98 protein-coding genes and 1 pseudogene (2 of these 99 cut by a window edge) are annotated in these 115,343 nt (G+C 70.9%); 44 read left to right on the top strand and 55 right to left on the bottom strand.

All coding sequences use genetic code 11. The features are described from left to right. Both ACFQU4_RS27920 and ACFQU4_RS27915 read right to left on the bottom strand, forming a co-directional pair. Positions 1-1,567, bottom strand: partial view of a heavy metal translocating P-type ATPase gene (locus tag ACFQU4_RS27920; protein WP_377498370.1) — the 5' portion only. 683 nt of this gene lie to the left of the window's left edge; only the first 1,567 of its 2,250 coding nucleotides appear in the window; its start codon is at positions 1,565-1,567; its stop codon lies off the left edge, out of view. Continuing rightward, a complete protein-coding gene (locus tag ACFQU4_RS27915; RefSeq protein WP_377498368.1) occupies positions 1,554-3,551 on the bottom strand; it encodes a cytochrome c oxidase assembly protein in 1,998 nt (665 codons plus the stop codon). Before ACFQU4_RS27915 ends, ACFQU4_RS27920 begins: the two co-directional genes overlap by 14 nt. A gap of 49 nt (positions 3,552-3,600) precedes the next feature. On the opposite strand from ACFQU4_RS27915, the gene ACFQU4_RS27910 reads away from it, so the two are divergent. Both ACFQU4_RS27910 and ACFQU4_RS27905 read left to right on the top strand, forming a co-directional pair. After that, entirely contained in the window at positions 3,601-3,981 is a 381-nt protein-coding gene (locus ACFQU4_RS27910) for a BlaI/MecI/CopY family transcriptional regulator (RefSeq protein WP_377498366.1), read from the top strand. Beyond that, a complete protein-coding gene (locus tag ACFQU4_RS27905) occupies positions 3,978-4,751 on the top strand; it encodes a M56 family metallopeptidase (RefSeq protein ID WP_377498364.1) in 774 nt (257 codons plus the stop codon). The genes ACFQU4_RS27910 and ACFQU4_RS27905 overlap by 4 nt, the downstream gene beginning before the upstream one ends. Positions 4,752-4,913: 162 nt before the next feature. On the opposite strand, the gene ACFQU4_RS27900 is transcribed toward ACFQU4_RS27905, so the two are convergent. Together ACFQU4_RS27900 and ACFQU4_RS27895 are read right to left on the bottom strand one after the other, a co-directional pair. After that, positions 4,914-5,447, bottom strand: coding sequence for a GrpB family protein (locus ACFQU4_RS27900; RefSeq protein ID WP_377498362.1), 534 nt, complete (start codon positions 5,445-5,447; stop codon positions 4,914-4,916). Next, on the bottom strand, positions 5,444-6,481 hold the full coding sequence (locus tag ACFQU4_RS27895) for an L-idonate 5-dehydrogenase (protein WP_377498360.1): 1,038 nt from the start codon (positions 6,479-6,481) through the stop codon (positions 5,444-5,446). The genes ACFQU4_RS27900 and ACFQU4_RS27895 overlap by 4 nt, the downstream gene beginning before the upstream one ends. Before the next feature lie 116 nt (positions 6,482-6,597). On the opposite strand from ACFQU4_RS27895, the gene ACFQU4_RS27890 reads away from it, so the two are divergent. Together ACFQU4_RS27890 and ACFQU4_RS27885 are read left to right on the top strand one after the other, a co-directional pair. Beyond that, positions 6,598-7,296 (top strand): TetR/AcrR family transcriptional regulator, encoded by a 699-nt coding sequence (locus ACFQU4_RS27890; protein WP_377498358.1) that lies wholly within the window; start codon positions 6,598-6,600, stop codon positions 7,294-7,296. A gap of 37 nt (positions 7,297-7,333) precedes the next feature. Next, positions 7,334-8,572, top strand: coding sequence for a macrolide family glycosyltransferase (locus ACFQU4_RS27885; protein WP_377498356.1), 1,239 nt, complete (start codon positions 7,334-7,336; stop codon positions 8,570-8,572). A gap of 16 nt (positions 8,573-8,588) precedes the next feature. Here ACFQU4_RS27885 and ACFQU4_RS27880 read toward each other — a convergent pair whose 3' ends face one another. The 7 genes from ACFQU4_RS27880 to ACFQU4_RS27850 form a co-directional block, all read right to left on the bottom strand. Further along, on the bottom strand, positions 8,589-9,407 hold the full coding sequence (locus tag ACFQU4_RS27880) for a helix-turn-helix domain-containing protein (RefSeq protein WP_377498354.1): 819 nt from the start codon (positions 9,405-9,407) through the stop codon (positions 8,589-8,591). Positions 9,408-9,484: 77 nt separating this feature from the next. Next, positions 9,485-10,432: a phytanoyl-CoA dioxygenase family protein gene (locus ACFQU4_RS27875; RefSeq protein ID WP_377498352.1), complete on the bottom strand. Its 948-nt coding sequence runs from the start codon at positions 10,430-10,432 to the stop codon at positions 9,485-9,487. Between the two features lie 119 nt (positions 10,433-10,551). Continuing rightward, a complete protein-coding gene (locus ACFQU4_RS27870; protein WP_377498349.1) occupies positions 10,552-12,606 on the bottom strand; it encodes an alpha-galactosidase in 2,055 nt (684 codons plus the stop codon). Beyond that, positions 12,603-13,418 carry a carbohydrate ABC transporter permease gene (locus ACFQU4_RS27865; RefSeq protein ID WP_377498347.1) on the bottom strand — a complete coding sequence of 272 codons (816 nt, stop codon included), beginning with the start codon at positions 13,416-13,418 and terminating at the stop codon, positions 12,603-12,605. The genes ACFQU4_RS27870 and ACFQU4_RS27865 overlap by 4 nt, the downstream gene beginning before the upstream one ends. A gap of 2 nt (positions 13,419-13,420) precedes the next feature. Then, entirely contained in the window at positions 13,421-14,356 is a 936-nt protein-coding gene (locus tag ACFQU4_RS27860) for a carbohydrate ABC transporter permease (protein ID WP_377498345.1), read from the bottom strand. Positions 14,357-14,370: 14 nt separating this feature from the next. Then, positions 14,371-15,690, bottom strand: coding sequence for an ABC transporter substrate-binding protein (locus ACFQU4_RS27855; protein ID WP_377498343.1), 1,320 nt, complete (start codon positions 15,688-15,690; stop codon positions 14,371-14,373). After that, entirely contained in the window at positions 15,687-19,079 is a 3,393-nt protein-coding gene (locus ACFQU4_RS27850) for a DUF5107 domain-containing protein (RefSeq protein WP_377498341.1), read from the bottom strand. The genes ACFQU4_RS27855 and ACFQU4_RS27850 overlap by 4 nt, the downstream gene beginning before the upstream one ends. Before the next feature lie 84 nt (positions 19,080-19,163). Between ACFQU4_RS27850 and ACFQU4_RS27845 the strand changes: the two genes are divergently transcribed. Continuing rightward, a complete protein-coding gene (locus ACFQU4_RS27845) occupies positions 19,164-20,030 on the top strand; it encodes a helix-turn-helix domain-containing protein (RefSeq protein ID WP_377498339.1) in 867 nt (288 codons plus the stop codon). Positions 20,031-20,648: 618 nt separating this feature from the next. Continuing rightward, the gene (locus ACFQU4_RS27840) at positions 20,649-21,749 is read left to right on the top strand and encodes a serine hydrolase domain-containing protein (protein WP_377498337.1); all 1,101 of its coding nucleotides are present in this window, start codon (positions 20,649-20,651) and stop codon (positions 21,747-21,749) included. On the opposite strand, the gene ACFQU4_RS27835 is transcribed toward ACFQU4_RS27840, so the two are convergent. From ACFQU4_RS27835 to ACFQU4_RS27825, 3 genes are read right to left on the bottom strand one after another with little or no spacing between them, the layout of a single operon-like run. After that, the gene (locus ACFQU4_RS27835; RefSeq protein ID WP_377498335.1) at positions 21,728-22,387 is read right to left on the bottom strand and encodes a response regulator; all 660 of its coding nucleotides are present in this window, start codon (positions 22,385-22,387) and stop codon (positions 21,728-21,730) included. The two genes, ACFQU4_RS27840 and ACFQU4_RS27835, sit on opposite strands and share 22 nt — an antisense overlap. Then, positions 22,378-23,526, bottom strand: a complete 1,149-nt coding sequence (locus ACFQU4_RS27830) for a sensor histidine kinase (protein ID WP_377498333.1) — start codon at positions 23,524-23,526, stop codon at positions 22,378-22,380. The genes ACFQU4_RS27835 and ACFQU4_RS27830 overlap by 10 nt, the downstream gene beginning before the upstream one ends. Further along, on the bottom strand, positions 23,523-24,164 hold the full coding sequence (locus tag ACFQU4_RS27825; RefSeq protein WP_377498331.1) for a DedA family protein: 642 nt from the start codon (positions 24,162-24,164) through the stop codon (positions 23,523-23,525). Before ACFQU4_RS27825 ends, ACFQU4_RS27830 begins: the two co-directional genes overlap by 4 nt. Positions 24,165-24,245: 81 nt before the next feature. On the opposite strand from ACFQU4_RS27825, the gene secA2 reads away from it, so the two are divergent. After that, positions 24,246-26,540, top strand: a complete 2,295-nt coding sequence (gene secA2, locus ACFQU4_RS27820; protein ID WP_377498329.1) for an accessory Sec system translocase SecA2 — start codon at positions 24,246-24,248, stop codon at positions 26,538-26,540. Positions 26,541-27,063: 523 nt separating this feature from the next. Here secA2 and ACFQU4_RS27815 read toward each other — a convergent pair. Beyond that, entirely contained in the window at positions 27,064-29,136 is a 2,073-nt protein-coding gene (locus tag ACFQU4_RS27815) for a hypothetical protein (RefSeq protein WP_377498327.1), read from the bottom strand. Between the two features lie 56 nt (positions 29,137-29,192). Between ACFQU4_RS27815 and ACFQU4_RS27810 the strand changes: the two genes are divergently transcribed. The 6 genes from ACFQU4_RS27810 (at position 29,193) to ACFQU4_RS27785 (ending at position 35,585) form a co-directional block, all read left to right on the top strand. Next, positions 29,193-29,867 carry a GNAT family N-acetyltransferase gene (locus ACFQU4_RS27810; protein ID WP_377498325.1) on the top strand — a complete coding sequence of 225 codons (675 nt, stop codon included), beginning with the start codon at positions 29,193-29,195 and terminating at the stop codon, positions 29,865-29,867. 51 nt (positions 29,868-29,918) lie between these two features. Then, positions 29,919-32,897, top strand: a complete 2,979-nt coding sequence (locus ACFQU4_RS27805; protein ID WP_377498323.1) for a DUF5722 domain-containing protein — start codon at positions 29,919-29,921, stop codon at positions 32,895-32,897. A gap of 105 nt (positions 32,898-33,002) precedes the next feature. Further along, entirely contained in the window at positions 33,003-33,281 is a 279-nt protein-coding gene (locus ACFQU4_RS27800) for a hypothetical protein (protein ID WP_377498321.1), read from the top strand. Next, positions 33,281-34,246 carry a c-type cytochrome biogenesis protein CcsB gene (gene ccsB / locus ACFQU4_RS27795; protein ID WP_377498319.1) on the top strand — a complete coding sequence of 322 codons (966 nt, stop codon included), beginning with the start codon at positions 33,281-33,283 and terminating at the stop codon, positions 34,244-34,246. Before ACFQU4_RS27800 ends, ccsB begins: the two co-directional genes overlap by 1 nt. Positions 34,247-34,266: 20 nt before the next feature. Next, on the top strand, positions 34,267-34,647 hold the full coding sequence (locus ACFQU4_RS27790) for a BlaI/MecI/CopY family transcriptional regulator (RefSeq protein WP_377498317.1): 381 nt from the start codon (positions 34,267-34,269) through the stop codon (positions 34,645-34,647). Next, complete coding sequence (locus tag ACFQU4_RS27785; RefSeq protein ID WP_377498315.1) at positions 34,644-35,585, top strand: M56 family metallopeptidase; 942 nt, start codon at positions 34,644-34,646, stop codon at positions 35,583-35,585. The genes ACFQU4_RS27790 and ACFQU4_RS27785 overlap by 4 nt, the downstream gene beginning before the upstream one ends. Before the next feature lie 43 nt (positions 35,586-35,628). On the opposite strand, the gene ACFQU4_RS27780 is transcribed toward ACFQU4_RS27785, so the two are convergent. From ACFQU4_RS27780 to ACFQU4_RS27760, 5 genes are all read right to left on the bottom strand, one after another. Next, positions 35,629-35,859 carry a hypothetical protein gene (locus ACFQU4_RS27780; protein ID WP_377498313.1) on the bottom strand — a complete coding sequence of 77 codons (231 nt, stop codon included), beginning with the start codon at positions 35,857-35,859 and terminating at the stop codon, positions 35,629-35,631. Positions 35,860-35,906: 47 nt separating this feature from the next. Next, positions 35,907-38,315: a ComEC/Rec2 family competence protein gene (locus ACFQU4_RS27775; protein WP_377498311.1), complete on the bottom strand. Its 2,409-nt coding sequence runs from the start codon at positions 38,313-38,315 to the stop codon at positions 35,907-35,909. Continuing rightward, positions 38,308-39,123 (bottom strand): helix-hairpin-helix domain-containing protein, encoded by an 816-nt coding sequence (locus ACFQU4_RS27770; protein ID WP_377498308.1) that lies wholly within the window; start codon positions 39,121-39,123, stop codon positions 38,308-38,310. The genes ACFQU4_RS27775 and ACFQU4_RS27770 overlap by 8 nt, the downstream gene beginning before the upstream one ends. A gap of 119 nt (positions 39,124-39,242) precedes the next feature. Then, positions 39,243-39,974 (bottom strand): DUF6498-containing protein, encoded by a 732-nt coding sequence (locus ACFQU4_RS27765; protein WP_377498306.1) that lies wholly within the window; start codon positions 39,972-39,974, stop codon positions 39,243-39,245. A gap of 123 nt (positions 39,975-40,097) precedes the next feature. Beyond that, entirely contained in the window at positions 40,098-40,958 is an 861-nt protein-coding gene (locus tag ACFQU4_RS27760; protein ID WP_377498304.1) for a DegV family protein, read from the bottom strand. Positions 40,959-41,174: 216 nt separating this feature from the next. Here ACFQU4_RS27760 and ACFQU4_RS27755 point away from each other — a divergent pair, with 216 nt between their 5' ends. Continuing rightward, positions 41,175-42,695: a GNAT family N-acetyltransferase gene (locus ACFQU4_RS27755; protein WP_377498302.1), complete on the top strand. Its 1,521-nt coding sequence runs from the start codon at positions 41,175-41,177 to the stop codon at positions 42,693-42,695. Next, positions 42,692-43,717, top strand: a complete 1,026-nt coding sequence (locus ACFQU4_RS27750) for an endonuclease/exonuclease/phosphatase family protein (protein ID WP_377498300.1) — start codon at positions 42,692-42,694, stop codon at positions 43,715-43,717. The genes ACFQU4_RS27755 and ACFQU4_RS27750 overlap by 4 nt, the downstream gene beginning before the upstream one ends. Positions 43,718-43,741: 24 nt before the next feature. Here ACFQU4_RS27750 and leuS read toward each other — a convergent pair whose 3' ends face one another. Together leuS and ACFQU4_RS27740 are read right to left on the bottom strand one after the other, a co-directional pair. Next, on the bottom strand, positions 43,742-46,252 hold the full coding sequence (gene leuS, locus ACFQU4_RS27745; protein ID WP_377498298.1) for a leucine--tRNA ligase: 2,511 nt from the start codon (positions 46,250-46,252) through the stop codon (positions 43,742-43,744). Positions 46,253-46,405: 153 nt separating this feature from the next. Further along, positions 46,406-47,329 carry a diacylglycerol/lipid kinase family protein gene (locus ACFQU4_RS27740; protein WP_377498296.1) on the bottom strand — a complete coding sequence of 308 codons (924 nt, stop codon included), beginning with the start codon at positions 47,327-47,329 and terminating at the stop codon, positions 46,406-46,408. Between the two features lie 208 nt (positions 47,330-47,537). Here ACFQU4_RS27740 and ACFQU4_RS27735 point away from each other — a divergent pair, with 208 nt between their 5' ends. Next, the gene (locus ACFQU4_RS27735) at positions 47,538-49,454 is read left to right on the top strand and encodes a sialidase family protein (RefSeq protein ID WP_377498294.1); all 1,917 of its coding nucleotides are present in this window, start codon (positions 47,538-47,540) and stop codon (positions 49,452-49,454) included. A gap of 11 nt (positions 49,455-49,465) precedes the next feature. On the opposite strand, the gene ACFQU4_RS27730 is transcribed toward ACFQU4_RS27735, so the two are convergent. After that, entirely contained in the window at positions 49,466-50,293 is an 828-nt protein-coding gene (locus ACFQU4_RS27730) for a hypothetical protein (protein ID WP_377498292.1), read from the bottom strand. 89 nt (positions 50,294-50,382) lie between these two features. Between ACFQU4_RS27730 and ACFQU4_RS27725 the strand changes: the two genes are divergently transcribed. Beyond that, complete coding sequence (locus ACFQU4_RS27725; protein ID WP_377498290.1) at positions 50,383-51,300, top strand: alpha/beta fold hydrolase; 918 nt, start codon at positions 50,383-50,385, stop codon at positions 51,298-51,300. Here the strand turns inward: ACFQU4_RS27725 and ACFQU4_RS27720 are convergent. From ACFQU4_RS27720 to ACFQU4_RS27710, 3 genes are all read right to left on the bottom strand, one after another. Next, complete coding sequence (locus ACFQU4_RS27720) at positions 51,297-52,136, bottom strand: alpha/beta fold hydrolase (protein ID WP_377498461.1); 840 nt, start codon at positions 52,134-52,136, stop codon at positions 51,297-51,299. The genes ACFQU4_RS27725 and ACFQU4_RS27720 overlap by 4 nt on opposite strands. 22 nt (positions 52,137-52,158) lie before the next feature. Next, on the bottom strand, positions 52,159-52,863 hold the full coding sequence (locus tag ACFQU4_RS27715; RefSeq protein ID WP_377498288.1) for a DUF899 domain-containing protein: 705 nt from the start codon (positions 52,861-52,863) through the stop codon (positions 52,159-52,161). A gap of 72 nt (positions 52,864-52,935) precedes the next feature. Beyond that, a complete protein-coding gene (locus ACFQU4_RS27710; RefSeq protein ID WP_377498465.1) occupies positions 52,936-53,199 on the bottom strand; it encodes a hypothetical protein in 264 nt (87 codons plus the stop codon). Between the two features lie 26 nt (positions 53,200-53,225). Between ACFQU4_RS27710 and ACFQU4_RS27705 the strand changes: the two are divergent. After that, positions 53,226-53,909: pseudogene (locus ACFQU4_RS27705) on the top strand (SDR family NAD(P)-dependent oxidoreductase); the annotation flags it as partial. Here ACFQU4_RS27705 and ACFQU4_RS27700 read toward each other — a convergent pair. The 3 genes from ACFQU4_RS27700 to ACFQU4_RS27690 are packed head-to-tail and all read right to left on the bottom strand — an operon-like array spanning position 53,849 to position 57,346. Beyond that, positions 53,849-54,736: a carbohydrate ABC transporter permease gene (locus ACFQU4_RS27700; RefSeq protein WP_377498286.1), complete on the bottom strand. Its 888-nt coding sequence runs from the start codon at positions 54,734-54,736 to the stop codon at positions 53,849-53,851. The pseudogene ACFQU4_RS27705 and the gene ACFQU4_RS27700 sit on opposite strands and share 61 nt — an antisense overlap. After that, positions 54,733-55,716, bottom strand: coding sequence for an ABC transporter permease (locus ACFQU4_RS27695; RefSeq protein ID WP_377498284.1), 984 nt, complete (start codon positions 55,714-55,716; stop codon positions 54,733-54,735). Before ACFQU4_RS27695 ends, ACFQU4_RS27700 begins: the two co-directional genes overlap by 4 nt. Then, a complete protein-coding gene (locus ACFQU4_RS27690) occupies positions 55,700-57,346 on the bottom strand; it encodes an extracellular solute-binding protein (protein ID WP_377498282.1) in 1,647 nt (548 codons plus the stop codon). The genes ACFQU4_RS27695 and ACFQU4_RS27690 overlap by 17 nt, the downstream gene beginning before the upstream one ends. A 74-nt stretch (positions 57,347-57,420) precedes the next feature. Here ACFQU4_RS27690 and ACFQU4_RS27685 point away from each other — a divergent pair, with 74 nt between their 5' ends. From ACFQU4_RS27685 to ACFQU4_RS27665, 5 genes are read left to right on the top strand one after another with little or no spacing between them, the layout of a single operon-like run. Continuing rightward, positions 57,421-58,536: an exo-alpha-sialidase gene (locus tag ACFQU4_RS27685; protein ID WP_377498280.1), complete on the top strand. Its 1,116-nt coding sequence runs from the start codon at positions 57,421-57,423 to the stop codon at positions 58,534-58,536. Continuing rightward, positions 58,533-59,504: a dihydrodipicolinate synthase family protein gene (locus ACFQU4_RS27680; RefSeq protein ID WP_377498278.1), complete on the top strand. Its 972-nt coding sequence runs from the start codon at positions 58,533-58,535 to the stop codon at positions 59,502-59,504. The genes ACFQU4_RS27685 and ACFQU4_RS27680 overlap by 4 nt, the downstream gene beginning before the upstream one ends. A gap of 21 nt (positions 59,505-59,525) precedes the next feature. After that, positions 59,526-60,242: a FadR/GntR family transcriptional regulator gene (locus ACFQU4_RS27675; RefSeq protein WP_377498276.1), complete on the top strand. Its 717-nt coding sequence runs from the start codon at positions 59,526-59,528 to the stop codon at positions 60,240-60,242. 36 nt (positions 60,243-60,278) lie between these two features. Next, the gene (locus ACFQU4_RS27670; RefSeq protein WP_377498274.1) at positions 60,279-60,986 is read left to right on the top strand and encodes an alpha/beta fold hydrolase; all 708 of its coding nucleotides are present in this window, start codon (positions 60,279-60,281) and stop codon (positions 60,984-60,986) included. After that, positions 60,970-62,100 carry a DNA glycosylase AlkZ-like family protein gene (locus ACFQU4_RS27665; protein ID WP_377498272.1) on the top strand — a complete coding sequence of 377 codons (1,131 nt, stop codon included), beginning with the start codon at positions 60,970-60,972 and terminating at the stop codon, positions 62,098-62,100. The genes ACFQU4_RS27670 and ACFQU4_RS27665 overlap by 17 nt, the downstream gene beginning before the upstream one ends. Before the next feature lie 404 nt (positions 62,101-62,504). Here ACFQU4_RS27665 and ACFQU4_RS27660 read toward each other — a convergent pair whose 3' ends face one another. The 5 genes from ACFQU4_RS27660 to ACFQU4_RS27640 form a co-directional block, all read right to left on the bottom strand. Then, on the bottom strand, positions 62,505-62,912 hold the full coding sequence (locus tag ACFQU4_RS27660) for a DUF2510 domain-containing protein (RefSeq protein WP_377498270.1): 408 nt from the start codon (positions 62,910-62,912) through the stop codon (positions 62,505-62,507). 205 nt (positions 62,913-63,117) lie between these two features. After that, on the bottom strand, positions 63,118-64,104 hold the full coding sequence (locus tag ACFQU4_RS27655; RefSeq protein ID WP_377498268.1) for a S66 peptidase family protein: 987 nt from the start codon (positions 64,102-64,104) through the stop codon (positions 63,118-63,120). 22 nt (positions 64,105-64,126) lie between these two features. Then, positions 64,127-64,504 (bottom strand): ArsR/SmtB family transcription factor, encoded by a 378-nt coding sequence (locus tag ACFQU4_RS27650; protein ID WP_377498266.1) that lies wholly within the window; start codon positions 64,502-64,504, stop codon positions 64,127-64,129. A 16-nt stretch (positions 64,505-64,520) separates the two neighbouring features. Further along, the gene (locus ACFQU4_RS27645; protein ID WP_377498264.1) at positions 64,521-65,141 is read right to left on the bottom strand and encodes an SRPBCC domain-containing protein; all 621 of its coding nucleotides are present in this window, start codon (positions 65,139-65,141) and stop codon (positions 64,521-64,523) included. Further along, a complete protein-coding gene (locus ACFQU4_RS27640; protein WP_377498262.1) occupies positions 65,138-65,773 on the bottom strand; it encodes an SRPBCC domain-containing protein in 636 nt (211 codons plus the stop codon). Before ACFQU4_RS27640 ends, ACFQU4_RS27645 begins: the two co-directional genes overlap by 4 nt. Positions 65,774-65,842: 69 nt before the next feature. On the opposite strand from ACFQU4_RS27640, the gene galE reads away from it, so the two are divergent. Next, a complete protein-coding gene (gene galE / locus ACFQU4_RS27635) occupies positions 65,843-66,874 on the top strand; it encodes a UDP-glucose 4-epimerase GalE (protein ID WP_377498260.1) in 1,032 nt (343 codons plus the stop codon). A gap of 2 nt (positions 66,875-66,876) precedes the next feature. Further along, positions 66,877-67,458 (top strand): peptide deformylase, encoded by a 582-nt coding sequence (locus ACFQU4_RS27630; protein WP_377498459.1) that lies wholly within the window; start codon positions 66,877-66,879, stop codon positions 67,456-67,458. Here the strand turns inward: ACFQU4_RS27630 and ACFQU4_RS27625 are convergent, their stop codons facing one another. Then, positions 67,459-67,983: a MarR family winged helix-turn-helix transcriptional regulator gene (locus ACFQU4_RS27625; protein ID WP_377498258.1), complete on the bottom strand. Its 525-nt coding sequence runs from the start codon at positions 67,981-67,983 to the stop codon at positions 67,459-67,461. A gap of 60 nt (positions 67,984-68,043) precedes the next feature. Here ACFQU4_RS27625 and ACFQU4_RS27620 point away from each other — a divergent pair, with 60 nt between their 5' ends. The 4 genes from ACFQU4_RS27620 (at position 68,044) to ACFQU4_RS27605 (ending at position 73,490) form a co-directional block, all read left to right on the top strand. Beyond that, entirely contained in the window at positions 68,044-69,294 is a 1,251-nt protein-coding gene (locus ACFQU4_RS27620; RefSeq protein WP_377498256.1) for an MFS transporter, read from the top strand. Positions 69,295-69,415: 121 nt separating this feature from the next. Continuing rightward, positions 69,416-70,816, top strand: a complete 1,401-nt coding sequence (locus tag ACFQU4_RS27615) for an ammonium transporter (RefSeq protein ID WP_377498254.1) — start codon at positions 69,416-69,418, stop codon at positions 70,814-70,816. Further along, positions 70,813-71,151 (top strand): P-II family nitrogen regulator, encoded by a 339-nt coding sequence (locus ACFQU4_RS27610; protein WP_152362723.1) that lies wholly within the window; start codon positions 70,813-70,815, stop codon positions 71,149-71,151. Before ACFQU4_RS27615 ends, ACFQU4_RS27610 begins: the two co-directional genes overlap by 4 nt. Continuing rightward, the gene (locus tag ACFQU4_RS27605) at positions 71,085-73,490 is read left to right on the top strand and encodes a [protein-PII] uridylyltransferase (protein WP_377498457.1); all 2,406 of its coding nucleotides are present in this window, start codon (positions 71,085-71,087) and stop codon (positions 73,488-73,490) included. The genes ACFQU4_RS27610 and ACFQU4_RS27605 overlap by 67 nt, the downstream gene beginning before the upstream one ends. A gap of 15 nt (positions 73,491-73,505) precedes the next feature. Here the strand turns inward: ACFQU4_RS27605 and ACFQU4_RS27600 are convergent, their stop codons facing one another. Beyond that, positions 73,506-74,420 (bottom strand): glycerophosphodiester phosphodiesterase, encoded by a 915-nt coding sequence (locus tag ACFQU4_RS27600; RefSeq protein ID WP_377498252.1) that lies wholly within the window; start codon positions 74,418-74,420, stop codon positions 73,506-73,508. 176 nt (positions 74,421-74,596) lie between these two features. Here ACFQU4_RS27600 and ACFQU4_RS27595 point away from each other — a divergent pair, with 176 nt between their 5' ends. Beyond that, positions 74,597-75,055, top strand: coding sequence for a GNAT family N-acetyltransferase (locus tag ACFQU4_RS27595; RefSeq protein ID WP_377498250.1), 459 nt, complete (start codon positions 74,597-74,599; stop codon positions 75,053-75,055). Between the two features lie 227 nt (positions 75,056-75,282). Here ACFQU4_RS27595 and ACFQU4_RS27590 read toward each other — a convergent pair whose 3' ends face one another. Next, a complete protein-coding gene (locus tag ACFQU4_RS27590; RefSeq protein ID WP_377498248.1) occupies positions 75,283-76,755 on the bottom strand; it encodes an NAD-dependent epimerase/dehydratase family protein in 1,473 nt (490 codons plus the stop codon). 26 nt (positions 76,756-76,781) lie between these two features. Beyond that, complete coding sequence (locus ACFQU4_RS27585) at positions 76,782-77,957, bottom strand: hypothetical protein (RefSeq protein ID WP_377498246.1); 1,176 nt, start codon at positions 77,955-77,957, stop codon at positions 76,782-76,784. A 259-nt stretch (positions 77,958-78,216) separates the two neighbouring features. Here ACFQU4_RS27585 and ACFQU4_RS27580 point away from each other — a divergent pair, with 259 nt between their 5' ends. Then, on the top strand, positions 78,217-79,488 hold the full coding sequence (locus ACFQU4_RS27580) for an MFS transporter (RefSeq protein ID WP_377498244.1): 1,272 nt from the start codon (positions 78,217-78,219) through the stop codon (positions 79,486-79,488). Between the two features lie 16 nt (positions 79,489-79,504). Then, positions 79,505-79,909, top strand: a complete 405-nt coding sequence (locus ACFQU4_RS27575; protein ID WP_377498242.1) for a VOC family protein — start codon at positions 79,505-79,507, stop codon at positions 79,907-79,909. A 13-nt stretch (positions 79,910-79,922) separates the two neighbouring features. Here the strand turns inward: ACFQU4_RS27575 and ACFQU4_RS27570 are convergent, their stop codons facing one another. Both ACFQU4_RS27570 and uvrA read right to left on the bottom strand, forming a co-directional pair. After that, positions 79,923-83,018: a family 78 glycoside hydrolase catalytic domain gene (locus ACFQU4_RS27570; RefSeq protein ID WP_377498240.1), complete on the bottom strand. Its 3,096-nt coding sequence runs from the start codon at positions 83,016-83,018 to the stop codon at positions 79,923-79,925. A gap of 612 nt (positions 83,019-83,630) precedes the next feature. After that, the gene (gene uvrA, locus ACFQU4_RS27565; protein WP_377498238.1) at positions 83,631-86,756 is read right to left on the bottom strand and encodes an excinuclease ABC subunit UvrA; all 3,126 of its coding nucleotides are present in this window, start codon (positions 86,754-86,756) and stop codon (positions 83,631-83,633) included. A 249-nt stretch (positions 86,757-87,005) separates the two neighbouring features. Here uvrA and ACFQU4_RS27560 point away from each other — a divergent pair, with 249 nt between their 5' ends. From ACFQU4_RS27560 to ACFQU4_RS27540, 5 genes are all read left to right on the top strand, one after another. After that, positions 87,006-87,743, top strand: a complete 738-nt coding sequence (locus tag ACFQU4_RS27560; RefSeq protein ID WP_377498236.1) for a maleylpyruvate isomerase family mycothiol-dependent enzyme — start codon at positions 87,006-87,008, stop codon at positions 87,741-87,743. Between the two features lie 20 nt (positions 87,744-87,763). Further along, complete coding sequence (locus ACFQU4_RS27555; protein WP_377498234.1) at positions 87,764-88,426, top strand: MBL fold metallo-hydrolase; 663 nt, start codon at positions 87,764-87,766, stop codon at positions 88,424-88,426. Positions 88,427-88,527: 101 nt separating this feature from the next. Beyond that, positions 88,528-89,001: a DUF2871 domain-containing protein gene (locus tag ACFQU4_RS27550; protein WP_377498232.1), complete on the top strand. Its 474-nt coding sequence runs from the start codon at positions 88,528-88,530 to the stop codon at positions 88,999-89,001. Continuing rightward, positions 88,955-90,178 (top strand): sensor histidine kinase, encoded by a 1,224-nt coding sequence (locus ACFQU4_RS27545; protein ID WP_377498230.1) that lies wholly within the window; start codon positions 88,955-88,957, stop codon positions 90,176-90,178. Before ACFQU4_RS27550 ends, ACFQU4_RS27545 begins: the two co-directional genes overlap by 47 nt. Then, positions 90,175-90,813, top strand: a complete 639-nt coding sequence (locus tag ACFQU4_RS27540) for a response regulator (protein WP_377498227.1) — start codon at positions 90,175-90,177, stop codon at positions 90,811-90,813. The genes ACFQU4_RS27545 and ACFQU4_RS27540 overlap by 4 nt, the downstream gene beginning before the upstream one ends. 104 nt (positions 90,814-90,917) lie before the next feature. Here ACFQU4_RS27540 and ACFQU4_RS27535 read toward each other — a convergent pair whose 3' ends face one another. The 5 genes from ACFQU4_RS27535 to ACFQU4_RS27515 all read right to left on the bottom strand — a co-directional run bounded on the left by ACFQU4_RS27535 (position 90,918) and on the right by ACFQU4_RS27515 (position 96,512). Further along, positions 90,918-91,745, bottom strand: coding sequence for a hypothetical protein (locus ACFQU4_RS27535; RefSeq protein WP_377498225.1), 828 nt, complete (start codon positions 91,743-91,745; stop codon positions 90,918-90,920). A 24-nt stretch (positions 91,746-91,769) separates the two neighbouring features. Continuing rightward, positions 91,770-93,335 carry a family 10 glycosylhydrolase gene (locus ACFQU4_RS27530; RefSeq protein WP_377498223.1) on the bottom strand — a complete coding sequence of 522 codons (1,566 nt, stop codon included), beginning with the start codon at positions 93,333-93,335 and terminating at the stop codon, positions 91,770-91,772. A gap of 126 nt (positions 93,336-93,461) precedes the next feature. Beyond that, the gene (locus ACFQU4_RS27525; RefSeq protein WP_377498221.1) at positions 93,462-94,346 is read right to left on the bottom strand and encodes a hypothetical protein; all 885 of its coding nucleotides are present in this window, start codon (positions 94,344-94,346) and stop codon (positions 93,462-93,464) included. A 77-nt stretch (positions 94,347-94,423) separates the two neighbouring features. Continuing rightward, positions 94,424-95,383: an aldo/keto reductase gene (locus ACFQU4_RS27520; protein WP_377498219.1), complete on the bottom strand. Its 960-nt coding sequence runs from the start codon at positions 95,381-95,383 to the stop codon at positions 94,424-94,426. Positions 95,384-95,573: 190 nt separating this feature from the next. Next, positions 95,574-96,512: an SDR family oxidoreductase gene (locus ACFQU4_RS27515; protein ID WP_377498217.1), complete on the bottom strand. Its 939-nt coding sequence runs from the start codon at positions 96,510-96,512 to the stop codon at positions 95,574-95,576. Positions 96,513-96,630: 118 nt separating this feature from the next. Here ACFQU4_RS27515 and ACFQU4_RS27510 point away from each other — a divergent pair, with 118 nt between their 5' ends. Both ACFQU4_RS27510 and lon read left to right on the top strand, forming a co-directional pair. Continuing rightward, positions 96,631-97,527 carry a helix-turn-helix transcriptional regulator gene (locus ACFQU4_RS27510; protein ID WP_377498215.1) on the top strand — a complete coding sequence of 299 codons (897 nt, stop codon included), beginning with the start codon at positions 96,631-96,633 and terminating at the stop codon, positions 97,525-97,527. A gap of 55 nt (positions 97,528-97,582) precedes the next feature. Beyond that, on the top strand, positions 97,583-99,952 hold the full coding sequence (gene lon, locus ACFQU4_RS27505; RefSeq protein WP_377498213.1) for an endopeptidase La: 2,370 nt from the start codon (positions 97,583-97,585) through the stop codon (positions 99,950-99,952). A 66-nt stretch (positions 99,953-100,018) separates the two neighbouring features. Here the strand turns inward: lon and ACFQU4_RS27500 are convergent, their stop codons facing one another. Next, the gene (locus tag ACFQU4_RS27500) at positions 100,019-101,188 is read right to left on the bottom strand and encodes a PucR family transcriptional regulator (protein ID WP_377498211.1); all 1,170 of its coding nucleotides are present in this window, start codon (positions 101,186-101,188) and stop codon (positions 100,019-100,021) included. Between the two features lie 254 nt (positions 101,189-101,442). Between ACFQU4_RS27500 and ACFQU4_RS27495 the strand changes: the two genes are divergently transcribed. Further along, on the top strand, positions 101,443-101,943 hold the full coding sequence (locus ACFQU4_RS27495) for a thioredoxin family protein (RefSeq protein WP_377498209.1): 501 nt from the start codon (positions 101,443-101,445) through the stop codon (positions 101,941-101,943). Continuing rightward, positions 101,940-102,860 carry a Dyp-type peroxidase gene (locus ACFQU4_RS27490; protein WP_377498207.1) on the top strand — a complete coding sequence of 307 codons (921 nt, stop codon included), beginning with the start codon at positions 101,940-101,942 and terminating at the stop codon, positions 102,858-102,860. Before ACFQU4_RS27495 ends, ACFQU4_RS27490 begins: the two co-directional genes overlap by 4 nt. Here ACFQU4_RS27490 and ACFQU4_RS27485 read toward each other — a convergent pair. Then, positions 102,818-103,831: a LacI family DNA-binding transcriptional regulator gene (locus tag ACFQU4_RS27485; RefSeq protein ID WP_377498205.1), complete on the bottom strand. Its 1,014-nt coding sequence runs from the start codon at positions 103,829-103,831 to the stop codon at positions 102,818-102,820. The genes ACFQU4_RS27490 and ACFQU4_RS27485 overlap by 43 nt on opposite strands. 203 nt (positions 103,832-104,034) lie before the next feature. Between ACFQU4_RS27485 and ACFQU4_RS27480 the strand changes: the two genes are divergently transcribed. Then, positions 104,035-104,280 (top strand): helix-turn-helix domain-containing protein, encoded by a 246-nt coding sequence (locus tag ACFQU4_RS27480; protein WP_377498203.1) that lies wholly within the window; start codon positions 104,035-104,037, stop codon positions 104,278-104,280. Between the two features lie 6 nt (positions 104,281-104,286). On the opposite strand, the gene ACFQU4_RS27475 is transcribed toward ACFQU4_RS27480, so the two are convergent. The 5 genes from ACFQU4_RS27475 to ACFQU4_RS27455 form a co-directional block, all read right to left on the bottom strand. Continuing rightward, the gene (locus ACFQU4_RS27475) at positions 104,287-107,271 is read right to left on the bottom strand and encodes a DUF5722 domain-containing protein (protein WP_377498201.1); all 2,985 of its coding nucleotides are present in this window, start codon (positions 107,269-107,271) and stop codon (positions 104,287-104,289) included. Positions 107,272-107,351: 80 nt separating this feature from the next. Beyond that, positions 107,352-108,806 (bottom strand): sulfatase, encoded by a 1,455-nt coding sequence (locus ACFQU4_RS27470; protein ID WP_377498199.1) that lies wholly within the window; start codon positions 108,804-108,806, stop codon positions 107,352-107,354. A 43-nt stretch (positions 108,807-108,849) separates the two neighbouring features. Continuing rightward, positions 108,850-109,707 (bottom strand): carbohydrate ABC transporter permease, encoded by an 858-nt coding sequence (locus ACFQU4_RS27465; RefSeq protein WP_377498197.1) that lies wholly within the window; start codon positions 109,705-109,707, stop codon positions 108,850-108,852. Positions 109,708-109,735: 28 nt separating this feature from the next. Beyond that, on the bottom strand, positions 109,736-110,710 hold the full coding sequence (locus tag ACFQU4_RS27460; protein ID WP_377498195.1) for a carbohydrate ABC transporter permease: 975 nt from the start codon (positions 110,708-110,710) through the stop codon (positions 109,736-109,738). Further along, positions 110,707-112,125 carry an ABC transporter substrate-binding protein gene (locus tag ACFQU4_RS27455; protein WP_377498193.1) on the bottom strand — a complete coding sequence of 473 codons (1,419 nt, stop codon included), beginning with the start codon at positions 112,123-112,125 and terminating at the stop codon, positions 110,707-110,709. The genes ACFQU4_RS27460 and ACFQU4_RS27455 overlap by 4 nt, the downstream gene beginning before the upstream one ends. Positions 112,126-112,442: 317 nt before the next feature. On the opposite strand from ACFQU4_RS27455, the gene ACFQU4_RS27450 reads away from it, so the two are divergent. Both ACFQU4_RS27450 and ACFQU4_RS27445 read left to right on the top strand, forming a co-directional pair. Next, positions 112,443-113,189, top strand: coding sequence for a metallophosphoesterase family protein (locus tag ACFQU4_RS27450; protein WP_377498191.1), 747 nt, complete (start codon positions 112,443-112,445; stop codon positions 113,187-113,189). A gap of 39 nt (positions 113,190-113,228) precedes the next feature. Beyond that, the gene (locus ACFQU4_RS27445) at positions 113,229-113,831 is read left to right on the top strand and encodes a dienelactone hydrolase family protein (RefSeq protein ID WP_377498189.1); all 603 of its coding nucleotides are present in this window, start codon (positions 113,229-113,231) and stop codon (positions 113,829-113,831) included. Between the two features lie 6 nt (positions 113,832-113,837). On the opposite strand, the gene ACFQU4_RS27440 is transcribed toward ACFQU4_RS27445, so the two are convergent. The 3 genes in view from ACFQU4_RS27440 to ACFQU4_RS27430 are tightly spaced (at most 50 nt apart) and all read right to left on the bottom strand, a layout consistent with a single transcriptional unit that may run on beyond the window. After that, positions 113,838-114,590, bottom strand: coding sequence for an SAM-dependent methyltransferase (locus tag ACFQU4_RS27440; protein WP_377498187.1), 753 nt, complete (start codon positions 114,588-114,590; stop codon positions 113,838-113,840). A 50-nt stretch (positions 114,591-114,640) separates the two neighbouring features. Beyond that, entirely contained in the window at positions 114,641-115,102 is a 462-nt protein-coding gene (locus tag ACFQU4_RS27435) for a pyridoxamine 5'-phosphate oxidase family protein (protein ID WP_377498185.1), read from the bottom strand. A gap of 41 nt (positions 115,103-115,143) precedes the next feature. Beyond that, a protein-coding gene (locus ACFQU4_RS27430) for a TerC family protein (RefSeq protein WP_377498183.1) crosses the window boundary here: on the bottom strand, positions 115,144-115,343 show its 3' end. It continues 820 nt past the right edge of the window; the window shows 200 of its 1,020 coding nt (coding positions 821-1,020); its start codon lies off the right edge, out of view; it ends in the stop codon at positions 115,144-115,146.

The raw sequence follows: 115,343 nt of genomic DNA, 5'->3' as shown, positions 1-115,343 counted from the left end.
CCCGGCGTCCGTCCACCACGGCCCGGGCGCCGAGGCCCGGTTCGGCGGCGAAGTCGATCACCGTCGGCTCCGGCGCGTCGGGATCGGCCAGGGCCGCGATCGCCGCGCCGACCGGATGTTCGGAGTGCCGTTCCGTGGCTGCGGCGAGTCGGACCACCTCGGGCTCGGCGAGCTCGCCGACGACCCGTACCGAACGGACGGCGACCGACCCCTCGGTCAGCGTTCCGGTCTTGTCCAGCACCACCGTGTCGATCTCGCCGCTCGCCTCCAGCGCGTCCGGGCCCTTGATCACGATGCCCAGCTGGCCGGCCCGGCCGACCCCCACCATCAGCGCCGTCGGCGTGGCCAGCCCCAGCGCGCACGGGCAGGCGATGATCAACACCGAGATCGCCGCGCTGGCGGCCTCCCGGATCCCGGAACCGGTGATCAGCCAGCCGGTCAGGGTCAGGGCGGCGATGATCAACACCGCCGGTACGAACACGGCGACGACCCGGTCCACCAGCCGCTGCACCCGGGCCTTGCGGGCCTGCGCCTGCTCGGCCAGCACCGCCATCTGGGCCAGCTGGGTCTGCTGCCCCACCCGATCGGCCTTGATCAACAACCGGCCGGTCAGGTTGATCGTGCCGCCCAGCACCGTCGAGCCGGCCGCCGCCTCGACCGGCAGCGGCTCGCCGGTCATCATCGACACCTCGATCGAGGATGCGCCGTCGAGCACCGTGCCGTCGGCGGCGATGGTCTCCCCCGGCCGGACCGCGAAGGTCTCGCCGACGCCGAGGTCGGCGACGTCGATCACCCGTTTCTCGCCGTCGCGGATCACCCGGACCCGGTTCGCGGCCAGCCGGTTCAGCGCGCCCAGCACGTCCGCGGCCGACCGGCGGGCCCGCGCCTCGAAGTAGCGGCCGGTGAGCAGGAAGGTGGTGACCGCGGCCGCCACCTCGAGATAGATCGAGTCCGCGCCGGCCGGCGTGATCCCGTACCCCAGCCAATAGCCTTGATCATCGGGCGAACCGGTGATCAAGGAGACCACCGACCAGCCGAACGCCGACAGCACGCCGAGCGAGACCAGCGTGTCCATGCTGAACGAGCGGTGCGCCAGGTTGCGCAGGGTGGCCCGGTGGAACGGCCAGGCGCACCAGAAGACGACCGGGATCGCGATCAGCACGCACAACCATTCCCAGTACGGGAAGCGCAGGCCGGGCACCAGGGCCAGGGCGATGGTCAGGTTGCCCAGCGGCAGGGTGAGGATCGCCGCGACGGCCAGCCGGCGGCGCAGCATGCCGACCCGGTCCGGCCGGCTGCTCTCGTACCGGTCGGCCGCCTCGGTGTCGGTGGGGATGACGTCGGCGGTGTAGCCCGCCTTCCGTACCGCCTCCACCACGTCCGGCGCCCGGTCCGCGGTGAGGCCGGTGACCACGGCCCGTTCGGTGGCGTAGTTGACGATCGCCGTCGCGCCCTCGAGCCGGTTCAGCTTCTTCTCGATCCGGGTGGCGCAGGCGGCGCAGGTCATCCCGCCGATGTCGAGCTCGATCCGGCCGGCCCGGTCGGTGATCACCTCAGTGCCGGTCATCGCGCGCCACCTCACGATCGGATTCCCGCCGGGCCAGTTCGGCCAGCATCGTGTTGTAGGCGTCGAGTTCGTCGTCCCGGCCGCGGACCGTCCGGTCCTTGCGCCGAGCCTCCCGCTGGTCGGACCTGAACCACTGCGCGACCAGCGCGACGATGATGATCAACAACGGCAGTTCGCCGGTGGCCCAGGCGATCTGACCGCCGACCTGCTGATCGGCGGCGAGATCGTGCGGCCAGGCCAGGCCGAGCGAGGTGTAGAAGTTCTCGCCGATGATTGAACCACCGGACAGCACGGCCACGGCGAAGAACGCGTGGAACGGCATCGCGGCGAAGACGAAGCCGAGCTTGGCCACGTGCGGGATCGGCCGCGGCGGCGCGTCCACACCGACGGCGAGCCCGTAGAACAGGCAGCCGGCGATCAGGAAGTGCAGCGTCATCAGCTGGTGCGCCCAGTGGTACTTCATCGCGGAGTCGAACAGCCCGGAGAAGTAGAGCGCGTAGAACGAGCCGATGAAGATCACCCAGACCACCAGCGGGTGGGTGATCAACCGGACCGGCCGCATCAGCAGCGCGGCGTTCACCGCATCCCGGATCCGGTACGGATCGCCCGGCCGGGACACCCGGCCGGCGCGCTGCAGCAGGGTGATCGGGCCGGACAGCACGATCAGCACCGGGACCAGCATGTTGAAGGTCATGTGCACGGCCATGTGCCAGCTGAACATCGCCGAGGAGTACATCCAGACCCGGCTGGTGGTGACCACGAGCACGATCAGCCAGGCCAGGGTCCAGGTCACCATCCGGTGCACCGGCCAGTGATCACCGCGCCGGCGCAGCCGCAGGAATCCCCAGCCGTACAGGAGAATCGCCGCGACGGCCGCCGCCGCGAAGAGCAGGTTGGGCCGACCTGGGAGCAGCATCTCGGCGGCCTGCGGCGGGACCGGCACGTCGAAGCCGAGGTAGTTCTCTTGAGCCGACTGCGGCCACCAGTAGCGCGGCGGGATCATCGCGGTCAGCGCGGCCTGCGCACCGAGCACGAAGATCATCAGAACCGGGTCCCAGCGCGGGGTGATCGCCGAGCGCAGCCGGACCAGCCAGAGCACGGCCAGGATGATCAACAACGCCAACAGGCCGGCCAGCACCATCCCGTAGCCGGACTGCCAGGGCAGTTCGTCGACCAGTTCGAAAGCGGCGATGCCGACCCGGGCGGCCAGGCTGAGCAGCAGCGCGACGCCGGCGACCAGCCGATAGCGGGCGATCACGGACGGATCCCGCCAGGACTCGCCGGCCGCCCAGGTGATCGCGAACCAGGCCGACGAGGCGAGGGTGAAGACGGTCGCCGCGTCGGTGGCGAGGTCGTGGCCGGCGCCGACCGAGACCTGATTGGTGAGCACCGACGGCAAGCCGCCGAAGGCGACCAGTCCGGCGATCACCACGGCCGACGGCCAGCTGCCGACGAACCGGGTCAGGATCGCGACCAGGAAGGCGATCGCGGCGGTCAGCAGCCAGGCCTGCGCCGACTGGTTCGCGGTCAGGAAGTCGCCGGGCGAGTAGAGGAAGTAGGCCACCGGGACACCGGTGCTGATCGCCGCGCTGAACGGTACGGCGGCGAGGGCGGCGACGGCCCAGTTCAGGGACCAGCGGCTGGCCGAGGTGAGGGCGTCCAGTTGCGCACCGGACAGCCGGTGACCGTCCTCCCGCGCGGGACGCCGGGCGAACGCGACGACCTGGACCAGGCGGGCCAGGGCGACCAGCGCGCTGACGCTCGCGACGAAACCGAGCAACGCCCCCATCGCGATGGTTACGGCGTCGGCCTCGACCCGCCCCGGCAGGCTGGTCTGGCCCGACTGCCAGGCCGCGGCGACCGCGACCCCGGCGGCCGCGACCAGCGTCGCCACGACGAGGACGACGGAGCGTGCGGCGCTGGGCCGGGGCGGAGCGGCGGTGACGCTGCGGGGATCGTCGGCCGGGGAGTCTGTCTCGTCCATCTCGCCGGAGACTCTACGCTAGGCTTCAACAACTTGTAGAAGGAGAGGTATGGTCCGGGACCGGGGCGAACTCGAGGCGAAGGTGATGGCCGCACTGTGGCGGCATGACGCGCCACTGACCGCGCGCGAGATCCAGGCCGCGATCAGCGATCCGACGCCCGCCATCACCACCGTGCTGACGATCCTGGAACGGCTCCGGACCAAGGGCCGGGTGCTCCGCGAGGAGGCCACCGGATCGACCTACCGCTTCGCCGCCGCCAAGTCGGAGTCCGAGGACGCGGTGGAGAAGATGCTCACCTCGCTCACCGCGACCGAGGACCGCGCGGCCGCCCTGGTCCAGCTGGCCGGCAACCTGGACGCCCGGGACGCGGACACGCTGCGCCAGGCCCTGGAGGCCCGCCGGAACGGGAAGCGGAGCAGCCGATCATGATCATGGTCGCGGCCCTGGTCGCGTACACGCTGGGGACGATGTTCCTGGCGCCGCTGCTGCTGGGTCGCGGTCACTGGCGGATCGAACGGCCGCGGCTCTGCCTGTGGCTCTGGTTCACCCTGTTCCTGTCCGGCCTGGTGTCGGCGGCGGCGGCGATCGGCCTCGCGATCACGTACGGCATCGAGGCGCATCTGGCCGCGAGCCGGCAGGACTGGCTGGTGCCGACGGGTGGCACCGTGCTCGCCTGGATCTCGCTCGGCCTGGCCGGCGGCCTGCTCAGCGTCGTGGGTACGAAGCTCGGCGGCATGATCGTCGCCGAACGGAAGCTGCGGGCCGACTTCGACCGGTTGATCAGCGCCGCCGGGTATCGGCAGGAGACGGTCGCCGGCCTCTCGGTGCACTACATCAACTCGCCCCGCCCGCTCGCCTGCGGCCTGCGCGGCCGTACCGGGGAGATCGTGGTCAGCTCCGGCCTGGCCGACCGGCTCTCCCCCGCCGAGGTACGCGCCGTGATCGAACACGAACGCGCCCACCTGCGCGGCCGGCACGACCTGGCCACCCGGCTCGCCGCCCTCAGCTGCGCCTGCCTGCCCACCCTGATCGCCTCCCGCGAACTACACCGCGCCACCCTGCTGCTGACCGAGCTGATCGCCGACGACGCCGCCGCCCGCCACTGCGGCGCCGGCATCACCGCCTCCGCCCTGGCCAAGCTGTCCACCGGCGACGACCACCTGTTCCACCTCCGCGCCCAACGCCTCCTCCCCGCCTGATCCCCGCCCCCGGTCCCGCCTCCCCCGGTCCCGCCGACTCGGCACAAAAGCAGCCGTTTCGGCGGCGTGTCGCTGCGCTTATGCCCAGTCGACGGAGGGGGTGGCGAGGAAGGTGGAGGCGGTGGGGTGCTGCGGCGGGCAACGAGCAGAAGGACCGGCAGGTCAGGGATGGCCTGCCCAGCGGCGCGCCGCGCGGGTGAGCTCCAGCACCACCTGCTCCTTCGCCGTTCCGTAGTCGGCGCGGCTGTCCGGATGGGCCAGCGCGGCGGCCCGCTTCGCCTCGGCATAGCGCGCGACCGCGTCGGGATGCGCGATCAGGTAGTCCCGGAAGTCGCGGTCGGCCTGCGGTGCCGGGGACCGGACGTGGAAGACGTGCAGATGCTCGGTCCGGACGCCGTCGGTGTCCCGCTTGAAGAAGATGTGGTCGGGATCGTCGGCGAAGTACTTCGGGTTGTACGTGTAGCCGAGGTCGAACACGCCGGATCCCTTGGCCAGCACGGAATCCGGGTCCGTGGTCGTGACGAGCAGGTCGATGATCGGCTTCGCGGCCAGCCCCGGCACGCTGGTCGAGCCGATGTGCTCGATCACCGCGTCGGCGGGCAGCACCGGAGCCAGCTCGGCCGCGTCGGCGGCGAACCGGGCGGCCCAGTCGGGAGACCAGTCGACGACCTCGACCAGCGGACCGGCGGCGGTCACGAGGCCGGACCGCCGAGGTCGAGCAGCACCTTGCTGCTCTTCCGCCCGCCCGCGACCTCGAACGCCTCGGCGACCCGGTCCAGCCCGAACGTGTGGCTGATCATCGGCTCCACGTCCAGCCCGCCGGCCAGCAGCGCCAGCGCGTCGCTGATCTCGTCGACGAACCGGTAGCTGCCGCGGTAGTCGATCTCCCGCGACACCAGCGCGGCGAGGTCGGCGGGATGCGGGCCGGCCGGCAGGTTGCCGACCTGGACCAGGACGCCGCCGCGCGCGGTCGCCGCGAGCACCGGGCCCACCGCCGCCGGCACCCCGGATGCCTCGAACGCCACCTCGACGTCCTCCGGCAACGGCTCCCCGGCGGTCAGGTCGATGGCGACGTCGGCGCCCATCCGGCGCGCGATCCCGAGCGGGTATGGGGCGACGTCGGCGACCGTGATCGCCGCGGCGCCGGCGGCCCGGGCCGCGGCGACGACGAGCACGCCGATCGGTCCGCAGCCGCCGACCAGGACGGTCCGGCCGGCCACGTCGCCGGCCCGGTTCACCGCGTGCAGCGCCACCCCGAGCGGTTCCGCGACGGCGGCCCGCCGGAGGTCGACTCCTTCCGGCACGGGACGCAGCTGCCCGACCGGGACCGTACGGAAGTCGGCGAAGCCGCCCGGCGTGTGCGGGGTGAACGCCGCCGAGCCGAAGTAGCGGACCACCCGGTGCAGGTTGGTCCGGCCGGCGATCCGGTCCGGCAACGCCTCGTCGCCGACCACAGTCGCGGGATGGACGGTGACCGGATCGCCGACCGCGAGCCCGTCCGGTTCGGGGCCGGGCCCGAAGGCCGCGATCCGGCCGGACACCTCGTGCCCGAGGACCAACGGCTCGGTCATCACCGCGACGCCGGTGCTGCCGTGCCGCCAGTACGAGAGGTCGGAGCCGCAGATGCCGCCGAAGGCCATCCGGATCAGGGCCTCGCCCGGTCCCGGCTCCGGTTCCGGCAGCTGCTCGACGCGAAGATCCCCCGGCCCGTGGGCGACCACGGCCCTCATCGGTCACACCCTGGCATGCGCCGCAGCGTAACCGACGCCACAGTGCGCCCTCTTGCGAGGTGTGTGACCAAAAGACTAATTTGGTCATCAGTCACATCTGAGGGGGAGGTCCGCCGGTGTCCGAGAGCGCGTACCGGGATCGCGACCAGCGCATCCTCGACACGGTGGCCGAGCTGGTGCTCCGCTGGGGCGCGAAGCGGGTCACGATCGACGAGGTCGCCCGTCGCGCCGGCATCGGGAAGGGCACCGTCTACCTGCACTTCGAGTCCCGGACCCGATTGCTGGCGGCCGTGCTGATGCGGGAGTCGATCGCGATCACCGACGAGCTGATCGCGGCCATGGAGCAGGACCCGTCGGCGGTCCTGCCGTCCGAACAGGCCCGGCTGACCTATCTCGCCACCCGGGCCCGCCCACTGAGCTGGGCGATGATGAGCCGGGACCGGGAACTGCTCGGCGAACTCGCCCACGAGGCCGCGGTCCAACCGCTGTGGACCTGGAGTCGTGAGGTCGGCCGGGCCTGCCTCCAGGTGCTCCGTGATCATGAACTGCTCCGGGCGGACCTTGATCACGCCACCCACGAGTTGATCTTCAACGCCACCCAGGCCGGCTTCTATCTGCATCCGGCCGGGATCGAAGCCGAGCCCGCTGCTACGGCCGCGGCCCTCCGGACCGCCATTGCCGGGGCCCTCGAACCGGCCGATCCGCCCGATGCCGGCCGCCTGGCCACCGCCGCCGCGGCAGCCATCGCGCACTACCGCCCGCTCCGCGACCGGTTGGCCGAGGAGATCGATCGGCGGCCGACCCGTACCAAATGATCATGATCAACCACTGCGACCGAGAAGGACCCGTCCGATGACCCGAATCGTCTTCACCGCGATGCCGGCGGCCGGCCACGTCAATCCCAGCGCCCCGCTGATCCGGGAACTGGTCCGGCGCAAGCTCTCCGTCACCTGCTATGCCACCGAGGAGTTCCGGGACCAGCTGACGGCGACCGGAGCGGACTTCCGCCCCTACCCGGCCGACGCGATCACCTCCGAGGACATCGCCACCGCGACCCGGGAAGGCAGCCCGCTGCGGGTCGTCGCCCGGGTCCTCACCGCCACCGAGCGGCTGGTTCCCTTTCTGCAGCAGGAATTGCGTCGGGATCCGGCGGACGCGATCGCCTACGACTCGAACGCGGTCTGGGGCCGGATGGCGGCGACCGATGCCGGGCTGCCGACGATCTCCCTGATGACCACGATGCTGGCCGGCGCCGAGAGCATGCGCGGCATGGCGCTGCGGGAATGGCTGCAGTTCATCAAGCTCGCGTTGCCCGATCTGCCCGGCGTCGTCGGCGCGCGCGGCCGGGTGGTCAAGCAGTTCGGCGACCTGTTCCCGCCCAGCCCGGTCTTCCCGATGCGCGGCGACCTGACGATCTTCCCGATCCCGCGCTGGCTGCAGCTGCCCGACCCGCGGATCGACGACAGCTGCCACTATGTCGGGCCGACCTTCGACCCGGCGGTCCGGACGAGTGTGGCCGACCCCGAGCTCGCCGCCCTGCTGGCCGGTTCGGAGCCGTTGATCATGGTCTCGCTGGGCACCCTGCACGCGGGCAGCGACGAGTTCTTCCGGTCCTGCTTCGCGGCGCTCGGCGACCTGCCGGCGCGGGTGGTCCTCTCGGTCGGCCGGCACACCGATCCGGCCCGGCTCGGCACCCCGCCGTCGAACACGCTGGTCCGGGCCTCCGTACCGCAGTTCGAGGTCCTGGCCCGGGCCGACCTGTTCGTCACCCACGGCGGCATGAACAGCGTGCTCGAGGGCCTCCGGCACGCGGTGCCGCTGGTGATCATTCCGCAGCAGTTCGAGCAGCTGGTGATCGGCCGGGCCGTGGCCGAGCGGGGTGCCGGTGTCGTGCTCCGGCAGAACCTCTCCGGTCGCCCCGTGCCGCCCGAGGCGCTGCGCTCCGCCGTCGACCAGGTCCGCTCCGATTCTGCCCACGCAGCCGCGGCCCGGACCATCGCGGACGGGCTGGGTCAGGAGGGCGGCGCCGCGGCCGCCGCCGAACTGATCGACCGGTTCCTCGCCGAGCGGTCGGCGAGCCGAGCCGGCTGAGCCGGCCCGATCATGATCATGGTCCGGCCCAGCGCCGGCGCCACGCCGACGGTGACTCCCCGGTGTGGCGCCGGAACTGCCGGGAGAAGTAGTAGGCGTCGCTGATCCCCACCCGGCGGGCGATCTGGGCCATCGGCAGCGAGGTGGTGATGATCAACTCCTTGGCAGCATCGATCCGGACCCGGAGCACCCAGGCCAGCGGCGACGTGTCCAGGTGGCGCCGGAACAGCCGGGTCAGCGTGGCCGTGCTGCAGTCCGCGACCGCGGCCAGGTCGGCGACGGTGATCGACCGGCCCGGTTCGGCGGTCACCCAGGTCAGCACCCGGCGCAACCGGAGCGGCAGCCGGCGGTCGTTCTGCGGCAGGATCTGGTCCGCGGCCCGCAGCTCCCCCGTCACCAGGACGCCCAGCGCACGGGCGGTCTCGACGTCCGGGGTGCCACGGTCCCAGACCTGCGCGATCAGTTTGATCAAGGTCTTCAGAGTCGGATGACTGGTCTCGTCGGTGACCCACAATTCGCCGCCGATGCCGAGTTCGGCGTCCGACCGCCAGCCGACGCCGGCCAGCGGATGATCGGGATGGTGCGGTACGGCGAGCTCGACCGGCTGGTCCGCCGCGTGCCAGGGGATCAGGTGGGCCCCGTAGACCAGGTACGGATCCGCCGGGTCCGGCCGGTAGGCGACCCGGTGTCCCCAGGGCAGGACCATGATCATGTCCGGTCGCAGTTCGTGTTCCGTACCGTTGATCACGACCCGGCCGCGGCCGGAGTGACCGGCCAGCAGCATCCGGGACTCGACCCGCGGATAGCCGGAATGATCACCGGGGTGCGCCTGCACCGTCGCGGCGAAGGCGACCAGCGGGAAGCCCGGCCCGCCGTCCGCGGCAGGCCGGGCGATCCTCGGCGTCTCCGATCTCAGCAGATCTTGTTCTTCTGCCAGCGCAACTCCTCGTCATGATCGACCAGCGTCAGGCCGCGGTCACGCCAGTAGTATTTCAGGCTCTCGTCGGTCCAGCCTTCGTAGATGTCGTCCCAGGGCAGGATGTCGCAGTGCGGCGTGATCGAGCCGCGGGTGATCGGCTCGTCGGCCCGCTGGTAGCGCAGGTCGAGCGACAACCGGACCCGCTCCCCCTTCACGTTGGGCATGCCGCGGTGCACGGTCAGGCTGGTGAAGGTCAGCACGTCGCCGGCCCGGAAGTCGGCCACACCCCAGGACAGGCCGGAGTCACAGATGTAGGCCTCCAGCTCGCCGGCACCCTGCGCCGCGTGGTACGTCAGCAGACCGTCGGCCTGGGAACCGACCAGCACCGTCAGGGCGCCCAGCTCGACCGGGCAGTCGCCGAGCGGGAACCAGGACGTCCAGACGTTCTTGGTGCCCTGGATGTGGATGAAGTCCTGGTGCGCCGGCGTCGGCTGGAAGTTGGAGCTCGGCACCATCACCCGGGCGATCGACAGCGGCTGCCGCAGCACGTTGCCGCCGAGCAGGCTGTCGTACAAGTTGATCATGGCCGGGTCGTGCCCGATCCCGTGGAAGTCCTGGATCTTGTAGATGTCCCGGTACGCGTCGAGCGGGACCCCGGTGCCGCAGAAGGCGGCCGCCACCGGGTCGACCCGATCGAACGCCGCCGTGTCGGCGATGCCGTCCATCGGATCGGTGCCCGCCTGCAGCCAGCCGTGGTCGGCGACGACCTGCATCATCTGCCGGCGCAGGCCGAGCACCCGGTCCCGGTCCAGCAGTCCGCGGAAGAACAGGTAGCCGTCGACCGCCGCGCGCTCCAGCAGGGCCTGCGGGTTGCCCAGCAGCGGGCTCGAGTCGACCAGTTCGACGGTGGGGTTGGCCGTCGCGATGTCGGACGTGGTCATGGGAATCACTCCTGTGAGTAGAACGCCGAAGGGCGGTCGTTTCGATCAACTTTGGACCACCGTCCCCCGTGGATCCATGCCTCAGAGACGTACTTCCTGGACGATCCGATCAGGTCACCTCAGTCGGCGACCCGGTCCAGGACCAGCAGGCCGGCGTCCTCGGCGAGGGTGAAGCCGAGCTCGAACGGTTCGCCGGCGGTCACGGTCCGGCCGTCGTCGTCGCGGACCCGGTAGCGCTGCCCGGCCCGCAAGGTGCGCGGCGTGATCATGGGCCGGTCCGGACGGCCGGGCCGGCCGTAGACCAAGATCACGGAGCGGTCCCCGGTGCCGTATTCGACCGCGTAGAACGGATCGGCCGGTTCGCCGTGCCGCTCCACCCGGCCGGTCTGAGTCGTCGCCCGCAGCTCCCGGTAGAGCTTGATCAACTCCGCGGCCCGGGCCCGCTCCCCCGCCGTCCAGGCGAGCAGGTCGGAGCCGACGCCGAGGACGCCGGCCATCGCGACCAGGAACCGGAACTCGAGGCTGACCGGCTCCGGATCGCGATGATCGGGCTGGTCGGTCACCCAGGAACTCATCAGGTGCGGGCCGTACGCGGACAGGAAGCCGTGCTGGATCGCCAGCCGGTCCCGCGGCCCGGTCTCGTCGCTGGTCCACACCACGTCGGTCAGCGCGAGCACCGCCGCGTCGATCCGGCCGCCGCCGGAGGAGCACGCCTCCACGGTGACGTGGCCGAACTCCTCGCGCAGCATCCGGAGCACCCGGTGGTAGCCCTCGACGTGCTGGACCGGCCACTGCCGACCATGATCGTCACCGGGCCGGCCGCCGTCGCTGACCGGGCGGTTCATGTCCCACTTCAGGTAGCTGATCCGGTGATCGGCCAGCAGCGTCCGCAGGGTCTGTTCGCACCAGGCGACGACCTCGGGGCGGCCGAAGTCGAGCAGGTACTGGTTCCGCACCGTGACCAGCGGCCGGTCGCCGGCCCGGTAGACCCAGTCCGGGTGGGCCCGGTAGAGGTCGCTGTCCGGGTTCACCGCCTCCGGCTCCACCCAGATCCCGAACCGCATCCCGAGGCCCGTGACCGAGGTGATCAACGGGTCCAGGCCGTGCGGGAACTTGGCCGGGTCCGGGGTCCAGTCGCCCAGCCCGGCGCGGTCGCTGGTCCGGCCGGCGAACCAGCCGTCGTCGACGACGAACACCTCGGCGCCGAGCTCGGCCGCCACCTCGGCCAGTGCCGCCTGGTGCTCGGGCCGGACGTCGAATTCCGTTGCGTACCAGGAGTTGTAGACGATCGGGCGATGGGCCGGTCCAATATCGCGGCTGAGCACCCGGCGTTGATGATCATGCCAGCGGCCGGGCAGGCCGGCGACGCCCTCCGGGGCCCGTACCGCCAGAATCTCCGGCGTCGCGTACGTCTCCCCCGGGTCCAGCGTGATCACACAGGTCTCGTCGTCGACGCCACCGGCGATCCGGACCCGGCCCGACCCCGGTACGACCTCGGCGGCCAGCCGCCAGGATCCACTCCAGGCCAGCGCCACCCCGAAGCCGGGCCCGGCCGAGGTACCGACGGCGAGCACCGGGGCGTAGCTGTGCGACGTGACCCCCTGCCGGCTGCCGATCGTGAACGTCCCGGCCGGCAGCGTCACCCGGTGGGTCCCGAACTCGCGGGCCCAGTCGCCGGCCAGGAAGTCGATCATCGGCGGTTCCGGCAGCGGCAGGTCCCAGGCCGGGGCGAACGCCCGGGGCAGGGTGAGCCGCCGCCGGCCGACGTTGGTGATCACGACCCGCTTCGCGATCACGTCGTGCTCCGTGTCGGCGGTGATCCGCAACTCCAGGTCGAGCCGGCCGGTGGTGTCGACGGCGTGCACCCGGAGCGTGGTGCGGGTCCCGTGGCTGATCAGCTCACCGTCGGAGTCCCAGACCATCCGGGCCCCGATCAGGCCGTCGCCGTGATCGACGATCAGCTCCGACGTCTGCCGCTGCCGGGTACCGAGCACCGCGTACTCCAACGGCAGTACGTCGGCCGAGAGGTCCCAGCCACCGGCCACGGGCCACTCGACCTCCGCAGCCTCGGCGCCGGGATCGGTCCAGGACAGCAGCACCGGACCAAGATCATCGGGTGCCAGGCCGACCCGGTAGACCCCGGTCGCGGTGGGCAGCCGCCAGACCGGGCTCACTTGTTCGCTCCGACCAGGAGGCCGGACACGAAGTGCTTCTGGAACAGGAAGAAGACGACCGCCGGCGGGATCGCGGCCAGGATGGAGCCGGCGGCGACCACGTTCCACTTGCTGACGAAGCTGCCCTGCAGGTTGAGCAGCGCCGCCGTGATCGGGAACTTGGTCTCGGTGCGCAGCACGGTCATCGCCCAGATCAGGTCGTTGAACACCCAGGTGGTGGCGAGCGCGCCGAGCGCGGCCAGGGCCGGCCGGCAGAGCGGCAGCACGATCTGTCCGTAGGTCCGGACGGCGCCGGCCCCGTCGACCACGGCGGCCTCGAACACCTCGCGCGGGATCCCGCGCATGAAGCCGTGCAGGACGAACGTGTAGAAGCCGAGGCCGAAGCCGATCTGCACCACGATCAACGCCAGCAGGGAGTCGTAGATGCCGATCCCCTCGGCGATCTTGGCCACCGGGATCAGCAGGATCTGCGGCGGCAGCAGGTTGCCGGCGAGCATGATCAACAGGATGCTCCGGCGGAACGGGATCCGGAACCGGCTCAGCGCGAACGCCGCCATCGACGCCAGCAGCAGCGTGAAGATCACCGTCACCACGGTGACCAGCGCGCTGTTCAGCAGGGCACCCCGGGTGCCGGCGTCGAACGCCGTCCGGAAGCCCTCGAAGGACAGCGCGGCGGGCAGGGCGGCGAGGCCGCGCATCGTGATGTCGTCGAACGGTCGCAGCGACACCCCGACGACGAAGATCAGCGGTGAGATGTAGAGCAGGGTGAACGGGATCATCCCGACGTGGAACCAGGGTGAGGTCTTGTTCATGGTCAGTCCTCCTCACCGCGGGCCGCGCGGGCCAGATAGGTGATGATGAAGATGATCGCCAGCAGGAAGATGATCACTGCGATCGCGGAGCCGTAGCCGAGGTTCACCACGGTGAAGCCCTGCTGGAACATGTACGTGCTGAGCAGCTGACTGCTGTCGTACGGACCGCCGCGGGTCATCGACCAGACGATGTCGAAGGTGCGCAGCGAGTCGATCACGGTGACCGCGAAGACCACCGTGTTGACGCCGGCCAGCTGCGGCATCACCACGTGCCAGAAGCGTTGCCAGCGGTTCGCGCCGTCCACCGCGGCCGCCTCCTCCAGCGCCGGGTCGCAGCTCTTCAGCCCGGCCAGGTAGAGCACCATGATGTAGCCCACCTGGCGCCAGACGGCCGCGATCAGCACCCCGTACAGGGCGAGATCGGGCGAGGCCAGCCACGGCGTCGCCAGCGCCTCGATCCGCAGCGCCTCGAAGAAGCCGGTGATCGGCCCGTCCGGCGCGTACATCACCCGCCAGAACAGGCCGGTCACCGCCAACGAGAACACCATCGGCAGGTAGATCGCGGCCCGGTAGATGCCGACCCCGCGCCGCGGCCGGTTCAGCAGCACCGCCAGGGTCAGCCCGCCGATCACCGAGAGCCCGCCGAACAAGATCACCCAGATCGCGTTGTTGCGCAGGGCGGTCAGGAAGACCGGGTCGGAGGACAGGTTGACATAGTTCTGCAGGCCGATGAACTCCGCCGCACCGACGCCCTGCCAGCGGGTCAGCGACAGCTGGAAGCTGTTGAACGCCGGCCAGAAGACCCAGAACACCTCGACCGCGACCGGGATGATCAAGAACAGCCAGACGACCGGCGGCACGCGCAGTGCACCGCGGGCCCGTCGCCGACTGGTCCCGGTGCCGCGGCTCGGAACCGTCGCCGTCGCGGTCGAGGTCATCGCTTTCGGTGTCATTATTTGCGGGCCCGCTCGGCCGCCTTCTGCCAGTCCTCCAGGGTTCCCTTGATGTCGGACGGATCATCCAGGAACTTGGTCAGGGCGGCGTCGGCGGTGAGCTGCAGCGCGTCGGAGGAGTCCCGGTTGAAGAACTGGGTGATCTCCTTCGTCTCGTTGAGCAGCTTGATCCCCTTCTGCACCATCGGCGAGAAGCCGGACGTGTCGACGTCGGGCGACGTCGGCAGGTTGGCCGAGCCGGACAGCTGGATGTTCTTCTGCTGGGCGTCCGGCGAGGCCAGGAAGGTCATCAGCTTCTTCGCCTGGTCGACGTTCGGGGCCTTGGCCGATCCCATGTAGCCGTCGGTCGGCGCCTCCTCCGCGCTCGGGATGGCCGGGTCGATCGTCGGCACCGAGAAGAAGTCGATGTCGTCGACCTGGTTCTTCGGCACCGACACGACGATGAACGCGCCGGTCAGGTACATCGCCGCCTTGTCCTGAACCAGCGGCGTGACCGCCTCCTGCACCGAGTACGAACGCATGTTGGGATCGAAGTACGGGATCAGCTGCTTGTACCGCTCCAGCACCGCGGCGACCCGCTCGTCGGTGAACGGGAACTTCCCGGCCAGCAGGTCGCGGTGGAACTGGGCGCCGTTCACCCGAAGGTTCAGGTAGTCGAACCAGCCGGACGACATCCACGGCGTCGAGCCGATGCCATTGGTGAGCGGGTGCACGCCGCGGCCCTTGAGATCATCACAGAGCGCGATGAAGTCGTCCCAGACCTTCGGCGGCTCGGTGATGCCCCACTTCTGGAAGGCGGACTTCTTGTAGAAGATCGACCACCAGTAGTAGCTGGTCGGCACGAAGATCTGCTTGCCGCTCTCGTCGCTGCACAGGGCGCGCAGCGATTCCGAGTAGCCCGCGCACGCGCCGTCGCCGGTCCAGAGATCACTGACGTCGAGCAGCAATCCCTTGCTGGCATAGTCTCTGGCGACCGAGCCGGCCAGCCAGCCGATCACGTCCGGCGGGTTGGCCGAGGTCAGATAGGTGGACAGCTGGGCCCGGAACTGCTCGGTGGCGACGGCGTTCACCGTCGGTGCCGGGCCGTCGTAGTCCTTGATCGTTTCCAGCAGCGCGTCGCGCGACTTCGGTTCCGAGAAGGCGATCTGCAGCGTCGCCGGGCCGCCGGTCGGTCCACCCGTGGGTGGTGCCGAGGTGCCCGGCCCGGTGCCGATGCAGCCGGACAGCAGGGTGGCCCCGCCGAAGGCCGCGGCGCCGCCCAGCAGGGCACGGCGGGTCAGGCTGGTGGGGCTGGGTGGGTACGAGATGCGAGTGGTCATCGAACCTCTCCTGTGAGTGATGGACTCTGATCTTGGGTCTCGAGCCGGCGCCTCAGATCGATCGCGTCGGCATGGTTGGGATCCTCGGCGAGGATCTCGTCGAGCCGGCTCAGCGCGCCCTGCCGGCACCCGTTGACCGCGGCCAACTGGGCGCGGAGGAAGCGGACCCGGCGGTTCTTGATCAACTCCGGGTCCTCGGCGAACAGCAGCAGGGTCGGCAGCGAGGTGGCGAAGTAGTCGACGGTTGCCGGCGTCGCCTCCTGTTCGTCGCAGAAGATCGACAACCCGGCCGCGAGCTCGTCGGCGGGCCCGGGACGGCCGAGCCGGCGCAGTGCGGTGATCGACGCCGCGGTCGCCTCGCTGAACGGGGTGGTGCTCATGGACAGGAAGTCCCCGATCTGGTCGGCCGCGTCGGCCCAGTCCCGCCGGGCCGCTTCCTGATCACCGGCGGCGGCCAGGGCGTCGCCGCGGGCGAGCCGCAGCCAGGCCGAGTTGGCCAGCGGGTGCCGCTGTTCGCCCAGAGATGTCGGCGGGTCCAGGGCCCGGTCGAGCCAGCCGACCGCGTCCGTCGGCCGGCCGGCCGCGAGCTCCGCGTCGGCCTGGGCGAGGCAGGCACGGTCCCAGGCCCGGAGTGCCTGCCCCTCACCGCCCTCCCACGGCTGGAAGTCCCGTTCCAGCAGCAGCGCGGTCGCCGCCTCATGATCACCGAGGGACAGCCGCAGCTGGGCCAGTTCGACCACCGCGTCGTCGCGCTGCCGGACCAGGTCGAGCCGGTCCTGCAGCCGGGCCCACCGCTCGGCCGGCGCGATGCCGGCCCGGGCCTGGAGTTGATCATGCTCGAAGCGGAGCCGGGCATCCTCCGGGGCCGCCTGCACGGCCCGCTGGTAGCTCTGCAGGGCGGTCTCCAGGTCGTGCTGCCGGTTGTAGGCCGCGAGCCCGAGGTTGCGCCAGCAGACCGGGTCGGACGGGTCGATCCGGACCGCCCGCCGCCACGCGTCGACGGCCTCGTCGACCCGGTCCCGGTCGTAGAGCCAGTGCCCGAGCAGCGCCGCCGCACGATGATCATCCGGAGCTTCGGATCCCCTGCGGGACAACAGGTCCGCGTCGTCCAGCCGGGCCGGGAAGCACCAGCGGTCCGGAACCGTCCTGGCCTGGCTGAGGGCGGCCTCGGCCTCCGCCGCGCGGCCCAGCCCGGTCAGCAGTTCCGCCCGGCGGTAGGCGATCAACGGGCCGGCGGCCGGTGCGCCGAGCGGGCGTACTTCATCGGCCGTGGCCGCGAGTTCGAGCAGCCGGAGGGCCGCTTCCGGTTCGCCGGCGTGGGCGTACTCGAGGGCGACGTCGAGCAGGGTCTGGGCGTCGGTGGTCAGCGGTTCGCCGGCCAGGTCGTTCGTCCACCCGTGCAGCGGGTCCAGTCGTCGGGTCTCGGCGAGCAGCCGCTCGGCCTGTTCGGTCCGGCCGAGCCGGCGCAGCACGATCACCGAGAGCGCCCGCGCCTGCAGGTGTTCGGGTTCGGCCCGGAGCACGTCGGCCAGCAGGTCGACCGCGTCGGCGTTGCGGCCGGCGGCGGCGTCGAGCACGGCGGCCCGGTAGCCGGCCGGCGCCCGCCAGGCACGGTTCCAGGCGGCCTTGCGGTACGCCGCGTAGGCGCCGTCGTGATCACCGAGCCGGTCCCGGGTCAGGCCGAGGTAGTAGTGCGCGGTGGTGTCGGCCGGGTTGGCGTTGCGGACCGACAGCCTGGCCACGGCGCGGCGGAGCAACGCGTCGGCCTCCTGGTAGCGGCCGGCCCGGTAGCGGCGCGCGGCCAGCGCGGTGCAGGTCGGAGCATGATCGGGATCGCGGCGCAGCGCCTCCGCCCAGTACGGCTCCGGGGACCGGGTCGCATGGCGGTACTGCTCCAGGTGGATCCCGGTCAGGTAGAGCTCCTCGACGCTGCCGACCGCCTCCGGGGCCGGCGGCTCGGTCGCCGGGCCGGCCGACTCGGCCGGTTCCGCCCGGGCCCAGCGGACCAGCTCGGCCCCGTCGGCGACGACCGTGATCACCAGGTCGTGATCTTGGTCGGCGGCCAGCGGCAGCTGGACCGGCCGGCCCGGGGTCAGCGCCACCCGGTGTTCGGACCTTCCGCCCGTGCCCTCGATGATCACCGTCGCGTCGTCGTACCGGGCTGTCGCGGCGACGCCCACGGTCCCGTCGGTGATCGCGATCGCGGCGTCGAGCGTCGCGGCCTGCACCGGCCCGATTCCCTGGTACGGATACCAGAACTGGCTGAACACCTTCGTCTCGCCGGGCGCCAGGAACGAGAAGTCCGGCTGGTTGTCGGTGAACACGCCAGCCATCAGTTCGATGTAGGCCGAGCCGTCGTCGGCGAGGTTGCGGCACCAGGCCTCGCCGAACGGCGCGTTGCCCCAGGTCCACATCTTCTTGCCGACGGCGGTCCGGTGATCGGCGACGTGTACGAAGCCGGCCCCGGCCTGGTGGTCGTACCCGCCGAAGAAGTCGCCCTCGCTGCCCAGGCACATGTAGGAGGTGGGCACCGGGATGTTGCGATACCAGTCGATCCGGTCCCCCGGCACCTCGTGTCCTGAGCCTGTCGAAGGACCGTCCGCCGAGCCTGTCGCAGCGCGGTGCGGGTAGTCGATGCCGTAGTAGGGCCGGTCGGCGGCCGGGAACGCGGTGACGGCGCGGCGCGCGTGGTCGGCGACCATCGACACGTCCGGCGGGAAGAACGCCTGCAGTTGATCATGGGCGCGGACGGCGACGTTGGCCCACCAGAGGAACGTCTGCGGCTCCTCGGAGGAGTTGTAGAGCCGTACCTTCAGCTCGATCGCGGCCCGGTCCGGCCGCAGGCAGATCCCGTGCATCCCCTTCATCCGGGTGAACGGATCATGATCGGAACACCAGACCGTCACCGAACCGTCCGGGTCGTGCTCGATCGTCGCGTCGGTCGGCAGATAGGTCGCCGGCCGGTGGTGCTGCGGCCAGTTGAACTCGACGCCGCCGGCGATCCACGGCCCGGTCAGCCCGATCAGCGCAGGCTTGATCACGTCGTTGCGGTAGAAGAAGTCGTGCCCGGCGATCTTGTCGTAGCCGACGTGGATCCGGCCGCCCAGTTCGGGCAGGATCATCAGCCGGATCCACGCGTTCTCCAGATGGATGGCGTCCCAGGAGACCGGGCGGCGGACCGGCTCGATCCGTTCGAAGAACGGCAGCGGGTAGACCCGGCCCGAGGAGCCCTGGTAGACCCGTTGATCAAGATAGGCGGGATACCGGTCCGGCGGCAGCGGTCGATAGGTCTCGATCTGCACCGGTTCGCGCCAGCCCGCCACCGGCGCCTCGGCCAGGGTCGGCGGGCGTTCGGGCAGCGTGAGCCGCGGCGGCTCCTCGGTGAGCATGGGCGCGACGCTAGCCCGGACCGGTACGGGTGAGAATGACCGATCCTGCGATCTCCCTGGACGATCCGACGATGCTGGAGCAGCATGGGGCGTGTGTTGATCGCGGAGGGCTTCCCGGGGCAGCGGCTGCTGGTCCTGCCGCGGCCGCTGGTGCAGCGCGCGCTCCGGCGCAACCCGACGTCGCGCCTGCTGGTGACCGACGCCGGGCACTTCCCGCATGCGGCGAGCCATGGCCGGATCCGGAGTCACGGTGCACCCGAGGCGGTCGTGATCATCTGCATCGAGGGCCGGGGCTGGTGCACCCTGGCCGGCCGTACCTTCGCCGTGCCGGCCGGGACTGCCTTGATCATTCCGCCGCACCTGCCGCACGGCTACCGGGCCGACGATGACCAGCCCTGGACGATCTGGTGGCTGCATGCCGCGGGCCGTGACGTACCGTCGCTGCTCGAGCCGATCCTGCCCGACCGGGTGGTGCCGATCGGAGACCTGTACCGCGCGACCGCGACCGTGACCCATGTCGTCGACTGCCTGAGCCGCGACGAGACCGAGCCGAATCTGATCATGGCGGCCGGCCTGGCCTGGTCGCTGCTGGCCCAGCTGGCCGCGGACAAGCTGTCCGGCTGCCACGGCCAGGCCGAGCCGGTCCGCGCCGCCCAAGATCATCTCCGGGAACACTTCGCCGATCCGGTCCGGGTCGGCGACCTGGCCCGGCTGGCCGGGCTCAGCCCGTCCCACTTCGCCGCCCTGTTCCGCCGCGCCACCGGCTCCGGCGTGATCGAGTACGTGAAGCGACTGCGGATGGCCCGGGCCCGCGAGCTGCTGGCCACCACCACCGCCGGCGTCCGCGAGATCGCCGGCGAGGTCGGCTACGACGACCCGTTCTACTTCTCCCGCCAGTTCCGCGCCGTCCACGGCTGCAGCCCGACCACCTACCGAACCTCCTTCACCTGACCCCCACCTCCCCCAATTCCGCTGACTCGGCACAAAAGCAGGCGTTCTGGCGGCGTGTCACTGCTGAAGTGCCCAGTCGGCGAGGCGGGTTGGGCCGGAGGCGATCGAGCAAGGACGGCGGGCGGGCGGGCGAGCCGAACCGGGCGGCGATCGAGCCGGGACGGCGGGCGGGTGAGCCGGCAGGGCAGGCAGGCAGGCGTACGAGCCGGTCGGGCTGTGGGTCGACGCCGCCAGCGCGGACCGGGTGCGCGACGGCGGGCCCGCGCGCACCCCACGGCGAACCGCCTCCCTTACGCCGCTTCCGGCCGAGCTTGACCCACCACTCCACTGGCGAGAGATCGACCCTGCCTGGACGGACTCACGACCGCGCTTCGAGTGGTGAGTTATCGACGTGGCTCGGGCCCGATCGACGTCGACTTCCCACCACTCGAATGGGCCGGGCGGGCTTGGCCGCTGCTCGATGGTCGAGCTCGACGGAGGCGCGACCCCGATACGCTCGACGGAGTGAATTCCGCCGGTCAGTCACGGCGGAAATTCACTGCGGATTGGGGCTATCCACAGTGGGGCGGGTGGTCGTCCGCAGTGGCGGCAGGGGGTTGCGTGCCTAGCGTCGGACGGGTGCCCTCAGCTCTGCGACTCGCTCGACGTGTTGCCCTCATCATCTCGGTGTCGATCTTGGTCCTGGTGTCGACCGGAGCGGCCGCCCTGATCGGCGCTCGTGATCAACTCCTGGCGCAGCTCGTGCGCGTGCCGGCCGGGACCTCGACCACGATCCTCATCCTGGAAGGAAAAACCTGGACCGCGGGCGTCCGTGATCAAGGTGCGACGATGCCGGTCGACGGCTCGGAGCGCTTCCGGATCGGCAGCATCACCAAGACCTTCGTCGCCACGGTCGTGCTGCAACTCGTCGACGAGAACCGGGTCCGGCTGGACGCGCCCGTCGAGACCTATCTGCCAGGCGTCGTCCGCAATGGAGCCGGGATCACGGTCCGCCAGATTCTTCAGCACACCAGCGGGATCCCGGACTACATGAAGGGCGCCGGCTGGTCGACGAACCGGTGGCGCGACCATGATCGATTCCGGGACTACTCACCGAGACAACTTCTGCGGCAGGCGTTCAGCAGGCCGCCCGATTTCCTTCCGGGGCAGCGATTCCGATATTCCAACAGCAACTACGTAATCGCCGGCCTGCTGATCGAGGCGGTCACCGACCGCCCGTACGCCACCGAGATCGCGCAGCGCATCCTGCGGCCGCTCGGCCTCACCGAAACGTCCCTGCCCGGTTCGGATCCCGGCCTGCCAGAGCCTGCGATCCGTGCCACTGCGGAGCTTCCGGACGGCCGCCGGGCGGATGTGACGGAACAGAACGAGTCGCTCGACTGGGCCGCCGGCGAGATGATCTCGACCGTCGATGATCTTGCCGGGTTCTTCGACGCCCTGCTCGGTGGCCGGCTGCTCAGCCAGACGACGCTCGCGGAGATGCGGACCACGGTCCCGATGGGGATGGGATTCCACTACGGGCTCGGCCTGGAACGCTTCGATCTCCCCTGCGGCGGTCGGTTGTGGGGACATGGCGGCCAACTGCTCGGGTACGTCAGCTACGCCTATCGCCGCGACGACGGCCGCAGCCTCACCCTGCTCCAGGCGTCCGGGGCCGACGACGGCTTCGCCAGGTTCGCCGCGACAGCGTTCACCGGCTACTGCCTGGTGGGTTCATGATCAAGATAGGCGAGCACGGCGAGCACCCTGCGGTTGTACGTCGAGCCCGGCGGGATGCCGAGCTTGCCGAAGATCATGTTGATGTGCTTCTCGATGCCGCTCTGGCTGATGAACAGCCGGCCGGCGATCGAGGCATTGCTGTGACCCTGCGCGATCAACTCGAGCACGGCGCGCTCGCGGTCGGTCAGGCCGGCCAGCCGGGTGTCCGGGTCCGGCCTGGTGGCGATCAGCTGGCGGATCACCTCCGGATCGAACGCGGTGCCGCCGTCCCGGACCCGCTCGATGGCGTCCAGGAAGCCGGCGATGTCGGAGACCCGGTCCTTCAACAGATAGCCGACGCCGCCGCGGCCGTCGAGCAGGTCGCTGGTGTGCCGTCGCTCGACGTACTGGGAGAGCACGATCACCGCGACGTCCGGCCACTCGCGGCGGATCCGCAGGGCGGCGTGGATCCCCTCGTCGACGAAGTCGGGCGGCATTCGGACGTCGATGATCACCAGGTCCGGCGGATCCACGGCCACGGCCCGGAGCAACTCGACGGCCGTGCCCACCGAGTCGGTGATCATGTGACCTTCGGCGGTGAGGAGTTGGGCGATGCCCTCGCGCAGCAGGGTCGAATCCTCGGCGATCGCTATCCGCACGGGATCACCGCCTCGACGACGGTCGGCCCGCCGTGCGGACTCCGTACCCGAAGGACGCCGCCGCGGGCCGCCACTCGGGAGGCGATGCCGGACAGGCCCGCCCCGGCCGGATCGGCCCCGCCGATCCCGTCGTCGGTCACGGTCAAGATCACGTCGCCTCCGGCTCGCACCAGTTCAAGATCGATCCGGGTCGCCCGCGCATGCTTGATCGCATTGGTCACCGCCTCGCTGGCCACGAAATATGCGGCGGCCTCGACGGCGAGATCGGGAAGTCGATCAAGGTCGGTACGCAGCCGGATCGGCGCTTCGGTGCGGTCCCGCAACGCGGCCAGGGCGGCGGGCAGCCCGTCCCGGACGAGCATCGCCGGGTAGGTCCGCCAGGCCACCGAACGCAGGTCGTCCAGCACCTGCTGGGTCTCCGCCCGCGCCCGCCGCTGCAACTCGCGCCGCTCGTCCGGATCGGTGACCCGCTCGGCCCGGGCCAGCAAGATGGACAACGCGACGACCCGCTGCTGCACCCCGTCGTGCAGGTCCCGTTCGATCCGGCGCCGCTCGGCGTCCACGGCCGCGACCACGTCGTCGAGCGTGCCGTGCAGCCGGGTGACCTCGCGGGCCAGCTCGTCGGCTCCGGGCCGGGCGAAGCGCGACCAGGCCCTCCGGTCGAGCCAGGCCACGCCGGCCAGACCGCAGGCGGCGAGGAAGATCAACAACCCGCCGGGCACGGTGAACGCCGCAACCGTCCACCAGTTCACCTGACCCGGCCCGGCGTCGAAAGCCGGCACAGGGCCGCCGGTCGCCGCGGCCATGATCATCTGTCCGGCCACGACGAGCCCGAGGCCGATCAGTCCCAGCACGCACACTCCGACGAACCCGAGCAGCGCCTCCACGGCGAGCAGCCCGATCAGCCGACGGCCCTCCGGACAGCGGGGCCGCGGCACCCCGTCCAGCCGGGTGAGCCGGCGCGCCACCCAGACCCCGACGGTCCGGGCCGGGGCAGCCGAGACGGGCGCGGCGACAACGGCGACCAGCAGAACGGGCACCAGCACGGCGCCGAGCACGGTGGCCGCCGCGATCTGCGCCGCGCGCCGGGGCACGCCGGTCGCCCGCCCCGTGCCGATGATCAACTCCGCTCCGCTCACCCGACCATCTTGCCGCGTCCGCGCTGCCGCACCCGTACCGCCACGAACGAGACGACCGCGATCGCAACCGCGCTGATCACCAGCAGCTGCAGGACGTCGGCGTACTGCTCGACCATGCCCCAGTTCTCACCGAGGAAGAAGCCGGCCAGGACGAAGATCGTGTTCCAGATCGCGCTGCCCGCGGCCGTCAGCAGGATGAACCGGACCGGCGACATCCGTTCCAGACCGGCCGGGATGGAGATCAGGCTGCGGAACAACGGGATCATCCGGCCGAAGAACACGGCCTTCGATCCGTGCCGGTCGAACCAGGCCTCGGCCCGGTCGACGTCGGAGACCTTCATCAGGGGCACCCGGGCGACGATCCGGCGCAGCCGGTCCCGGCCGAGCCAGGCGCCGAGCCCGTACAGGATGAGAGCGCCGACGACCGAGCCGAGCGTCGTCCACAGCAGCACCTCGACCAGGCCGAACGTGCCACGGCTCGCCGCGAAGCCGGCCAGCGGCAGGATGATCTCGCTCGGCAGCGGCGGGAACAGGTTCTCCAGGGCGATGGTCAGGCCCGCGCCCGGCCCGCCCAGCGATTCCATCAGGGAGACCGCCCAGCGGGCGACGGCGTTCAGATGATCGGTTTCCATGATCATCGACGGTAGCTACGCGAGCGCCGCCGGACAGTGGGGTCAGCCGTCCGGTCGGGTGTGGAAATCCACAGGTAGTGTTCTTTGGTGGCCTCTCGATTCCGGACCCTCCGCAGCGCGTTCGCACGGTGGATCGGCCGACCCGGACTGCACGACCTTCGCGGGTATGCCGGCGTCGTCGAGCGGGCCGGGCGGCTCGAGGCCGAGCTGACCGGGCTCGACGACGAGGCGCTGCTGGAGCGGGCGACCGCGATCCGCGACGGCGCCGAGCCCGCCCTGCCGGCCGAACTCGTGGCTCTGGGCCGGGAGGCGGCCCACCGGGCCCTCGACGAACGTGCCTACGACGTCCAGCTCCAGGCCGCGGTCGCGCTGCTGGCACCGCTCGGCGGCGGCCCCGGCATCATCGCCGAACTGGCGACCGGCGAGGGCAAGACCCTGGTCGGGGCGATCGCCGCGGCCGGGTACGTGCTCGGTGGCCAGCGGGTCCAGGTGCTGTCGGTGAACGACTACCTGGCTCGTCGCGACGCCGCCTGGATGGGGCCGGTGCTGGCCCGGCTCGGCGTGACGGTCGGCTGGATCGAACAGTCCTCGACCCCCGAACAGCGGCGGGCCGGCTACGCGGCGGACGTCTGTTATGTGTCGGTCAGCGAGGCCGGATTCGACCTGCTCCGGGACCGGATGCGGACCGCCGACGACGACCGGGTGCAGCCGGAGCCGGACGTCGCCCTGATCGACGAGGCCGACTCCGTACTGCTCGACGAGGCACGGGTGCCGCTGGTGCTGGCCGGCAGCGCCGGCACGGGGGACGATCTCGCTGAGGCGGCCGCGCTGGTGGCGGAACTGGACCCGGACCGGGACTACGCGGTGGACCGCGACGGCCGGACGGTCAGCCTCACCGACGACGGCGTACACCACGTGGAACAACTGGCCGCCGTCGACAACCTGTTCGAGGACGGCGGGCTGCTGACCCGGGTCAACGTCGCCCTCTACGCCCGCGCCCTGGTCCGGCGCGACGTGGACTACCTGGTGGTCGACGACGCCGTACGGCTGATCGACCCGGACCGCGGCCGGGTCGCCCGGCTGCGGCGCTGGCCGGACGGGCTGCACGCCGCCGTGGAGGCGAAGGAAGGCCTGCGGCAGAGCGAGCGCGGCACCATCCTCGACCAGATCACCGTGCACGAGTTGATCAAGCGGTACCCGGTGCTGATCGGCATGACCGGCACCGCCGTCTCCGCCGCCGAACAGCTCCGCGAGTTCTACCAACTGGAGACCGGTGCCCTGCCGACGCACCGGCCGGCGATCCGGATCGACGACCCCGACGAGCAGTACGCCGACGTCGGGACCAAGGAGAAGGCGATCCTGGCCCGGGTGGCCGCCGAACACGCCGACGGGCGGCCGGTGCTGCTCGGCACCTCCGATGTCGCCGAGTCGGAACGGATCGCCGACCGGCTTCGTGATCAGGACATCGAGGCCACCGTGCTGAACGCCCGCGACGATGCCCGGGAGGCGGAGATCATCGCCGGCGCCGGGGCGTACGGGGCGGTGACCGTGTCCACCCAGATGGCCGGCCGCGGCACCGACATCCGGCTCGGCGGGCCCGACGAGGCCGACCGGGACCGGGTCGCCGACCTGGGCGGCCTGCTGGTGATCGGCACCGGCCACTACCCGAGCCGCCGGCTCGATGATCAACTTCGCGGCCGGGCCGGCCGGCAGGGCGATCCGGGCCGGACCGTGTTCTTCACCTCCGACGCGGACCCCCTGATCACCCGTACCGCTGAGCTGGCGGGCGGCGTGGACGTCGATCAGGCCCAGCGGATCGCCGAGGGCGAAGCGGCCGAACTGCGCCGAATCACCTGGCACTACAACGAGCAGTTGCGGGCTCAGCGGCGGCAGGTGCTGGAACACCGGGAGCGCCTGTTGATCACCGGGCTGGCCGGTGATCAACTCGCCGAGGCCGCACCGGACCGCTGGGCCGAACTCGCCAAGACGATCGACGTGGACGTGCTCGGCGACGCGGCCCGGCAGTTGGTGCTGGCCTTCCTGGACCGCCGGTGGAGCGATCACCTGGCCCTGGCCGAACACGTCCGGGAAGGCATCCACTTCCGCAGCCTGGGCCGCGAGAATCCCCTGGTCGGCTTCAACCGCGACATCGCCGAGGCCTACCGCGGCCTGATCGACGAGGCACTCTCGGACGCGGTCGAGGCCTTCGGCGACGCGGTGATCACCGAGGACGGCATCGACCTCGCCGGCGTCGGCGCCGAGCGTCCGAGCGCCACCTGGACCTACCTGGTCAGCGACAACCCGTTCGGCTCGCCCGAAGATCAACTCCTGGCCGCCACCGGCCGAGCCCTCCGCCGACTGGTCCGCCCCGGCGCCGACTGACTCCTCCGCACCGTCCGCCCCGGCGCCGACTGACCTCCGCCCGCCCCCGCGCCTCATGAGCGGACCCACCCAGCTCACCCCGCTGCCAGTCGCCCCGGCCGTGCGGCCGCCCCGACCGCCCCCTCCCCCAACCCACAGCCGCGACCGTTCCACCCAGCCGCGACCCCTGCATCGGTCGCGGTTGCGACGAACGGTCGCGGCTGCACGCAAGGGGCTGGGGCGAGCCGCGCCGGGCCTGGCGACGCGGGAAGCGGGGTCGACGGGCCGCCCGCCCCTCGAACAACCCGATCACTACTCCCGGCAGCGCGAAACATCGTCCTGCCAGCCGCGACCGTTCCATCCATCCGCACCTCCTGCACCCAGTCGCGCGGAAGCAACGGTCGCCAAGAACCGGGACGGCCCCGGATCCGACCGGGACGGCCGCGCCGACCGCCGCCCACCCACAGCCGCGACCGCTCCACCCATCCGCGACCCCTGCATCGGTCGCGGTTGCGAGAAGGGGTCGCGGCTGCGCGGGATGGGGCTAGGCGGGGAAGGCTTCGGGGTGGTCGAGGGCGTAGACCAGGGCCCAGTCCTGGTCGTTGGCGAGGGGGTCGGCGTGGTGGGTCGGGTTGCCGTTGACGCAGCTCGGGTAGACGAAGGCGCAGGTGGCCCAGCCGTCGTCGGCGAAGTTGATCAGGTTGGCGCGCAGGATCGCGGCACCTTGATCACGAAGCTCGGCCCGGCGCCGGTCCGGGACGATCCCCTCCGGCAGGCCGAGGAACACCTGGGCGCTCAGCACGGTCCAGTAGTGCGGGAAGACGTCGCCCCAGTGCCGTTCCACGCCGAACCAGTAGCCGTCCCAGTGCCGGATCGGGATGTGCCGCAGCCGGGCGTCCGGCTGATCGCCGGCGAACGCGGTCAGCCAGGGCAGCCGGAGCGCGATCTCCGGTCCCGGTACCGCGTCGGGGTCGAGCCGGTGCACGTTGATCATGAGATCAAGCATCGGCGCGACCATGGACTGCTCGTAGTTGACCTCGTGCGAGGGCAGGTCGGTGGCGACCTCGACGAAGTGCCGGCCGTGCGCGATCAGCGAGTCGCGCAGCGCGTCGGCCCGGTCCCGGTCGCCGGCCGTGATCAACTTCTCGGCCAGGCCGGTCACGATCCCGCCGAGACCGAAGGCCAGGAACTGCTGCCCGCCCAGCGCGTAGTAGCGCTCGATGATCTTGGCGGCGAGGTCAAGGTCGGCGGCGTTGCCGGTCCGGTCGTGTTCGGCGGCCAGGTAGCGCGCGTACCAGGGGAAGTTGTAGAGCCTGGTGTGCACGGCCCGGCGGCTGTCGTCGGCGACCGTACCGTCGGCCGCGACGACGCGGTCCAGGACGAACGCGCGGTGCCGGTCCAGCAGGTCGTCCAGCCGGGCCGGGTCGCCCCAGCCGAGGGTCCGGGTCTGCTGCAGCAGCAGCGGCATCGCGACCCGCTCGCGGACGTCGTTCCAGTCCCGCCACACCGTGGGCAGCGTGGTGAGCCCGGATCTGCGGTCGTACGGGACGAAGGCGGCCGCCGAGGCGTCGTCGCGTTCCCGGGCCACCTGGCGCTCCGCGATGAAGGCCACCCGCCTCTCGACGACCTCCCGCAGCGGGCGATGGAAGAACACGCTGGCCCGGGCGGTCCGGCCGTCCCGGGTGGCCCGCAGCTCGACCACGCCAGGCCCGCCGGAGTTGATCATGCCTTCGTACCCTGAGCCTGTCGAAGGGCTGTGCCCGATCGTGCCCTGCCCTTCGACAAGCTCGGGGAGCGTTGTGGCCGTCGTCGTGATCGGGATGGCCTGACCAGCCTCGGCGACCACCGCGTCGAGCGTGATCACCGGGGTCCGGTCGGCGTGCAGGGCGGCCCGGTCGGCGTACCAGGAAAGCCGCCACGACCAGTCGTAGCTGCTGCCCGGCTCGATCACGATCTCCGGCTGCCCGCCGAAGGCCTCCGGCGAACGGGCGACATCGGTCGGGTGCAGGTAGAGGTGGCCGCGGATGTTGGACGAGGTGAACGCGTCCCGTGACTCGACCGAGTACGCCCACAGTTCGCCGGTGATCAACACCAGCCCGAGACCCGGTCCGGCCCCGTCCATCGGCTCGGCCCAGACGTACGAGTCCGCGCCGCCCGGCCAGACGTGGGCGTGTACGGCGCCGGCCAGGCTGTCGGCGCTGGACTGGTAGACGTCGCGCCACGGCGTGCTGATCCCGATCGAGCCGATCCGGACCGGTTCCGCGCCGGTGTTGATCAAGGAGTAGTGCTCGGTCCAGTGATCGTCGAAGCGCCGGCCGAGGTCGAGCCGCAGCCCGTGCTCCGGCCAGGCATGGACCAGCTCGACCCCGCCCTCGGTCCAGGTGACCGTGTCCGGACGGTCCCAGCGCAGCCCGCGTGGTCCGTCCGCCGCCTGCACGACGCAGAAGCCCTTGCCCCACCGGCGAGCCGGATCGTGCACCGCACCGTCCGTCGGGTCCGCGTCGTCGAGCAGCACGGTCCGGCCGGTCCGCGGATGCCGCACCTGCAGCACCGCACCGTCGCCGGCCAGCCGCACCGTGCCGGTACCGAACCGAAGCTCTCGATCTTCCTCTGCCATGGCCACGAGCCTAATTCCCGTGCCCGGCGTGGCCGCAACGGCTAGCCTGACCGGCGATGACCGAAGCGCTGAACGATCTCGACCTGCTGCACCGGGAGATCCGGCTGCTCTGGGGTGTGGATGATCATGGCCGGGACTCCGCGCCGCCGCGGGCCGCCGTCCCGGTCGCCGACCCGGACCGGACCGAGCCGCCGGCGGAGCTGCTGTTGATCAAGGAGCGGCTGGACGCCACGGCGCCGACCGTGATCACCGGCTGCGTCAGCTACCTGATCGATCCCGGACGGAGCACGCCGGTGCCGCCGGAGCTGGCCGTACACCGCTCCACCGAGCCGGTGCCGGACGCCCTCGCCGCCGCTCGGCCGGAACTGCAGTGGGAGCCGGCGGAATGGGACGACCTGCTCGCCGGCCGGCTCGGGCCGTGGACGATCGGGGTCACCGGCGGCCGGATCGCCGCGATCTGCCATACGCCGCGCGATGCCGACGGCGCCGCCGAGGCCGGTATCTGGACCGAACCCGATCATCGCGGGCGCGGCTACGCGGCCATGATCACCGCCGCCTGGGCCGAGGTCGCGGCGCCGACCAGACCGCTGCTCTTCTACAGCCACCTGTTCGACAACGCCGCCTCCCGCGCCGTCGCCGGCAAGCTCGGTGCCCGCCCCCTGGGCCGGATCTGGCAACTCCGGAACGTGGAAAGTTCGGCCACGACTCTTGCCACGCCCGACGTTCATTGACAAGCTTCAGCCCGGACACCTGAGTTTGATCACGGGACGGGGCTGATCGCGATGGGGCTGGATCGTTCGACGCTGCGCCGATCTTCCGTCCGTCCGACCCTGGTGCTCCTGGCGCTCATGATCATCGCCACCTTCCTCGCCGTACCGCGCGCCCACGCCGAGGACCCGGCCGGCATCGACGCCGTCACCGTCGGCGCCACCACGATCACGATCACCGGGCGGGCCACCGGCGAGGTCCAGCTGTACGCGATCGGCGCCGAACGGACCGCCTCGATCGCCGACGCCGACCCGGTGTCCACCGTGATCCCCACCTCCGGCCGGTTCAGCGCGACGATCGCCCGTACCGCCAAGGACGGGTCCGACCGGCTCTACAGCCAGTTCGTCGCCGCCGCCGACGGGAAGCCGATCGGGCCGAGCCGCTACGCCGACCAGTTCGGCTACGCCCCGACGAACCCGGGGTCGCTGCCGGCCACCACCAGCAAGAAGGGGCTCCAGGTCCAGCTGACCGACGACGCCGAGGAACTGGGCATCCAGCACGCGGCGCTCAACCTCGATCTTGCCGACATCATGCTGCTGAAGTCGGCCGACCCCGACTCCGAGATCGCTTTCGATCATGGCGGCAACACCTACTACTTCGACGCGGCCGCCGTCACCGCGTTCGACCGGCAGATCAAGCCGCTCACCGACGACGGCATCCTGGTCAACGTCATCCTGTTGCTCTACCGGCATCCCGGTGAGGCCAACAGCGCGGCCGAGGTGCTGATCCATCCGGACGCGTCCACCGAGCCGGGCGCCGGGCCGGTCTTCGGCTTCAACACCGAGACCGCCGCCGGGGTCCGGTACCTCAGCGCGGCGCTCGACTTCGTGGCCCAGCGGTACGGCCGCGAAGATCACCGCTACGGGCTGGCGTCGGGCTACATCGTCGGGAACGAGGTCAACGCCCAGTGGACCTGGTCGAACTCGGGCGAGATGCCGCTGGCCGAGTTCGTCGACGGCTACGCCCGGGCGGTACGGCTGGTCTCGCTCGCCACCAAGTCGGCGTTCCGGGCGGCGCGGACGTACCTGTCGCTGGAGCATCACTGGACCCTGCTGCCGCCGGGCAACCCGGACCCGGACCAGCCGACCCGCAACTACCGCGGCCGCGACCTGGTCGACGAGTTCAACCGGGTGGCCAAGCGCGGCGGCGACTTCGACTGGCAGGTCGCCTACCACCCGTACCCGGAGAACCTGTTCGAACCCGACTTCTGGAACGACGAGACGGCCATCGGTACGCCGGACACCCCGCGGATCACGTTCAAGAACATCGAGGTGCTGCCGAAGTACCTGGACGCCGCCGAGTTCCGGTACGGCGACCAGCCGCGCCGGATCATCCTGTCCGAGCAGGGCTGTAACACGCCGGGCCAGGGCGACGCCCTCACCGAGAAGGCCGAGCGGCTCCAGGCGGCCTGCTACGCGCTGGCCTATTACAAGATCAAGTTCCTGCCGTCGATCGACTCGTTCATCCTGCACCGGCACGTCGATCACCGGCAGGAGGGCGGGCTCAACCTCGGCCTGTGGGCGGCCGACCACAGCCGGGAGTTCCCGGCCGCACCGCTGCGGAAGAAGATCATCTACGACGTCTTCGCCGGCATCGACACGGCCCGCTCCACCCAGGTGACGAAGTTCGCGCTGCCGATCATCGGCATCGACGACTGGGCCGAGCTGGTCGACGGCTTCGACCCGGCCGAGCTGGCCGACCGGACCGAGGCGCTCGCGGTGCCGAGCCGTGTCGGCGGCAAGCTCGCCGACGTCCGGCCGCTGGGCGCGTTCGGCAGCGACGCCGACGGCTGGCTGCCCTCGAACAACGCAGCCGCCGCGACCGCGCAGGACGGCGCGCTGAAGGTGACCACCGCGGGCGGCACGTTCGGCAAGCAGGACCGCGGCGTCGTGCGCGCGTTCGAGCGCCCGGTCGCCCTGTCCGACAAGCGCTGGCTCGGCGCGACGGTACGGGTTCCGGCCGACGCCGGCCTCGGAGCCGAGGTGCTGGTCCGGCTCCGCGCCACGCTGGACGACGGCATGATCATCAACGGCCAGGCGCGGATTCCGGCCGACGGGGAACTCCACCCGGTCGCGATCGCGGTGCCGGACGATCCCGGCCGGCTGACCAGGCTCAAGGTGCTGGTCTCCGGGACCGGCACCGGCACCCCGGACGCCTCCTTCGAGATCGGCTCCGTCGTGGCGGCCGGCAAGGCGGACCCGTCCACGCTGCCCAACGTGACCGCGACCGCGGCCGCCGAGCGCGCGGAGCTGGTCGGCTCGAAGTTGACGATCACGCTGCGCAATCTTGATCTTGATCCGCTGACCGGCCCGATCACGATCGGCGACGACTGCGGCCACTTCAGCACCGACCCGGCCAAGGTCGAGGGCGACGGTTCCGTGTTCGGCGAGACCCAGACGATCACGACGACGATCACTGCCGTGTCCGGCGACGACCCGTCGGCCGTCTGCCTGGAGCTCGCCGGGCAGCGGCTGCTGGTCCCGGTCGACATCCCGCCGCCGACCGAGCACACGGTGATCGACTTCGAGAACGATCTCGGCGGGTTCACGCCCGGTGACGGCGTGGCGGGCATCGCCCGGGTCGGCTCGTTCGCCAACGCGCCCGGCCGGCCGCGCTCCGGCGCGTACGCTCTGGAGGCGACCAGCGAGACCGTACCGGGTGATCAACAGCGCACCCTCGCGGCCCGCTACAGCCAGCCGCTCGAGCTCGGCTCGGCCGGCACGGTCTACGTCTGGATGAACGCGTACGGCGGACTGCCCGGCGCGACCGGCTACCGCGCCACGCTGACCCTGCTCGCCGAGGACGGCACCAGCATCACCGAGACGCTCGACTCGTTCAGCCCGGACCGCTGGAACCAGGTCACCGTCGACGTCTCCGGTTGGGCCGGCCGCAGCAAGATCACCGGGATCGAGGTCGGCTTCGCCGGCGTAGGCAGCGACACCCCCTGGCAACCGCGGTTCCAGCTGGACGACCTGGGCTGGTTCGCCGGCTGATTCGCCCCCACCGTCCCGGCCGGTCGGCCGGACGACTTCTGCGCGCCCTCTGAGCACGTTCACTACACCGTGTAATGTTACGCTCTGTAATAGAGCGAGGTGACCATGATCATGAACGCAGGTTCCGCGGATCCGCTCCTGACCCAGTTGGACGGGTGGGTCCGCCGTCAGGTGGAGGCCGAACTGCAACGGTTGCTGCAGCGGGCACCCGGTCTCGCCGGCGAGGCCGAGCAGCAGATCGAGATCTCGCTGGCCAGGATCGGCGAACGCCTGGTGCTCTCCCCCACCAAGGACTGGACGACCCGGTTCCCCGACCGGCGCGACCAGCTCGCGGTGCTGTTCGCCGCTGACCGGCGGCAGCCGACCGCGGACGGGGCTCCGTGATGGACGCGCAGCTCGGCTGGGTCAGTTCGATGGCCGTGGCCTCGGCCGCGGTTCTGCTGGGCCTGGCCTGGTTCGGCCAGTTGTACGGCTTCGTGTTCCGGCGTCGGACCGCAGCACCGGCACGCGAGACCGAGGCCGCCGATCCCAAGGTGCCCGCCATGATCGGAACCGGCGCCCGTTGGGACGTCCGACTCGAACCGGCCGGCCGACCGACATCGATGAACGGGCCGGCGGACCCACCCACAACCGCGCTGCCGGTCCGGATCTCGGGGTCGTTCCTCCGCGTCGCCGCGGCGTTCCTCGTCGCCGGCTGCGTGGCCCGCGGAATCGCCGCCGGCCGGGTGCCGTGGGGCAACATGTACGAATTTGCGATCACGGCGACTGCCGCGCTCGTGGTCGGTCACGTGATCATCCAGCGGCGCCGGCCCGAACTCCGGTTGGGTCTCGCGGTGCCCGCCGTCGCGGTGATCATGCTCGGCCTCGCCATGACCGTGTACGTCCCGGTCGCGCCACTGGTGCCGGCCCTGCGGTCGTACTGGCTCGTCCTGCATGTGCTGGCCGCCGCACTGTCCGGAGCCTGCTTCGTCCTCGCCGGCATCACCTCGGTGAGTTTCCTGATCGGCGGTCGTCGCCGAACGTCCGATGCCGTCCGGCAGACGGAACTGGACCGGCTGGCCGCGCGGCTCACGGCGTTCGCCTTCCCCATCTGGACCTTCGGTGCCCTGCTCGCCGGCCCGATCTGGGCCGAGTACGCCTGGGGCCGCTACTGGGGCTGGGACCCGAAAGAGGTCTGGGCCCTGGTCACCTGGATCGTGTTCGCCGCCTACCTGCACGCCCGGGCCACCGCGGGCTGGCGCGGCCGGCGGGCCGCGGTGCTGTCGGTGATCGGCGCGCTGAGCTTCGTGTTCAACTACGTCGGGGTCAATCTCTTCTTCGCCGGACTGCATTCCTACGCGGGCATCTAGGGTTCCCTATGATCGGAGACATGGCAGGTTCCCGGTCCCCCGGGCTCGGACATCTCGAGCGCTCGGTGATGGACGTGCTCTGGTCCGCGGCGGCGCCGCTGACGGCACGCGAGGTGCACGGCCTGGTCGACCGAGGCGGCGAGTTGGCGTACGCGACGGTCAAGACGGTGCTGGATCGCCTGGCCCGCAAGGATTTGGTGGTACGTGAGGCGGCGGCCGACAGCCGGGCGCTGAGCTATCGGGCCGCGGCCAGCCGGGACTCCTATGTCGCCGAGCTCATGCACGCAGCCCTGGACACGGCCGATGACCGGACCGGTGCGCTGGCCCGCTTCGCGGAACGCATGTCGGCCCGGGAGGCCAGCGTGCTGCGGAAGACCCTGCCCGGCCGCCCGCGATCATGATCCAGCTGGCCCACCATGTGATCTCGGCGATCCTCGGTGTCGGGCTGATCTTCCTGCTCTGCCGCGGAAGCTGGGCCGACCGGGTGCCGGGCCGGAGCATCGGGCTGTGGCACTGTGCCGGCCTGACCATCTGGCTCGCCACGGCCGGAATGATCTTCGCCCCGCTGGTGATCGGCCAGCAGCGCGGCGTGTTGCCGGCGCTGGCCGAGACCGCCGTCCAGACCGTACGGTCGCTCGGACCCGGCGGCCCGGGCCCGGCCGGGCTGATCGTCGCACTGCCGGCCCTGCCCGGGCTGACCTTCGTTGCGGCGAGCGCTGCCGTGCTCGGCGCCAGCTGGGCTCGGATGGCTGGGCGGAGGCGGCGGCTGCGGCGCTTGCTCGATCTGGTCGGCCAGGCCGGGCCGGCTGCCGAGGCCGCCGTCCGGATCGACAGTCCGACACCGGCTGCCTGGTGCCTACCCGGCCGGCGGTCCCGGATCGTGATCACCTCGGCAACCGCCGGGCTCCTGACGCCGGACCAGTTACAGGCGGTGCTCCGGCACGAGGACGCCCACCTGCGGCAGCGGCACGACCTTGTCCTGCTTCCGTTCCAGGCGCTGAAATCCCTGGCGCCGAAGAGTTCCCTGGCCACGTCCCTGCACCGGCGGGTCCAGTTGCTGACCGAGATGCTCGCCGATGATCATGCGCTGCGGACCAGCCGACCGGCCGACCTGGCCAGGGCGCTGGCCGTGCTGAGCGCCGCCGACCCGGCACCGGAGGGTGCGCTCGGCGCGTCCGGAACCCCGGCCGCCACCTCGGCCCGGCTGCGGCGGATCGAGGGACGCGGCTCGGGCCGGCTCCGCCGCTCGGCCAGTGACGCTGCGGCGCTCTGGATCCTGCTCGGTGCGGCGGCGACCGTCCTGGCGACCCCGCTCAGCCTGTTCCTTCTGCCGGGGTGAACGGCCCGGGCAGGTGCCCCTCATGATCAACAACGGGTCATGATCACCGCGAGCTGCGGCGCAGGGTGGCGATCAGCAGCACCACGGTTCCGGTCAGCAGGAACAGCGTGCCGAGCAGCACCAGCCCGACGCCGCCCAGCGCCAGAATCGTGGAGAGGTAGTTGAGCTGGAGCGCCTCACCGAGCAGGAAGCCGCCGGCGCCGAGCCCGATGAACACCGCCGCCGCGATCAGGTACGGCCGCGCCAGGCGAAGCGGGGATGCGGGGTCGGCCATGCTCCGCATGATGCCACACCGGGCGGACTGGACCGGTCGTCCGAAGATCATCGGGAGACGACGGCGCCGAGCTCGCCGGTAGCAGTGATCGCGATCGAGCCCCGCTCGTTGGTGGCCAGGACGGTCATGCCGAGGGACTCGAGCAGGGCGACCGTACGTGGCGCGGGATGCCCGTAGTCGTTGTCCCGGCCGGCGCTGGCCACGGCGACCCTGGCCTGGGTAGCGGCCAGGAACTCGCGGTCCTGGCGCGACGAGCCGTGGTGCGGCACCTTCACCACGTCCACCGTGAGGTCGACTCCGGTGCCCAGAACGGCGCGCTGGCCGGCCGGCTCAAGATCACCGGTGAACAGGATGCGCAGCCCGCGGTCGCGGCCCGGCGACGGCGCCAGCGTGGCGATCAGGGCAAGGCTGGCGTCGTTCTCGGCCGAGGACTCGCCCTCGTCGTCGCCCAGGACCGGCGAGGGTACGGCGACCGGTCCGATCACCTGCCAGGCGGTGCCGCCCACCGCGACCCGCTCCCCCACACCCGGTGTCCGGAGCCGTACCCCATGATCGGCAGCCCACCGTTGCACCGCCGCGGCCTGCGCGGCCGGGGCCGGCAACGGGCCGACCCAGACCTCGCCCACCGGGCGTCCGTCGAACACCCCGGCCAGCCCGTCCACATGGTCGGCGTGGAAGTGCGACAAGATCAACAACGGGACGCCGCGGATGCCGAGTTGATCAAGACAGCCGTCGATCAACCGCGGGTCCGGGCCGGCGTCGACCACCACCGCCTGGTCGCCGCCGACCGGCACCACCAGCCCGTCCCCCTGACCGACGTCGCAGGCGACCAGCGCCGCGTCCGCCGGCGGCCAACCCGGCTGGACCGGCGGCCGGACGAACCCCACCGCCATGATCAACGCCGCCGGCAGCGCGAGCCACCGCCGGGCCAGCAGGCGCGGCATCAACCACGCGGCGCCCAGGCCTGCCGCGGCCAGCAGGACCAGAGCGACCGGATGCCCGGGCCACGGCCACGCCGCCCCCGGAAACCCCGCACCCCAGTGCGCGACCCACAGGATCGGCTGCGCCGACCAGGCCGCACCGAACCCGGCCAGGACCGCCGGCCACGGGTGCAGCAGCGACAGTCCGGCCGCCGCGAACCCGAACACGGTCGCCGGCCCGACGAACGGCCCAGCCAGCGCGTTGGCGACGATCCCGACCACGCTGACCGTGCCGGACAGTGCGGTCACCACCGGCAGCGTCGCCAGGTGCGCCGCCAGCGGCACCGTGACCGACTCGGCGATGATCTTGGGCAGCCACCGGTGCAGCACCGCCGCCCAGGAGGACGCCCAGGCGATGATCCCGCCGCTCGCCAGCACCGACAGCGCGAACCCCGCCGACCGGCCCAGGTACGGATCGATCAAGATCAACACGACCACCGCGACCGCGAGATTGCGCAGGCCCTTGATCCGCGACCCGCTGCCCAGTGCGGCCAGCGCCACCAGCCCCATCGCGGCCGCCCGCAGCACACTCGGCTCGGTCCGGCACAGCGCCACGAAGATGATCACGCCCAGCAGCCCGACCCCGCGCAACCACCAGCCCCGGACCCCGCACCAGCGCGCCAGCAGCAACAGGAACGCCAGCAGCAGGGTCAGGTTGGCGCCCGACACGGCCGTCAGGTGGGTCAGTCCGGTCCGGACGAAGTCCTCCTCCAGCTCGGGCGTGATGCCGGACGTGTCGCCGAGCACCAGCGCCGGCACCAGGGCCCGCTGCTCGTCGGTGCGCTCACCGACGGCGGCGCGCAGTCCGGCCCGGACCCGCTCGACCAGCGCCAGCCCGGCGTCCGGCTCCGCCGCCACCGTCACGCTTCCGCGGACCCGGGCGATCGCGGCCAGATCATCGCCCGGGTCCGGGGACCGCAGCCGCGCGCCCACCCGGAGCACCGTCCCGACCGGCCACCGCTCGAGTTCCACCAGCGCCGGTCCGCTCGCGATCAGCAGCACCGGCGCCTCGACCCGCCAGTGCTCACCACGCCCCGCCACGGTGACCGTGGTCGCCCGCACCGTCAGGTAGTCGCCGCCCGGACCCGAGTCGCCCCGCCTCGGATCGGCGACGGTACGGACCTCGAGCTCGACCACCGCCTCGGCGGCCGTCAGCTCGGCCACCGGACCCGACCGCAACCGATGATCATGCAGCGCACCGGCGGCCGTGATCGCGATGATCACCAACCCGGCCGCGACCACCAGCAGCAGCCGGCGCGCGGCGCCCACGATCACCAGCAGCGCCCCGGCCGCCGCGGCGACCCCGACCAGGACCGGCTGTCCCGCGGTGCCGGCCACCGAGGCCGCCCAGGCCGCGACCGCGATCGGCACCATCCGCAGGTCGCCGAGCCGCCCCAGGCCGCCACCTACCGCGCGATCATCGTCCGTCCGCTCTTCGGTGCCCTCGCGATCACCGACAAGCGCCCGGTCAGACACGGACGTGCGGCGCGAGCTGGGCGTAGGTCTTGGGCCCGATCCCGTCGACCTCCTGCAGTTCCTCCACCCGGCTGAACCGGCCGTGCTGGTCCCGCCAGGCGATGATCTTGCCTGCCGTGACCGGCCCGACGCCGGGCAACTCCTCGAGCTGCGGCTCAGTGGCCGTGTTGAGATCGAGTTGTCCGCCGCCGGGCGGGTCGGTGCCGCCGGAGTGCGTACCGCCGCCGTCGCGCACCTCGCCGGCCGGTTCGTCCCTGGTCCCGATCACGACCTGCTGGCCGTCGGCGAGCACCTGGGCCAGATTGAGCCGGTCCGGGTCGGCCTCCCGGGTCAACCCGCCGGCCCGCTCGATCGCGTCGGCGACCCGGGACCGCTCGGGCAGCGTGACCAGGCCGGGCTTTCGTACCGCACCGACGACGTGCACCATGATCACCGCCGGCGTCGCGCTGGGCGTGCCCGGCGGACCGGTCGACGACTCGGGCCGCCCGGTGTCCGGCTGGGCCTGCGGGACCGGGGTCGCCAGGCTGACCGGCTGCGCGCGCAGCACGGCCCAGCCCGCGACCAGCAGCCCGAGCACGGCGACGACCACGATCACGGCCAGGTGGGCCGGGCCGAACCTGGCCGGCCCGCGCGGCCGGGCCGGCAGCCGTTCCCCCGGATCCGGGCCGAGGTCCTCGTCCTCCCCGTACCCCTGATCCTCGAAGTCGTCGGCAGGCGCCGACCGCGGCGCCTGCTCGGCGAGCACCCGAGCGATCCGTTCCCGGACCCGACGCGCCAGGTCGTGGTCCGCCCCTTCCCTCACTTTCATGCCCGGGAGGCTAAGCAGCATCGCCCGGATCAGCCGGCGCGCAGAAAATCTGTGGACGACCGAGATTTCCCGCGGCCGGCTGTGGACAACCCTCCGACAGGCTCAGGGAACGAACGAGATCAGCCGCGTCGGGTGGCGCGGCGGGTGGTGTAGACGTCGACGACGGTCTTGATCACGACGAGCATCAAGATCACCTCGACGCCGTCGGTCCGGAACCGTTGCGGCAGCAGGGCGAAGATCGGGTCGAGCACGCGCAACACCGCCGCCGGCAGTCCGTCACCGCCGCCGCCGAGCGTGAACCAGAACGCGAACAGCACCGCGAGGTGGAGCACGATGATCCTCGGGTACGGCTGCATCATGGCCTGCTGCGGCGAGACGACGGTGCGCAGACCGGCCGGGCCGAACCAGGTCGACAGCAGCTCGACCAGGTAGCGGACCGCGACGACGATCACCGGGAAGCCGAGCCAGAAGAACGTCGGCTCGATCCCCAGGTTGATCGTCACGATCAGCGTGAACACGCCGTGCACCAGGCAGAAGATGCCGTAGTGCAGGGTGAAGAACAGGCCGTAGCGACCGGGGGTTCCCCGGACCGGACGGCCGTTCACGGTCAGTCCCGAACCGTCCGACGCCGTGCCGCGGGCCGAGACGACCCGGACCAGGCTGATCATGCCGATGATCACGTTCTCGATCCAGAACAACAGCATCACGTTGCCGGCCGGCCAGCCCCAGGCCATCACCCCGACCAGGGTCAGCACATTCATCGTGACCGAGAAACCGATCGCGATGATCGAACCGGTGATGCCGTCCTCCGGATCCGTATCGGGTGCGGACCCTCGTTCCGTCCGCACCATGGTGGATGGTCGCGATTGCTGAAGAGACACCAGGCGACCCCCTCTGCTCGTCCAGTGACTACGGAAGTACCACTCCAGCCAGCAGCATTATGTCGGACGTCATGATCATCCGGAGGCACCGGGTCAGTCGGGCGAGACGACGACCCCGAGCGTGCGGGGCCCGGTGTGCACGCCCAACACGGCGCTGACCGGGGTGATCACCAGATCCACCGGCCCCTCGGCCCGCCGCTGCAACCGGATCGCCAGGTCCTCGGCCGGTGCCGGATCGTCCAGATAGTGCACCGCCAGGCCGATCCCGCGACCGGCCCGGTGGGCGGCGAGCATGGCGTCGGCCGCGAGTTCCTCCAGCCGGAGCCGGGCCCGGTTGGCGGTACGGACTCGCTCCCGCGGCCGGATCTCGCCGGCACTGATCGTCAGCAACGGCTTCACCGCGAGCGCCGAACCGACCAGCGCGGCGGCGGCCCCGATCCGGCCGCCCCGGCGCAGATGTTCCAGATCGTCGACGACGAAGTACGTCACCGCGGCGCCGGCCCGTTCCGTCGCGACGGCCGCGACCTGGTCCGGCTCGGCACCCTCGGCGGCCTGCCGGCCGGCGGCGACGGCGGCGAATCCGAGCGCCATCGCCAGCGTGCCGGAGTCGATCACCCGGGTCCGCACCGGCGCGGTCCGGGCGGCGACGGTCGCGGCGTCGAAGGTGCCGGACATCCGGGCGCTCATGGTCAGGACGACGATCGCGGTCGCGCCGCTCTCGGCGGCGGCACGGTAGGCGGCGGCGTACTCGTCGATGGACGGACGCGACGTGCTGACCCGGCGGCCGGCCCGGATCGCCTCGGCGACCGCGCCCGCGGTGGCTCCGGTCGACCCCTCGGGCCGGCTGACACCGTCGATCACGACCTGGAGCGGGATCACCCGGAGCCCGGCGCCGACAACCCGGTCCGGTGGCAGGGAGGCCGTGGAGTCGGTGATCACCGCGACGTCGGCCATTGCGAAAGAGTAGTGGAGGCCAACCCGACGGTCGTGCGAATCGCCGCCCCGCTTACCCACCGAAGGGCCTTGCGATGGCAGCATGGGTCCCGTACCTGCGGAATCACCGGGGTGACTTGGCCCATGACGTACTGTGACTGCGTCGTAGGGTGGAACGCCTGGTCGCCCCAACCACCGATTCCGGGTGTGCCAGACGATTCGGGAGGGGGTGGAACGGTGGCGAAGTACAAACCGCGCCGTGCCCTGATCGAGGACGGCAACGAGGACGACGCCCCGACCCTGGCCGACCTGCGCAGGGAACCCGCCGGCCCGCAACGGACCCCGAGCCCGCCGGCCCAGAAGACACCGACGCCGCCCCCGGCACCGGCCACGCCGGCCCCGGATGCTCCGGTACCGGCCACCTCGGCCCCGGACGACACCGTCGTCCTCGACCCGGCCAAGCCCCCGGCCGGCCCGAACACCTCGGCCCCGAACACCTCAGCCCCGGACGCCTCGGTCCCGGACGACACCGTCATCCTCGACCCGGCCAAGCCCCCGGCCGGCCCCACCACGACCGCGACGGCGACCGCGCCGGAGCGGACCACCGCGCCGCAACAGCAGCCGGCCCCGGACCCCGCGGATTCGCTGTACCGCCGCCCGGAGGAGCCGACCGCCGTCGAGCGGACCGCGGAGACCCAGTTGCTGGCCCCGACGCTGCGCCGCAGCGGAGACCGGGCCCGCAGCCGGCAGGTGGTCAAGGACGACGTCGACCTCGACGAGCCCGAGGAGACCCCGGCTGACCGGGCCTCCCGCCGGGTCTGGCGGATCGGCCGCCGGACCCTCGTGCTGGTCACGATCCTCACCGTCCTGGTCGTCGCGGCCCTGGGCACGCTGGCGTACCTGATCTTCCGGGACGCCCGCTCGCTGCCGCTGACGATCGGGCTCGGCGCGCTGGCCCTGTTGCTGTTGATCTACGTCTGGCGGATGGTCTGGCATCCGCGTCTGGTCGCCACCGGCAGCCGGCTGACCGTGTACAACCCGCTCAGCAAGCGGGTGATCCCGTGGTCCGACGTCACGCTGGTGCAGCCCGGCCCGAACGGGATGGTGATCGGGACCGACCGGGACCAGGTCGAGGCCTGGTGCGTGCAGAAGGGCCGCTCGGCCCTGAAGCGCGGGCACCACACCCGGGCCGACCGGGTCGCCGCCGAACTGTGGCGGATCTGGGACTCGGCCGACCCGGCACTGACCGACGAGCAGGGTGGCTGGCGGATCCGCCGGGCCCGGCCGGACGAGGCGCAACTGCTGACCCGGCTGGAGCGGGCCGCGAGCGAACACGCGCTCGGCCACATCTTCCCGCCGAACCGCTTCCCGTACCCGGTGGCCGAGGTGGCCCGGCGCTGGCAGCGGACCCTCGCCGAACGCCAGGTCCGGGTCCGGATCCTCGAGGTCGCCGACTCCCCCGCCGCCTTCATCGCGTACGACCACGAGACGGTGCGCCACCTCGGCGTGCTGCCCCGGTACACCCGCAAGGGCTTCGGCACCGCCCTGCTCTCCACCGCCGAGGAGGACGTCTTCTCCTCCGGCGGCAGCCAGGTGCAGCTGTGGGTGCTCACCGAGAACCGGGCCGCCCGCGCCTTCTACCGGGCGCACGGCTGGACCGACACCGAGGATCGGCGGCGCTCCGAGTTCCCGCCGAAGCCGGACGAGCTGAGGATGATCAAGGTCCATCGCCCCGGTGACCGGAGCCGTACGGAGTGAGCTGGTCCGACCACCGGGCCGGAGCCGGCCCGGCCTGGGACTCCGTGCGCCCGGCCCGCCGCTCCCAGGTCGTCCTGGTGATCTTCGGTCTCCTGTTCGCGTTGCCGTCGGCCGTGTTCACCGTGCTGCGTCTCTGGCAGCCCGCCGGGCAGAGCGCCGAGCTGCTGTCGGCCTTCATCGGGTACGCGATCATCGGCTATCTGATCTCGTTGCTGTTCCTCGTGATCGCGTTGATCAGGGCCGGCCGGCGCATCCCGATCGCGGTGATCACGATCATCGTCGCTGCGCTGGTCTGCCTGCACGGCTCCTGGATCGGGCCGCTGTTCGTGCCGGACGGCCGGGCCGCGACGACCCCGGCCTTCCGGGTCCTCAGTCTCAACATGCTGCACGGCGCCGCGGACCCGGAACGGGTCGCCGAACTGGCCCGGTACGCCGACGTGGTCGTCCTGCTCGAGGTCGAGCCGGACACCCGCCAGGCCCTGGACCGGTACGGCTGGTCGGAGCGGTTCCCGAACTCGCTCGGCGCCGACGACCGGGGCGTCAACGGGTCGTCGGTCTACTCACGCTATCCGTTGAAGGATTCGGAACTGCTGCCGCAGACGACGTTCCAGCAGTGGATCACGACGGTCGAGGTGCCCGACGTCGGCGCGGTCCGGGTGATGGGCGTGCATCCTTGCAACCCGTACTGCGGCACCACGACCTACACCTCCGAGCACCGGCTGATCCGCCGGATCGCCGCCGAGCAGCCGAAGGACCGGCCGTTGATCATCGCCGGTGACTTCAACGCCGTCGATGATCACGGCGCGATGCAGGACCTGCACGCGGACGGCCTGCGCAGCGCGACCGACGTCGCCGGGGCCGGCTGGCTGCCGACCTTCCCGGCCAACCGGCGCTTCCCGCCGGTGATCCCGATCGACCACATCATGATCAACGAGCGGCTGACCGCGACCGAGGTCCGTACCGTCGAGGTGGCCGACACCGATCATCTCGGCATCCTGGCCACCCTCGCCGGCACCGAGTAAACCCTTCGGCCGCCCCAGGGCTGCTCAGGCGGGGACGATCGAGACCAGCTTCGGGGCCCGGATGATGATCTTGGCGATCGCGCGGCCGTCCAGCGCCCGCTGCACCGATTCCTCGGCCAGCGCCAGCTCGCGCAGTTCGTCCTCGGTGATCGTCGGCGGCACCTCCAGCCGGCCGCGGACCTTGCCCTTGATCTGGATCACGCAGGTGACCGACTCGATGGTCAGCAGCGCCGGGTCGACCTCCGGCCAGCCGGCGTTGGCGATCGACGGCGGCTGCCCCAGCTGCTCCCACATCTCCTCGGCCACGTACGGCGAGACCAGGCTCAGCGCGACCGCGACGAACTCGGCCGCCTCCCGGACCGCCGGGTCGGCCGGGCCGGCACCGGTGTCGATCACCTTGCGGGTCGCGTTGACCAGCTCCATGATCCGGGCCACGGCGACGTTGAACCGCTGCGTCTCGATGCACTGGGTGATGTCGGCCAGGGTCCGGTGCGCGGTCGACCGCAGGGTCGCGTCGCCGCCGGCCGGGTCGGTGCCGGGCTCGCTGGTGACGTCCGCGGCCAGCCGGTAGGCCCGCTGCAGGAACTTCACCGAACCGCTCGGCGACAGGTCGGCCCAGTCGATGTCCTCCTCCGGCGGGCCGGCGAAGATCATCGTCAGCCGGACCGCGTCGACACCGAAGTTCTCGATCTGCTCGCCCAGGTCGACGCCGTTGCCCAGCGACTTGCTCATCGACTTGCCCTGGTTGATCACCTGGCCCTGGTTCAGCAGCCGGCGCATCGGCTCGGTGAAGTCGACCAGGCCCATGTCGTACAGCGCCTTGGTGAAGAACCGCATGTACAGCAGGTGCAGGATGGCGTGCTCGACGCCGCCGACGTACTGCGCGACCGGCATCCAGCGCCGGACGTCCTCGGGGTCGAACGGGCCGCCCTCGTAGCCCGGCGAGCAGTACCGGAAGAAGTACCAGGACGAGTCGACGAAGGTGTCCATCGTGTCGGTGTCCCGGGTCGCCGGGCCACCGCAGGTCGGGCAGTCCACGTTCACCCAGTCGGTCGCCGCGGCCAGCGGCGAGGTTCCCTTGGGGTTGAGATCCGTGCCCGTCAGGTACGGCAGCTCCACCGGCAACTGATCATCGGGCACGGGCACCTCCCCGCACGTCTCGCAGTGGATGATCGGGATCGGAGCGCCCCAGAACCGCTGCCGGCTCAGCAGCCAGTCCCGCAGCCGGTAGGTGGTCGCACCCCGGCCGGCGCCCTTGTCCTGGAGCACGTCGATCATGGTCGAGACGCCGGTCGCGGTGTCCGAGATCCCTTCCAGGACAGGAGAGTTGACGTACGGGCCGTCCGCCTTGGTGGCGACCCCGGAGACGTTCGGATCCTCCTGGCCGGAGTCGATCACGACCAGGATCGGCAGGTCGTACTTGCGGGCGAAGTCCAGGTCGCGTTGATCATGGGCGGCCGATCCCATCACCGCGCCGGTGCCGTACTCGGCCAGCACGTAGTCGGCGGCGAAGACCGGGATCTTCTCGCCGCTGACCGGGTTGATCGCGTCGACGCCCAGGTAGACACCGGTCTTCTCCCGGTCGGTGGACTGCCGCTCGATCTCGGTCTCGGACTTCGTCTTCTCCAGGTACGCCTCGAACTCGGCCCGATGATCATCGGTGACGATGTTCGGCGCCAGCCTGCCGTCCGGCGCGATGACCAGGAAGCTGGCGCCGTACAGGGTGTCCGGGCGGGTGGTGAAGACCGTGATCTTCCGTTCCTCGTCCCCCGAGCCCGTCGAAGGGGGCAGCGCGAAGTCGATGTAGGCGCCCTCGGACCGGCCGATCCAGTTCCGCTGCATGGTCAGCACGCGATCGGGCCAGCCGGCCTCCAGCTGCTCCATGTCGTCCAGCAGCCGGTCGGCGTACTCGGTGACCTTGAAGAACCACTGGGTCAGCTCGCGCTTGGTGACCGGGGAGCCGCACCGCTCGCACTCGCCGTTGATCACCTGCTCGTTGGCCAGCACGGTCTGGTCCTTCGGGCACCAGTTGACCCAACTCGCCTTCCGGTACGCCAGCCCGCGCTCCCGGAACCGCAGGAACAGCCACTGGGTCCAGCGGTAGTACTCGGGGTCGGAGGTGTGCAGCCGGCGGGACCAGTCCAGGCTCAGCCCGTACCGCTTGAAGGAGTTCGCCTGCGTCTCGATGTTCGCGTACGTCCACTCGGACGGGTGCGCATTCCGCTTGATCGCGGCGTTCTCGGCCGGCAGCCCGAACGAGTCCCAGCCGATCGGATGCATCACGTCGTAGCCGCGCAGCTTCAGGAACCGGGCCCAGACGTCGCCCATCGCGAACGCCTCGGCATGACCCATGTGCAGGTCGCCCGAGGGGTACGGGAACATGTCCAGCACATAGCGGCGTTCCTTGGAGCCGTCGTCGAGCGGCGCGAAGGTCCCGTCGGTCTCCCAGAAGGCGGCCCAGCGTTCCTGGGCCGCGTGCGCGTCGTAGCGCGCGCCGGTGGATTCGGCTTCCTCGACGGAGGACTGCTCGCTCACGGTACAACTCCCTTGTGCTCTGGTCCGGGCATGAAAAAACCCCTCGGGCAGGAGGGGTTTGCCGCGCTGGACTGTTGTCCGCGCGGCTAGCTAAGGAGAGCCCGGTTGTACTGCATGCCCGCCATGCTAGCGCAATCCCGGAACCGGCGTCGGCTACCCGGCCGGCACCTTCACCCGGACCGCCGCCGGCACCACCTCCGCGACCAGCCGGGTCGCCTCACCCTCGGTGTCGCCGTCCAGTTGGTACGCCTCCGCGGCCGGCACCGTGATCACGACCCGGTGGCCGGTCCAGTGGTCGAGGTTGGCGTCCTCGTGGTGCCGCCGCAACAGCACCCGGACGAACGCCGTGACCCAGTCCCGGAACCGGCGCGGCGACGCGACCAGCAGGTCGAGCCGGCCGTCGTCCAGCCGAGCCTCCGGGATCAGGCTGACCAGCCCCGGCACCTCGCCCACGTTGCCGACGATGCAGAGCACGGCGCGCCGCCGCAGCGGCGGGCCGTCGTCGATCGTGATCTTGGTCCGGACCGGCTTGCGGCCGAGGTTGCGGCCGGCGGCGACGGCGTACGCGGCCGGGCCGATCGCCTTCTTCAGGTCGGCGTCGGCCTCTTCCATGATCGCCGCGTCGGTCCCGATCCCCGCCATCACTGCGAAGTGATCGGGTTCGCCGTCGTCGGCGGTGATCTTGATCAGGTCGATGGTGCGCTCCTGATCACCGAGGGCGACCTCGATCGCGTCCTCGAGCCGGAGCGGCACGTCGAGGTTGCGGGCGAGCAGGTTGACCGTGCCCGCGGGCAGCAGGGCGGCCGGGATGTCCGAGCCGACCAGGCCGGAGATCACCACCCGGATGGTGCCGTCGCCGCCGGCCGCCACCACCAGGTCGACCCCGGCCTCGACGGCCTGCGCGGTCATCGCACGGCCCGGGTCGTCCGGTGTCGTCTCCAGCCAGAGCGGCTCGGCCCAGCCGGCGTCGGCGAACCGCTGCCGCAGCAGGCGCTCCAGCGCGTCGTCGATCTTGGTCGCGTTGATCACGACCGCGGCGCGGCGTTCGGTCCCCGCTCGATGATCTTGCTCGGTCATCGGCACAAACTACCGCCGGGAACCCCGGACCGGCGGTGATTCCGGGCGGCTCGTACCGTGTCGTGATCCGAGGGCCCGGCGAGTCCAGCATCGGCGACCGATCATTGAACCGGACGTGAATCCCCGGTTACGCTCATAGGACGTCCGATGAGCGGGGTATGCCATGCCGCAGACCGACCAGCCTCTTCCTCTCGACCGTCGATCGTTCTTGATCACCGGTGCCGCCGGGGTCTCCGCGCTCGGGTTCGGCGCGGCCCAGGCCCGCCCGGCCTCCGCCGACGAGAACGCGACACCGGCCCGGTACGCCGAGACGACGGTGTTCACCAACGCGGACCGGTCGCTGCCGTACAACGTGTATCACCAGGTCGGCCTGGCCCGGGCCGGCGACGGCGTGCTGATCGCGTACGCCGAGGCGAGGATCGCGACGTCGGACCAGACCAGGACGGTCGATCTGGTCTACCGGCGCAGCACCGACGGCGGCCGCACCTGGGACGCCCGGATCGGCCTGCTGACCAGGCACGGCACCGTCCAGCACGACGGTGCCGAACGTCCGCTGTGCTACTTCAGCCCGAGCCTGGTGCACGACAGCAGGACCGGCATCACCTGGGCCTTCTGCGACCGCAAGATCGGCGAGCCGGCGTACACCGAGCAGCACCAGTTCGCGGCGAACCGGATGGTCTTCCTGACCAGCCGCGACAACGGCCGGACCTGGAGCGACGTCCGCGAGGTGCCGGCCGCGCTGTTCGACGGCAAGCCGGGCGACCGGCACGTGTCGACGGCCGGCCACGGGCTGCAGACCGCCAGCGGCCGGCTGCTGGTGCCGGTCTCGCATCAGTACCGGGACTACCGCCCCGACTTCACGGCGTCGTTCCTCTACAGCGACAACGGCGGCGACAGCTGGCGGATCAGCGGGGAGATCCCGCCGCGGTCGCCGTACGCCGGGTTCGCCGAGCTGCGGATCGCCGAGACCGCGCCGGGCACGATCCTGGCGATCGGCCGCGGGCGCAACGGGGACTTCGAGCCCGGCCTGGCCGGCGGGCACTTCAAGGTGTGCTCGGTGAGCACCGACGACGGGCTGACCTGGGCACCGGCCGAGCTGGAGCCGGACCTGCCGGAATGGTTCAACGGGGTCGACCACGGCATGATCAATCTGGACCGGCCGCGGCACGACCTGGTGATCGTCAGCTCCTCCGACGTACCGTCCGGCTTCACCGAGCACCGGGGGAACCTGACCGCGTACTACAGCCTCGGCCAGGGCCGGACCTGGCGCCGCGGACCGCGGCTGGTGTCCGGGGCGTCCAACAACTCCGACCTGGTGCAGGTCGACCCGGAGCTGGTCGGTTGCCTTTTCTGCAAGGGAAAGTACGCCGGCCGCAGCGTCTACCAGTCGCCCCGGGTGGTGTTCGCCCGGTTCACCCTGGACTGGCTGTTCGACACCGACCGGCCGGCGCCGGAGGCCCGCTGGCCGCTGGACGAGGGCTCCGGCGACCTGGTCGCGAGCACCGGCAGCCGGAGCTACGACGGCCGGATCGACGGGGCCGCCTGGGTCCCGGACGGCGGCGGGCCGGTGCTGGAGTTCGACGGACGCTCCGGCTTCGTGGACTTCGGCGGCGGGCTCGATCCCGGCACCGCGAGCCTGACCGTGACCCTCTGGTTCCGCCGCGCCACCGGAGCGCCGCCGGAACGGCCGCAGGTCCTGATCACCAAGGGCAACCTCGTCTCGAGCCACGCCGGGTTCTCGGTGCTGCTCGCGCCGGACGGCCGGCCCGTGGTCCGGGTCAACGCGGGCGGCGGCGCCGAACAGCGCGCCTCCCAGCAGCGGGCGACCGGGGTGCTCGACGACGCCTGGCATCAGCTCGCGCTGGTGATCGACCGCGCCCGCGGCTCGGTCACCGGCTTCCTCGACGGCTCGACCCTCGGCTGGCAGCCCGGCGGCAGCGGCCCGGTCACCGACTCGATCGAGGGCTACGGCGCCATTCAGAGCGCCGAGTCACTGCGGCTCGGCGGCTCCGGCGGCGACAGTGAGCCGGGCGACAGCTTCGCCGGCCGGGTCGCCGACCTCCGGATCTACCGCCACGCCCTGTCCAACCTGCACCTCGAGGAGCTCGCCCGGGCCGGTCGTTAGGAGGCCGTCGCTCAGCGGAGCCGGCCCGCGCCGATCGTCACGCTTCCGCTCCAGGTCGTGACGACCTGTTTGCCGCTGACGGCGATCGGCTCCGGGTTGCTGCAGCGCAGCTCGTACCCGTCGATCACCTCGTGCACGTCGAAGACGTCAGAGCAGCGGCCCTGGTGGTCCCGTACCCAGTCCGCGATCTTCCGCCGGGTCGAATCGGCGGCGGGCAGCACCTGGTCCAGCTCCAGCTGCAGCGCCTCGACGGTGCGCCGGTTCGCCTGACCGGTCCGGTCGGGCGGATCGGCGCCGACGGCGGAGGACGTGCCGAGCGCCATCAGGCTGGTCAGCTGGTCAGCGTCCCGGAGGCTGTGATTCAACGCGTACGTGTGCTGGTCGCGGGTCGCGATCTGCTTGGTGCAGCGGGTGCCGTACGACCCCGACTTCTCGCACTGGAAACCCTTCGACCGCAGCGCGGCGACCAGCTTGCTGACCCTCACCTTCGGGAAGCAGCCTTCAGTGGTCCTCGGCTGGCAACGCACCGGTCCTGGACCCGCCGGGGTCGGCGACGGGGACGGCGGTGGCCGGTCGGCGGAGGCGGTGGACGGCGGCGCACTGGTCTCGGTCGCCGCTTGCAGACTACGTATCCACAACGTTCCGCCGGCGATCAGTCCGATGATCACCAGGGCCGCCACGACGGCGACGACGACGATCAAGGGCGCGGCGGAACGCCGGGGCCGGACCGGACCGGTCGGCGGGCCGGAGAGGGGCGGCTGTTGCTGGACCGGCACCCACTGTCGCCCGTCCCACCACCACTTCCCGTCCGGCGACCGCGGAGGCGGAGCCTGAGACATGCGGCGCATCGTACCGGCCGGCGCCGGTGACAACCGGTACCGAACCGGGTACAGGCCGGAGATCACGGAGGAAGGGAGCGTGACCCGCCATGACCGACCCGACTAGGAACCCGTCGGTGGCCCCGGGAACGGATGGGACGGAGGTTCGGCACCGCCGGACCGACGTCGACGGCATCGAGATCTTCTACCGCGAGTGCGGGCCGGCGGACGCGCCGGTTCTGCTGCTGCCGCACGGCTATCCGGCGTCGTCGTACGCCTTCCGCCTGCTGATGCCCGCACTCGGGGACCGCTGGCGCACCGTCGCGCCGGACCTGCCCGGATTCGGCTACAGCGGCACGCCGGACCCGGAGCGCTTTCCGTACACCTTCGACGGCTACGCGGACTTTCTGCGGCGATTCACCGAGGTCGCCGGTCTCCCCCGGTACGCGATCTATCTGCACGACTACGGGTCCCAGTTCGGCTTCCGGCTGGCCATGACGGCCCCGGAGAAGGTGATCGCGTTGATCATCTCGAACGGCGACATCTACGAAGATCAACACGGACCGAAGTACGCGCCGCTCAAGGAGTTCTGGAACAACCCGACCGACGAGGGGCTGCGCAAGCTCGGCCAGGCCGTCTCACCGGAGGGGTTTCGCGACGAGTTCGTCGGCGAGGTCGACGACCGGCTGGCCGAGCGGGTGGCGCCGGATCTCTGGACGCTGTCGTGGTCCCAGCTCGGGACCCCGCAGCGGCGGCGGAACCTGACCGCCCTGCTCGCCGATCAACGCCACACGGTGCCCTGGTTCGCCCGCCAGCAGGCCTATCTTCGTGATCATCGACCGCCGACCCTGATCGTGTGGGGGCACCAGGACGGCTACATGCCGGCCGGCGCCGCCCGTGCGTACCACCGTGATCATCCGGGCGCCGAACTGCACCTCATCGAGGGCGGCCACTGGCTGCTGGAGACGAACTTCGACGAGGTGCTGCCGATCATCCGCGACTTCCTGGCCCGGGCTGCGAGTCCCTAGAACAGCTCCGGCGTCGTCGGCGGAACGTCGTCGAGGAAGGCGTTCAACAGCGGCAGCAGCGCCGCCGACTCCGCCGCCAGGCCGACGTGGGACATGGCCGGCATGATCACCAGGCGTGCGGCCGGCGACTCCCGCAGCGCCCCCGCGCCGGCAGCCTCGTCGCCGCCACCGCCACGCAACCGGAACATCGCCAGCGCGTGCTCCGGTGTCACCGAGTCGGCGTCCCCGATGATGATCATGGTCTTGGCGGGGAAGGAACGCACCTCGTCGTCGGTGAGGTGCTGGTCGTTGATCCCGAGCACCTTCATCTTCTCGAGGTAGGCGTCGAACGCGGCCGGGTCCGGAGTGTGCTCGAAGAAGTCGCGCTCGACGGCCGTACCGGCGAACGCGGCGGCGTTCAGCCCGGCGATTCCTTCCAGCACCGCTGGATGCCAGCCGTCCTGACGGTACGTGGCCGACAGCACGACCAGCTTCTCGACCAGGCCCGGGTGCCGGACCGCGAGCTGCAGCGCCACCCCACCGCCCTGCGAATAACCGAGGACGGCGACACGATCGACCCCGAGCGCGTCCAGCAGCGCTGCGGCGTCGTCGGCGAACTGCGGGTACGACATCGGCCGCGACGTGTCCGGGGTCCGGCCGTGGCCCTGCTGATCGAAGGTGATCACCGGCCGCTCGGCCGCGAACCCGCGGATCCAGGGCACCATCGATTCCGTACTCATGAAGCCGCCGGGGATCAGCAGCAGCGGCGTCCTCGCCGAGTCGCGGAGGTCGCCGTACACCTCGTGATGGAGGTTCAGCCCGTTGATCGGCAGCCGGCCGCTGATCGACGGTTTCATGATCACCGGTTCGGCCGCGGCGTCAGCTCGCCTCGCCGGCGGGCCCGTAGAGCCGGGCGATGTCGGGCGAGTCGAGCCACTTGGTGTAGGCGGGCGACTTGGGCCAGCCGTCGGGCGAGTCCTGCCACTCCTCCTGCCGGCCCCACGGCAGCAGATCGATCAACGGGAACGTGTGGCTGAGCTGCTCGGTGCCCCGCCCGTTCGTGTGCCAGGTGCGGTAGACCCGGTCGCCGTCGCGGAGGAACACGTTCACCGCGAAGCCGGCCCCGGGCGGCGCGTCCACGTCGGCGCCGAACGGGCTCTCCGCCGAGGAGTACCAGTCCATCTGGTTGCCGACCTTTTCCTTGTACGCCAGCGCTTCGTCGATCGGGCCGTTGGTGACGATCACGAAACGGGCGTCGTAGTTGTCCAGGAAGCCCAGCCGGACGTACTGCGAGGTGAGGCCGGTGCAGCCGCCGCACTGCCACTTCGCGCCGTCGTTCCACATGTGGTTGTAGACGATCAGCTGGGAACGCCCGGCGAAGACGTCCGCCAGCCGGATCGGCCCGTCGGCGCCGATCAGGGTGTAGTCCGGGAGCTCGACCATCGGCAGCCTGCGGCGTTGCGCGGCGATGGCGTCGAGCTCTCGGGTGGCCGCCTTCTCCCGTCGCCGCAGCTCGTCGAGCTCCGCCTGCCAGGTCTCGCGATCGACGATCGGTGGCAGAGCCTTGGTGGTCTGTTCGGTCATGCTTCCTCCCGGGTGTGCTGGATCGGTCCCGAGGTGTAGACCAGCGTCGGCGGCCGAAGTCATCGGTTCCAGTCAGTCGAATTCCCGGTTGGTCGTCAAGACCCCCGGCCGCGGCGGTCGCCGCTGGGCGGGTGCGCGGCGAGATGATCCCGCCGCTGCATCGCCTCGATCCCGCGCCGGATCTCGGCCTGCCAACGCCCAGCTGGTCAGGTCGCCGAGGTGCGGTTGTTGATCATCGAGCACCCGGTCCGCCTCGTGCCGGGCCACCGCGAGCAGCAGTTCCTCCTTGCCGCCCGGAAAGTAGTGGAACAGCTGGCCCTTGCTGGTCCGGGTCACACCTCGCCGGTCGTACGGCCCTCGTCACCGGCTCCACCAGCAACATCGGACGCTCGATCGCCACCGCACTGGCCGCCGAAGGTGCGCACGTCGTCCTCTCCGGCCGGGACCAGGATCGAGGCCGGGCCGCGGTCGCCACGATCCTGGACGCGGGAGGCCGGGCCGACTTCGTCCGAACCGATCTCGACGGTACGGCAGCGGCGAGCCGCACCCTCGCCGACGCGGCGGCGGAACAGCTCGGCCGCCGGATCGAGATCTTGATCAACAACGCCGGCATCTACCCGCCCAGCACCACGCTGACGATCGACGAGGCGACCGCGGACCGGATCTACGCGGTCAACGTCAAGGCGCCGTTGTTCCTCACCCAGGCCGTCGTACCGAGCATGATCGACGCCGGCTCCGGCGTGGTGATCAATCTCGGCTCCTGGGTGGCCCGGCTCGGGCTGCCGGTCGGCGGCGTCTATGCCTCCACCAAGGGAGCGCTGGAGACCCTGACCCGGTCCTGGTCGGCCGAGTTCGGCCCGCTCGGTGTCCGGGTCAACGCGATCTCCCCGGGTGTGATCAGGACTCCCGACCTCGGCGCCGACGAGGAGTTCGCCCGGCCGGGCCGGCGTGCACCTGGCCGGATGATCATGCCCGGCCCGCCGGGTCACCCCTTCACGGCGCCGGTCAGCACGCCCTTCGCGAAGTGCCGTTGCAGGAACGGGTAGACGATCAGGATCGGCACGATGGAGATCACCAGGATCGCCATCTGGATGGCGGCCTGCGGCGGCAGGTGTTCCACGCCCAGCTCGGCGGCGCCCAATTGGGTGTCGTTGATCACGTACGTGCGCAGCACCAGCTGCAGCGGCCACAGGGTGGTGTCGTTGATGTAGAGCAGCGCGTTGAAGAAGGCGTTCCAGTAGCCGACCGCGTAGAACAAGCCGATCACCGCGAGCACCGCCTTGGACAGCGGCAGCACGATCGAGGTGAAGATGCGCAGCTCCCCCGCCCCGTCGACCCGGGCGCTCTCGATCAGTTCCCGCGGCAACCCGGCGAAGAAGGCGCGCAGCACGACCACGTTGAACGCGCTCACCATGGTCGGCAGGATCAGCGCCCACAGGCTGTCGATCAGGCCGACGCCCCGGACCAGCAGGTAGGTCGGGATGATGCCCGGCGAGAACAGCATGCTGATCAGCACGATCAGGAGGAAGGGTCGGCCGGCGACGAACGCGGGCCGGGACAGGGCGTACCCGAGCAGGCTGGAGACGGTCAGGCTGAGCAGCGTGCCGACGACGGTGACGAAGGTGCTCACGCCGATCGCCCGGGTCACCAACCCGCCGGCGAAGATCGACTGGTACGCGTCGGTGCTGATTGACTCCGGCAGCAGCACCAGGCCACCGGCCCGAGAGATCTGCTCGGCCGGCGCCAGGCTGGTCGACACCACGCCGAGGAACGGGATGATCACCGCCGCGCAGAACACCGTCAGCACGACCGCCTTGAGCAACCGGACCGGCCAGGACGCGATCGGGGTGCCGTGCACCAGTTTCCGGCTCATCGCCGATACACCCCCTCCTGGCCGAAGGCGTGGGCAAGCCGGTTGGCCGCCAGTACCAAGATCACGCCGACGATGCCCTTGACCAGACCGACCGCGGCGGCGACGCCCCAGTTCCCGCCCAGCACGCCGTTGTTGTAGACGTAGGTGTCCAGCACCTCGCTGACGCCCCGGCCGACCGCGGCCTGCTGCAGCAGGATCTGTTCGAACCCGACGCTGAGCGAGTCGCCCAGCCGCAGGATGAAGAGCAGGATGATGATCCCGCTCAAGCCTGGCAGCGTGATGTGCCAGAGCTGCCGCATCCGGCCGGCGCCGTCGACGCTGGCCGCCTCGTACAGCTCCGGTTCGATCTGCGACAGCGCGGCCAGGAACAGGATCGTCGCCCAGCCGGTGTCCTTCCAGATGATCTGCGAGGTGAGCAGCGCGTGGAAGGTGTCCGGGTTGCCGATGATGCTGACCGTGCCGAAGTCGTGCGAGCGGAGGAAGTTGTTCAGCATGCCGCTGCCGCCGAGCAGCTGCTGGAACAGCGACACCACGATCACCCAGGACAGGAAGTGCGGCAGATAGAGGATACTCTGGACGATCTTCTTGATCTTCTCCGAGAAGAGCGAGTTCATCAGCAGCGCCAGCAGGATCGGCGCCGGGAACACGAACACCGCCTGCAGGGTGGTCAAGATCAACGTGTTGCCGAGCGCCTGCAGGAAGGCCCTGTCGCCGCTGAAGATCACCTCGAAGTTGTCCAGGGCCGACCAGTCGCTGGCCATGATGCCGAGGAACGGCTGGTAGTCCTTGAACGCGATCACGTTGCCGAGCAGCGGAACGTAGTGGAACAACAGGATCAGCGCGACGCCGGGCACGGCGAAGATCAACAACACCCGGTCGTCGAGGACCCGCCGGGCCAGCGACGGCCGCGGTCGCGGGGCCGGCGCCCCGGCGGCCACCACCGCGCCGATCCGCGAGCGGGCCTCAACCTCCGTTGACATCGGCGTGCGCCTGCTGGAGTTCGGACCGGATGTCCTCGCCTCCCGCGGCCAACCAGTCCTTCACCCCGGTCTCCCAGGCCGACACGGGCTGCTTGCCGAGGACGATCTGGGTGGACAGGTCGTTCAGCGGCCCGTCGATGATCGCGCCCTTCTTGCTCATGGTGTCGGAATAGAGGCCGTACGAGGCGTTGGCGACCAGCCGCGGGGCGATCTTCTGCTGGATCTTCTGCTGCTTCTCCGGCACCTCGGGATGCCCGGCCAGGTAGAGCGCCATCGGCGAGTCACAGACGTACTGCAGGCCGATGCCGGTCTCCAGCACGCCGACCTTGTTCGGGATCGGGTCGGAGCCCTCGAGTGCGTAGTGCCGGCCCTCGACGCCGAACTTGCGGAACAGGTACTCCTGGGTGCCGAACGGCGCGGCCATCCAGTTCGCGATCTTGAGCAGGGTCTCCGGAGCGTGCTTGGTCTGGGCGTTGATCGCGGTGATGTTGTTCAGCGCCGCACCGAGCCACGGGGTGCCCTCGCCGTCGTCGAAGCCGGGCACGTCGAGCATGTTCACCGCGAACGCGTCACCGGCCGTGTTGTCGGCGTAGTACTGGTTCCAGGCCACGAAGCTGTCCAGGTCGAAGCTGACGATGCCGCCGTTGAACCATTGCTTGCGGGCGCTGGCGCCGGAGGTGAACGCGTCCGGGTTGACCACGCCGGCCTCGACCAGCTTCCGTACCGCCTCGAGGGCGTCGGTGTTGCGCGGGTGCTCGTTGGCGCTGGTGAACGTGCCGCCCTCCTCGGCCCACAGGTACGGGATGCCGAGCATCTGCTTGACGTAGTTGGTCGGCGCGGTCGACCAGGCCCAGCGATTCCCGCGCTGGTCGGTCATCTCGACGCAGAGATCGAAGAACTCCTGGAAGTTCTTCGGCGCCGGGTCCTTGATTCCCTTCGCAGCAAGGAGATCCTCGCGATACAGCGGCAGCGAGGTGCGGGCCATGCCGCGCGGCACCGGGACGCCGTAGATGCCGCCGTTGAAGACGCAGCCGCGCCAGTAGACCTCGGGCAGATTGGCCAGGAACGGATACTGCTGCACCGCGTCGCCGGACAGGAACTCGGTCAGGTCGCGGGCCTTGGCCTTCAGCAGGCCGGGCAGCTGGGCCGTGGTCGGCGGAATGTTGATCAAGTCGGGAAGATCATTGCCGGCCACCCGGGTGGCGAACTTGTCGGCGTACTCGTCGTTGGAGGCCATGCTGATCTCCAGCGGCGAGCCGAGCCGGTTGTTCAGCTCGGTCCAGAACGCGTTGTCCGACGCCGGCGGCGGGATGGCTCCCGGGATGTTGGTCATGAACGTCACCGGGTTGCCGTCCCCCGGCGCCTCGGTGCTGACCTGCTTCGGGTCGGACGGATACTTCAGGTAGCCGTCCAGGACCGTCTCGTCGCCGGCCAGGTCCGGTTCGACACCTTCGTAAGGCTTGTGGGTCGGCAGCTTCACCGCGGCGTTCACGGCCGCATCGTCGCCGCCGCCTCCGGTCGAGCAGCCGGCCAGGCCACCGAGCCCCGCCACCCCGACCGTTCCGGCGAGGACGGCACCGCCACCGAGCAGGCCGCGCCGTGACAGTTGTGTACGCCCGTGCAGATCCATGTTCCCCATCTCCTTCGTTGGGTCGAGCACCCACCACGCCGTGAGTTGCGACGGACTATGACATAGTACGTCCTATGTCTTCAAGCCTGAAGGAAGAGTTGATCTTCGATCCGGCCGACAGCGGCTACCACACGTATCGCATCCCGGCGCTGGTCGCCGACGGCGACACCGTGATCGCCTTCTGCGAGGGGCGGGTGAACTCGGGGTCCGACACCGGCAAGATCGACCTGGTCTGCCGGAGATCGACCGACGGCGGCGCGACCTGGGGCGAGGTCCAGGTGGTGCACACGGCCGACGACGCGACCTGCGGCAACCCAGCCCCGGTGATCGATCCGGCGAGCGGCGACGTCGTCCTGGTCTCGGTCCGCAACCCCGGCGATCTCTCCGAGAAGAAGCTGCACCTGTCCGACCAGGCCTATCTGGCCCGCCGCGTATTTCTCCAGCGCAGCAGCGATCTGGGCCTGACCTGGACCGAGCCCGAGGAGATCACCGATGCCGTCAAACACAAGAACTGGGGCTGGTACGCGACCGGCCCCTGTCACGGCATCGCCCTCACCCAGGGCCCGCATGCGGGCCGACTGCTGATCCCGGCCAACCACACCGTGCTCCCCGAACCCGACCAGGATCCCGATCCGCGGCAGCGCTACAGCGCCGGTCACTGCATCGTCAGCGACGACGGCGGCCACAGCTGGCGGCTCGGCTTCGTCGATGATCATGTCGACGACGCGGATCCGCTGGCGATCAACCCGAACGAGTCCGCGGCCGTCGAACTGGCCGACGGCCGGGTCTACTTCAACACCCGCAACTTCTCCAGCAAGGTCTCGGGCCGGGTGCACGCCTGGTCCGAGGACGGGGGCGACTCCCTGGACGCGTCCTACCGGCCGGTCCGGGCGACGGTGGCGCCGGACGTGCAGGCCGCCCTGCTCCGGCTGCCCGACGACCGGATCGTGCTGTCCACGCCGCGTTCGGCCGGCCGCCGGGCCCGGCTCGGCCTCTACGTCGGCAACGCCGGCGGCACCGGCTGGCGCCGCGGGCCGCTGCTGCACGCGGGACCGGCCGCCTATTCCGACCTCGCCCTGCTTTCCGGCGAGAACCTCGGCATCCTGTACGAGGCGGGCGAGAAGCGTCCGTACGAAGGAATCCGACTGGCCCGCGTACCGTTGTCGACGATCGGCAACGGACGCTCGTGAACGGAGGAACCACCATGATCGGCGACCCGACCGGGGACCCGAAGCTGCGGCTGGACGGCGTGATCCCGCCCTTGGTCACGCCGCTGACCGAGGAGGGCGACGTCGATGCCCGTTCGCTGGCCCGGTTGATCACGTACCAGCTCGAGGCGGGCTGCACCGGTGTCTTCGTCCTCGGCAGCAGCGGTGAGGGCACGTCGCTCTCCGATGATCAACGGGCCCGGGTGCTCGACGTGGCACGGACCGAGACCGCCGGCGCGGCCACCCTGCTGGCCGGCACCATCGAACCGTCCACCAACCGGGTCGCCGACCTGGTCCGGCAGGCGATGAAGTTCAGCGTGGACGGCCTGGTGATCACCGCGCCGTTCTACATCCCGCCGCACCGCAACGAGATCGACCGGCACTTCCGCCGGCTCGCCGAGCTGGCCGGCCAGACCCCGGTCTTCGGCTACGACATCCCGTCCCGGGTGAGCCTCAAGCTGGACAGCGAGTTGATCTTGGAACTCGCCGCCGACGGCGTGCTGGCCGGGGTGAAGGACTCCAGCGGTGCCGAACTGAGCCTGCGCTTGCTGGTCAACGGGCGCCGCGACCGCGGGCTGGACGGGTTCTCGATCATGACCGGCTCGGAGGTGACCGTCGACGCCGCGATGCAGCTCGGCGTCGACGGCGCCGTGCCCGGGCTCGGCAACGTCGACCCGGCCGGCTACGTCCGGATCCTCAACCTGGTCGCAGCCGGCGACCTGGCCGGAGCGCGGGCCGAGCAGGACCGGCTGATCACACTGTTCGACATCATCAAGGCCGGCGACCGGAGCCGGATCGGGGGCGCTTCCGCGGCGCTCGGTGCGTTCAAGGCGGCGGTCTGGCTGCTCGGCGTGATCGACTGCCCGCGGCTCGCCGAACCGGCGATCGGACTGAATGACGCCGAGATCGCCGGAATCCGGGGCAGGATGGAGGCCGCGGGACTGCTGTGAGTCGCAGAGGAGGATTTGATCATGGCCGGTACGGGTTCGACGGCGCGACGCCCGCGGACGGCTGCGACGAACCAGGAGTTCATCCGGGACGCGGTGAAGGCCTACATCCTCGACCACAACCTCGCCTCCGGCGACCCGTTGCCGACCGAGCAGGAGCTGATGAGCCAGCTCGAGGTCGGCCGGCATCCGTTGCGGGAGGCCATGAAGGCCCTGCAGGCGGTCGGCATCATCGAGATCCGGCACGGCTACGGCACCTACGTCGGCACCCTCGGACTGAAGTCGCTCGAGGACGGGCTGGCGTTCCGGATGTCGCAGTCGATGGCCGGCGACCTCCGCGAGGTGCGCGACGTGCTCGCGGTCCGGCAGGCGTTGGAGATCGGGCTGGCCGACGAGGTGGTCGCCCACTTCGCGAACGGCGACCTCGGCGAGCTGACCGGGATCGTGGAGCGGATGGAAGCGGCGGCGGAGCGCGACATCCCGTTCGCCGACGAGGACTGGGAGTTCCACCGGGCCCTCTACCAGCCGCTCGGCAACGCCCTGATCCTCGACCTGGTCAGCGTCTTCTGGCGTACCTTCGCCGACGTGAACGCCCGGCTGCCCGGTGATCAGTACTCCCGGGAGGACGCGGCCCGGTGGCACCGCGACCTGCTGAACGCGCTCGAGTCCGGCGACGCACCCCGGTTCGCCGCGGCGATGAAAGATCATTTCGTCGGCATCCGGACCCGCTTCGAGCGGTGAACCTGATGGTCATCTTCGGCCCGTAGAGTGTCCGCCGTGACAGACGACGGCTTGGTTGCGGCCGGGGACTTCCGGCTGTTCGTGTCGCGTACCGGAGTCTCGGACGGTGCGCCGGTGATCCTGCTGCACGGACTGGGTGGTGATCACACGACGTGGGACCGGTTCGCCGAGCACCTCGGTGATCGCTACCAGGTGCTGGCGGTCGACCAGCGCGGGCACGGCGCCAGTGATCATGCCGACCACTACTCCTTCCGGGCTCTGGCCGAGGACGTCTGGCGACTGGCCGACGCGCTGGGACTGGACCGGGTGACGCTGATCGGCCACTCGATGGGTGGCCTGGCGGCCCTGATCGCGGCCCAGCTGCAGCCGGACCGGGTGGCCGCACTGGTGGTCGAGGAGGCGCCGCCGCCGGTGCCACTGGACCGCCCCGACGTCGAACCACCGGACCAACCGACGCCGTACGACTTCGCGTTGATCAACCAGCTCCGGGCCGAACTGCGCTCCCCCGACCCGGCGAACTGGTCCCGGCTGGAGTCGATCACCGCCCCGGTGTTGATCTTGGCCGGCGGACCGACCAGCGCGCTGCCCCAGGAGCCGCAGGCCGACGTCGCCGGACGGATCCCGGACGCCACGTTCCGTACGCTGCCGTACGGGCACGGAATCCACCGCGAGGAAGGCCATCCGGCCTTTTGCGCCGCCATCGACGAGTTCCTGGGGTCGCGGGTCCATGCGGCTCGATCGTGATCAACTCGCGGAGCTGACGCTACGGCGGCAGTTCCCGTCCGCACCGGCCGGCCGGCCCGCCCTGCGCGACCTGCGCACCGTGTTCCGGCGGATCGGACCGGTCCAGTCCCAGGCTCCGCGGGCCCCGTTCCTCGCCGCCGCCAGCCGGCTGCCCGGCCTCGACTACCACACGATCTGTGCCGCCCTGGAGTCGTACCAGCTGGTCAAGACGAGCAACCTGCGCGGCACCGTGCACACCTCGGTGGCCGATCGGTTCGCCCTGCTCGATGCGGTGGCGCGGCTCGGCCGGTCGACCGCGATCCTGCGGCAGCTGGGATTGCAGCGGGTCGACCCGGCCGAGCTCGAAGCGGAACTCGAGGCGTTCTGCACCGACGCCTGGCGGTCCCGGGACGAGATCTGCGAGCACGCCGACCAGTGGCTGGCGGCCCACGAGCCCGGGTTCGGCACGCTCGGATCGAGCAGCAACCGAGGCCTGATCTGGGGTCACAGCGGACTGATCCGCCGACCCAAGGACGCCGCCTGGGAGAAGCGCACCGACATCTACCACCGGACCGCCGCCGCCGTGATCGAGGAGGCCGAGCCGGTCGATCCGGAGGCGGCCCTGGCCGAGTTGATCACCGGACACTGCGCCGCGTACGGGCCCGTGCACCGCCGCGACCTGGCCTTCTTCTTCGGCGTCGGCCTGACCCGGGTCGACACCGCCGTGGCCGCGCTCGGCGACACCCTGGTGCAGCACACCGGGCCGGACCACGAACCGCTGTTCGACCTGGCCCGGCCGCCCCGCGGCGGCGAGTCCGACCCCGGCTGCCGGCTGCTCGGCGAGTTCGACGGCCTGCTGCTCGGCTTCAGCGGCCCGAACCGGACCCGGTTCTGCACCGAGGAGCAGCTGGCGGCGATCTGGCGCAAGGCGAACGGCCTCTTCGCCCCGGTCGTCCTCCATGATCAACGACTGGTCGCCACCTGGCGCACCGTCGCCCGCGGCCGCCGAACCGAGATCGAGATCACCCCGCTCCCCGGCGAATCCCGCCTGTCGGAGGACATCGTCGCCCCTCCAGCCCAAGACGTCGCCACCGCCCTCAACCTCGACCTAGCCGACCTCCGCCTCCTCCCCTAAACCCCCGCCGACCGGGCACAAAAGCAGGCGTTTCTGCGGCGTGTCGCTGCGCTTGTGCCCGGTCGATCCGGAGGAGGAGGTGGAGGGGCGCCGGTGATTGGCAGTGACGGCCGGAACCGGCAACAGTCACACGCAACGCGATGGATCGGCCGGAACGGCACCGGGGGAAAGGCGTCGGGTGAGGGCTCGGCACAGTTCGGCAGGTCCCGCCGCCGGCCGGCGCTCCGCTGCACTGCGACCTCCCGTCACCGAACCGGGTGAAGCCTCGATGCCGGTCCAGACCCCACGATCGGGGAAGGTTCCGCCGCGTACACGCGGCCCACAACTCCCCAATCAAGGGAACTCCCGGCACCCCCGGCTGGGGACGGCTCGCCCGCTGCGCCCGGATCGGCACCAACGACGACTCATTCTTCTAGAGCTCGTCGTGGCAAAGGCTGGACCGGTTGCTGAACTGGGGGTTGCTGCACGAAAGGTTGCTGTGGGGTGGGAGGCGGCACCGGGACGCCCTGATAGTGCTTGGTCCGCGGGTGCCACTGAACACCGTCCCACCAGCAAAGAGCCCGGTTGTCCGAAGGGTCGGGGTACCAACCCGGCGGGATCATCGGCGGCACCATCGGCCCGACGACTTCCTGGTACGTGATCGGCTGACCAGCAGCCTTAGTCGCCTTGATCTGCTTCTTCTGGTTACGGAGCATGAAGTGGTTCTGCACGACCTGGGCACGGGTGGCATTCCGGGTTTGCCGTTGATACTTCGCAGCCGCATTGCCGCTGTCCTTGTTCCACCTCACCAGCCCGAGCGTGCCGATGCTCATCGTCTTACGGATCAACCCCATGGCCTTAGCCCTCTCCCCCAAAAGATCACGCAGTGGTCGCAGCGTAGGTGAGTTGGTCCGGTTCCGCTGGCAACTCCGGAAACATCCGCGGACTCGGCACCGAACGCATCGAGTGTGACGAAGTGACCAGCTGAAATCGGTTCCAGCTGGCCGTAACCTCACACTCGACGTGGTCGGTGGCCGCTCAGTGGGTGTGGATGCGGAGTTCGGGGGTGGGGTCGGTGATCAACTCGACCTCTCCGCCGATCGGGAGGGTCGCCAATGGGGTGGTGTGGCCGAAGTCGAGGTTGGCCAGGACGGGTAGGCCGGAGAGGGCGGGCTGGCGGCGGAGGATCTCCGCGAGCACGTCCCGGGTCAGCTCGCTGGCGGCTTGGAACCGCCCGATCACCAGGCCGCGCAGGCCGGCGGCGTCGGGCAGTTGGAGCAGCGAGGTGAGGTCGCGGGCGAACTCGTGCGGGTTGGTCAGGTAGTCGTCCTCGACGGCCAGGACGACCCCGTCGAGACCGGGCCAGCACGCGGTGCCCTGGAGCAGGTTCAGCGTGCACAGGTTGCCGCCGACCAGCCGGCCGCGCGCCGTCCCCGGTGCCAGGGTCCACCAGCCGTCGGTGGGCCGGACCGTGCGATCGTCCTGATCAAGGAACCAGGGGTCGTCGGTCCAGGACTCCCCCGCCCGGATCGCGTACGGTTCGTCGGCCAGACAGGCCTGCCGGAACCAGGTGACGGTCGGCTCGAGATGATCACGCATGCCGAAGGTCGACCAGTGCGGGCCGGAGTAGGTGATCAGGCCGGTCCGGGCGAGGATCGCGTTCTGCAGCGCGGTGATGTCGGAGTAGCCGCTGAGGATCTTCGGGTTCGCGGCGATCAGTTCCCAGTCCAGGTACGGCAGCAGTTCGTTGCTGTTGAAGCCGCCGATCACGGTCAGGATGCCGCGCACCTCGGGGTCGGCGAATGCCTCGTGCAGGTCCTCGACCCTGGACTCGATCGAGCTGGAGTCGAAGACGTCCCGCTCGTCGACGTGCCGGCCGAAGGTGACCCGCAGGCCGAGCTCGGCGAACCGCTGCTCGATCAACGCGGAATGATCATGGTCCAGGACGAACGCCCGGCTCCGCGCCGGCGCGACCACCCGCACGGTGTCGCCCGGCTTCAGCTTCGGCGCAACAAGGGTCTCCACGGGCACCAGCCTGCACCACGCGTCAAGCCGTTTCCGCGGCAGGATTCGCCGGCTTCGCCCCGGTCCCGGAGGTCCGCCGCCGCTGCCGCTTGCCGCGGGCCAGCTCGGTGGCCAGCGCGTCCAGCGGCTGCGCGAACTGATCATGGAACTGGGCCAGCCAGGCGTGCAGTTCGTCCAGCGCCGGCAGGTTCACCGCATAGATCCGGCGCGGCCCGTCCACCCGTACCGTCACCAGGTCGGTGTCCCGGAGCACCTTCAGGTGCTGGGAGGTGGCCGGCTGGGAGATGCCGAACCGGTCCCGGGCGGCCTCGGCCAGCTCCCCGGCGGTACGGTCTCCGCGGGCGAGCAGCTCGAGGAGGTGCCGGCGCACCGGGTCGGCCAGGGTTTCGAAGATCGCCATGATCAGCCGGATCGTCTCACGACTCGGCGGTGTAGGCGGCCGCCGTCCGGTCGGCGGCCTCGCCGGCCAGCCGGGCGTCCTCGCCGTCGGCGACCGCCGCCCGGGCCCAATCGGCGCTGGAACGCCGGATCGCCTCCCGGCCGTCCGGGGTCGACGTCCACTCCTGCTCGACCACCCTCCGGCCGGTCCGGAGATGCTCGTCCAGCCCGACCAGGCCGATGTCCCAGCCCACCCCGCCGGCGCCGGGACCGTACGTCCGCCAGCTGTCGTCGACCGGCTGCTCGTGCCTCAGTTCGATCATGGTCCGCCCGTCCGGCTCGGTCCGGAACCGTACCTCGACCCAGGACAGGCCGCCGTCGTACTCCCAGGTCACCTTGATCAACTCCGGCCGCCGGCAACTCTCGATCAACCCGCCGGCGTTGCCCTCGAACTGATACCGGCCACCGAGCCTGAGGTCACCGCTGACCGGCAGGAACCAGCGCGGCAGTCGTTCGGCGTTGGTGAACGCGTCCCAGACCTGGTCCACGTCGGCGTCGTAGTGGCGCCGCAGGATCACGATCTTGGTCGGCTCGCCGTCCCGCTCGCCGCCGGCCACCCGGCGCTCGACCTGGTCGATCAGATCCAGGGCGGTGATCACGACTGCTCTTCCGGAACCGTGGTGTAGAAGGCAAGCACCGCCTCCGTCGCGGCCCGAGCCTCGGCCGGATCGGTGCCGTCCGCGATGTCGGCCCGGGCCCAGTCGTCGGCGGCGTAGCGGTGGAACTCCAACCCCTCCGGCGTGGTGGGCCAGGTGAAGGCATCGACCGGCCGGTCGGCACCGGACTCGAGGTGCAGGCCGAGACCGAGCAGGGCGCCGTCCCAGCCGACGCCGACGGCACCCGGCCCGTACTGCTTGGCGAACTCGGGATCGACGTGCGCCTCGTGGATCAACTCGAGCGCCGTCTGCTCGCCCTCGGGGCTGAGCCTGATCTCCAGCCAGGAGACCTGACCGCCACCCTCCCAGGTGGTCTTGATCAACTCCGGCTGCCGGCAGGTCTCGACGACGCCGCCGGCGTTGCCCTCGAACTGGTACCGCCCGCCGACCCTGAGGTCGCCGGACACCGGCAGGAACCAGCGCGGCAGCCGCTCCGCACTGGTCAGTGCGTCCCACACGTCACCCGGCTCGGCCGGGTAGGACCGGTGCGCGATCGCGATCTTGGTCGGCTTGCCGTCCCGCTCCCCGGTGCGGACCTCGCGGGTCACGGCCTTGACGTGTTCCAACGGGTTCATCCGAGCTCCTTCACTAAGTTCTAGCTTATATAAGGTCAGACTAAACCATGACTGGATAGGGTTCAAGCCATGAAGGTTCTGGTGACGGGCGGTGCCGGCTACATCGGCGCTCACGTGGTGCGGTTGCTGCAGCAGCGCGACGACACAGTGATCGTGGTCGACGACCTGAGCACCGGGGTGGCGGAGAACGTCGGCACGGCGGCTCTGGTCCACCTCGATCTCTCGGTCCCCGAGTCGGTGGAGAAGCTCGAGTCCGTACTCACCGAGTACGCCGTCGACGCCGTCATCCACATCGCCGCGAAGAAGCAGGTCGGCGAGTCGGTGGAACGCCCGGTCTGGTACTACCAGCAGAACGTCGGCGGTTTCGGTCACCTGCTGCAGGCCATGCAGGCGGCCGGGGTGAACAAGATGATGTTCTCCTCCTCCGCCGCGACCTACGGCAAGGCCGACGTGCCGGCCGGCCAGCTGGTCACCGAGAACACGGCACCGCAGCCAATCAGCCCGTACGGCGAGACCAAGCTGGTCTGCGAATGGATGATGCGGGCGGCCGGCGTCTCCTGGGGCCTGCGCGGGGTCGGGCTGCGCTACTTCAACGTCGCCGGGACCGGCTGGCCGGAACTCGGTGACCCGACGGTGCTCAATCTCATTCCGCTGGCGCTGCGGTCGCTGACCTCGGGCGAGCGACCCAAGGTGTTCGGCAACGACTACCCCACTCCGGACGGCACCGGGATCCGCGACTACGTGCACGTCCTCGACCTGGCCGACGCCCACCTGGCCGCGCTGGACTACCTGGAGCGCGACGAGCGCCCGTACGACATCTTCAACGTCGGCACCGGCCACGGGTCCTCGGTGCTCGAGGTGCTGGCCGAGATCGGCCGGTCCTCCGGGTACGCGATCGATCCGGAGATCATCGCCCGCCGGCCCGGCGACCCGGCCGAGGTGGTCGCCGACGTGAGCCGGATCAAGGAGGCCCTCGGCTGGACCTCCCGGCACACGCTGGCCGAGATGACCGACTCCGCCTGGACCGCCTGGGAGCTCACCCACGGCGAGCCGAAGGCCACCCCGACCGGGACCGGCCGGGCCACCCCGGTCCGCCGTTGATCATGAACGACTCGATGATCATGGACGAGAAGTTGATCATCCGGGTGGAGGACCTGCTGGCCGGGCCGCGGCCGGTCCCGATCGTCTTCGCGGGCGACCCGGTGCTGCGGCGGCCCGCCGCCGACTACCAGGGACAGCTCCCGGCCCCGCTACTGGCCGAGCTGCTGGCGGCGATGCGGGAGACCATGCGGGACGCGCCCGGCGTCGGCCTGGCCGCGCCGCAGATCGGCCTGGGGCTGCGGATCGCCGTGATCGAGGACGACGCCGACCTGCCCGAAGAGGTCACGACGGCACTGGACCGGCAACCGCTGCCGTACCAGGTGATCATCAATCCGGCCTACGAACCGCTCGACGATGATCAGGACGAGCACTACGAGGGCTGCCTCTCGGTGCCCGGATACCGCGCCGGAAGGGCCCGGCACCACCGGGTCCGGCTGAGCTACCTCGATGATCAACTCGTGGCCCGGGAGCAGGAGTTCTCCGGCTGGTCGGCCCGGATCGTGCAGCACGAGACCGATCACCTGAACGGGATGCTCTATCTGGACCGGGCGGACCTGCGGTCGCTCAGCTTCACCGGCTCCTGATCACTCCGCGGCCGGCTCGACAGGATCGGGTACGTCGAGCCGCGCCAGCATCCGCTTGAGCATCCGGTTCAGCGTCGCCAGTTCCTTGCGGGAGATCGCCGAGGCCAACTCCTCCTCGCGCTGCCCCCGGAGATCCATCGCCCGCCGCCACAGGTCGGCGCCGGCCCGGGTCACCTCCACGTCCAGGCGACGCCGGTCCGTACCGCCGGGAACCCGCTGCACGTAGCCGGCCTGCTCCAGCTTGGCCAGCCGCCCGGTCATCCCGGCCGGCGAGATGCCCAGGTCCTCGGCCAGCCGGGACGGCGAGGCCCGGCCGGGCGTCTCCCTGATCATCAACGTGTGCAGCGTCGCGTACTCGGCGAGCTCGAGACCCACCCGCGCCGCGGCCTCGGCCTTGTAGTCGGTCAGCCGCACGGCGATCAGCTGGATCCGGTAGATCGCCGCCTCCACCTCGTCGTCGAACGGGACGTCGATCCAGTGATTGCGCCACCGTTGCACGTGGCGGTCGGCCGCATCGTCAGGCATGGCCCCAGCATAGTGATATTTCGTTGACAAAATATTTGCCAGCGAACTACCTTGGCGAACGTGCAGGAGATCAACCCGAGCCCGCTGACCTCGATCCCGTTCCGCTGGCTGCTCGGCGGGACGACGATCCAGTCGCTCGGCGCCGGGATCGCGCCGGTGGCGCTGGCGTTCGCCGTGCTCGACCTCGGCGGTTCGGCCCAGGAGCTCGGCCTGGTGATCGCCCTGTACGCGGCCGCGGACGTGATCACCTCCCTGTTCGGCGGCTGGCTCGGCGACCGGATCCCGCGGAGCCGGCTGGTCGCGCTGGCCACCGCGGGCAACGGACTGATCCAGCTGATCGCGGCGGTCGGCCTGATCGGCGACTGGGCGACGATCCCGCTGCTCGGCGTGCTCGGCGCCGCCGGCGGCTGCGCGACCGCCCTCGCGGTGCCCAGCTCGCGGGCGCTGATCGGACAGACCATCGAGGACGGCCAGCTCTCCGGCGCGGTGGCCAGCCGCCGGCTCGGCCAGAACGTCGGCCTGATCCTCGGCACCGGACTGGCCGGGATGCTCGTCGTCTGGATCGGTTCCGGCTGGGCCCTCGCGGTCGACGCCGCGGCCCTCGGCGTCGCCGCCTGGTGCTTCTCCCGGCTCCGCGCGGAACGCCCGACCGGGGCCCGTGACGAGTCGATGTTGCGCGGCCTGGCCGGCGGCGCCCGGGAGGTGTTCCGGCACGCCTGGCTGTGGCTGTTACTCCTGCAGGCGTTGATCTACCACCTGTTCTTCGGTGGCGCGCAGGCCGTCCTCGGCCCGATCGTGATCGGCGAGACGCTCGGCCGCGAGGCCTGGGGCTGGGGCCTGGCCGCGATGATGGTCGGCTTCGTCACCGGCGGTCTGGTCAGCCTGCGCTGGCGGCCGCAGCGTCCGCTGCTGGCCGGGGTGGCCCTGCTCATCCTGACGGCGGCGTTCCCGATCGCGATGGCGTACGCGACCCCCACGGCGGCCGGCCTGGCGGTGCTGCTGGCCGGCGCCTTCGCGCACGGCTTCGGGCTGGAGATCTTCAGCGTCGGCTGGGACCTGTCGATCCAGCAGAACATCGCCGAGGACAAGCTGGCCCGGGTGTACGCGCTCGATCAGGTCGGCTCCTTCGTGGCCCGGCCGGTCGGGCTGGCGCTGACCGCCCCGGTCGCCGCTCTGACCGGCTTCCGGCCCTGGCTGGTGGTGGTCGGGGTCGTCATCGTGGCCAGTTGCCTGGCCGCGCTGGCCGTACCTTCGGTGCGCAGGTTGCGCCGCCGAACGAGCCCGAGTGAGGTCACCGAAGCACGGCTGTAACCGTTTCGTCACGTGATGGTCGAATCTGTCACTGCCGCGTAACAACATGGCGCGCCCTCTGCAATATCCGCTCAGCAGAGTCTGGTGAAGGACCTTCCAGCCTTTCACCGAAGGAATCTCCATGACTCCACTCGAACTGAATTCGGGCGACACTGCCTGGATTCTCACCTCCGCGGCCCTGGTGTTGCTGATGACACCCGGCCTCGCGCTCTTCTACGGCGGCATGGTCCGCGCGAAGAGCGTGCTCAACATGATGATGATGAGCTTCGGCGCGCTGGCACTGATCTCAGTGCTCTGGGTGCTGTACGGCTACTCGATGGCCTTCGGCAACGACGTGGGCCTCGGCCTGCTCGGCAACCCGATCGAATACCTCGGCCTGAACGGGCTGATGGCCGATGATCCGGAAGCCACGTTGCCGGCGATGGCCTTCGTCGGGTTCCAAGCCGTCTTCGCCATCATCACCGCGGCCCTGATCTCCGGCGCCATCGCCGACCGGGCCAAGTTCGGCACCTGGATGATCTTCATCGGCATCTGGGTGACTCTGGTCTACTTCCCGATTGCGCACTGGGTGTTCGCGTTCACCAACGACACAGAGACCGTGATCGGCGGCTGGATCGCGAACAACCTGGCCGCGATCGACTTCGCCGGCGGCACCGCGGTGCACATCAACGCCGGTGCGGCAGGCCTGGCCCTGGCCCTGGTACTGGGCAAGCGGATCGGCTTCGGCAAGGAGCCGATGCGACCGCACAACATGACCCTGGTCATGATCGGCGCGGGCCTGCTCTGGTTCGGCTGGTTCGGCTTCAACGCCGGTTCCGCGGTCGCCGCGGACAACACCGCCTCCGTGGTCTGGGTGAACACCCTGGTCGCGACCGCCGCCGGAACGCTCGGCTGGCTGCTCACCGAACGGATCCGGGACGGCAAACCGACCTCGCTCGGCGCCGCCTCCGGTGTGGTCGCCGGTCTGGTCGCGATCACTCCTGCCTGCTCCGCGGTCTCGCCGGTCGGCGCGATCATCATCGGGGCGATCGCCGGTGCACTGTGTGCCCTCGCGGTCGGACTGAAGTACAAGCTCGGGTACGACGATTCGCTCGACGTGGTCGGGGTGCACCTGGTGGCCGGCCTCTGGGGCACCATCGCGATCGGCCTCTTCCTCACCAGCGAGGCCCCGGCCGGGGCGCCCACCGAAGACAACCCGGCTGGCCTCAACGGTCTCTTCTACGGCGGTTGGTTCGATCAGCTCTGGCGCCAGGCCGTCGGCGCCGTCGCCGTGATGGTGGTCAGCTTCGTGATCACGTACCTGATCGGTTTGATCTTGGAGAAGACGATCGGCTTCCGGGTCGACAAGGAGAGCGAGCTGGACGGTGTCGACAGCAGCGAGCACGCTGAGACCGCGTACGATCTCGGCACGCTGGGTGCCACCCGCCGGGGTGGGCTGGGCACCACGACCCGTCCGGCCGAGCCGGCCGAGGCGACCGGTAACGGCGTCGACAGCAAGTCATCCGAGGAGGTGACGGCATGAAGTTGATCACCGCGATCATCAAGCCCCACATGCTGGACGAGGTGAAGGCCGCCCTGGAATCCTTCGGGATCGAAGGGATGACCGTCAGCGAGGCCAGCGGATTCGGGCGGCAGCGTGGACACACCGAGGTCTACCGGGGGGCGGAGTACACCGTCGACCTGGTGCCCAAGGTGAGACTTGAGGTGCTCGTGGACGACGAGGATGCCGGTGACATCATCGACGTTCTGGTCAAGAGCGCACGGACCGGCCGCATCGGTGACGGCAAGGTCTGGTCCGTTCCGGTCGAGGACGTGGTCCGCGTCCGGACGGGCGAGCGCGGGCTGGACGCGCTCTGAAGCGTGATCTGACCACCGAGCGCCTCGGCGTCGCGATCCGGTCCTCCTGGGCAACCACGGCGGGGCCGGATCGTCGGCGTTCTGTCGCCAGGTTGGTGGAGGACTTCCTGATCGACCTGTACGGCTCCGCGGCGGGCACCGACCGCCGCGGGGTCGCGCTGGCGGCCGTCGGAAGCCTCGCCCGCCGGGAGTTGGGTCCCCGGTCCGACATCGATCTCGTCCTGCTGCACGACGGGTCGGACCAGGCCGCGATCGACACCCTGGCCGAGAAGCTCTGGTATCCGCTCTGGGATTCGGGGCTCCGTCTTGATCATTCGGTACGGACTCCGGCCGAGTGCGCCGAGGTCGCCCACCGGGAGCTGAGCGCCGCGGTCGGCCTGCTCGACCTGCGGCTGATCGCGGGCGAGCCGGAGCTCGTCGAACGGGCCCGGTCCGGCCTGCTGGAGGCGTGGCGGGCCGGGGCCCGGCGGCGGTTGCCGGAGCTGCTGGAGTCGCTGTCCGAGCGGCACCAGCGCAGCGGCGACGCGGCCTCGCTGCTGGAGCCCGACCTGAAGGAGTGCCGCGGCGGGCTGCGGGACATGATCATGCTCCGGGCGCTGGCGGCGACCTGGCTGACCGACCAGCCCCATGCCGGGGTGCGGGAGCCGTACCAGCGGCTGCTGGACGTCCGGGACGCCCTGCAGGTGGTCTCCGGCCGGGCGCTGGACCGGCTGGTCGCCGGCGAGGTGCCGGACGTCGCCAAGCTGCTCGGCTACGGCGACGAGGACGAGTTGCGCCGCGACATCAGCCTGGCCGCGCGCAAGATCGGCCACGCCGTCGACCTCACCGTACGGTCGGCCCGCCAGGTGCTGCCCGCACGGCGCCGGTTCCCGTTCGCCCGCCGGGAACGCCGGCCGCAGTACGACACCGCGCCGCACGGCCTGATCGTGCACCTCGGCGAGGTCGGCCTGGCCCGGCTCACCTCCCCCGCCGAACCCCTGCTCGGGCTGCGGGCCGGGGCGCTCGCCGCCAGTCGCGGGCTGGTGCTCTCCCCCGTCACCGCGGAGAACCTCGGCGCCCACGCGCCGCCGCTGCCGACCCCCTGGCCGGACGAGGCACGAGAGGCGCTGCTGGAGCTGCTGGCCGGCGGTGAGGCCACCGTCGCGGTCTGGGAGACCCTCGACCTGGCCGGCTGCATCAGCCGCTGGATCCCTTCCTGGGAAGGGATCCGGGCCCGGCCGCAGCACAACCCGGTACACCGGCACACGGTCGACCGGCACTCGGTCCAGGCGGTCGCGGAGGCCGCCCGGCACCTGACCTCGGTGGAGCGACCGGACCTGCTGCTGCTCGGCTGCCTGTTCCACGACATCGGCAAGCTTCCCGGCGCCGAGCATGATCATCCGCGGGTCGGGGCGCCGATCGCGCGGCAGGCCGTCACCGACATGGGGTACGGCGAGGAGGACGCGGCGCTGGTCGAGCTGCTGGTCCGGGAACACCTGACCCTGGCCGAGCTGGCGACGAAACGTGATCATGCCGACCCGGCCACGATGGACGCGCTGGTCAAGGCCGTCGACGGACGGATCGAGGTGCTGCGGCTGCTCCGCGCGCTGACCGAGGCCGACGCCCGGGCGGCTGGGCCCGCGGCCTGGTCGCCGTGGCGGGCGCAGTTGATCAACGCGCTGACCGAGCGGGCCGAGGACCAGCTGGCCGGCGAACCACACACCGGCCGGGCCGGCGGGCTGATCGATCTCGGGCTGGCCCGCTCGGTGGCACTGGACGGACGGTCCCGGATCATCGTCGAGGAGAAGCCGGCCGGACTGCAGGTGATCATCGCGACCCGGGACCGGCTGGGCCTGTTCGGCGACACTGCCGGCCTGCTCGCGGCGCACGGGATCGCCATCCGGTCCGCCCTGCTGAGCACCATCGACGGCATCGCGGTGAACACCTGGCGGGTGGAGTCGGCGGGCGCCACCGACCTGCCCGACCCGGCCTACTTGATCAAGCAGCTGGAGCGGCTCGGCCGCGGCGAACCGGGCGTCCTGGAGGCGATCCGGCGGCGCGAGGAGCGGGTCCAGAACGCCGGCGCCGAGCCCTGGGTGGCCGTGGTTCCGGACGCCAGCGAGTCGGCATCGGTGATCGAGATCCGCGCCAACGACCGCCGCGGCCTGCTCTACGCCTACGGCCGGGCCCTCACCGGCGTCGAGCTCTCGATCAGGTCCGCCCACATCGCCACCCTGGCCGGGCAGGCCATCGACACCTTCTATCTGACCGAGCGCGACGGGGCGGTGCCGACGCCGGCCCGGGCGGCCGAGGCGGCCCGGGTCCTCGGCGACGCCGCCCGCGGAGGCAAGTCCGACTGAGCGGCCCGGCTCTTGTCAGTCAGCCGAACCTGGCCGGCTCGGTCCGGTGAGCGACTGCGGGTAGTCGGTGATGATGCCGTCGACGCCGAGCGCGATCAGTTCGCGCATCCGGCTCGCATCGTTCACCGTCCAGACGTTGATCGCCAGGCCGAGCTGGTGGGCCCGTTCGATCAGCGCGGGGTCGGTGTCGTCGAAGCTCGGGTTGATCTGGTCGGCCCAGGTGCTCAGCTCGACCAGTTCGGCCTCGGTCGGCCGGGACGCGTGCAGCAGGCCGACCGGTACCTCGGGCAGCCGAGCGTGGAAGGCCTTCCCGTCGGCGACGCTGAACGACTGGACGGCGAGCGCACCCTCGGCCAGCGCCCGATCCAGGAAGCGCGGCGTGGCCTCCAGCTCCGCGGCGACCTGCTCCGGCAGACCGGTATCGAGATAGTGGGCACAGGGACTGATCTCGGCCAGCAGCCCGGTCCGGTTGCGGACCATCCCGATCACCTCGCCGAAGGTGAGGATCTTCTCGCCGGCGAACCGCGGGCCGAACCAGGAACCGGCGTCCAGGGTCTTCAGCTCGGCCAGGGTGAAGTCGGAGACCCGGTAGTCGGTCCGGCCCGGGAAACGTTCCTCGACGTCGGTGGTGCGGACCAGGGTGCAGTCGTGGAAGTTCACCAACTTCCCGTCCTTGGTGCGCTGCACATCGATCTCGACGAAGTCGGCGCGCTGGATGATCGCGGCCCGGATCGCCGGGGCGGTGTTCTCGGGGGCGACGCCCGACGCGCCGCGATGGGCGATGACGTCGACATCGGCGGACCGGTCGGCCCGCGCCGGGAGGTTGTACGCGGTCATCGCGACGCCGGCCAGGACCATGATCGCGACGGCACGAGCGAGAACGATAGCGCGGGAGATCCGGGGACGGGTTACGGGGAGCAGGGCGGGCACGGTGCGGAACCTTTCGTCGGCGGGCCGGCGACGATGGTTTCCGGGCAACATGACGATCCGTGGTCCAGTGGGCGATGGTCGGCTGAGCATCCCGTGAGGAGTCGGCAGCCTTGTCCGCTGGGCCGGGTCGCCGTGCTCGTCCGCACTCACCAAGCGCCCCAGGAAGAATGGCGGCCATGACCGTCGACGTGTTCATCGCCTCGCTCGATTCCAAACCTGTCGTCGGCCGCCTGCTCGAATTCAACGAGTACGAGTTCTCCCGCATTGACGATCGCCCGATCGGTCCCGACGGCCGCTATGGCTACCGCTACCTGGACAACTACTGGGACCCGAAGGAACGTCGGTTCCCCTACCTGCTCCAGGTCGACGACGAACTTGCCGGCCTGGCGCTGGTGGCCGAGCGGTCGGCCGTCACATCGTTCGGCGAGTTCCTCGTCCTACCCAAGTTTCGCCGCCGCGGAGTCGGACTCGAGGCAGCCCGGCTGATCCTGCGACGGCATCCGGGACCGTGGGAAGTCACCCAGGTGCAGGGCAACGAGGCAGCGACGGCGTTCTGGCGCCGTGCCATCCCGGTGCCGTACGACGAGCGGACCGAAGCCGACGGTCACGTGGTGCAGACCTTCACGATCGACTAGGAACTCAGGATCAGCGCACGGGGTTCCACTGCGACCAGTCCTCGACCAGCCGATTGATCAACAAGACCGCCCGTCGCCACGCACCGACCAACTGCATGATCAGTCGGCCGCCGAGCGGAGCCTGCCCACTCACCCTCCGCTGACAGGGCACCTCCGCAGCGACACGCCGCCGAAACGCCTGCTTTTGTGCCGACTCGGCGAGGTTGAGGGGTTTGGGGCAGGGCGTGTTAGGGGCGGGTCCAGCGGTGGGTGAGGCTGTCTTCGGGCTGCCAGCCGAGCACCTCGGAGAGGCCGTCGGCGCGGTAGCGGCCGTGCGGCGACGGGGCCCGGACGTGCAGGACGGGGCACGGCTCGGGCAGCTCCGGTACGGTCGCGGCGGCCCGGATCGCCCGGCCGGCGTCGGGCCAGCTGATCATGAACGGCGAGGTCCAGCCGCCCACCGCGTCCGGCGGGATCAGGGTCTCGAAGAGCAGCACCGGCGTCGCGATCCCGTACCGCTCGGCGAAGATGCGGCAGATCTCGGAGCCGAGCAGCTTGGTCAGGAAGTAGAGCTCGGAGCCGGTCCGGGCCGGGGTGTCCGGCCGCACCGCGCGGTCGCTCGCGTACCCGATCGGGTCGTGCAGCAACACCTGCGCCGGGCCGGTCTGCACGACCCGGCGGATGCCGTGCTCGACGGCGGCCCTCATGATCGCGTACGCGCCGAGCACGTTGACCCGGAAGGCCGGGTCGGCCTCGTGCCTGATCACCGTGCAGTTGATCAAGCAGTCCGCACCCGCCGCGGCCTGCGAGACCTGATCCTGGTCGGCGACGTCGACCGGCCGCTCCGAGTGCGGCGGCCGGGCGGGTTTCGGCAGCGGGGCGTTCGGGCTCTGCGGCGGGCGCTCCGCCAGTTCGGCGAGCGGCCGGAGATCGGTCAAGGTCAGCGTGACCTCCGGGAGCTGGGCCAGCTGTTCGGCGGCGGACGCGCCGAGCGGGCCGCCGGCGCCGAAGATCACCGCGCGGGTCGCGGCGGCGACGTGGACCGGCCCGGGCTCGGCCGGCGGCTGCGGAGCGGGACCCGCCGGCATCGGATCGCCCGGGTGCGCCGGCCGGAACCCGGTGTCGGTCATGGTCCGGAATCGGCCGGGTCCGCGAACGCCGTGCACGACCGTCCAGCCGGCCCGGACCGGCTCCCCGATCATGGTCTCGGCGACCCGCACGGTGTAGCCGACGGCGTCGTCGACGTGCAACCAGTCCGGGCCGGTCGGGCCGCTCCCGAAGTCAGCCGCGGGCAGCACCCGGTCCAACCGGAGCACCTTCCCGTTGATCATGGCCGACCGGACGAGTTCGCGGGCGGCGAGCTCGGCCAGGTGGGCGGACAGCCGGACCGGGTCGTCGTCGGGCCGGGTCGACCAGGTCTCGTCGACCGACCAACCCGGGTCGTAGTCGTCCAGCAGCCGCAGCGTGGACAGCTGCAGGTAGCGACGGGTTGCGCTCGTGGTGAGCAGGTTCCAGGTACCCCGCGTCGCCGTGTCGATCATGGTCGCCGGGTCGTCGTGATCTTGGACGGCGTGGATCACCAGGTCCGCCTCGGCGTGGGTGGCGCAGGCGTCCCGGTCCAGCGTGGCGCCGTCGAGCATGATCACCTCGTGGCGGGACGCCAGCCGGTCCCGGACGCCGGGAATGATCAACGAGGGCAGGTCGACCAGCAGGATGCGCATCGGTGGCTCCGTTCCGGGAACGTGGATCAGGACTGTGGGAGCGGCAGGGCGACGGCCGAGCCTTCGATCTGTTCGGGACCGCGGTACGCGATCGCGAGCTCGGGCGTCTCGAGCCGCCCGGCGCCGGCCCGGGACCGCATTGCCGCGTCGATGACGCCGCCGGTGAGCAGCGTCCGTTCGACCGGGTACGGGGCCCGACGGTCGATCATCAACCGCTCCACCTGGTACGTCAACCGGGCGAAGTGCGGGAAGAAGTACGGCTGCTCGCCGAGCAGCGCGATCCGGTAGGCGACGGCGGCGTCCGGCCCGCGCGCCGCGACCAGGAAGTCGGTCACCGCGTCGGTCATCAGCACCGTCTGCCGGGCGCCGTCGGCGTGCTCGACCAGGTAGACGTCGGTCGCCCGCTCGATCAGCTCTCGGGTCTCGCCGAACCCGCCGGCGCCGGCGGCCGCGGTGATCAACGCGGCCGGGATCGGCCCGGTGGGGTCCGCGGCGATCCGGCCGGCCTCGGCCCCGGTCCAGGCCTGGACGGCGACCACCCCGGTCTCGCCGCCGGACCGCCGTTCCAGCAGCGCCTGACCGGCCTCGAGGGCGTGGAAGCCGTACACCTCCGCACCGCCGTAGCCGATCACCAGGCAGTCGGTGAGCGGCTCGCCGTGGCGCCAGTCGGCCCCGGTCGGTTCCCGGTACGCCAGCGGCAGGCTCGACCCGGCCAGCAGCGGGATGCCGAGCCGGCGCGCGTCGTCGTACATCGATCGGGCGTCGGTGAACGCATAGCTCAGATGCTTGTCGACGAAGACCGGGACGGTCCGGCCGCCGGTGATCATGGCCGCGACCGCGGCGTCGAACAGCCGGCGCCGCGGATAGAGCTTCTGGCCGAACTCGTTGTCCTCGTAGTCGCCGTGCTCGCCGATCAGCACCACCCCGTCGACGGCGACACCGGTGCCGCCCAAGGTGATCGCCTCGGCCACGGTCGGGAAGATCGGCACGCCGTGCTCGGCGAGGAAGCCGGTGCCGAGGTCGGGCTGCGGCGCCGGCCGGGTCACGCCCCGCTGTTCCAGGTAGGCGGCGACGACCTCGACCTGCGGTTCCCGGTGCGGGCCGTCGAGCTCGTACCCCGTGATCAGCCGGCGGGCGAGGACGTCGGCATGGGAGTTGGGGAACCAGGTGGTGATCAGCAGCGCCACCCTGGGCTTGGCCATCCGCACTCCTTGACTCCGGGTCGGCTCAGCGCAAGGACACGACCCACTCCTGATCACCGGCGAGCCGCCGCGCGGCTGAGATTACCAGCGGCGGACCGGGGAAGGCTCCGAAACTCGGTGCGTGATCACCGGACGGGTGCTAGCGTCCGACCATGCGAATCACTTCCTGAGCTGACGATCCAGCGGGCCCGGTCGGAGACCTGGGCCCGATCTCAGCGACCCCGCGATCGGGGTCGACAGGCCCAGGAGACTTTCGTTGTTGATCACCCTGTTCCGGCGGCTGCGACGCCCGGCGGACGCTGCCCGTACCTTCTACCTCTTCGACGCCGGGTTCGCCGGCTTCAACGCCCTCGCCTTCACCCTGGTCATGGTCTACCAGGTCCAGGTGGTCGGCCTGACCCCGCTCCAGTTGGTCGTGGTCGGCACCGTGATGGAGGCCACCTGCTTCCTCGGCGAGATCCCGACCGGCGTGATCGCCGACCGCTACTCCCGGCGGCTGTCCGTCCTGATCGGGTTGCCGATCATCGGCGCCGCGATCATCCTGCAGGGCGCCGTGCCGGAGTTCGCTGCGATCCTCGTCGCGCAGGTGATCTGGGGCATCGGCTGGACCTTCGTCTCCGGCGCCAACCAGGCCTGGATCACCGACGAGGTCGGCGTCGACGCGGTCCAGCCGGTGCTCACCCGCGGCCATCAGCTGGCCCTCGGCCTGTCCTTCGCCGGTACGGTCCTGGCCGGTGTGCTCGGGCTGGTGGCGCTGCAGCTGCCGATCATCGTCGGCGGGATCGGTTTCGTGATCTTGGCCGGCGTGCTGGCGCTGATCATGCCCGAGCGCAACTTCACCCCGGACCCGGACGCCCGCGCCGGCACCGCCTGGGCCACCCTCCTCGGCACCTTCCGGTCCGGCCTCGGCCAGGTCCGGCGCCGGCCGCTGGTGCGCTGGTTCTTCGTGATCAGCCTGCTGTTCGGGTTGTCCAGCGAGGTGATCGACCGGCTCTGGACGGCCCGGATCCTGGAGACGTTCACGCTGCCGACCGTGTTCGGGCGGACCGAGCCGGCGCTCTGGTTCGCCGCCTTCGCGGTGATCGGTTCGCTCATCTCCATGATCAGCAGCATTGTCGTGAACCGGGCCGCGCCGGGCCTGGTCACCGGCGCCCGGCCCGGCCGGGTGCTGGCCGTCCTGGTCCTGGTCCAGGCCGGCGCCGTCCTCCTGCTCGCCCTGTCCGGCCACCTCTGGCTGGCGATGGCCGCGGTCTGGCTGCGGCTGGCCGCCGGCTCGATCGCGTACCCGATCCAGGCGACCTGGCTGAACCGGCAGCTGGAGTCCAAGTCCCGGGCGACCGTGCTGTCCATGAACGGGCAGGCGGACGCGATCGGCCAGGTGGTCGGCGGTCCCCCGCTCGGCGCCCTGGCCGGCCTGACCTCGATCCCGGTCGCCCTGGTCGGTTCGGCGTTGATCATGAGCCCGGCCGCGGCACTCTACGTTCGATTGGGTGGCCGCCGGAAGCGATCTCTAGTGTCTGAGTCCAGGTAAGGAAAGGGAGACCGAAATGGTGCTGCGCTGGTACAGCAACGTGATCGACACCCCCGACCCACGCTCGTTGGCGGCGTGGTGGGCGGAGGCGATCGGCTGGCAGAAGGTGTACGAGGCGGACGACGAGGTCGTGCTCGTCCCGGGTTACCTCGGCAGCGAGGAGGAAGCCCGGGCCGTTCCGTGGGAGCGGCTGCCGCCCGGCCTGGTGTTCGTCCGGGTGACCGACCCGAAGACGGTCAAGAACCGGATCCACCTCGACCTCGCCCCGCACACCAGCCAGGACCGGGACGCCGAGATCGCCCGGCTGGAACAGCTCGGCGCGACCCGCGCCGAGATCGGTCAGGACGACTCGGTGAGCTGGACCGTGCTCGCCGACCCGGAGGGCAACGAGTTCTGCGTGCTCTCCTCCCGCGACTTCTGAGTGCCGTTCCTGATCACCGTTCGGTCGTGAGGCGGTGCCGGCCGGAGCCGAGCTCGCGCGGTTGCTGCCCGGGCAGGGACACCTCGGCGACGGCGTTGACCGGGACCTGCACGGTCAGGCTGAGCCTGCCCTTCCTCCGCTCCCAGCCGACCGCGATCCGGCCGCGCACCGTGTCGAGTTCGACCGAGGCCGACGGCAGGTCGCCGAAGGCTCGGGGTGCGACCCGGAACCGGGACCAGCCCGGCCGCAGCAGTTCCAGGCCGAGCACCCGTTCCAGGAGCCACTGGACGGGGCCGGACAGGGTCGGGTCCTGGTGGCCGCGCGAGTCCGTCTCCCAGGTCTCCCACAGGGTCGTACCGCCGAGGCTGCGCCAGAAGCCGAAGCCCGGGTAGCTGTGCTGCCCGAGCACGGCCAGCGCCAGGTCCGCGTTTCCATGATCGGAAAGGGCGTACGGCAGCGCCCAGGTGCCGAACGAGCCGGTGTTCAGGTGCCGATCGTGATCTTCGACGTCACGGGCGAGGCGGGCCGCCACCCGCTCCACGTACTCGGCGGGAACAAGATCAAGAGCGAGCGGGATGGCGTTGCTGGCCTGCCGATAGTCCTTGGTCTCCGAGGTCCGGTAGAGGCCGGCGTCCCGGTCCAGAAAGGCCTCGTTGAACCGGTCGGTCAGCCGCTCGGCCTTGGCCCGCCACTCCGCGGCCTCTTCGGTCTCGCCGGCCAGGGCGGTCAGCGTCGCAAGATCACGAAGGCTCTCGATCACGTACGCGGTGCCGACCAGCTGACCGCCCTCGGGTGGCCGGGGATTGTGGTCGTTGTCCGGCGGGTACCAGTCGGCGAAGACGTCCATCGCCAGCCCGCCCTGCGCCTCGACGCCGGCGAGCAGCCAGGTGACGTAGCGCCGGACGGCGGGCAGGTGGTGCAGCACCAGGCTGCGGTCGCCGTAGTGCTCCCAGTGCTGCCGGATCAGCTGCAGGTAGCTGCCGGTGACCGACGGGGAGATCGGGAAGTCCGGCGGGAACGGACCGAGCGGGGCGACGATGCCGAGCGCACCGGACTCGCCCTGGGACCGCCGGATGTCCTCCAGCCACTTGGCCAGCCAGCCGGCGCTGTCGAAGCCGTTCAGCAGCGTGGCGCTGGCCAGCCGCGGCTGGCCGAGCCAGGCCAGCTTCGTGTACATCGGCGCGACGTCTGGCTGGCCGTGCAGTGCGTTGAGGTAGGTCCGCAGCGTCGCGTCGACGATCCACTGCAGCACCGGCTCGGCCACCCGGAGCCGCATGGTCCGGTCCAGGTCGCTGTGCACCGGCACCGCCTCGACCCGGAGCGACCGGTCGCCGCCGGTCACCTCGACGTACCGGAAGCCTTCGTACGTGAACCACGGCTGCCAGTCCACCGGGCCGCCGGCGGCGACATACTCGTCGCGCTGGTGGCGGCCGGTCACCGACGGGTTCCGTACGCCGGCCGGGGCGCCGAGTTCGATCCGGCCGCCGGCGCCGAGCTTCTCGCTGTACTGGAGCGTGATCTTGGTGCCGCGGGCCAGCCGGCCGCGGAGCCGGACCCGGCCGGTCGTCACCACGCCGAAGTCGTACAGCAGGGCGCCGGGCTCCGGTTCCGTGATCTTGATCGGCCGCAGCGGCCGGTCGGAGCGGATCGGCTGCTGGGGATAGGACTCGATCCGGCCGCCCGGTGATTCCATGATCACGGCGGCGGTCCAGTCGGCGTCGTCGAAGCCCGGTTCGGACCAGCCGGCCAGCGCGGCTTCCCGCCGCGCGTCGAACGTCTCGCCGGTGTAGACGCCCTCGTACCGGACCGGCCCGTCGGTCAGCCGCCAGTCCGGGCCGCTGCCGATCGTGATCATGGTCCCGTCGGGCAGCTCGGCCTCGAGCAGGGCCAGCAGCCGCGGCTCACCGGTCCACGGGTAGAGGTTGCTGCCGTCCGAGTCGGGGGCCCGGGTGCCGAAGAAGCCGCGGCCCAGGGCGACCCCGAGCACGTTGCCGCCGTCCCGCAGCAGCGCGGTCACGTCGTGGGTGGTGGCGAGCAGTCGCCGGTCGAAGTCGGTGGCCGGCGGCGACAGCGCCGCATCGTCGACCCGGTGCCCGTTGATCATGGCCCGGCCGTGGCCGAGGCCGATCAGGTACAGCCGGGCCCGGGCCGGCGGCTGCGGCAGTTCGAAGGCCGTGCGCAGCAACGGATCGGCGGGCGGGTCCGGCGGGAGGCCGTACAGCCAGCGGTCGCGCAGCGGCTGCTCCTCACCGTCGGTGAAGGCCGCGCCGTCGGCGTAGGGCGACGGCCGCCCGGACTCCGGGTCGCCGTCCGCGCTCGCCCAGGTCAAGCCGGGGCTGTCCGACGTCGCCTCCAGATAGTAGGTGCCGGCCGGCCGTTGTTGATCAAGGTCGAGGGTGGCCGCGGTATCGCCGGCCAGGCCCTTCACCTCCGCGGTCGCGAGGTGGTCGCCGTCCGGTCCGCCGGCGAGGAGGCGCAGCGTGACCGAGGCCGGTTCGTCACCCTCGGCCTGGACCAGGATCGCGACGCCGACGATCGGCCCGGCCGTCTTGAACGTCTGACCCAGGGTGTGCCCGGTGATCGGTTCGGCGACGTACTCGGCCGGCGGCAACGTGCGGGTCGGGTGCGGCAGCTCGATCCCGCTGCCGATCCACTGCGCGCCCCACGGTTCGCCGGCCGGCAGTCCGGTCTCGAACCAGGCGGTACGGCTCCACGGCCCGGTCCGGCCGTCTTCGTCCCAGACCCGGACCGACCAGGTGTAGCGGGTCCGCGGCCGGAGCTCCGGCCCGCCGTACCCGATCCCGTGCTGGTCCCCCGACTCGACCCGCCCGGAATCCCAGACCGGCTCATGATCATCATCGGCGCTGACCCGGATCCGGTACGCCGTCTGCCGCCGGTCCGTGCCGGATCCCGCCAGCCGCCAGCCGAACCGGGGCTCCAGGCCGTCGATCCCCAGCGGGTCGACGAGGTGATCCGTGCTGAGCCGGTACGGCAACAGCCCCCGCCCCGCCCAGTTCCGATCATCAGCCGCGGCCCGCCCCACCGCCGCCGTCGTTGCGGCCATCGCCGTGGCCCCGGTCAGAAAGCTCCGCCGCTTGACGTTGCGCACACCCGCTCCTCGTTCGAACCCCCTCGGAGCTTCCCAATCTCACAGCGGCACGGCGCGATCACCAGTGACAACGATCATCCATGTCCCCCGACCCACCGGGCCCGGCGCCGCCCTCCGCAGCCGCGACCGTTCCACCCAACCGCGACCGATGCAACGGTCGCGGACGCGAGCAGGGGTCGCGGACGCGGGCAGGGGTCGCGGATGCAAGCAGGGGTCGCGGACGCGAAAGCCAAGGGACGCGAGCCCTCCTTCCACGCCCCAACCGCGACCGCTCCACCCAACCGCGACCGATACACCAGTCGCGGATACGAGCAAGAGTCGCGGACGCGAAAGCCAAGGGACGCGCGCCATCCTCCCGCGCCCAACCGCGACCGTTCCATCCAAGCGCGACCGATACGCCTGTCGCGGATACGAACAAGGGCCGCGGACGCGAAAGCCGAGGGAGGCGCGCCTCACTCCCACTCCACGCCCAAGCGCGACCGTTCCACCCAACCGCGACCGATGCAACGGTCGCGGACGCGAGCAGGAGTCGCGGATGCGGAAGTCGAGGGGGCGCGATGATCACCGGCGGTCCGGCCGCCGGTGATCAAAGTCCGTTCGGTGCCGCCGAGGTCAGCGGCGCGAGGTCTTCTTCGCGGTGCTCTTCTTCGCCGTCGTCTTCTTCGCTGTCGTCTTCTTCGCGGTGGCCGTCTTCTTCGCCGCAGTCGTCGCGGTGGCGGCCGTCTTCGTGGAGCCGGTCGTCCTCGTCCCCGCGGCCGACTTCTTGGCGACCGCCTTCCTCGCCACGGCCTTCTTCTTCGTCGCCGGCTTGGTCGTCGCACGACGGTTCGTGGTGGCGGCGGCCGTGAAGATGTCCGGCTGCAGCTCACCGCCGACCGGGACGTGGCGGCCGTCGAGGATGTGCGAGAGGAAGGCGCCGGTGTGCGAGGACGGGTGGGCGGCGATCTGCTCCGGGGTGCCCTCGGCGATCACCGTACCGCCGCGCGAACCGCCCTCCGGTCCCATGTCGATGATCCAGTCGGCGGTCTTGATCACGTCGAGGTTGTGCTCGATCACCACCACGGTGTTGCCGGCGTCGACCAGGCGGCCGAGCACGCCGAGCAGCTTCCGGATGTCCTCGAAGTGCAGGCCGGTGGTCGGCTCGTCCAGCACGTACATGGTGCGGCCGGTGGACCGCTTCTGCAGCTCGCTCGCCAGCTTCACCCGCTGCGCCTCACCGCCGGACAGGGTCGGCGCCGGCTGGCCCAGCCGGACGTAGCCGAGGCCGACGTCGAGCAGCGTCTTCAGGTGCCGGTTGATCGACGGCAGCGCGGCGAAGAAGTCCACCGCCTCCTCGATCGGCATGTCCAGCACCTCGGAGATCGTCTTGCCCTTGTAGTGGACCTCGAGCGTCTCCCGGTTGTAGCGAGCGCCGTGGCACACCTCGCACGGCACGTACACGTCCGGCAGGAAGTTCATCTCGATCTTGATCGTGCCGTCGCCGGCGCAGTTCTCGCACCGGCCGCCCTTCACGTTGAAGGAGAACCGGCCCGGCTGGTAGCCGCGGACCTTCGCCTCCGGGGTCTCGGCGAAGAGCTTCCGGACGCTGTCGAAGACCCCGGTGTACGTGGCCGGGTTGGACCGCGGCGTCCGGCCGATCGGCGACTGGTCGACGTGGATCACCTTGTCGATGTTGTCGGCGCCGGTGATCGTCCGGTGCCGGCCCGGCACCTCGCGGGCGTTGTAGATCCGCTTCGCCAGCGACGTGTAGAGGATCGAGTTCACCAGGGTCGACTTGCCCGAGCCGGACACCCCGGTCACCGCGATCAACTGCCCCAGCGGGAACGAGACCGTGACGTCCTTCAGATTGTGCTCGACCGCGTTGTGCACGGTGATCATGCGATCGTCGAGCTGGGCCCGCCGCTGCGCCGGCAGCGGGATGGCGCGGCGACCGGACAGGTACGCGCCGGTCAGCGAGTCCTCGCTCTCCAGCAGTTCCTGCACCGTGCCGGACACCACGACGTGACCGCCGTGCTCCCCCGCGCCCGGGCCGATGTCCACCGCCCAGTCCGCGGTCCGGATGGTGTCCTCGTCGTGCTCGACGACGATCAGCGTGTTGCCCAGGTCGCGCAGCCGGACCAGGGTGTCGATCAGCCGCCGGTTGTCCCGCTGGTGCAACCCGATGCTCGGCTCGTCCAGCACGTACAGCACACCGACCAGGCCGGAACCGATCTGGGTCGCCAGCCGGATCCGCTGCGCCTCGCCGCCGGACAGGCTGCCGGTCGGCCGGCTCAACGACAGATAGTCCAGACCGACGTCGAGCAGGAACCGGAGCCGCTCGTTGATCTCCTTCAGCACCCGCTCGGCGATCTGCCGCTCCCGCGCGGTCAGCTCGAGGCCGGACAGGAACGCCGCCGCCTCGTCGATCGACATCGCCGACACCTCGGCGATGTTCTTGTCGCCGACCGTCACCGCCAGCGACGACGGCTTCAGCCGGGCGCCGTCGCAGGCGTTGCACGGCACCTCGCGCATGTAGCCGGCGAACCGGTCCCGCGACGTGTCGCTCTCCGCCTCGGCGTGCCGCCGCTCGATGTAGGAGATGACGCCTTCGTACTTCGCGTTGTAGCTGCGCTCCCGCCCGTACCGGTTCTTGTAGCGGACCTGCAGCTGGCCCGGTACGCCGTGCAGCAGCAGCTTCTTCACCCGGACCGGCAGCTCGCCCCAGGGCGTGTCCGTGCTGAAGCCCGCCTGCTCGGCCAGGGCGTCGATCAGCCGGATGAAGTAGTCCGCGATGTGGGCCGACGACCACGGCGCGATCGCGCCCTCGGAGAGGCTCTTCTCCGGATCGGGCACGACCAGCTCCGGATCGACCTCCATCCGGGTGCCGATGCCGGAGCAGGTGGGGCAGGCACCCCACGGCGCGTTGAACGAGAACTGCCGCGGCTCCAGCTCCTCGATCGCGATGTCGTGCTCGTTCGGGCAGGCCATCTTCTCCGAGTAGCGGCGCTCCCGGTTGGGGTCGGACGCGTCGAGGTCGACGAAGTCGATCGACACCACGCCCTGGGCCAGCCCGAGCGCCGTCTCCACCGAGTCGGTCAGCCGCTGCTTCACCGACGCCTTGACCGCCACCCGGTCGACGATCACGTCGATGGCGTGCTTCTTCTGCTTGTCCAGGGTCGGCGGAGCCGTCAGCTGTACGGTCTCGCCGTCCACCCGGGCCCGGGCGAAGCCCTGGCTGGCCAGCTGCCGGAACAGCTCCACGTACTCACCCTTGCGGCCGCGCACCACCGGGGCCAGCACCTGGAACCGGGTGCCGTCCTCGAGGTCCATCAGCCGGTCCACGATCTGCTGCGGACTCTGCCGACTGATCGGCTCGCCGCAGACTGGGCAGTGCGGCCGGCCGGCCCGGGCGTAGAGCAGCCGGAGGTAGTCGTACACCTCCGTGATCGTGCCCACCGTCGATCGCGGGTTCCGGTTGGTCGACTTCTGGTCGATCGAGACCGCCGGCGACAGCCCCTCGATGAAGTCGACGTCCGGCTTGTCCATCTGTCCGAGGAACTGGCGCGCGTACGCCGACAGCGACTCCACGTAACGACGCTGTCCCTCGGCGAAGATCGTGTCGAAGGCGAGACTCGATTTTCCGGAGCCGGACAGGCCCGTGAACACGATCAGCGCATCACGCGGAAGGTCCAGGGAGATGTTGCGCAGATTGTGCTCGCGAGCACCACGGATCATGAGTCGATCAGCCACGTCGGTCATGCTATGCCCGCCCACTGACAGTCCTCATTTGGTGAAGGGGGACGACCCCCTTCAGATCCCCCGCTCCGCTCCGCGAACGGACAGGCGCTGCCCTATTGGGTGAAGGGGGACGACCCCCTTCAGATCCCCCGCTCCGCTCCGCGAACGGACAGGCGCTGCCTTATTGGGTGAAGCGGGACGACCCCCTCCAGATCCCCCGACCGCCCCTCACAGGACCGCCGCCGAGCCAACCGCAGTAGGTTATTGAGCATGACTTCCGCGGGCACCGCCGGCGATCCGGCCGCCGACCAACTGGAAACCCTGCGCGGGCTGCTGTCGGCGGCCACGGCACGGCTGCTCGGCGGCACCATCGCCGTCGGCGACGACGACTGGCGCGGGCCGAGTCGGCTGCCCGATTGGTCCCGCGGCCACGTGGCCACCCATGTCGCCCGCCAGGCCGACGCGCTCGGTCGCCTGCTCAGCGGTGCGGCGAGTGGCACCCCCGGCAAGATGTACGCCTCGAACGAGGACCGCGACGCCGAGATCGAGGCCGGCGCCGGGCGGTCCGGCCTGGACCTGCAGATCGACCTCGACACCGCCGCCGAACAGCTCTGGGAACGGATGGAGGAGGTCGACGCCGCCGGCAAGTGGGCGGAGTCGGTCGAGTTGCGCGGCGGCACCAAGGTTCCGGCCCGGCTGCTGCCGCTGGCCCGGCTGACCGAGGTGGTACTGCATCACGTCGACCTCGACGTCGGCTACGAACTCGACCAGGTCGACGAGACGGTCGCCGCCTGGATCCTGGAATGGTGTTCGCTGCGGCTGCGGACCCGGGACGGCGTCCCGAGCCTGTCCCTGATCGTCGACGGCGGCGCAACGGTCGCCGTCGGGTCGGACGGCGAGCCCCGCGAAGTCCGCGGTACGGCAGCGGCGCTGCTGGGCTGGCTGACCGGCCGGTCCGGTGCCGACCAGGTCACCGGCGCGGAGGGGCTCACCCTGCCCGCATTCTGATCACCGAGGGGGATCCATCGATGTCTGGCCCGAACCACGTCACGCCCGGCGGCCCGCCGGTCACCACCCGACTGTCCGAGACCGTGACCATGATCAAACTCTCGGTCGGGCCGATGGACAACAACGCCTACCTGCTCCGCGGCCCCGGCGGCTCGGTGCTGATCGACGCCGCCAACGACGCCGACCGGCTGCTGGAGTTGATCGGTGACCAGGCCCCGGACACCATCGTCACCACGCACCGGCACCAAGATCACTGGCAGGCGCTGTCCGACGTCGCCGAGGCCACCCGGTCCCAGCTGATCTGCGGCCGGCCGGACCAGGACGCGATCGCCACCGGCGCCTGGGTGGAGGAACTGACCGGCGTCTGGGACGGCGACACGGTGGCACTGGGCGAGGAGTCGCTGACGGTGATCGGACTGGTCGGCCACACGCCCGGGTCGATCGCGCTGGCGTACCGGGGACCGGGCGGAGTCGATCACCTGTTCACCGGCGACAGCCTCTTCCCCGGCGGGCCCGGCAAGACCGGCAGCCCGGCCGACTTCGCCTCCCTGATGGACGATCTCGAAACCAAGATCTTCGGGGCGTACGAGGACGCGACCGAGGTCCATCCCGGCCACGGCGACGACACCACCCTCGGCGCCGAACGCCCGCAGCTCGGCGAATGGCGCGCCCGCGGCTGGTGACCGCCCGAACTCCACCTTTCGGTTGACCCGCGGCGGCATCGGCGCCGCACTCCGCCGCCTAGCGTGATCACTCCCATCAGCGTTCACGAGGAGTGGTCATCATGCGTCCGCTGTACGTCGCCACCGTGGTCTGGACCGGGCTCGGCCTGGCCAGCGGCCTGTTCTACCGCGAGTTCACCAAGATCAACAAGTTCACCGGCGACACCCAGCTCGCCGTCGCGCACGCCCACCTCCTGGTGCTCGGCACCCTGGTCTTCCTGATCTTGCTGCCGTTGACCCGGGTGTTCCGACTGGCCGCCGACCGAAGGTTCCGCTGGTTCCTCCGGCTCTGGAACACCGGACTGGCCCTGACCGGCGCCGGCCTGATCGGCAAGGGCGTCCTGCAGGTGCTCGGCCATCCGCTGGCGACCAGCCCGGCGATCGCCGGTGGCTCCGGCCTCGGCCACATCCTGCTCACGGTCGCGTTCGTGCTGCTCTTCCTGGTCCTGCGCCGGGCGGTGCTGGCCGCCGAGCGGGAGGATGGTCCCCATGCACCTGCCGTCCTGGATCCGCAGACCGGTGGCGCACGGGCCTGAGCCGGACCCGTCGGCGACGCTGGTCGCGGTCCGGGTCGGCCAGCACCTGATCACAGTCGCGCTGCTCGTGGTCTGCACCGTGCGCGCGGTCGGGCTGGGTGCGCTGCCGGCGCTGACGGTCGGCGGCGCTCTGGTCTTCCTGACCTGGTACGCCCTCGGCCCGGCTCTGGTCCGCCGGGTCCGGCCCGCCGCCGGGACCTGGTGGCTGGCCGGGCTGGTCCTGATCTGGTGCGGCCTGGTCGCAGCGTCGGCCGAGTTCGTCTGGCTGGCCTTCCTGCTCTGGCTGCTGATCGGGCACCTGTTGCCGCTCCGGGCTGCGGTGCCGGTCGGCGTGCTGGTGCTGGTCGTGGTGGTCGGCCGACCGTGGCTCGAGTTCGGTACGCCGAGCTATGCCGGCGTGATCGGCCCGCTGGTGGGCGGCTGCTTCGCGATCGGGCTGGCTCGCGGCGTCCTCCAGCTGGCCCGCGACGCCCGGGAACAGCGGCGGCTGGTCTCCTCGCTGGTCCGGGCCAACGAGGAGACGGCCCGGCTGGCCGAGGAACTCGCGGACAGCCAGCGGATCGCGGGCGGACTGGCCGAGCGGACCCGGCTCTCCCGCGACCTGCACGACACGATCAGCCAGGGGCTGTCCTCGATCGTCATGCTGTCCCGGGCCGGCCAGACCGCGCCCGCCGACCAGCGGGACGGACTGCTCGGCCAGATCGAGGCGGTGGCCTGCGACAACCTGACCGAGGCCAGGCGACTGGTCCGCGACCTGGCGCCGGCATCGCTGGAGGACGACACCCTGCCCGCGGCCCTGCGCCGGCTCGCCGCGGAACTGACCGAGCAGACCGGCACGGCGGCCGAGGTCCGGGCCGACGCGGTCCGGCTGCCGATGAGCCAGCAGGTCGCGCTGCTCCGGGTCGCCCAGAGCGCGCTCGCCAACGTACGCCGTCACGCCGGCGCCGGGACCGTACGGATCGACCTGGCCCAGACCGCCGAGTCGGTCCGGCTCCGGGTGACCGACGACGGCGTCGGGTTCGAGCCGGGTCCGGAACTGCCGCCGACGCTGCAGGGCGGCTACGGCCTGAGCGCGATGCGGGCCAGGCTCGCCGAACTCGGCGGCCGGCTCGACCTCGACTCCGCGCCCGGCGCAGGCTGCACCGTGACCGCCCACCTCCCCTCGACCGGAGCATGATCATGAACCCACCGCCGATCCGGGTGCTGCTGGTGGATGATCATCCCGTGGTCCGGTCCGGCCTGCGCGCCATGCTCGGCGCCAGCCCGGTGATCATGATCATCGGCGAGGCCGGGACCGGCACGGAGGCGCTGCGCCAGGTCCGGGAGTCGGCCCCGGACGTCGTCCTCTGCGATCTCCGGCTCGGCGACGGCCCCGACGGCGTGGCGGTCACCAGCGCGATCCGGGCGGAACCCGATCCGCCGGCGGTGATCATCCTGACCACGTACGACCATGATCGCGACATCCTGCGGGCCGTCGAGGCCGGTGCCGCCGGCTACCTGCTGAAGGACGCGACTGCGGCCGACATCGCCGCCGCCGTGCAGGCCGCGGTGACCGGCCGGCTGACGCTCGATGATCATCAGACGGCCCGCTACACCGCCGCCCTCCGCGAAGCGACGCCGGCGCTCAGCGACCGGGAGGCCGCGGTGCTCCGGCTGCTCGGCGCGGGCCTGACCAACACCGAACTCGCCGACCGGCTGTTCGTCGCCCCGGCCACGGTGAAGACCCACCTGGTCCACATCTTCGCCAAACTCGGAGTGCCGAACCGGACCAGCGCCGTGGCCCGCGCCCGCGACCTCGGCCTCCTCGACTGACTCTCCTTCCACCCCGCTCGCCGAGTGGACGGGTTGACCCGAAAGATCGCCGCTCAGCCGGTCAACGCGTCCACTCGCCGCCACCGGGATGCCGGCGGCCGGGTTCAGGGTCGGTGGTCCGGGGCGAGGATCGGTGGGGAGTCCGGGAGGAAGGGATCCGGGAACGCGGTGAGTCGGAGATCGATCAGGGCGGTGCAGCCGGGGGCGGCGCACTCGCAGTCGAAGGCGCGGACGATCTCCTCCGGCCGGGTGGTGGACCAGGGGCGGGCCAGGCCGGCCCGGTACTGGCCGACGATCGCGGCGTTGCCGTACCGGATCAGGGCGCGCCGCTCCTCGGTCGTCGTGGCCCGTACCTGATCATGAAGCCAGTCCGCACAGACCCGTTCGATCGCGTCGACGGTCTGCTCGGCCGTTTCATGATCATTGGTGATGATCTTGGTACCGCCGACGGCCTCGACCTGCTCGGCGATCCGGGCCGCCCGGTCGAGGTCGGCCGGGCCGCCGGCGCCGCCCCAGCCGCGGCCGTGGTTCCGGGCCTTCCGGATCTGGGCGTCGGCGAACAGCCAGACCGCGTGCACCGGCGGTTTGATCGGCTCCGGGCCGACCAGGTCCGGCGTGAACGGGGTGCCGTCGGTGATCACCGACGGGCGGTCCGGCAGCGCCGCCAGGTCCTCCAGGGTCAGGCCGCTGCGGTCGTGCTCCAGCCGCCGCTGCTCCGCCATCGACAGCGCGTCCCGTTCCGCGACGGTCAGGGACTCCCACTCGATCGCGACCGGGTCGCCGGCCGCGATGGCCCGGTCCCGGTGATCCCAGGTCTTGGTGTCACTGCTGTGCCAGCGGAACCCGTGCCGCCGGGCCAACAGGCGTGCCGTCGTGGTCTTGCCCGAGCCGGACGGGCCGCCGATCCAGAGGACTCGTTCCAGTGAAGTCACCGAGTCCGGTTTACCAGATTCCGTTCAGCCGAAGGTCCGGAACGGCCCGAGCCGGACGCTGCCGAGCTGGCCCTTGCGGACCTCGACCGTGGTGACGGGATCGCCGATCACCCCGGAAGGCAGCTTGACCCGCACCAGATAGCGGCCCGGCTCGACGTCGACGAAGCCGAACCAGCCGGAGCCGTCGGAGCGGCGGACCACCTTGGATCCGGTGGACAGGCTGGTCAAGGTCACCTCGGCCTGATCAAGGACGCCACCGCCCCGTAGCTCCAGCCGGCCCTGCAGGTGTCCCCTGGTCGGCCGGCTCTTCCACGGCATGTCCGGGACCGCCGCCTCCTCCGCGAACAGGTCGGCGGCCAGGGCGTCGGCCAGCGCGTCCCGCTGGGCCCCGGCCTGGGTCGGATCGGAGACGGCGAGCGCGCTCGCGTTGGCGTACGAGTAACCGGACCAGCCGATCACCCGGTTCCCGGCGGCCGTCGGAGCGAGGGCGTCCCGGGCCTGGGCGAGGCTCTCCTCGATGGAGTTCAGATAGAGTGCCGGCCCGTTCACGGAGCTGCGCCGGCCCTGGTTGTCCGCCAGGAACTCGCTCCACTGGTCGAACATCACCGTCTGGTCGGCCCGGCTGTCGCGCTTGTAGTTCATCGCAATGTTGGTGTCCATGATTCCCTCGGCCAGCCAGCCCCGCCAGTCCTGCAGCACCTCCGAGTAGGTCCGGGTCTTTTCGTAGCCGCCCTCGGTGCCCTGCGGTCCGTAGCCGTACGTGATCCCGTCCATGGACAGCCGCACCGTCGGATCGACCTCGTACAAGGAGAGATAGATCTTCCGCACGTACGCCGTCACCTGGGCCCGCCGCCAGTCGGAGAACTGGGCGTCGCCCGGCGCCGGGACGTCGCTGCGCCCGGTCGCGGCCTGGAACCTGGCGATCGAGGTCTCGCTGTAGCCCCATTCACTGTGCGTGGTCACGGAGCTGTAGTCCGGGTAGCGGATGTAGTCGAGGTTGACGCCGTCGACGTCGTAGTTGCGGGCGATGCTGGCAATCCCCTCGACCATGTAGTCGACCGCGTCCGGGTTGGCCGGATCGAGGAAGACCCGGTTGGCCATCACCTCTTCGCCGTCCACCCGGCGGTTGATCCAGCGGTCCCGGCCGGTGGCCGTGACGCCGTGCTCGTGGTACGCGTGAGTGGGATCCGTCGGCGGGGTCAGGCTGCGCCACAGGATGGTCGAGTTGACCCAGGCGTGCACCTCGAGACCGGCGGCGTGGGCCTGCTCGATGACCTCGGTCAGCGGATCGTACGGAGCCGGATCGACCCCGGCGGCCTGCGTCCGCGGGAAGGCCGAGTCGTTGCAGAAGCAGTCGGTCTCACGGCCGACCTGGACCACCAGGGCGTTGGCCTTGACCCGCTGGGCGTCGGCGACCAGCTTGGTCACCTGCGCGGGGTTGTAGATGCCGGCGTTGAACGAATCGACCCAGTAGCCGCGCCACTGCTGCTTACCGGTGTCGGCGGCCGCGGTCCCCATCGGGACCGCGAGTGCCATCGCCATGATCAGAGCCGCCGCGACCGCACCGATGCTTGAACGTCTGCTGGACAAGATCGACCTCCCCCTGTCGATCCCCGGCGCCACCCGCCCTTGGGATTTGTGGAGATTTCACCAGGCAGCGTCTGGTCGCGTCAAGGTTCTACGGGCAGTCCGTAGGCACGGGTTTCCGTAGCGGGGTCAGGAGAGCTCCGCCTGGCCCGGCCGCACGGTGAAGGCGTGCTTCCCGTTGACGCAGCGGACGGAGTCCTTCGGGCCGGTGCTGCAGGCGACGCCGTAGAACGCCAGCACCTGCCCGACCGGCAGCCGTTTCGCCGGAGCGAACCCGGAGCCTTCCGTCCGCAGGTAGGCCGGATCTCCGGAGAACACGAACCGCGCTTTCCGGTCCCGGGTCAGGACGACCGTGTTGGCCGCCACCGACCCGCCGCCCGGAGCCTCGCCCTTCGCGTCCTTCGGGAGCGTGCCGTGGCAGCCGACGTGGCCCGGACCCTTGTCCGACGGCGGCCGGATCCCGCAGGTGAAGCCGCCGCCGCTGGACGAGAAGTGGTACGGATACCCGCCGTCCGAGAACGTACCGGCGTAGTGCTTCACGTCCACCTGGGACCCGGCCGGCACCGGGCTGTCGGCCGGCCAGGCCTTGATCAACTTCTTCCCGGAGGAGCATTCGGACGCCAGGGTGTAGATCGTCGTGTATCGGCCGGAACTGCCGTCCAGGACGGCACAGCCCCAGCCACCGACCTTGATCGTCTGGCCGATCCCGATGTCATCCATACCGACGAACTTCTTCATGATCGCGACCACCGTCGCGCACTCGGCCTCGCCACGGGCCACCAACGCGACCTGCCCGCGGCCGATCGGGCCACAGCTCGTCCCGGCTCCGGCGGGCGGCGGCGGGGCCGGGGTCGGGGTCGCCGTCGGAGCGGAACTCGGCGACGCACTCCCGCCGGCGGTCGGCGGATCGGCGGGTGCCGGCCCCGGCGGAGCGCAGGCCGCCGCTCCGACGATGATCATGACCAGCGCTGCCCCGACGACGGCCGCCCGCCGCGGCCCGTTCCAGATCTCCATGATCGCGGCAGGCTATCGCAGGACCGCCCCGTCGCCATGATCAACAACGTCACGGCTCCCTGCTTCGCGACCAGACGTCAGCGCAGCTTGGCGAGCTGCTCCAGTTCCTCGGCGCCGAGCGGGCCACGCTCCTCGGCCGCCACGCACTCGGCCAGTTCGTCCCGGTTCTTGACGCCGAGCACGACCGTCGCCACGCCCGGCACCGAGAGCGCGTACCGGTGCGCCAGCGAGGCCGCCGACTCCCCCAGGTCCGCCGCCAGCCGGCGGAATCCCTCGGCCCGGGCATAGTCGACCGCGACCGCGGAGTCCTCGGCGACCTGACGGTCGACCGAATCGGTGAGCGAGCCGGCGGCGACCGCGCGGATGCCGATCACCGGCACCGAGCCGGCCTGCGCCGCGGCCACGATGTCCCCGTTGGCCGGCGTTCCATGATCGCCGAACACCCACATGTCGCCGCTCCGGTCGAGGGCGTTCACCACCACCTGGACACCGTCCGGGCGCGGATCGGTGCCGAGCGTCTCGATCACCGCGGACGGGAAGCCGACGCCGGTGATGCCCCAGCCGCGGATCAGACCCTCGTCGCGCAGCCGGACGAACTCGGGCACCACCTCGTCCCGGAACACCCGCCAGCCGGTGGTCCGCGGTGCGGTCGCGGGGCCGTCAGCCGGCCGCAGCTGGGCGTGCCAGACGAACAGGTCCAGGTGGTCCCGGCCGAGCCGGGCCAGGCTGTCCTGCAGACTCTGCCGCATCCGGGCCGGCAGGTCGGTCTCGTCGTCGTCCGGCAGGCCGAACTTGGACGTGATCAACACGTCCGCGGACGGCTGCTGCCGCAGGGCCTCGCCGGCCACCAGCTCGGCCTCGTGGCCCTCGCCGTAGGTCGGGGCCAGGTCCAGGTGGGTGATCCCGGCGTCCAGCGCCGCCCGGACCGTCGCCACCGACTCCTCCCGGGTAGTCGGACCCCAGACCGCGCCGATCCCGCCGCCGCCCAGCGTGAGGGCGCTGACCGTACCCAATCGGCCGAAGTTCCTCGATTGCATCGCTTCTCCGTCTATCGCTCCGAGGCGGGCCGCCTGGCCCGCCAGTGGCGAACCTACGACCAGATCGGCCCGCCCGCACGAGCCAATCTCCGCCCCGAATCCCAGACCGATCCCACGTCCCTGCCACCGGCCCGCTCCGGAGTGAATTTCCGCCGGTCAGTCACGGCGGAAATCCACCCAAGATCCCGGTTCAGCCGGTCGGCATCGCCACCTTGGTCAGGTCCTCGGACAGCCGCCAGACCCGTTCCGCGTCGGCGGTGCTGCGCAACGGCGGGTACAGCGGCTGCTGTGCGGGCGGGCCGCCGAGATGGCCGGGGCCGCCGGGGCCGTACAAGGTGCCGCCCTCGGAATCCGGAGCGGTCGCCGCCAGCAGCGCCGGCAGCTTGGCGCTCTCGACCGTGCCGACCAGGATGCCGCGGGCCGACAGGGCCCGGATCAGCCGGACCTGAAGCGTGTCCTGGCTGCGGCCGAGTTCCGGCCGGGCGGCCAGCAGGCTGGTCGGGGCGACGCCGGGATGGGAGAGGTTGCTGGAGATGCCCCATCCCTCGGCCCTGCTGCGGCGGTCCAGTTCCAGGCCGAACAGCCCGAACGCGATCTTGGACTGCCGATAGGCCCGCATGCCGTCGTAGGAGTGCTCCCAGTTCGGGTCGTCCCAGTTCACCGTGCCGCGCGCCGCGGCGACGCTGACCTGCGAGGTGACCCGGGCCTGTCCGTCCCGGAGCAGCGGGAGCAGGTGCCCGACGAGGGCGAAGTGGCCGAGGTGGTTGGTGCCGAACTGCAGCTCGAAACCGTCGGCGGTGGCCTGCCGGTCCGGCGGCGTCATCACCCCGGCGTTGTTGATCAGGAGGTGGATCGGCCGGCCCTCGTCCCGGAGCACCTCGCCGAGCGCCGCGACCGAGGCCAGCGAGGACAGGTCGAGGCTACGCAGCGAGACGTTCGCGCCGGGCACGGACCGCAGGATCGTGCCGATCGCGGCCTCGCCCTTGCGCTCGTTGCGGACGGGCAGGATCACCTCGGCGCCGGCCGCGGCCAGCCGCTCGGCCATCCCGAGACCCATCCCGTCACTCGCGCCGGTGACGACGGCGCGCTTCCCGCTCAGGTCGGGGACGGTGATGTCGATGCTTCTCATGTCTTCGATCCTCACCTACCGGCGGGACCTTATCCACGGCCTGGCGATCCCAGGCTGGCCGCGTGCTTCCACGGCCCGGAGGCACTAGAAAGAAGGGGAACCACCCGAGGGAGGCGACGTGATCGACCGCACCGGGCTCGCGGAGTTCCTCCGCCGGCGCCGCGAACTGCTGCAACCGGAGGACGTCGGACTCCCGCGCGGGCAGCGCCGCCGGACCAAGGGCCTGCGCCGGGAGGAGGTCGCGGTGCTGTGCCACATGTCGACCGACTACTACTCCCGGATCGAACGGGAGCGCGGGCCGCAGCCGTCCGAGCAGATGATCGCCTCGATCGCGCAGGGACTCCACCTCTCGATCGACGAACGTGATCATCTGTTCCGGCTGGCCGGGCACCACGCGCCCACCCGCGGCCTGACCAGCGAGCACATCAGCCCCGGACTGCTGCGCATCCTGGACCGCCTCGACGACACCCCGGCCGAGGTCGTCACCGAGCTCGGCGAGACGCTGCGGCAGACCGCGCTCGGCGTGGCGCTCACCGGCGACACGACCGGCTACCGCGGCCCGGCCCGGAGCATCGGCTACCGCTGGTTCACCGATCCCGACACCCGGCGCCGGTACGCACCGGAGGACCACCCGTTCCTCAGCCGCATGTTCGCCGCCGGCCTGCGCCAGGTGATGGCGCTGCGCGGCCCGGACTCCCGCGCCGCCGAGTACGCCGAGCTGCTGCTGGCCGAGAGCGCGGAGTTCCGGCGGGTCTGGGACGACCACGAGGTCGGCATCCGGCCGAACGACGTCAAGCACTTCGTCCATCCCGAGGTCGGCGCCCTCGAGCTCACCTGCCAGTCCCTGCTCGACCCGGACCAGTCGCACCGCCTGCTCGTCTACACCGCGCACCCCGGCAGCGAGAGCCACGAGAAGCTGCAGCTGCTCGCCGTCATCGGCGCCCAGAAGCTCGCCGAGGCCGCCGCGTTCGCTCACGGAGAACGCCCGGAAGAAACCCGGCCCCAGATGCCTTGAGCCTATGACGCTCAAGTTGAGTCGGGCGTCACCGATGACTGGAGGCTGAACTCAGATGACGACGACTGAATTGCCCGTTCTGTTCCTCAACGACCTGGTCGTCCTGCCCGGCATGGTCGTCCCGATCGAGCTCGACGACAGCTCGCGCGCCGCGATCGACACGGCCCGCGCGAGCAGCGACGGGCACCTGCTGGTGGCACCCCGACTGGACGACCGCTACGCCTCGTACGGGGTGGTGGCGACGATCGTGCAGACCGGCCGGCTGCAGACCGGCGAGTCCGCCGCGGTGATCCGGGCCGAGCGGCGGGCCAAGATCGGCTCCGGCGTGTCCGGCCCGGGCGCGGCGCTCTGGGTCGAGGCCGAGGAGCTGCCGGAGGAGGACACCGACACCGAGGAGATCCGGACCCTGGCGAGCGACTACCGCTCGCTGGTGGTGGCCAGCCTGCAGCGGCGGGACGCCTGGCAGGTGATCGACACCGTGAACCGGGTGACCGACCCGTCCGCGCTGGCCGACCTGGCCGGCTACGCGTCGTACTTCACCGACGAGCAGAAGCGGCAGCTGCTGGAGACGCCGGCGGTGGCCGAGCGGCTGACCGTGCTGATCGAGTGGACCAAGGAGCACCTGGCCGAGGTCGAGGTGAACGACAAGATCGCCGACGACGTCCGCGAGGGGATGGAGAAGAGCCAGCGCGAGTTCCTGCTCCGGCAGCAGCTCAACGCGATCCGCAAGGAGCTCGGCGAGGACGAGCCGGACGGCGCCGAGGACTACCGGACCCGGGTCGAGTCGGCCGACCTGCCCGAGGCGGTACGGACGGCGGCGCTGCGCGAGGTCGGCAAGCTGGAGCGGTCCAGCGACCAGAGCCCGGAGGCCGGCTGGATCCGGACCTGGCTGGACACGGTGCTGGAGCTGCCGTGGAACGTGATCACCACCGATTCCGAGGACCTGGCCGGAGCCCGGCAGGTGCTCGATCATGATCATCACGGGCTGGAGGACGTCAAGGAGCGGATCGTCGAATACCTCGCCGTACGGTCTCGCCGGGCCAAGCGCGGCCTGAGCGTGGTCGGCGGCCGTGGTTCCGGCGCGGTGCTGGCGCTGGCCGGTCCGCCCGGGGTCGGCAAGACCTCGCTCGGCGAGTCGATCGCCCGCGCACTGGGCCGGAAGTTCGTCCGGGTCGCGCTCGGCGGCGTCCGCGACGAGGCCGAGATCCGCGGCCACCGGCGGACCTACGTCGGCGCCCTGCCGGGCCGGCTGGTCCGCGCGATCAGCGAGGCCGGCTCGTTCAACCCGGTGGTGCTGCTGGACGAGATCGACAAGGTCGGCTCGGACTACCGGGGCGACCCGAGCGCCGCCCTGCTGGAGGTGCTCGACCCGGCGCAGAACCACACCTTCCGTGATCACTACCTCGATTTCGATCTTGATCTCTCCGACGTGATCTTCCTGGCGACGGCGAACGTGATCGAGAACATCCCGCAGCCGCTGCTGGACCGGATGGAACTGATCACTCTGGACGGCTACACGGCCGACGACAAGATCGCGATCGCCCGCGACTTCCTGCTGCCGAAGCAGCGGGAGCTGGCCGGGCTGACCGCCGACGAGGTCGACCTGACCGACGAGGCGCTCCGCGAGATCGCCGCCGACTACACCCGCGAACCGGGCGTACGGCAGCTGGAACGCCTGCTGGCCAAGGCGTTGCGGAAGGCGACGACGAAGCTGGCCGACGCTGAGGGTCTGGAACACGAGGGGGACCCGGAGAAGCTGATCATCGATCTCGGTGATCTGAAGGACTTCCTGGGCCGGCCCCGGTTCACCCCGGAGTCGCACGAGCGGACCTCGGTGCCGGGTGTGGCGACCGGGCTCGCGGTGACCGGGCTCGGCGGTGACGTGCTCTACATCGAGGCGACCGCCGTCGAGGGCAAGGCCGGGCTGACCCTGACCGGCCAGCTGGGCGACGTGATGAAGGAGTCGGCGCAGATCGCCCTCTCCTACGTCCGGGCCCACGCCGCCGAGCTCGGCATCGACGACCCGTCGGTGCTGGACAAGCAGATCCACATCCACGTGCCGGCCGGCGCGGTGCCGAAGGACGGCCCGTCCGCGGGCGTCACGATGGTCACCGCGATCACCTCGATGGCGACCGGGCGACCGGTCCGGTCCGACGTCGGGATGACCGGCGAGGTCACCCTGAACGGCCGGGTGCTGCCGATCGGCGGCGTCAAGCAGAAGCTGCTCGCCGCGCAGCGGGCCGGGCTGACCACGGTCTTCCTGCCGCAGCGCAACGAACCGGACCTGGACGACGTGCCGGCCGAGGTCCGGGAGACGGTGGACGTGCGGCCGACGGCGGACGTGGCGACGCTGGTCGCCGCGGCCCTGACCCCGGTCGCGGCCGCCGAGACCACGGGTGCGGAGGCCCAGACCCGGGCTGCCTGATCCCCCGGACGCAGGAAACCCCCGGAGCCGATGGGCTCCGGGGGTTCGCCGTCTCCGGGCCGGTGATCAGCGCGGCGTGTGCCGTACCGCATAGAGGGCACCGGTCAGCTCGGTCAGATCCTGCGGATCGGACGGCGAGCGGCCGGTCAGTTCCTGCAGCCGCCGAAGCCGGTAGCGGACCGTGTTGGCGTGGCAGTGCAGGTCCGCGGCCGCCTTCTCGGCCGACCCGGAATGGGTCACGAAGGCCTCCAGCGTGTCCAGCAGGACATCGCGGTCCTCGCTGCCCAGCGCCAGCACCGGACCGAGCACCAGGTCGGCCAGCCGGGCGCCCTCCGCCGGTTCGGCGGCGAGCAGCGCGGCCAGCGGGCTCGGGCTGAACACCCGGACGCCGGCGCTTTCGGAGGGCAGCATGACCAGGGCTGCCCGGGCCAGCCGGAACGCCCGCGGCGACTCCGAGAGCTTCCGGTAGAGCGGGCTCACCCCGGTCCGCGCCGCCGCCGAGGTCCGCAGGATCTCCAGCAACGGCTCGTACTGCCCGTCCTTGACCGCAACGACCCCCATCTGCAGCGACGGCGTGAGCCGCCAGCCGGAGTCGATCCCGGCCGCGGCCAGCCGCCGCTCGATCTCGGGCAGGCTCTCCTCGGCGAGCCCGCGCGTCTCGGCGACCACGACCACGGCCCGGCCGTCGGGCGGCAGCCCGAGCAGTGCCGCCGCCTCCCAGGGCCCGGCCGCCGACCCGGGTCCGCCGGTCAGCAACGCCTCCACCAGCGCCGACCGGCGACGCTGCTGAGCCCGCAGCAGCTGGGCGGTGGTCTCCCGGTACGACTCCGTGACGGCGAGCGACGTCTCGTCGATCACCCGCCAGATGGTGCCGGCCGCCTCGAGCAACGCCTCGGTGGCGAACCGGCGCCGCTCGTCCAGCAACGCCCGCCACAGAATGGCGTACGCGAGCCGGTAGACCTGCAGGACCTCCGGCAGCGGCATCCCCTGTTCGGCCCGGCGACGCCCCGTCGCCCGTGCCGCGGTCAGATCGGTCGGCCCGCCCTCAGGGCCGAGTGCCGCGACGAGAAAACCCAGATTGTGTTCCAGTGACTGGCGCAACTGGTCCCGCGAGACGAGCTTCTCCCGACCGTAGATCGGGATCTGCTCCAAGGTCGCCGCGATGATCTCCTCGACGAACCGCGGCACCCCCGCTTCAAGCCATTGTGCGACCTCCGTGATTCGCGCGTTGCTCATCAACCGTTCCTCCCGACTGCATCGTGCCCCAGTCCCGCGACCAGAATGGCAGCGTTGCGACGCGGGGTCGAACACCGGGCGCTGCGCGTGCCGTAGTCCGGGCCCGCTGTGACCGCGGACAGCCGGTCATGTCGGACGTGACAAACCTTTCCGTGACCTCTGCGGGCGGGCTCGCCGATCCTTGACCGCGGTCGTGATCATGTCGAGGGTGGCCGTCAGAACGACCAGACACCGATCATGGAACGGCGGGAACGTTGATCGACGACAGCGACTGCGGCACGCCCGCGGCCGAGATCGGCCGGGCCGAGGCCTGCTCCCTGCAGTGCCCCGACTGCCGGTTCTGGAGCCTCTGGCCGATCGCCGCGGCGGAGGCCCCGCGGTGCGCCGGCTGTAGCGGGCCGTTGCCCTGGATCATCCGCGGTACGGCAGCGGGGTTCGACGCCGCGATCGACACCGCGGTGCTCGCGCTGGTCGAGTTCTGGGCGCCGTGGAGCGGCTCCAGCCTGTCCCTGGCGCCGCAGCTGCAACGACTGGCCGCCCGGCATGCGGGGCGGCTGAAGCTGATCAAGGTCGAGATCGACCAGGAGCCCGGACTCGGGATCCTGCACCGGGTGACCGGGGTACCGCTGTTGATGATCATGGTCGACGGAGAAGAGGTCGACCGCCGCAACGGCTGTCCCTCAGAGGGCCAGCTGACCCGCTGGATCGACCGCTGGGTCACCCATCAGAGCCGTACCGCGGCGACGCCGGAATGAGACATCCGCGCGCACAGCCGGTGCTGGCCTACCCGGCCCGGATGGCGATCTTCCTGGTGCTGACCGTTCGACCAGGCGGTCAGCACCAGGTCGCCGACACGCTCGGCGGGCTCGGCGCGATCACCCGGTCGGTCGCGCCCGGCGGGCTCACCTGCGTCGCCGGTGTCGGAGCCGGCCTGTGGGACCGCCTCTGGCCGGGACCGCGGCCGGTCGGGCTGGAACCGCTGCACGGCATCGAGGGCCCGGAGCACACCGCCGTCGCGACGCCCGGCGACCTGCTGTTCCATCTGCGGGCCGACCGGCTGACCACCTGTTCCGAGCTGGCGCACCGGCTGCTCGACCGGCTCGGCGAAGCGGTCGAGGTGGCCGACCGGGTGGCCGCGGCGCGCCGGCCCGAGGAGCCGGACCTGCCGCGGCTGACCGACGCCGACGACAACCCGACCGGGATCGACGCCGTCTCGGCGGTCCAGGTCGGCGCCGAGGACCCCGACCACGCCGGCGGCAGCTACGTGATCGTCCAGCGGTACCGGCATGACCTGACCGCCTGGCGCTCGCGGCCGACGGCGGACCGGCTCAGCCTCCCTGAGCGCGAGCCGCCGGCCCGCCGGATCGTCCGCGACACCCTGCCGTTCGAGACGGCCGGACCGGACGAGCACGGCAGCTACCTGATCGCGTACGCGAGCTCGGCCGGCGTGCTGGACCGGATGCTGCGGGACCGGTTCGTCGGCGACCTCTCCGGCCGGCCCGACCCGGACCTCGCCTTCTCGACCGCCGTCACCGGCGGGCTGTTCTTCGCGCCGACCCGGGACCGGCTGGGCGGTCCGGTGCGGCAGGCCGAACTCGCCCTGGCCGCGGCCCGCCGACGGTCAGCCCGTCACGAGGCGGCCGAACTGCGCCGGACCACCAGCTGCGGCTGAAACACCACCCGGCTGTGCCGGCCGTCGCTGCGGGTGATCGCGGTGTGCAGCAGGTCCATCGCCGTCCTGCCGTACTGCCTGCCGGGCCTGGCGATGGACGTCAGCGGCACCAGAGCTCCGGCACCGAAGTCCGAGTCGTCGTAGCCGACCACCGCGATGTCGTCCGGCACCACGATTCCGGGCGCCTCCCGGAGCCCGTTCATGATCCCGATCGCCAGCGCATCGTTGGCCGCGAAGACCCCGTCGGGTCGTTCGCCCGCGGGCCGTCGCCCGATCGCCAGGCCGACGGCCCGGCCGATCGCGACCGTACGGGACTCCACCTCGATCACCTCGAGGCGCGCGTCCGGGGTCCGCCGGACGACCTGCCGGGCACCGGTCAGCCGGTCGGCGACGGTTTCGATCCCGAGCGGCCCGCCGACGAAGAGGAGGTTGCGCCGACCGCCCTCGATCAGGTGGCCGGCCACCAGTTCGCCGCCGGCGACCTCGTCGAAGCTGACCGACGAGCAGGTGTCGGTGTCGGCGCGGGCACCGACCAGGACCGTCGGGATCCCCCGGTCGCGCAGTTGCTCGATCCGCCGTTTCGGAAAGGCCCCGACCGGGGAGAGCAGCAGGCCGCGCACCCGCTGGGCCTCGAACAGGTCGAGGTGGGCCGCCTCCCCCTCGACCGTGCCCCCGTCGCTCCCGATCAGGATCGAGAAACCGACCTCGCGGGCGCGCTCGGCCGCGCCGGCGGAGAACTCCGCGAACGAGTGGTTGCCGACCTCGAACGTGACGTGGCCGATCGTCGTACTCGACCCGATCCTCAGTTGTCGGGCCGCGTGGTTGCTGACGTAGCCCAGTTCCTTGATCGCCGATGAGATCCGGGCGGCGGTGCGCGGCGCCACCCGGTGCGGATGGTTGAGGTAGTTGGACACGGTCCCGGCCGACACGCGGGCCCGCGCCGCCACATCACGGAGGGCGATCGTGGACAACAGGCCTCCTCTCGACCGACCCGGCCACCGCCGGTTCCATTGAACGTTACAACAGCCTGAAGAGGCCCGAGATCCTCGCCACGCAAGGATTCCGCCCAGCGCGACGGAGACCTCTTGTTGCCGACGAATTGAATCGTTAATATTCGAATCGAGACGGAGGGCGAACGGCGCCGGATGACGGGCGCACGGATGAGGTGACAGCGATGTCAGCACTGCAGCCCATGGACCGCGCGGCGGCCAGGGTACGGCCGGAACCGGCACCCTTCAGCTACGACGAGTTGCGGATGATCGCGCTGTTCGCCGAGGGGCTGTGCCTGGACACCATCGCGCGCCGCCTCAACCTGTCCGATCGGACCGTGCGGCGGCGCGCCCGCAGCGTGTGTGACCGGCTTGGCGCCGGCACCATGATCCAGGTGGTCGCTTGGGCGGCCCGGCACCGCTTCATCTGACCTCCGTCAGCGCCGGGGCCGGTCGTAGTAGCCGACCGAATCGACCTGGAACCGGCCCGACCACGTGGTCTCGGTGCCGAGCGCCCGCATCCCGACCTCGATCCGGTCGATCGCCGACCGGCCGGCCCAGTCGGTGACCGGGACCACCAGTTCGTTCCACCGATTGGGCGAGTACGGAGCCGTGATCGTCACCCGATCGGTGCCGGAGTACAGGGTGAACGTCGCCTCGTAGCCGGTGGCATCCGGTGCCCCGCCGTAGGAGTTCAGGAAGACTGCGACCTCGTGCGCGGCCGACAGGTCCAGCGGCTGCGCGGGCCGCAGCACGACCGTCCGGGGAGCACTCGCCGCGACACCTGCCCCGACCGCCTCGAGGGCGTGGCTCCCGTCGTGCGGCAGCCGCGGCCCGTTGAGGAACGTCGTCACGGCGGCGGCCGACGAGACGTTGATCCCGGGCTGCCAGCCCTGGGCCGTCCCGTCGTCGAAGTCGTACAGCTCGACGGGCGTCGGCGGCGGCAGCTCGAGCGGCACCCGGTACTCGACGTCCTGCACCGACAGTTCCAGCTCTGGCGCGGCAATGTCCGGCGGTTCGTAGCCGGTGATCGTGCCGGTGAACGTCCGTTGCTCGCCGGTCGGCAGCCGGTCGATCTCGAACGACGCCGGGTCGATCGCGATGCCGGTGCCGGGCACCACCCGCAGCGACCCGTCGACCGGTCGGATGTCCCAGTTGGTCAGGGTGAGCCGCGCCGGGGCACCCACCCGGCCGCCCTCCGGCGCGACGGCGGTCAGATTGACGTTGGTGGTCCGGCCGGTGTCGGCCAGCCGATCGGCCCGTACGACCTCGGCCACCCGCACGGTGCCGGACCAGTCGATGTTGGTGGAACCGCGGACCCAGATCTTCAGCCGGCTGATCGACGACCGGGCAGCCCAGCGGGACAGGTCGAGGGTCAACTGCTGTTCGTCGCCGTCGTCCGCGAGCCGTGCCGTGCCGGCGGCGATGGCGCCGCCGGTCTCCCCGTACGCCTTGATCCGGGCGTAGCGGGGACCGGTCTCCTGCTGGTACGGCACCCGGAGCCGCACCCCGACGTACGGCGTCGACGACGCGTCGAGCGGCTCGGCGAACTCGACATCGGAGCCCCGCCACAGCTTGGCCAGCGAGTTGAAGCCGATCACCAGATCACCGTTGTCGGCGGCGACCGACGCGGCGTTGTCCGAGACCTGCCAGCCGTCCGTCCCCTGGTCGAAGGTGCTGATCGGCGTCGTTCCGCCGAGCCTGGCGGTGGTACTGATGCCGGCGACCTCCGGCAGCGGGCGTTGGGCCAGCGCCGCCGGGTCCCAGCCCGGCACGAGCTCCGACCAGTCGTCGATCCCGATCACGTCGAGCGCGAACTTGGTGGCCTCGAGCGACCGTTCGGTGTCGATGAGCGCGAACACGTCGTGGATCAGCTTCGGGCGGTCGGGCTTGTCGGGTTCCGGCCGTTCCTCGTCGGCCGTCCAGAGCCCGAACCGGAAGCTGCCCTCGCGCTTGTGGTCCACGTGCCGATGCAGGATGAACGAGTCGATCCCGTCGAGGAACCTGACCTTGTAGTACGCGAGCGCGTAGCAGGCGGCCTGGAGCCGTTCCGCCTCGGCCGTCGTGCCGGGCATGTTGCAGCCCTGCTCGGACAGGATGATCCGCCGTGGCTGTCCGTCGTAGCGCAGTTCGCTGCGGCCGAGGTACTGCGGCAGCAACTCGATGTTCTTGAACGTCATCATCGGCGTGGTCTCGATGTCCCCGGTGGCCCGGTCGTCCTTCCAGAACGCCGGGTTGGCCAGGGTCTGCGGGTACGGGTGGTGGGCGACGTGCCAGCCGTAGTCGCCGTGGTCCTTGGACAGCTGGTTGATCCCCTCGATCACGTCGGGAGCCGGGTAGAAGCGCGTCGGGCGTTCCGGATCCGGATTCGTCCCGCAGACCGTGATCCAGCAGTGGGTCAGCGAGATGTAGGTACGGGCCTCGCTGTAGGCGGCCCGGGCCGCGAGGTCGGTGATCCGCAGGGCGCGCTCGTAGTCGCGGACGAACTCCCCCACCGGCTTGTCGCCCATGTTCGCCCAGGCCCACTGTGCGTTGATCTCGTTGCCGACGATGAAGCCGGTCGCCCGGCCGTACCGCCGATCGCTGCGGGTGTAGCGCTGGGCGAAGAACTCGACCGCCGCGGTGTAGTAGGCGACGCCCTCGGCGGTCAGGGTGTTGAACCCGAGGACCCGGCCGGCCTGCGGATCCGCGTCCGGGTGGGCCAGCACCCGCCCGGCGGAGTTCGGGTCCGTGGTGGGCTGGACCAGGAAGATCAGGTTGACCACCATGCCGTTGTCGGAGCTCGGCTTGATCTGCCGGTCCCGCGCCTCGACCAGGTCTGCGTCGAAGTAGAAGGTCCGCCCGTTGGAGGTGAACGTGATCATGTTCGCCGGATCCACCGGCTCCAGCAGCATGAGCTGGTTGAGCGGGAGGTTGACGGTCGCGTGCTGCACGCCGATCTCCTCGGCGTCGTCGGTGACCGGGAGCGTGACGCCCTTCTTGTTCAGCGGCTCCGGGTACGGGTACGAGGCGAGCGGGGTGACCTGGTTGTCGTCGACGTACCGGAAGGTGCCGAGCACGGCGCCGTCGACCACCGCGAGGTATTTGGCGTAGTACAGGTCGGTCCGGCCCTCGGCGCGCGGGACGGTCGCCGTGAACCCGCCGTCGGCGTCCGCCGTCACGGTGGCGACCGGCTCGCCGTCCGACCAGGAGGTCTCGGCGGCCTCGGTTCCCAGCGCATGGATCGCGACCGTTGAGCCCGCCGGAGCGGAGCCCGCCACGGTGACCGAATCGTCGCGCGCCACGACCGTCCGGACCCCCTGGGCCGGCTCGGCACGCGCGGCCGGTGGCGCGACCAGCAGCGAGGCGACCAGCGCGAGGACGACGCTCGCCAGCAGGACGGCGGGCCGCGGCCGGAGCAGCCGCTGATTCGTTTCAACCATGGCTCGGACGCTAGGCGGCGGGCCGGAACCCGGTCAACGATCTGGCCGCTTCCGGCCGTCCCCGTCCACCGGGCGGACGATCAGGCCGCGCCCCGCCACGGGGTGAGCTCGCGGAGCAGGTCCATCGGCGTGCCGGGATCGTTGCCGATCAGGGTGTCCAGTTCGGTCTGGGTCGGGAACGGGTCCTCGAACCGGTCCAGCCAGGCCATGGTGAGCGCGTGCAGGTCGCGTTGCACGGCCTCGATGCCGGTGAACCCCTGGGTGTCGGTCTGGCCGAACAGGTTGCGCAGTTGATGGGGATCGTCCTGGCGGTCGTACAGCACGTCGTAGGTTCGGAGCAGTCGGGTCCGGCCGACGTCGGAGCCGATGGCGTCGATGGCCGCCGTCGTCCGGTCGATGTGCTCGATCGCGTACGTCCAGCGACGGGTCACCACGCCGCGCCACGGGGTGGCGAAGTAGAAGAGGGGTACCGACTCGACGGCCTCGTCGTCGCCGGCCCCCACAGCCGCCGACAGGTCGGATCCCTGGCACGCCTCGGGCGCCCCGAGCCCCATCAGGCCGAGGATCGTCGGCATCAGATCGAGCGTGCCGACGAGCAGGTCTCGCCGGCTGCCGGCCAGGTCGCGGCCCGGCATCCTGATGATCAACGGCACCGCGATCGAGACGTCCTCGGGCGTGCTCTTGTGCCAGTGCGCGAGGTAGCCGCCGAACGTCTCGCCGTGATCACTGGTGTAGACGATGATCGTGTTGTCCGCCAGTCCCCGGTCCTCGAGCCGGGCCAGGATCCGGCCGACGTGGTGATCGACTTCGCTGCACAGCGCGAGATAGCCCTGCATCATCCGCCGGGTGCGCGCGTTGTCCGGCAGGCTCGGCCGCAATTCGATCTCGTCCGGGTCGTACCGGGCCTTGAACTCCTCCGGCGCATCGAACCCGGAGTAGCGTTCCTCGTCGCCGCCGAGGTGGTTGTGCGGCGGGTGGTAGGAGACGAACAGCGAGAACGGCTGGTCGGCGGTCTGGTCGTCGATGAAGTCGAGCGCCTGGTCGGTCTGGCCCTCGACCTCCCAGGTGCCGAACCGGTGCACCTCGTTGTCGTCGCCCCAGTAGAAGGCGTGGTCGGGGTGGTAGTTGACGTCGCAGTTGTTGGTCAGGAACGTCGCGTCGAAGCCGTGCCGGTCCGGGCCGGGCGGCACCGGACGGTAGCGGTTCCCGCCGTAGAGGTGCCACTTGCCGACGTAGCCGTTGCGGTATCCCGCCCTGGCCAGGACCTCGGCGAACGAGTCCCCGAGATCGACCGCGAGCCGGCGGTCATTGGTGTAGCAGTTGTTGCGCATCGGGTGTTGGCCGGTGATCAACATCCCGCGGTACGGCGTGCACACCGGCGAGCTCGAGATGCAGTGCGTGAACGTGATCCCCTGCTCGGCCAGGGTGTCGAGATTCGGGGTCCGGACGCTGCCGACGCCGTAGCAGCCGACCATGTCCTTGGACTGCTGGTCGGAGAAGATGAAGATCAGGTTCGGTCGGTCGGTCCGGCTCACTCAGGATTCCTTTTCACTCGATGATCAACAGGGTCGGGCTTGCTCAGTGCGATCCCGGCAGGCCGCCCTGGATGCCGGCCAGGAAGTACTTGGACAGGAACGTGAAGATCAACAGCAGCGGCAGGCTGGCCAGCAGGTAGCCGGCGAACATCGGCCCGTAGTCGGTGCCGGACTGGCCTTGGAAGAACAGCAGCCCGACCGACACCGTACGCAGCTCGTCCTTGGTGATGGTGAGCAACGGCCAGAAGAAGTCGTTCCACACGCCGTTGACGGTGATCAGCGCCACCGTACCGATCACCGGCAAGGACAGCGGAGCCATGATCGACCAGAAGATCCTGATCCCGCCGGCGCCGTCCACCCGGGCCGCGTCGAACAGCTCCTGCGGGATGCCCTCGATGAACGTCTTCATCAAGATCGTGCCGAGCACGCAGCCGCCCGCGATGTGCGGCAGGATCAGCACCGCGTACGTGTTGAGCAGCTTGAGATCGCGCATCATCACGAACAGCGGGATCAGGGCGCAGATGTTCGGCACCATCAGCAGCGCCGCGATCATGACGAAGAAGAACCGCCGGCCCGGGAAGGAGTAGCGGGCGATCACGAAGCCCGCGATCAGCGACAGCAGCACGATGCCGACGATGGCGGCCGCGGCCACGATCACCGACGAGATCATGTACGGCTGGATCTGCTGCCAGGCGGTGGCGTAGTTCTCCCAGTGGATCGGCAGCGCCGGCGCCCAGTAGTGCTCGGCGATCTGCAGGTTGTCCTTGGCGGACGTGATGATCATGAACAGGTACGGGAACATGGTCAGCCCCACCAGGACGGCCAGGACGCCCTTCACGCCCCACTGTCGTGACCGGCGCCGCGTTCGCCGTCCGGTCACCGGGATGCCGATCGAAGTCATTCGCACACTCCTCGTGCAGAGCGGGTCATCACAGGCCCTTGACGTTGGACGTGTCCGAGCGCCGTACGAACACGACGATCGCACTGAAGACCAAGGTGATCATGAACAGGGTCGTCGACAGGGCGGCCGCGTAGCCCCAGTCCTGCCCCTGGAAGGCGACGTTGAGCATCCGCAGCACCGGCACGGTGGTGGCGTCGTCCGGCCCGCCGGCCGTGACGACGTAGGCCATGAAGCCGTACTGCAGGGTGTGGATGATCGCCAGGAAGAACAACAGCTTGAACTGGCGCGCCATCAACGGCAGGTCGATCGCCCAGAAGCGCCGGAACCGGCCCACGCCGTCCAGCGCCGCGGACTCGAAGATCTCCGGCGGGATGCCGCGCAGCGTCGAGTAGAAGATCAGGAACGGCAGCCCGGAGATGAACGGGAACCCGATGAACAGCAGCGATCCCAGCGCCAGCTTCGGGTCGCCGGTCCAGTTCTGCGCCAGGAACCCCAGCCCCAGCCCCTCCAGCGCACGGTTGATCAGGCCGTTGTTCGGGTGGTACATGAACGACCACATGAACGCGGTCACGATGCCGGGGAAGGCGATCGGGACGATCAACAGGGTCCGGAAGACGAACTGGGCCCGCTCACTGCGCAGCGTGATCAACAACTCCGCGGCCAGCAGCGGCAGCGCCCAGATCAGGATGCCCCAGACGAAGATGAAGCCGAGGTTGCGGAACGACTGCCACCAGATCTCGTCGGCCAGCATGGTCCGGTAGTTGGCGAGCCCGATGAAGATCGACTCGCCGCCCGGGTTCCACTCCCACAGGGAACGCACGATCCCCAGCACCGACGGGTAGTACTGGAAGGCCGCCAGCATCCCGAGCGTCGGCAGCAGGGCGAGGTACGGCGCCCACGGGATCCGCCGGCGCCGGCGGGCGGCCGGGCCCTGGTCCGGGGTGACCGGCGCCTCCGTGATCATGGTCGGATGGGTGCGCTCGGACCGTTCCTGAGCGGTCACCCCTTGGCCCAATCCTCGGTCCAGTTGTTCTCCTTGGCCGACTCCTTGGCCCAGGCGATCCAGTCCTCCTTCATCTCCGCCAGCTGGGCGTCGAGCGGCTGGTTGTTCAGCAGGAAGCCGTCGTAGATGTTCTTGGTGCTCTCCGCCTTGGGCACGAAGCCGGTGCCCTGCACGACCGGCGCCTTGAACCACTCGCCGCTCATCAGTTCGTCCAGCCCGGGAGCAGGATCGGCGTCCTTGGTCGCGGGGATGCCGCCGGAGGCGTCCAGCCACTTCTGCCCGTGGGTCGGGCTGGACGCGAACTGGAGGAACTTGACCGCGGCCTCGAGCTGCTGCCCCTCGACGGTCGACGGGATCATGTAGTTCGTGCCGCCCACCTGGGCGCCGAACTGGGCCGGGGCGCCGGACGCCAGCGGCGAGTCGGCCTCGGTGATCGTCGGAAACGCCATGGTGCCCCACTTCCAGGACACGTCGGCCAGATTGCCGACGGCGAAGTTGGTGCCCCAGGCCATCGCGGCCCGGCCGCCGGTGAAGTCCTCGCCGCCGGTGAACGCGGCGCCGCCGCCGATCCCGGACCAGTTCGGGGTCGCGCACTCGTCGAAGAACTTCTTGAACAGGTTGAGTCCCTCGGCGATCTCGGGCGTCGTGGTCGGGTCCAGTTCGCCGGTCAGCACCGCCTTGGCGAGGCTCTTCGCCGTGACCTGGTCGGCCTTGCCGGGGTTGCCCTCGGCGTCGAACTGGTTCCACTGCTCGGCGTACTTGGCCGCCATCATCGAGCTGATCACGCGCTGGGTCCAGCCCTGGCCGAGCCGGCCGCCGTCCATGGCGAACGGGATGTGCCCGGCGGCCTTGATCTTGCCGCACGCGTCGATCAGTTCGCCGTAGCTGCGGATCGGGGCGGTGACCCCGGCCTCCTGCATCAGGTCCTGGTTGTAGAACACGCCGATGATCACCAGGTTGAACGGGATGAACTCGTAGTCGTCGGCCGCGTTGCGCCCGGCGGTCGCGTTGGCTCCGAAGTAGTCCTGGTTGAACAGGTCGATCCAGCGCTGGTTGCCCTTGACGTAGGGGTTGGGCTGTTCCAGGTACGCATTGAGCGCGTGCACCTGTTCGGGCTTGTGCGGCGCCTGGGAGAACACGAGCTCCGGCGCGGTGCCGGCGGCGAGCTGGGTGGACAGGGTCTGCGCGAACTCCTTCAGCGGGAGCACGGTCGTCTCGACGTTGATCGACGGCTCCTGCGCCTCGAACCGCTGGACCAGGTCCTCCCACTCCGGCCCGAAACTCTTCGGATCGTTGTTCCACTGGTTCGGCCCGGCCAGCGTGATCGTGATCTTGCCGCCATCGGAACCAGCCTCGGTGCACGCGGCGCACAGCAGCAGGGCCGCAGCGGCGCAGACGGCGAGCAGACGGGTCAACAGGCGCCCCGACCTGCGGGGACGGTGCCGCGCCGAAAGGGTGGCGGGCGAGGTACGGGGAGCCGAGGGCGGGCGCAGGTGCATAGCGAGCTTCCTTGTTCGCAGAGATTGGAACGTTTCACCAAGGCGAAGGTAACACCGACCGCTGCGTTCGGCACCGATCAGCGGGGGAACTTGTCCGGTTCCGGCCACGGGTCAGGTCGTCGCCGGGCGACGGACGCCGGCCCGCGCGCGGCGGTAGGGCGTTAGGGTCGTGCCGTGACACACCCGCCCAGACTCTGCCGGCCGGCTCGGCCCGTCCCCCCGCTGAGTTGATCATGGTGCGTTCGGTGGCCGTGCTGTCCGACATCCACGGCGTGCTGCCGGTGCTGGAGGCGATCCTGGCGGAGCCGGACGTGATCGCCGCCGACCGGATCGTGATCACCGGTGATCATGTCGCCGGGCCGCTGCCGGTGCCGACGCTGGACCGGCTGGCCGGCCTGGGCGACCGGGCAATCCTGGTCCGCGGCAACGCCGACCGCGAAGTGGTCGACCTGGCCCGGTCGCCGCGGGCGGACGCGATCCCCGAATCGGCCTGGGCAGCCGGCCGGCTCCGTCATGATCAACTCGACCTGCTGGCGGGGCTGCCGCATCCGGTCGTGCTCGACGTCGACGGGTTCGGCGAGGTCGTGTTCTGCCACGGGACACCACGGGACGACGACGAGGTCGTGCTGGTCGACTCCCCCGTCGAACGCTGGGCCGAGGTCTTCGCCGGGCTCTCCGCATCGGTGCGGACCGTCGTTTGCGGGCACACCCACATGCCGTACGTCCGGTTGGTCGACCGGCGGACCGTGATCAATCCGGGCAGCGTCGGGATGCCGTACGGGAACGTCGGCGGGGCCTGGGCCCTGCTCGCAGACGGCCAGGTGTCACTGCGACGGACCGCGACCGCCCCGGACGCCGTGATCGCCCAGGTGATCGCGGAGTCGGGCTATCCGGACGTGGCGGCCTGGGCCGAGACGTACCTGACCGGGACGATCAGCGACGTCGACGCGCTCGCCGCGATGCGGCCCCGCGGCGGCTGAACCGAGCATGATCATCACGGGCCCGGCAGAATGATCACCATGCAGCGCGCGGAGCCGGTACCGGTGATCATCTTCCACTCCACCCTGGGACTGCGGCCGGTGGAGCTGGCGGCGGCCGACCGGATCCGCCGGGCCGGTCACCGGGTAGTGGTCCCCGATCTGTTCGGCGGCGAGACCGCGGCCGAGGTGGACGGGGTCCCGTCGGTGCCGGCCGGGTTCGCGTTGCAGCGCCGGATCGGCTGGGACACCGTGCTGGGCCGCGCCGCCGACGCGGTCCGCGACCTGCCGCCCCGGACGGTGCTGTGCGGGTTCTCGATGGGCGTCGGCGTGATCGCCGAGTTGTGGCCGGAGCGGCTCGCGGCCGCTGCCGTTCTGCTGCTGCACGCGACCACTCCGGTGCCGGCCGGCGTCGCCCCCGGCACCCCGGTCCAGACCCACGTCGCGGTCGGCGACCGGTTCGCACCGGAGGATCGGCTGGTGGCGTTCCAGGACAGCGTCGCCGCGACCGGTGCGGACGGCGCGCTGTTCCGCTACCCGGGGGCCGGGCACTTCTTCACCGACCCGACCCTGCCCGACCACGATCCCGGCGCTGCGGCGTCGACCTGGCAGCGGATCGAGACCGTGCTCGCCGGTGTGCGGTAGTTCGGCTCAGGCCGAGCGGGACAGGGCGCCGAGGGTGAGCCAGGCGAAGCCCAGGTAGCCGTGGTGCCCGGCGAGCCACTCCCGGCGGCCCTCGTCCAGCCGGCGGCGCAGGCCGGCGGCGTCCGGATGATCGGGATGGGCCAGCAGCCACTCCTCCTGGTTGCGCACCAGCCCGCATTCGTACGCGTTCCACTCGGACTGGGACACCTCGTGCAGGTCCAGCAGCCGCCAGCCCGCGGCGGCGGCCGCGTCGACGACCTCGCCGAGCGGCCGGCTCTCGGCCAGGGTCGACCCGCCCCACATGATCTTGAGCCGTTCCGGCGGCGGCTCGCTCAGCCAGTAGTCGACGCCGAACAGCAGCCGGCCGCCGTCGACGACCAGGCCGCGGAGCGCCGTCAGGGCCCGGCCGACGTCCGGATCGAGCGCGTGGTGGGCCCCGACGCTGAGCGCCAGGTCGTAGCTGCCGCGGTGGGTCGAGGCGTCGCCCGCCTCGAGCCGGACCCGGTCGGCCAGTCCCCGGGCCTCGGCGGTCTGGCGGCCACGGTCGATGTCGACGGACTCAAGGTCGATCCCGATACCGGTCGCGTCGGGTACCGCCTCGAGCACCCGGAACAGCACCTCGCCCCAGCCGCAGCCGAGATCGACCACCGTCCGCGGCCGGGCCGTGGCCAGGTCGGCCACGATCCGGTCCAGCCGGTCCGGGTCGATCGGTGAATTCAGGGTGAGCGAGAGTCCGTTCAGCGGCACCGAGGTCGTCATGATCGACCACCCTGGCCGATCGGTCCGCCCACCGCCACCGATATTTCGGCCTAGCCGGGTCCCGGGAACCGGGTGTCGAAGTCGACCACCTTCAACCAGGTGGGCGTGATCGTGATCAGCGCCATCTCGTCGATCTTGCCGCGGACCTCGGCCTCCCAGGAGGGCATCAGCTCCTCGCCGACGATGCGCCGCGAGGCCTCGACGTATTCCTCCGGAACGCCCTGGACGATCTCGATCGAGGCCGTACCGCGGGCCATGAACCCGCGCGGCGGAAAGGTCGTCTCGTCAACGGTGAGGGCGACCTGCGGATTCAGCCGGAGCGCTTCGACCTTGGCCCAGGCCACCGGGGACGCGAACACGAAGGCCGCCCCGTTCCACAGGTAGCTGACCGGGATGGCCCGAGGTGCGCCGTTCCGGCCGAGGTACGCGAGCCGCGCCGGGATCGGCGCCGCCAGCAGCTCGCGTACCGTCGGGTCGCCGTTCATCGTCGCGACGATCTCGTCGTAGTCCATGCCGACCTCCCCTGGGTCCGAAACCGGACCGCGTCAGCGGATCAGCGTAGTTCCTCCGCCGGCGTCGCGGGCTCGGCCGGGTCGTGATCTTCGGTCCACTTCGACTTGATCAGGCTGGCCACGGTGGTCACCACCAGCACGACGATGATCACCATCAGCGACAGCCAGGTCGGCACCTCCGGCACGATGTGCGGGTCGATCCCGATCCAGGACAGCACCGGAGTCGCGTGCAGCGCGTGCA

It is taken from the genome of Microlunatus sp. GCM10028923, from assembly GCF_042666975.1.
Classification (GTDB): Bacteria; Actinomycetota; Actinomycetes; order Propionibacteriales; family Propionibacteriaceae; genus Microlunatus.
Note: the sequence above shows the minus strand (reverse complement) of the source record. Positions and strands in the feature narration are given on the sequence as shown.

Bases quoted from the DNA above. Each gene is read 5' to 3' on its own strand.
- ACFQU4_RS27560 (WP_377498236.1), top strand. From the start codon at position 87,006: ATGACTTCCGCGGGCACCGCCGGCGATCCGGCCGCCGACCAACTGGAA.
- ACFQU4_RS27440 (WP_377498187.1), bottom strand. From the start codon at position 114,590: ATGACGACCTCGGTGCCGCTGAACGGACTCTCGCTCACCCTGAATTCA.
- ACFQU4_RS27800 (WP_377498321.1), top strand. From the start codon at position 33,003: ATGATCATGAACGCAGGTTCCGCGGATCCGCTCCTGACCCAGTTGGAC.
- ACFQU4_RS27610 (WP_152362723.1), top strand. From the start codon at position 70,813: ATGAAGTTGATCACCGCGATCATCAAGCCCCACATGCTGGACGAGGTG.
- ACFQU4_RS27540 (WP_377498227.1), top strand. From the start codon at position 90,175: ATGATCATGAACCCACCGCCGATCCGGGTGCTGCTGGTGGATGATCAT.
- ACFQU4_RS27490 (WP_377498207.1), top strand. From the start codon at position 101,940: ATGAGACATCCGCGCGCACAGCCGGTGCTGGCCTACCCGGCCCGGATG.
- ACFQU4_RS27875 (WP_377498352.1), bottom strand. From the start codon at position 10,432: ATGACCACGTCCGACATCGCGACGGCCAACCCCACCGTCGAACTGGTC.
- ACFQU4_RS27770 (WP_377498308.1), bottom strand. From the start codon at position 39,123: ATGAAAGTGAGGGAAGGGGCGGACCACGACCTGGCGCGTCGGGTCCGG.
- ACFQU4_RS27630 (WP_377498459.1), top strand. From the start codon at position 66,877: ATGAACGACTCGATGATCATGGACGAGAAGTTGATCATCCGGGTGGAG.
- galE (WP_377498260.1), top strand. From the start codon at position 65,843: ATGAAGGTTCTGGTGACGGGCGGTGCCGGCTACATCGGCGCTCACGTG.
- ACFQU4_RS27780 (WP_377498313.1), bottom strand. From the start codon at position 35,859: ATGGCCGACCCCGCATCCCCGCTTCGCCTGGCGCGGCCGTACCTGATC.
- ACFQU4_RS27895 (WP_377498360.1), bottom strand. From the start codon at position 6,481: ATGAGGGCCGTGGTCGCCCACGGGCCGGGGGATCTTCGCGTCGAGCAG.
- ACFQU4_RS27695 (WP_377498284.1), bottom strand. From the start codon at position 55,716: ATGTCAACGGAGGTTGAGGCCCGCTCGCGGATCGGCGCGGTGGTGGCC.
- ACFQU4_RS27700 (WP_377498286.1), bottom strand. From the start codon at position 54,736: ATGAGCCGGAAACTGGTGCACGGCACCCCGATCGCGTCCTGGCCGGTC.
- ACFQU4_RS27805 (WP_377498323.1), top strand. From the start codon at position 29,919: ATGGGGCTGGATCGTTCGACGCTGCGCCGATCTTCCGTCCGTCCGACC.
- uvrA (WP_377498238.1), bottom strand. From the start codon at position 86,756: ATGACCGACGTGGCTGATCGACTCATGATCCGTGGTGCTCGCGAGCAC.
- ACFQU4_RS27615 (WP_377498254.1), top strand. From the start codon at position 69,416: ATGACTCCACTCGAACTGAATTCGGGCGACACTGCCTGGATTCTCACC.
- ACFQU4_RS27690 (WP_377498282.1), bottom strand. From the start codon at position 57,346: ATGGATCTGCACGGGCGTACACAACTGTCACGGCGCGGCCTGCTCGGT.
- lon (WP_377498213.1), top strand. From the start codon at position 97,583: ATGACGACGACTGAATTGCCCGTTCTGTTCCTCAACGACCTGGTCGTC.
- ACFQU4_RS27865 (WP_377498347.1), bottom strand. From the start codon at position 13,418: ATGAACAAGACCTCACCCTGGTTCCACGTCGGGATGATCCCGTTCACC.
- ACFQU4_RS27545 (WP_377498230.1), top strand. From the start codon at position 88,955: ATGCACCTGCCGTCCTGGATCCGCAGACCGGTGGCGCACGGGCCTGAG.
- ACFQU4_RS27720 (WP_377498461.1), bottom strand. From the start codon at position 52,136: ATGAAACCGTCGATCAGCGGCCGGCTGCCGATCAACGGGCTGAACCTC.
- ACFQU4_RS27790 (WP_377498317.1), top strand. From the start codon at position 34,267: ATGGCAGGTTCCCGGTCCCCCGGGCTCGGACATCTCGAGCGCTCGGTG.
- ACFQU4_RS27550 (WP_377498232.1), top strand. From the start codon at position 88,528: ATGCGTCCGCTGTACGTCGCCACCGTGGTCTGGACCGGGCTCGGCCTG.
- ACFQU4_RS27730 (WP_377498292.1), bottom strand. From the start codon at position 50,293: ATGTCTCAGGCTCCGCCTCCGCGGTCGCCGGACGGGAAGTGGTGGTGG.
- ACFQU4_RS27915 (WP_377498368.1), bottom strand. From the start codon at position 3,551: ATGGACGAGACAGACTCCCCGGCCGACGATCCCCGCAGCGTCACCGCC.
- ACFQU4_RS27845 (WP_377498339.1), top strand. From the start codon at position 19,164: ATGGGGCGTGTGTTGATCGCGGAGGGCTTCCCGGGGCAGCGGCTGCTG.
- ACFQU4_RS27450 (WP_377498191.1), top strand. From the start codon at position 112,443: ATGGTGCGTTCGGTGGCCGTGCTGTCCGACATCCACGGCGTGCTGCCG.
- ACFQU4_RS27575 (WP_377498242.1), top strand. From the start codon at position 79,505: ATGGTGCTGCGCTGGTACAGCAACGTGATCGACACCCCCGACCCACGC.
- ACFQU4_RS27525 (WP_377498221.1), bottom strand. From the start codon at position 94,346: ATGGAGATCTGGAACGGGCCGCGGCGGGCGGCCGTCGTCGGGGCAGCG.
- ACFQU4_RS27715 (WP_377498288.1), bottom strand. From the start codon at position 52,863: ATGACCGAACAGACCACCAAGGCTCTGCCACCGATCGTCGATCGCGAG.
- ACFQU4_RS27625 (WP_377498258.1), bottom strand. From the start codon at position 67,983: ATGCCTGACGATGCGGCCGACCGCCACGTGCAACGGTGGCGCAATCAC.
- ACFQU4_RS27595 (WP_377498250.1), top strand. From the start codon at position 74,597: ATGACCGTCGACGTGTTCATCGCCTCGCTCGATTCCAAACCTGTCGTC.
- ACFQU4_RS27520 (WP_377498219.1), bottom strand. From the start codon at position 95,383: ATGCAATCGAGGAACTTCGGCCGATTGGGTACGGTCAGCGCCCTCACG.
- ACFQU4_RS27855 (WP_377498343.1), bottom strand. From the start codon at position 15,690: ATGACCACTCGCATCTCGTACCCACCCAGCCCCACCAGCCTGACCCGC.
- ACFQU4_RS27665 (WP_377498272.1), top strand. From the start codon at position 60,970: ATGCGGCTCGATCGTGATCAACTCGCGGAGCTGACGCTACGGCGGCAG.
- ACFQU4_RS27500 (WP_377498211.1), bottom strand. From the start codon at position 101,188: ATGAGCAACGCGCGAATCACGGAGGTCGCACAATGGCTTGAAGCGGGG.
- ACFQU4_RS27435 (WP_377498185.1), bottom strand. From the start codon at position 115,102: ATGGACTACGACGAGATCGTCGCGACGATGAACGGCGACCCGACGGTA.
- ACFQU4_RS27740 (WP_377498296.1), bottom strand. From the start codon at position 47,329: ATGACCGAGCAAGATCATCGAGCGGGGACCGAACGCCGCGCCGCGGTC.
- ACFQU4_RS27445 (WP_377498189.1), top strand. From the start codon at position 113,229: ATGCAGCGCGCGGAGCCGGTACCGGTGATCATCTTCCACTCCACCCTG.
- ACFQU4_RS27555 (WP_377498234.1), top strand. From the start codon at position 87,764: ATGTCTGGCCCGAACCACGTCACGCCCGGCGGCCCGCCGGTCACCACC.
- ACFQU4_RS27760 (WP_377498304.1), bottom strand. From the start codon at position 40,958: ATGGCCGACGTCGCGGTGATCACCGACTCCACGGCCTCCCTGCCACCG.
- ACFQU4_RS27475 (WP_377498201.1), bottom strand. From the start codon at position 107,271: ATGGTTGAAACGAATCAGCGGCTGCTCCGGCCGCGGCCCGCCGTCCTG.
- ACFQU4_RS27765 (WP_377498306.1), bottom strand. From the start codon at position 39,974: ATGGTGCGGACGGAACGAGGGTCCGCACCCGATACGGATCCGGAGGAC.
- ACFQU4_RS27910 (WP_377498366.1), top strand. From the start codon at position 3,601: ATGGTCCGGGACCGGGGCGAACTCGAGGCGAAGGTGATGGCCGCACTG.
- ACFQU4_RS27825 (WP_377498331.1), bottom strand. From the start codon at position 24,164: ATGATCATGGAAACCGATCATCTGAACGCCGTCGCCCGCTGGGCGGTC.
- ccsB (WP_377498319.1), top strand. From the start codon at position 33,281: ATGGACGCGCAGCTCGGCTGGGTCAGTTCGATGGCCGTGGCCTCGGCC.
- ACFQU4_RS27725 (WP_377498290.1), top strand. From the start codon at position 50,383: ATGACCGACCCGACTAGGAACCCGTCGGTGGCCCCGGGAACGGATGGG.
- ACFQU4_RS27465 (WP_377498197.1), bottom strand. From the start codon at position 109,707: ATGACTTCGATCGGCATCCCGGTGACCGGACGGCGAACGCGGCGCCGG.
- ACFQU4_RS27650 (WP_377498266.1), bottom strand. From the start codon at position 64,504: ATGGCGATCTTCGAAACCCTGGCCGACCCGGTGCGCCGGCACCTCCTC.
- ACFQU4_RS27515 (WP_377498217.1), bottom strand. From the start codon at position 96,512: ATGAGAAGCATCGACATCACCGTCCCCGACCTGAGCGGGAAGCGCGCC.
- ACFQU4_RS27785 (WP_377498315.1), top strand. From the start codon at position 34,644: ATGATCCAGCTGGCCCACCATGTGATCTCGGCGATCCTCGGTGTCGGG.
- ACFQU4_RS27810 (WP_377498325.1), top strand. From the start codon at position 29,193: ATGACCGAAGCGCTGAACGATCTCGACCTGCTGCACCGGGAGATCCGG.
- ACFQU4_RS27480 (WP_377498203.1), top strand. From the start codon at position 104,035: ATGTCAGCACTGCAGCCCATGGACCGCGCGGCGGCCAGGGTACGGCCG.
- ACFQU4_RS27905 (WP_377498364.1), top strand. From the start codon at position 3,978: ATGATCATGGTCGCGGCCCTGGTCGCGTACACGCTGGGGACGATGTTC.
- ACFQU4_RS27885 (WP_377498356.1), top strand. From the start codon at position 7,334: ATGACCCGAATCGTCTTCACCGCGATGCCGGCGGCCGGCCACGTCAAT.
- ACFQU4_RS27685 (WP_377498280.1), top strand. From the start codon at position 57,421: ATGTCTTCAAGCCTGAAGGAAGAGTTGATCTTCGATCCGGCCGACAGC.
- ACFQU4_RS27640 (WP_377498262.1), bottom strand. From the start codon at position 65,773: ATGAACCCGTTGGAACACGTCAAGGCCGTGACCCGCGAGGTCCGCACC.
- ACFQU4_RS27585 (WP_377498246.1), bottom strand. From the start codon at position 77,957: ATGGCCAAGCCCAGGGTGGCGCTGCTGATCACCACCTGGTTCCCCAAC.
- ACFQU4_RS27675 (WP_377498276.1), top strand. From the start codon at position 59,526: ATGGCCGGTACGGGTTCGACGGCGCGACGCCCGCGGACGGCTGCGACG.
- ACFQU4_RS27660 (WP_377498270.1), bottom strand. From the start codon at position 62,912: ATGAGCATCGGCACGCTCGGGCTGGTGAGGTGGAACAAGGACAGCGGC.
- ACFQU4_RS27590 (WP_377498248.1), bottom strand. From the start codon at position 76,755: ATGCGCATCCTGCTGGTCGACCTGCCCTCGTTGATCATTCCCGGCGTC.
- ACFQU4_RS27860 (WP_377498345.1), bottom strand. From the start codon at position 14,356: ATGACCTCGACCGCGACGGCGACGGTTCCGAGCCGCGGCACCGGGACC.
- ACFQU4_RS27850 (WP_377498341.1), bottom strand. From the start codon at position 19,079: ATGCTCACCGAGGAGCCGCCGCGGCTCACGCTGCCCGAACGCCCGCCG.
- ACFQU4_RS27815 (WP_377498327.1), bottom strand. From the start codon at position 29,136: ATGGCAGAGGAAGATCGAGAGCTTCGGTTCGGTACCGGCACGGTGCGG.